The organism is Rhizobium sp. CG4, assembly GCF_023701965.1.
Classification (GTDB): domain Bacteria; phylum Pseudomonadota; class Alphaproteobacteria; order Rhizobiales; family Rhizobiaceae; genus Agrobacterium.
Genome location: NZ_JABAEG010000009.1, coordinates 173,015 through 288,357 on the forward strand (window position 1 = coordinate 173,015; position 115,343 = coordinate 288,357).

Below are 115,343 nucleotides of genomic sequence, written 5' to 3' on the forward strand. Positions count from 1 at the left end.
TTTTAGGGCGTTTGTTGCGGGATGCCTTAGATTGAGTTCAAAGCGACGGATTCTGGGTTGCCCTCACATACACCACTTTTTTATAGTGATTTGCGCACCGGACCTCTCCGACGCGTCGTTCTGTTTTTGGGAGTGTATTACCTGCGCTCCTCGGGTGGGTATTTGACGTAGTGCCCCTTCGTTATGCCAATTTATTTTCGCAGACATAAGCTGCAAAGAAATCCATGTAACCAATCAATTACGAAAGGTAGACAAATGATGACTAGGCTACTCCCGTTCCTTTTCGCATTTCTCGTTCCGTTCGCGGTGTCAGCGCAATCTCTCCCAAGTTGGGCCGGAGTTAAACTTGAAACCTGGAATTACACCAATGATTTTTTTCCTTCGCAATGGGGAGAGGCAAAGCTCGGTGGGTATAACTGGCAGGCTGCCAATGCGAGCATATCTGGCGGCACTCTTCTGTTAAGTGTTTCCGAAAAAGCATCAGCTCAGGTGCAAGCTAATCAATATTATAGCCACGCGCTCTGGGAAATTGACGTCGTCCTACCCCAGATGCGTTCCGGTCTTGTTGCTGCGCCTCTCTGGTTGATGAGCCGCGACAAGTCGGACGAAGTTGATTTCGAGTTCCTTGGCACCAAGGGGCTTACGCTTACAACGTGGACCAATGTTAATGGCGTTAAGTCAGCGGTGTGGAGCAGGGGGCCCAATCAGCCGATTATTCCCGGAAATCTCTCTGGCAAGCGCTACAAATTGGGCATTGAGTACGAGGCTGGTAAGTCGATCACCTACTATGTTGATGGCCAGAAGCTAATAACAATTACTTCAAATGATACCAAAGGATCATTTCCGTCGTTACCAATGAAGGCATTTTTCGACCTTTGGGCCGCCAATGGTGTAGATCCTGGCTGGGCCGGTGCTTGGCAACCCTTGTCAGGTGGCGAACAACTAACCATGCAAGTCCTCGGCTACAAGGTCACCGCATTGTGATAACCATACTTTCGATTTGCGTTCGTATAGGATGGAGCGTGTCGATATCGATTTTTGTGGGTTCCCTCACTGTGTAAGTAAGACAGGGATTTAAGGTGTCGCAAGGTGCAGCGGTGAGGGCTTAAAGTCGTTACCGCTGCGTCGGTGAAACATGACGACAAATTACGTGTCGCGTAAGAAAGTCGTACTATTGCCGATTTCGCGATTATGCTGTGAGTTTGGGGAAAAAATATTATTGGAAATGTGGTCGCGGTTTGTGACGTTATATTGAGGACAATGATTCATTGCTGACACATACACGAACGTCGCCGGATTTATTGCAACAAATTTTTACCTACGGGGTAACGGCTACAATGATTGGAAGTTAGTTTGAATATTGTGTCAAAAAATGCTCGTAGAGGAGAGAGTTCCGGGCTTTCTGTAGAGTTGTGGTTGTTTGCAAACGCTTTTTTTTCGATTCTCGCGTTGATGCTGATTCCACTTGTCGGAAATCTTGGAGCTGCAGGTTTCATTCTGTTCGGGCTAGCTTTTTGTATTGTACGATTTCCATCGATTGTCAGTGATGCCGCGAAATATAGCCATCTTTTGATACTTCCAGCTTACTGCATAATTTCGGCGTTATGGTCTAATTATCCTGACATTACCTTCCGCTATGCAATTCAACTCTTAATAACGTTGAGCATAGCTATAATATTTGCGACGTCGCTGAGTTCGACCAAATTAATACGCGCGATTTTCTACGCCTATCTGATAGGTTGCGTTATATGTGTCTTGATGGAATTGGCTGGTAATCGAGGGCAAGCATGGGCTGGATTTTTTGGAAGTAAAAACGGATTTGCCGCTCTTGCCTCCATTTTGTGGATACTATCTTTTGCTGTTCAAAAAATGCCGGAAATGCGGATGTGGAGGCTTGTTGCACTAGGCTACATTTTTGTTGGGCCGATCTTTATTGCTCTTGCTCAGTCCGCCGGAGCCATTCTGGCAATTATGCCTATCCTGGCGAGTATCGTTTTTTTTCGCATGCTTGTAAGGATGTCTCACACGGTAAGGATCATAGCGACCTTCGCTCTGGTGGCTTTTTTTGTAATCATGGGATCAATTCTCTCCACGTACTCAGAAGAAATAACATCGAGTGTGCTGGAGTATTTTGGAAAGAGTCCCGACTTGACGGGTCGCACAGAGCTTTGGGATTACGCCTATTATCTGATCGCCAAGAATCCGCTGTTTGGAGTAGGTTACCGAGGTTTCTGGGTGATCGGTAACGCGGACGCAGAAATGCTTTGGGCCGAATTTGATGTTCCATCTGGTGCCGGATTTAATTTTCACAACACCTATATCTCTAACGCCGTGGAGCTTGGATATGTTGGAGTGGCAATACAAGTAGCAATATTGTATTTGGCGCTCTACAGAGGTTTCAAGCTATGTGTTTCAGCACCTTCTGCAGACAATGTCCTATGGTTCACGATTGTCGCATTCAGCATCTCTCGTAGTTTCAGTGAGGTGACATTTTTTACTGAGTTTACTGTCCAATCATTCTTGCCATACATCGCGTATATAAAAATTGCGCAAAGCTCTCGCGCTTTAAGAGAAGCATCGAACGTCCCTACGGAGCGCCAAATCATCGGGCGTCAGCCGTATCGGATTAATGGGTTTCGTCGAGGGTAAAGCACGTTGCATGTGTCGTATGAGGAGGCAGCAAGGTGTTTTTTGCAATGAGGCTTCGCGTGCCGGTTATCTAGGCGTTGCCATCAGATTGGCAAAGGGTTACTTCTCGGCAAAGCACATCTGATTATATTTTGTTTGAATTGAATAATCTCTTTTTCCCGTTTTCAGGGGCAAACTATAGGGCAAATTCTAATGTTATCGAATGAATTGGTTCACGTTCGCACTCCAACTTACCGCAGGCCAGTTATGCTGCGTCGTGCATTAGAGTCGCTCATCAATCAGACGTGGTCCAATTGGATTTGTGATGTTTATGATGACGATCCGGATGCCGCAGGCCGAGAGGTTTGCGCTTCTCTCAATGATGACCGTATACGCTACAACCACAACTCACCGCAGAACTTTGCCTCTAAAAATATCGACCAGTGCTTCACGAAAAAGAATCCTCACTCAGCAGATTTTTTCTTCGTATTAGAGGACGATAATTTCGTATTCGAACGATTTATCGAGGAGAATATAGAGTTATGTCATCTCCACAACGTGAATGTCGTTCTACGTAACCAAGTGATTGAAACTGCCAGTGGAACTGAGAATGCCAGATTAAGTGACGTGGGAGTACTGAACCATCTTTTTAAGGAAGGGCTGTATCCGCCAGAAAGATTTCGGCTCTCGCTGATCACTGGTATAGGTGTGTCAAATGGTGGCTTGTTCTGGTCACGGCATACGAAAAGCACACTAGAAATTGGTGTAAAGTGCACCGCTACGGCGCAAGAATATCTCAGAACATACGCTATTAGCGAGCCTGTTTACGTAGCTATGACGCCGCTTGCTGCTTGGGCGGAGAATGCGGAGCAGACAACACGTAATGCCGAAATTGATGCTTCCTATCTCAAAAGAGAACTGGACCTCAAAAGGTGTATTCAAAGCTTGCAGCGTCTGGCGTGGCTTTCTGCGGGCAAAAATGAAAAAGAAAATTATATTACAAATGAAGCATTTCGTTCCAGCATTTCCGAAAGAGAATATGGTTTGTTAAAATCGTTCCTTATCGGATTTCATCAGTCACATGCACTCACGTTCCGTGCGAAGCTGAAAGCGATGTCGCGAGGTTTGTTGATCCGCGTTGTGGGAAAAAATTACCCGGAGTTTTACGAATTCTTGAGTAAGGTAAGGCATCCCACAATCCCGTGAAAAAGCGCAGCGCTAGCAGTGTTTGCGGAGATTAATGCCTGTGAAGATGCGGCGTGCCGTCGGTAGGCTTGTCTAAATTTCATGTCGTTTTAAAGGTTTAGTCGTCCGGTCAACTGTAGGCACTAACGACTTGGCTCTAAGATATCGCGTCAGAGAGGAGCGAGGCGGGCGTCTGTGCGTCGCCCGCCGCTATTCGCCCGTGCCCGTACATGGGGACGAGCATTTCTTCCTTGTCACGTCAGGCCGGCTGCTGCTTTAGCGTTGGGTCGTCGAGCCTTTGTCGTTGGTAACGTAAACATTGCAATTGTATTTGTGGTTTAAGGAGATACAGCCTGGGTTTCTTTTGAAATCTTGAGTGATTTTGTGTGATAATCCATGAATCGCAATGCAGTGTTGTAAGATTTTGTTTTTTTTGTTTGCCGCGGCAGAAAATTAATCATTGATATTAAGCAATACATAATTTTTTATTTGTGTTTTTTCGCACAACATCTAATAAGTCGATTTTATTTGCCGTAGATACTAACGGTCTTTTCAATCGGTATTGTTATGAAATTTCATGCGAAATCTATGGCATTTAGCCTCTTCTTAATGAGTTGCGTCATCAACATTCTGGTGATGACATCACCCATCTTTATGCTACAGGTTTACGACCGTGTGCTTGCCAGCGGAAGTGTGCCAACTTTGTTGGGGCTGTCACTTCTCGCGATCATCCTTTACCTCTTCCAATTTATTCTGGACACAACGAGATCGCGACTGCTTTTACGAGTGGGTGAGTTATTCGATAATGTGTATTCGAAAAAAGTCTACACCGCGATCGTTCGACGTCCATTGACCTCGCGGATGACCGGCGACGGTCTGCAGCCATTGCGAGACTTGGATAATGTTCGAGGCTTTTTTGCCGGCCCAGGGCCCGCTGCGATTTTCGATCTGCCGTGGATGCCATTTTATCTTGCTGTCTGTTTTCTTTTTAACTTCTGGATTGGCGTGACTGCAACGGTTGGAACATTTCTGTTGATCGCCCTGTCTATTCTGAACAGCTTTTTATCCAAAAAGCCCATTCAGGAAACAATTACAAAAAACATTACACGTAATAGTCTTGCCGATTCTGCACGTCGTAATGCTGAAATTATCAAGGCGATGGGCCTCGAATCCCGTTTTCGGGACCAGTGGATCAAATCCAACCTCGCCTACATCGAAGAAAACAGAAAAGTCGGCGACGTTGTTGGCGGAATTGGAATTTTGTCGAAGACTATCCGCATTGTCCTGCAATCTGCGATATTAGCGGTTGGCGCATGGTTGGTCGTAGATAGACAAGTGACGGCCGGCGTTATGATCGCAAGCTCAATTATGATGGGACGCGCACTCGCACCGATTGAACAGGCTGTTGCAAGCTGGAAATCCGTGCAGATGGCATTTCAGAGTTGGAGAAAGCTTACGGCTTCAACTGCAGAAATTGAACTGGAAACGGAACTGACGGCCCTTCCGCCTCCGACCTCGCAACTGAGACTAAGTGGCATCGTCATTGTACCTCCTGGTGAAAATAGACCTTCCGTATTAGGCGTTAATTTTTTTGTTAATGCTGGCAGTGCAGTTGGTGTTGTGGGAGCCTCCGGGTCAGGTAAATCAACCTTGTCGCGCGCCATCGTCGGCGCTTGGAAACCGGCAGCTGGTGAGGTCCGAATGGATGGCGCGAATATCCAGCACTGGGACCCTCGTGCTTTGGGGGAACACGTTGGATATCTCCCGCAGGGGATCGAGCTATTCAACGGAACGATTGCAGATAACATTGCTCGTTTTGAGGAAAATCCAGACGAAGCTGCAATTATTGAAGCTGCCAAGATTTCTGGTGCGCATGAAATGATATTGCAGTTTGAAAATGGCTATCAAACCAATATCGGCGAAGCTGGCAATGCACTGTCCGCAGGACAGCGTCAGCGTGTTGGTCTTGCTCGCGCTCTTTACAAAAATCCGTTTCTGGTTGTCCTGGATGAGCCAAACGCCAATCTTGACGCAGAAGGTGAAGCAGCAGTTGTCCGTGCGATTTTTGCTGTTCGCAATCGCGGTGGCATTGTGATTGTTGTTGCGCACAGGCCGAGCGCAATCAGCGCTGTGGATTATGTTCTGGTGATGGAAAACGGCAGGCAGAAGGCCTTCGGACCGCGTGATGAGGTGCTCTCAAAGGTTCTTCAGTTGCCCAACGCCGCGCGTGCTTCTCAACCGAGCCAAAGTGGGCAGCAATTCAAGATCGTTGCAAAGCAAGATTTGCATATGACCGAAGAAAACAACACTTCGGAGATCCCAAGTGAACGACATTGAAGACACACAAGCCTACAGCTCTATCAAACGGCATTTTCTGGTTGGATTCGCTGCGTCCGTTTTGCTTTTCGGCGTGGTCGGCACTTGGGCTGCCCTGACGAATATCGCAGGCGCTATTGTCGGGTCGGGGCACTTCGTTGTTAATACGTACGTAAAGAAGATACAGCACCCTAAAGGTGGCATCGTTGACGAAATCTTGGTCTCTGAGGGGCAAGTCGTCAAAGCTGGTGAGACACTTATGCGTCTGGATCCTACGCAAGTACAGGCAAGCCTGGCCATCGTGAGCAAGCGTCTTGATGAACTCAATGCGCGCCGGTTACGTCTGGAAGCCGAGCGTGATGACAGAGACGGCTTTGCACCTGACGAAGCGACGGCACCATTCGCGCTCACAAACGACGTGGACGAGGTAAATGCCGAGAAACGTATCTTTACGTTCAGAAAAGAGTCCCGCGAAAGTAAAAAAGCGCGCCTCAGGGAACGTATTATCCAATTCAATCATGAAATTGATGGACTCAAGGCACAGGAAGTCGCCTACAGCGATGGACTTTCTGTGCTTCATTCAGAAATTACCTCACTGGAGGGGTTGCGAAACAAGGGCGCCGTATCTGTTCAGAGACTTAACAGTCTGAAGACACAGGCTGCGACCTATGGCGGTGAGCGTGGTGAGAAAGTTGCCTTCCAAGCTCAGGTTGCCGGTAAAATCACCGAAGCTGAGCTTGAAATCCTCGCGATTGATCAAGATTTCAGGACTGAGGTTGGAACAGAACTTAGAGAAGTTCAGGCACAGATCGGCGAGTACGTCGAGCGAAAAATCGCTGCCGAAGACGATCTCAAGCGTATCAACATTATCTCTCCTTTGAGCGGTACTGTGCACGAACTGACCGCTCATACGGTGGGCGGTGTCATCACGCCGGCGGAAACGATTATGCAGATTGTTCCTGTTGGAGACGAGCTTGCCATTGATGTGCGCATCCAACCGAAGGACATTGATCAGGTTAGGGTTGGCCAGTTGGCATTTCTTAGGCTTACAGCCTTTAACCAACGCACTACACCGCAAATGGAAGGTGAAGTCAGCCGTGTCGCTGCCGATCTCACGTTGGATGAGAGAACTGGTATGTCGTATTATGCGGTGCGTATATTCCTTCGCAGAGATGAAACTGAGAAGCTTGGCAGCCTTGTTCTGGTGCCTGGCATGCCGGCTGAAGTTCTTATTCAGACCGGTGACAGAACAGTTCTATCCTACCTGATGAAGCCGCTCAGAGATCAGCTGGAAAGAGCCTTCAGAGAGGAATAGTCAACGTGCTGCACGGCCTGTTGTCAGGAGTTGTACTCGCATCGCGAAAATATGGTAACCTGTCGAGAATTGACACACGCCTGAACAGTCCTCGTTGGAGTGTATTTTAGGCTTCGAAATAAAGCTCTTAAAAGCGAACAAACCTAGCACCCGGTAATTGAGCGAGCGCCTTCTGTCTGCCGAAAGAAGGTTAAATACCTGTTGGCTAGTTACTCATCATTCTCCGCCTGGAGAGAGGTGAGACGACTGAGTTATTGAGATCGTCGAAGGCGGTCTGCGCGGATTTTTGGGTGTGTCACGGTAGGATCGCTAATTCGCATATTGCGATTGTGGAGCACCCCTAAGGCTTGTTGAACCAATAATAAAAATCTGCATACAGCTCTATTTTCTATCTAATACGACGTTATACAATTCGTCCCAATACGCACTCGCAGTATTTGCATCAAAAAAGTCTTTTGCGGTGTTGTGCGCGGCTTTGCGCATGTTAGCGTATTGATCTGGATTTGTGATTTGTGTCAGCTTCTTTACTGCGCCGGTTGCCAACCTTTCGACATTGCCAGCGAATAACTGCTCGAAATCTGCATTACCACGACTATTAAAGTCCGGACGCCAATCTGGTGCGCCTTGGGTCGTGGCTGGTGCCAGCGAAAATCCATTGACGCCGTCCGAGATAAACTCCGGCAGCGCACCCTGGTTTGTGCAAATAACAGGCGTTCCCTTCGCCATAGATTCTATCGCGCTGTAGCCGAATGTATCTGCGAAGGTTGTGAGCAACGAAAAATGGCTACGCTCCAGCAGCTTCATGACTTCAGGGTTAGGTAGCGTCTTATGATGTCTCACATTTGGTAGCGAGAGCAACCGAAGATATGGGGTGTAAAATTCTTCACGCGATGGGTCCGTCCAGATGGAGCCACCGCATTGCAAAGCTGAAACAATGTTAAAAACATAAGGAAGCTTTTGTTCGAAAGCCAGCTCTGCCATTCGCAGAACCGTACACCCACCTTTTCTGGAAAAGTGATTTCCGACAAACGTCAGATTGATTTCACCCTCCCAAACCGGTCCGTGGTTGTTCCACTCAGGAATATCCATATTGGGATATCGTATGTCGAGTTTCCCCCTCAGTAGCGACCGCTCTTCGTCTTTTAGATCGGCGTTATCTAACGCTTCGATGAAGTTGTTTTGAGCGTATCTGGAAATACCAACAATCTTCTTGCAACGTCTAGATAGGAGCTGACCGTACAGAAACTTTTCGTATGAACTGCTATGATTGCCGAAGAAGCGAGGGAGATGAGACTCGTAACCGATCACAAATCTTTTGGCGTTTAACGGTATGCGGTTGAATGCGTGAATTAAATCGGACGACAATGTGTCGACCGGATTGAACACCGTAAAGCCGTCAAGTCCACCTCTTATCCTGTTGAAAGGAACGAAACGTTTGCGTTTTACGTTGTTTTTCGAATGACGAGGCCCGCTGAAATCCCAAGGATAACCTACAGGAGCAAGAATATTCAATTTTGAGCGATTAACCACTGACTACTTACCTTGTGAATCGTCTTAAAATATTAGTTTTGGCTCTGGTGTATTTGAAAATTAACGCTTTTCTCTATGTCTTTTGACCCGACGGGTATATGCGCTTTAGTTGTTGATCGGCGTCAGTTTGGTTCGTTTCTCAGGTGCAGGGATAAAACCAGAGTAGTAGTAACCTGCTGGATTATTGTAAAGCAGCGCTACGGTGTTCAGGCCCGAGAAACGGGCCAGTCGCTGGTGTTGTTTCTTTTGTACGTCGTATGGTTTTTCCCATAAAGTGGCTATGTCTTGTAAATCAGGAACCGCTTCGATCAGAAGCGTCGAATTGTGCTTTAATGCGAAGTCATTTGCTGCGGTCAGGTCGACGGGGAGCGTTTGCGTGTCTTCAAAAAAAATCGTAATTTTTGCTTGGGTTTCAGGAGCGACTTTGTCGCGACGCTTAAGTAATTTGGCTGTTCGTTCACCAAATATTCTGGCAAATTTCCCGATAAGCCCCGGGTGGCGGATCGCCAGTTTCGCACCGGAAACAAAATGCCGAGCTTTGATTTCGGCAACGAAACGCTCAAATAAGAGCGCGTTATTGAGTGAGCGTATGTTCGCATCGAAGATTTTTTCGACGCTATTGCTGAATGGTCCGTGAGCAGAACGAATTTTTTCGTGGCTGACAATCATTGCTTCCACGGTTTTCACTGACAATCGATAGGAAATAGAACTGTTGTGTCGTCGGTATAGATAAAATGGTTGCGGTATGACGGTATATCGTGCGCCTTTGATAAGCAGCCGCAAAACCAATTCATAGTCTTCGCCAATTTTCAAAGTTTCATCGTATCGAACTCCCTTGAGGATCGTCTCACGAAACATTGGTTTTAAATAGCCGAACGCAGGTGCGTTTTGGTCTTGATCTCCAAGATAACTGTCCAGTGTTAGATTAAAAGGTTGAGAAAAATACCGTCCGCTTAGGAGAAAGGATACGTCGTTGCTGTCGGACGTGTTAAAGTGGAGTAGGTCATCTGCGACGATATCAGCATTAAAATGATCAGCAGCAAGCAACAGTTTTTCAAACCTGCATGGATGGAGCAAGTCGTCAGAGTCAACGATCGATACCCATTCACCGCGTACTTCGTCTAGCGCTCTATTGCGAGCCCTTGCTGGTCCTTGATTGATTTGAGATGTCAGCAACCTAATTCTATTGTCAGACTTCATCATGTTTCGGACGATTTCTACACTGCGATCAGATGATGCATCGTCCGATATGATTAACTCTATCTCTTTGATGCTTTGCTGCAGGACCGAATTAATTGCGTCCTCAATATATAGCTCGCCACAATAATTTGCCATCACTACAGATATTAGCGGTTTAATGAACTCCGTGCTCACGTGAGTTTTGTTTTTGTTTTCCAATGTAAATACCCGTATTTTTATAGGCTATAATATAATGTTTGCACTACGAGATACTGTTCTTTTGTGGTTTGTATCAGGTGTAAGCTGGTGCGGTGTTGTATTGTTTAAAGTCATTAATTTTGAATGCGGGTCGATGTTTGGTTTCCGGATTGCGCGGTGACCGTAAGATAATTGGCTTGAAAATATGCCAACTGCCGCATCGCTGTCAATTTTAGTGGGCGGCGGTTGTCTATTGTGTCTTGCTCTGCTGATCGATATTTCACCATTTTCTGGCATGGACTAGGAGCAGATGCACCCAATTATTAATTTGGTGCATGGTTTTTCTTGGCGATATGACGCCGGAATAACGCCGCTTAAGTGGCTAATGTAATTCATGAAGCCGATCTACTGGCTAAATTGCATCGGTTGTTTCGTGCGTTGGGGGCATTCTGAGAGTCCGATAGATCTGCCATCTGTTACGGCTGAAAACGACCACCCTCTTTTATGAGCGTCATGGTGCCCCTTTGCCAGACACTTTGCGCTCGCATTTATTCATTGCGATAGCATAGATGGAGCCTCGGCTAGCTTTTCTTATTATTGTCAGGGCTTTAAGCGTGATGATTGCGGCTTCTTTGGTGGTGGCAGAGAATCAACGTAGAACTGTTGAGGGTATTTCTCAGTTGTTCGTTTGAGTCTACGAACTTGTAGGCAATTTTAATAATATGTTATGTATTTTATTTTTCCGGCTACTTGTTGATTGTTTCAAGTTGCAATGGTTAAATTAATCTTAATGTTTTAAAGTCGACTTTTCTATATTGACACAGGTTGGGCAACGTATAATTAATCACCTATTAAATTTTCTAATTGGAGATTAATGAAATGGCAACAACAGTTTTGACCCCAGGGGATGATACTTTTACCGGTACTGCAGGTAGCGAAGTTATTCGTGGCGGCGCAGGCAACGACAAAATTTACGGTGGTGCAGGTTCTGACCGTATTGACGGCGGCGCTGGTAACGATCTCATCATGGGTGGTAAGGGCGTTGACTACCTGTACGGTGGCGCAGGCAACGACACTTTCGCGTTTTCGAAGAATGACTTCGATTCTGGTCTGGGGCACGGCGCTCAGGACTACATCTGGGACTTTGAGGGTGCTGGTGGCTGGAGCGCTACTGGAAACGATTTCCTTCGCTTCACAGGCTTTGGTGCAGAATCGACATTGGTGAAGAATGTTGCCCTATCGGCTGACGCGGGCGTTCACAATCCAGGTCTAAGCATCTACACGCTGACCGACAGTGCTACTGGCCTTGAATATAGCATCGCTATCAAGTCCGTAAACGGCGCTGATCTCGTCAAGGGCGATTTCGGCTTCTATTGATAGCGGCGGGGCTGCCGCGTCACTTTTTGTGCGGGGCATGTTGGTGTAGCTTTAAGTAGACATGCTCCAATAGGAGGTTGTCTGTATCATGCTTTGCCCAGGCTTTTTGCCTAGGTGATTGTCGATCCACTTAGAGAATTCCTCATTGTGAAAATGAGAGTCTCTCGAGTTTATTGCGTTTAAAACGGGGTTCAGGCCTTCTCTGACGGAGGTCTGGGCCCTTCTTGTTTGATGGTGATGAGCATTTTATGAAGTTCTAGAAAGCTGAATTCGTCGGCTCTTGTTTTTTGATAATGCGATGATTTGCGCTCAATGTCAAAATTTGAACAATATTAAATATTGGGACTTAAAAGTTGGTGTTGGTGCAGATTCGTCTGTTGCGCCACATTGGTGCGTGTATTTCAGGCCCCTGCTCAAGACATCGTGCTTCACAGTCGCTCGAATTTGCATATGATTTAGATAGATAAAATCGAACAGATTTTTTTTGAATTGTTTGTACCAGAGATTTTCATTCAGTTTTTTAAGGACATAAACCTATGCCAACATATCTCGTGACAGGTGGATCCGGTTTCATCGGAACAACACTTACGCGTAGGCTGGTTGCTGAGGGCTCAAAAGTTATTTCGCTGGATCTAAAAGAGCCCAGAGAAAGATTGCCAAACGTTGATTATCGCGTGGCTGATGTTCGGGATCTGTCTGGTTTCAAGGCAGGCATTGAGGTTGATCACATATATAATTTTGCCGCTGTGCACACGACGCCGGGACATCAGCCCTATGAGTACTACTCTGCGAATGTCGCTGGTGCCAGCGAGATCACCAAGTTTGCAGAGCAAAATGGTGTAAAAAAAATCACCTTTACCAGTTCTATTTCTGTCTATGGGCCGAGTGAAGAGATGAAGACCGAGGGCAGTGTACCTGCGCCTCAGTCTGATTACGGGCACTCGAAGTTGCTGTCTGAAAAGATCCATTTGGCCTGGCTCGATCGTGCGGCTGATAATAAGCTGGTTATCGTGCGCCCAGCAGTGGTGTTTGGTCAGGGTGAGGGTGGAAATTTCACGCGTCTTGCGCAGTTGCTAAAAAAAGGCTTCTTTATTTATCCTGGTCGAAAAAATACAATTAAAGCATGTATTTACGTTGAGGACCTCATAAACGCTATTCTCTTTGCTGAAGCGAAAGAGGACAAGTTTGTTTTGTTTAATGGCGCTTATCCCGGCAGATATACGCTGGAAGAAATTGTGTCGGTCCTTATCAAGGATCACTTCCCAACTGCGCGGGAATATATGGTGCCGCGTGGCGCTGTCTCATCTGCCGCAACGCTTATCAAGTCGCTTGGTTTGTCGAAGGTCGGCATTCACCCAGAGCGTGTGACGAAGTTGGTTCGCTCGACTGATATCTATCCTGACTGGCTGAAGCAAAACGAATTCCAATTCCCTGAGACGCTCAATGACGTGATGAGCCGCTGGAGCCGCGACACGAGGGGAAGCTTCGTTTAAAGGGTGTTCTGTTCTTCCAGCTGATGGTGTGGTCGCAGGGCTTCTGTTTGATTTGACAGCAGTAATTGTCGCTGATTTGACTTCGTAAAAGGTGGCTTTCACGCATGTGGGCCGCCTTTTTTTGTGGCTTCTTCAACTGTGTGGGTGCGCAATGCCCTGGGGTACGTTGCGGGCGCTTGGCCAAGATGGTGATGCGGCGCGCTGTTTCTTTGTCTGGTGTCAGGGCAACCAATCCTGGTGTCGTCCCTGTCGAATTGGGCGCGCGCGGGGGCTCTGCTCATAGTTGAAGGTGCTGCGGAATAAGGTGTCCTTGATCCTCGCATGCCTTCACCGAAACGTTGTTGAGTAGTGCGGCAATGAGTTGTGCTCTCTCTCTCTCTCTCTCTCTCTCTCTCCTTTCAATCACTAAGCGCGTTGCTGTCGTTGGATACGGCGACAAGTTGTCATGTCGTGAGTATAGGGAGATTCGATTTGACTACTCATGACATATGACATATGTCATGAGTTAAGAAGAGGAGGAGCTTTATGACAGATCTGTTTAGCGTTGAGGGCAAGGTGATTGTTGTAACCGGTGGTCTTGGCCAGTTGGGGACAGAGTTTGCCTCATCGCTTTTGAATGCTGGCGCGAAGGTCGCCATTTATAGCCGTCGGCCGATTGATGCTGCGGCAATCGATGAAAAATTTCCGCAACATGGCGGTCGCCTGAAGGTTTATGTTGCAAGCGTCACCGACAAGAAAGCGCTTGAGGCGGCAACGGATGCTCTGTGCGCGGAATGGGGCGTGCCGCACGCTCTGGTCAACAATGCCGGTATCGACAGCAAGCCAAACGGTGCAGCGGATCAGAACGGTCCCTTCGAAAGCTATCCCCAGAAATACTGGGATGAGATCATTGATGTGAACCTGACCGGCGTCATGTTGTGCTCGCAGGTTGTCGGCGCACGCATGGCGGAGGCTGGCCGCGGCAGCATCATCAATGTCGGCTCTATCTACGGCATGGTATCTCCTAATCAGGCGCTTTACGCTTATCGTGAAAAACGCGACGGCGTCCCTTTCATCAAGGCGGTGTCCTACGCAGCCTCGAAGTCTGGATTGCTCAATCTGACTCGGTATGTGGCAACCTATTGGGCGCCGAAAAATGTGCGCTGTAATCTCATTTCGTTTGGTGGCGTCAAGACAGGCAGTTTCGATAAGGAATTTGTCGATGCATTTCTGGAGCGCGTACCTTTGGGACGTCAGGCGGAAAAGGGCGAGTATAACGGTGTAATCCGTTTCCTCGCTTCCGATGCCTCAACTTACATGACCGGCTCAAACGTCGTGGTCGATGGTGGGTTCACTGCATGGTAAACGCAACGGCAATCTCTGCACCCGATCGCGGCAAGCTGCATATGCAGGTGGTCGCGGATATTGAAACCCGCATCCTGACCGGCGAATTGCAGGTAGGAGAGCGGCTTTCTTCAGAGGCAGAGTTCGCCCGCAACTTCGGTGTCAGCACGCGTTCTGTGCGTGAGGCGCTGCAAATCCTTGAAACAAGAGGGTTGGTACGCCGTCGCCACGGTGAGCGTGCGGAAGTAGTGCGTGACGATGTCGGGCAATTCATGGAATCGCTCGTTGCATCAGTCGGTTCGCTTTTTGCGCGCGACACGGCCTATCTCGTGCAGGCCATGGATGTTCGGCGTATGATCGAGCTTGAAGTGGTTGGACGGATTGCTGCCGGAGAAGGGCAGCTTTCGGAAGCGGTCGTAGCCTCCCTTGATGCCATGCGTAACTCTGTTCGCAACAATGACTTCTCGCAGTTCACAGAGGGTGATGCATCATTTCACCGGGCACTGGTTCAGTCGCTTGGCAATGAAATCTTATCGTCGCTTCACGGCAATCTGCACACTCTGATTGCCGGGGTCATCAAGGTGGCCAGTCGCGTACCGCGCAAAACCTTGGCCGATGGTTTGGCTGAGCACGAAAACATCTACACGCTGATCCGCAGTGGCGACGTTGAGGGCGCCCGTTCTGCAATGCGTGAACATATCGATAACAGTATGGCCTATCTCGAACAGGCCATGAGCAGATCCGGTAAACGGGAGGAAAAATCTGAATGAGTGCCTATGACTACAACAACGTGAACTGGGATGCGATAAAGCGGCTGTCTCGCTGGTACTCCGGCGATATCCATGACGTGATGGACAATCATGGTTTTTACGGCTTTCTGGATGGCATAACCCTTCACGGTGTTCTCAAGCCAGGTCAGGTGGTTTGCGGGCCGGTGTCCACGGTGCGTTACACGCCGAGTACCCGTAAGGGGCAGCCGCAGGATGTCTATCACGGCGCGATCGATGCTGTGGTGAAAGGCGGCATCATTCTGGTGGATGCTTCCTGCGCAGAGGGTTCTGGCACAGGTGAATTGATGTCTACGGGCGCAAAAACTGCTGGCGCTGCGGCAACCATCGTGCACGGCACCGTGCGTGATCTGGCCGAAGTCCGCAAGCTCGACTACCCGCTGTTTGGGCGTGGTGTCAGCCCGGTTGGTGTTTCAGGTCGCATGGAGCCGACGGAAGCGCAGGTCGAACTCGACATCAAGGGTGTGAAAGTGAGACCGGGCGATGTGATTTTTGCAGATATTTCCGGTGTGGTGGTCATTCCTCAGGAACTGGTTGCGGTCATTGCCGATGAGGCGGATCGCAATGGCGAGGGTGAAGCTCAGTGCCGAGAACGCATCCTGTCCGGTGAAAAGTTGAGGGATGTTTGGCCAGTCGGCTCAACCGGGCCGGTTTGATCAAAGTCTCAATAAAGGACTACGGGGCGCCCCGGCGCCTCGAACTTAAACGGCTGCGTGGAGGCGGCCTATTCGGGAGGAGAACCAATGTCATTTTTCAAGAAAGCCGCTCTGGCGGCATGTGCTGTCGTCGCTTTGTCCGGTCAGGCGTTTGCGGAATATCCTGAGCGCGCGATCACCATGATTATCCCATGGGCGGCTGGCGGTGGAACGGATGCCACAGGCCGTATCATCGCAACGATGTTGGAAGAGAAACTGAAGCAGCCAATCACGGTGGTCAACCGCACCGGCGGTGGCGGCATTGTTGGTCACCAGGAACTCAAAAACCTCAAATCTGATGGGTATACGATCGGTATCATCACGACCGAACTGTCCATGTACAAATCGGTTGGCTCGTCCGATATATCCTACGAAGATTTCACACCGATCGGCCTTTATAATGCTGATCCGTCTGCAATTTTTGTACGGGCAGATTCACCCTATAAAACCATTGATGACCTGATTGCTGCCATCAAGGCGGATCCATCCACCATCAAGGCAAGCGGCGCCAATTTCGGCGGCAATAACCACATCGCCTGGGTAAGTCTGGTGCAGCTTTTGGGTGCGCCGGCAGAAAAAGCCTTTTGGGTGCCAACGGATGGTGCCACCGTGTCGCTGCAATTGCTGGCGTCTAATGCCATCAATGTAGCTGTTTCCCAGTTCCCGGAAGCCAAGGCATTGGTCGATGCGGGTGAGATTCGACCGCTTGCCTATCTCGGAAACGAGCGGAACGAGAAAAACCCGGACGTGCCGCCAATCAGCGAAGCGGCCGGTATCGAGTTTGCTGTCTCCGGCTGGCGTGGCGTTGCGGCTCCAAAGGGCATTCCCGAGGACGTCCAGGCAAAGCTGGCCTCCGCATTGGAAGAGATCGTTACGAGCAATGATTTCAAAACCTTCATGGATGGTCGCAATTTTGGAGTCAACTGGAAGGGCGGGGCTGACTTCGAAACCTACCTGAAGCAGCGTGATGACGCGTTCGGTGCTGCGATCAAATCTGCCGGTATCAAAGCCAATTAATCGGGTTTACGAGCGGCCGGAAGTCGGCCGCTCATCTTCTCTTAAACGATACGTCATGGGAACGCTGACAGTGTTCAGCATCACGCGTTGCTATGCCGACTGTCCCTGCGAACACTTGCAGAAGGAGACCGCGTATGACGACGGTCAATCGACTTGATCTTGTAATATCCGTTCTGTTTGCGCTGGTTGGTGCCTATGTGCTCGTCGGCTCCATGGAGCTGAAAGCCATGCCGGGCATGGCGGTTGGACCTGGTTTATTTCCGGCCATTACCGGTGCCGGTATGCTGTTCTTTGGCCTTGTTATGCTTGCCCAGACGTGGATGGGACGTGGCACGGATGCTTCTGATGAGCTGGCCGTGGACGAACCAGCCGAAGATGACGGTGGACCGATAACTCTCATCGACCGGCTTTATAACCCGCTGTTGTTGTTAGCGATCCTTGCATTGATCCTGCTTATGCCTGTTCTCGGGTTTCTCATCACAGCCTCCATTTTCGTTTTTGCGATGGTGTTGCTGGGTGGCGGCGGATGGTTGCAGGCGATCATTTTCGCAGTGGTCATGACCGGACTGACCTATGCGCTGTTTGTTTATGGATTACGTGTGCCGGTGCCGGTCGCGATGTGGGGTTGAGCCATGAATGCATTTATTGAGGCCTATTTTCTCGTCTTCAATCTTGAGACGTTGCTTGTCATCGTCGCGTCGTCAATATTCGGCCTGTTTGTCGGCGCACTTCCCGGTCTGACGGCGACAATGGCAACCGCCTTGCTGGTGCCGCTGACATTTTACATGTCGCCGATACCGGCCATTGCGGCCATTATTTCCTCAACAGCGATGGCAATCACTGCCGGTGATTTGCCCGGTACACTGCTTCGCATTCCAGGAACGCCAGCCTCTGCCGCATACGTCGAAGATTCCTATCGCATGGCCCAAAAGGGGCAGGCGGGGCTTGCGATTGGTATTGGCGTTATCGGCTCGGTCCTAGGCGGCCTGTTCGGCTTTGTATTCCTGATGTTCACCGCGCCAGCCTTGGCAAAGTTTGCACTTGGTTTTTCCAGCTTTGAATATTTCTGGCTGGCGGTACTAGGTCTGAGCTGTGCTGCTTTGATTTCCTCCGGTGGCGTTGCGAAAGGCGCTCTTTCATTGCTTCTTGGTCTGATGATTTCGCAAGTCGGTGTTGATCCGCTAACCGGCACGCCGCGTTTTACATTTGGTGTTTCTGAATTGACGGGTGGTATCAGTTTCATTCCGGCGATGATTGGTATGTTTGCCCTGGCGGAAGTCATGCGTACCGGGCGTCGCTTCAGGCTGGACATTCCACAGGCCAATGTGCGCAACCCGTTCAAGGGCGTTATGGCCTGCCTATGGAAATATCGCAAAAATCAGGTTCGCGGTTCAATCATCGGTAGTCTTATCGGCGCTCTGCCGGGTGTCGGCGGCGATCTTGCTGCCTGGGTAACCTATTCACTGGCCAAGAAAACCTCCAAAAACCCTGAGCTGTTTGGTAAGGGCCATCCGGAGGGCCTTGTCGAGGCGGGCGCTACTAACAATGCGGCGCTCAGTGCCTCATGGATTCCAGCCATGGTGTTCGGTATTCCCGGTGATGCCGTGACAGCGATCGCCGTTGGCGTCCTGGTCATGAAGGGCATGGAGCCAGGACCGCAGTTGCTGACCACCAATCCGCAAAACTTCTACGCGGTCATGCTGGTGTTTGTGATTGCCAATATTCTGATGCTTCCGCTTGGATATGTTGCGGCTCGTTCAGCACGGTGGATATTCGAAGTGCCTCGCGCATTGCTCAATGCGGCAATTCTGTTGTTCTGCGTAGTTGGATCCTACTCCATCAACAACACGATGTTTGGCGTAACGGTCATGCTGGTGTTGGGTGTGATGGCGTTCTTCATGGAGAAGTCCGGCTTTGCCATGGCGCCTGTTATCCTGGGTATCGTTCTTGGCCCTCTGGTCGAACAGAACTTCACGACGTCAATGATCATCACCAATGGCAATGTGTTTGGGCTTTTTGAACGACCCATCGCTGCCGTTCTGGGCGTCGCTTCCATTGCGGTCTGGGGACTGTTCATCTTTGGAGCAGCGCGGAAGACGTTTAAACCAAAGGCCTTGGCCGGGCAGGTGATGTAGGGGAAATGGCTTTTAGCCATTTCCCTTGCAAAGATAAGGCGTCATGATCGACGTGACGATACGGGCAGCGGCTTCGGGCCTGGGGTGCAATCCGTCAGGAATGGCGGATTCCAGCTCATTTTTTGTCATTTTGGACCAGCCGGAATAGTAGTCGACATATTCATAACCGCGGGCAAGTGCCTCGTTGCGTTGCATGTCGATATACCATTCCAGTAATGGGCGCATCGATCCGCGCATTCCGGAAACCGGGTTCATGCGCGTCATGATCACCCGGGTCGCTGGCAGTTCTTTTTTGAGACGATCAAAAACAAGTGCGATGTTTGTGCGGCTGCGCTCGCGCGTCATCAAACGGTTGATGGCTGCGTCATTGGCATAAAACTCAATCAGCACAATATCTGGTGCAAGTCGGACAACATCATCGACATGCGAAACGGCCCAGTCTGATGTGCCGCCGCTTTGAGCAACCTTGAGCACTTCAACTTGCCGATTGAGGCATGAGGCGAGTGAGGTCTGTAACGGCACCTGCCAGCCACCCTGATTGGTCAGGGATGTTCCAAAGGAAACGATCCGCAGTGGCTTGGCGTTATCCTGGGCGTGTGTTGGCGTCATCATGGCGCAACCCCAAATCAATGCTGTGACAGCAAGCCTGGACAGCTTAACCGGGCTTTCTACTATCATGTGCCTTACGTCAAAACGAGGAAACCACATCAATTCAATTGCGCCTTTATGATTGGCCACAGCGCGCCGGTGCCAGAGATATTACAGCATCGCATTAATTACCTGCGCTGAAAATAGAAACATAAACAACCGGTAACGAATAATTTCTTATTCGCAAAATGCCTGTCATATCATTCGTCCACAGGCAAACAATTATTGTGTTTACAACTGACATGTTACCTGAATATATTGCTGCTATCAGACTGGAGGAGCATTCAATTGACAACAGCTTTCGGCCTTTCGGCGGCTCTCACGACGCCTTTTGATGAAGCAGGCAACATTGCTTTCGCAACCATGACGCAGCATGCAAAGAACTGCCTGGCTTCGGGCTGCGACAGTGTTACGCTGTTCGGCACAACGGGTGAGGGAAGTTCAATCGGCAGCCGCGAGCGCGGTGCAGTCCTTAAGGCGTTTGCAGAAGCGGGCATTTCTGGCCGTCAGTTCGTAGCAGGCGTGCTTGTTGATTCTGCTGAAGATGCAGCGGATCAGTCGGCGCAGGCTCTGGATGCCGGAGCGCGCAATGTTCTGTTGGCGCCGCCATCCTACTTCAAGAACGTGTCTGACGACGGCCTGTTTGAGTGGTTCTCCAAGGTGTTTGAACAGCTTGGCAGCAAAGCAAGGGATGTTATCGTTTACAACATTCCGTCGGTAACGATGGTGAAGCTTTCGGTCGATCTGGTTGGCCGGTTGCGCAAGGCGTTTCCGGGCGTCGTTACCGGTGTGAAGGATTCCGGTGGTGACTGGGCACATACCGAGCGTCTTTTGAAAGAACATGCAGACCTGATCATTCTGATCGGTGATGAGCGACATCTTGCCCAGGGTACGCGCCTTGGTGGCAAGGGCGCGATTTCGGGCATGGCAAATGTCATGCCGCAGGAAATTCGTGCCATGGCTGTCGATGGCAAGGAAGATCAGCGCGTCGTTGATCTCGTTGTGGAAATTTTGAAGTATCCGGTCACGCCTGCGGTGAAAGTACTGGTTGCCCGCACGACGGGTGACGCGGTATGGCACAATGTAAGACCGCCACTTGTAGCGATTCCATCCGAGGAGCGGGAGAAGATTGGGCAGGTTTTTGATGGGCTTTTTCCATCAAAAGCGGCTTGATTGACGGCAAGGTTAGAGGATTGCATGGACGAAACCGGCGAGCAGATCACTCTGAGGGAAAAGGCGTATGAAAGCTTCACGCGCCATCTGCTCGCTCGTGACGTCCGCCCGGGGCAGTTCATCTCGCAACGGCAACTTGTTGGCCTGACGGGACTGACGCTGGGAGCGATCCGCGAGCTTATTCCACGGCTTGAGGCGGAAGGTTTGATAAAAACCGTTCCGCAACGTGGACTGCAAATTGCCCATATCGATATCAACCTGATCCGTGAGGCCTTCCAGTTCAGAATTCTGCTGGAGCGCGAGGCCGTGGCGCTGTTTACGCATTCCGCCAGCGATGAAGCCGTTCAGAATTTGCTGAAGCTGCATCGGGATATTGCGGCGGAACTTCAGGAGAAGGGCGCGTCTGCCGAGTTGGAACAGCGGGCACAGGCAACGGACTGGGGCATGCATAATGCCTTTGTGGATGCGATGGGCAATTCGATCATTTCGAATGCTTACCGCGTCAATTCGATCAAGATGCGCCTCATCAATCAGGAGCGTTTCCGCATCGATGGACGTGTCGGGCCGGTCATGGGGGAACATCTGGCCGTGCTTGAGGCAATTGAAAAGCGTAATGCCGAAGAGGCGGTGCAGAACCTGACCGCGCATATTAACAATGCGAGGGATCGTTCACTGGCAATATAATCAGGGCTTAACAGGCCTTTAGGGTATGAGAAGCAAGCCGTGCGGAGGAGTTGTACGGCAATAAGAGGAGGACTGGCATGACATCGTCATTATTGAGACCAACCCGCCGTACGTTTTTGGCGGCAAGTGCTGCCTTTGGTAGCGCAGCCCTGCTTGGCGCACGCACAGCATCGGCTGCCGTTGACTGGAAGAAATTCTCTGGGACCACGCTGGAAGTCAATCTCGTCAAAAGTCCACGCAGCGAGACGTTGATCAAGCATCTCAAGGAATTCGAAGAGCTGACCGGCATCAAGGTCAACGCCGAAGCCACTCCAGAGCAGCAGCAGCGCCAGAAGACGGTTATCGAGCTCAGCACAGGCAAGCCAAGCTTTGACGTTGTGCACCTCAGCTACCACGTTCAGAAGCGCCAGTTCGAAAAGGGCGGCTGGCTGGCTGATATCAGCGGTTTCCTGAAAGATTCGTCGCTGACCGATCCATCACTTGTGGAAAGCGATTTTGCTGAGGCCGGCATGTTGTTTGCCAAGGATTCCAACGGGGTCCTGCGTTCGCTGCCATTCTCGGTGGATTACTGGATTGTCTACTGGAACAAGGAATTGTTCGAGCAGAAGGGGCTTTCCTATCCGACGACCTTTGAGGAACTGGTCGATGCTGCTGAAAAGATCACTGACCCATCGACAAACACTTATGGTTTCGTTGCGCGCGGTCTGAAAAACGCCAACACGCCGGTCTGGACGTCGCTGTTGCTGGGCTACGGTTCCGGTCCTATTGATGCTGATGGAAAACTGCAGACGACCTCCAAAGAAGCGGTCGAGGCTGCAACGCTCTATCAGCGTCTGATGACCAAAGCGGCACCTCCAGGTATATCCGGCTTCAATTGGGCGGAAGCACAGTCGGCCTTCCTGCAGGGCAAGGTCGGCATGTGGTTCGACGGCGTTGGTTTTGCACCGCCAATCGAAGATCCGCAGAAGTCCCGCGTTGTTGGCAAGGTCGGTTATGGTGTCATGCCAAAGGGACCAGCGACACAGGCTGCCGGTACCTTCGGTGACGGTCTTGGCGTGACCGAGGCCAGCACCAAAAAAGAAGCAGCTTATCTGTTCTGCCAATGGGCGATTTCGCATGAAATGGGTGCCCGCCTGCTGCAGGCCGGTGCCGGTGTACCGTTCCGCCAGTCCATTCTTGAAGATGCCAAAGTGCGTGAAGGCGTGAAAATGCCAAGTGCATGGCTTGATGCCGTTTCCGGCTCGGGCAAGGTATCCAAGCTGGCTCTGCCGGTCATCATACCGGTGACGGAATTCCGCGACATCTATGGTGTTGCGCTTACCAATATGATTGGCGGCGCTGATCCGGCCGCTGAACTGAAGAACGCAACAGCCCAGTTTGAACCCGTACTGGCACGTAGCGAGGGGTAATGACAGCCGTGAGCATCGATAACACGATGACGCAAGGCAAACAGGTAAAAAAGAGCAAGCCTTCACGGCTTGCTCCCAATTACTGGCCTTTCGTTCTTCCCGCCCTAGTGGTCGTTGCGGCCGTGATTGTTTTTCCCTGGGCCTTCACCCTGTGGATGAGCGTCAATAGCTGGACACTCGGCCAGGAACGGGTCTTTGCCGGTTTTGCCAATTATGTGCGGCTGGTCCAGGATATGCGCTTCTGGGAATCCCTGTGGCATACGACGGTCTACACAGTACTTTCTGTCGTTTTACCTCTGTTTCTCGGCACACTTGCGGCTCTTGTATTCGATGCAAAATTCCCGCTGCGTGGTTTGCTTCGTGGTGTGTTCGTCATGCCAATGATGGCGACACCGGTTGCTGTGGCGCTGGTCTGGACAATGATGTTCCACCCGCAGCTTGGTGTACTCAATTATCTTCTGTCCTTCATCGGTATTGGTGCTCAGGAATGGATCTATAACCAGTCGACGGTTATTCCTTCGCTGGTGCTGGTGGAAACATGGCAGTGGACACCGCTGGTTATGCTGATTGTGCTTGGTGGTTTGGCGGCCGTGCCGCGCGAGCCCTATGAAAGCGCTGAAATCGATGGCGCAAACGCCTGGCAGAAGTTCCGTTTCCTAACATTGCCGATGATCGCGCCCTTCCTGATTATTGCTGTTATCATCCGCTCGATCGATGCCGTGAAAAGCTTCGACATCATCTATGCAATGACACAGGGTGGTCCGGGCACGGCTTCGGAGACGATCAACATCTATCTCTATAATACGGCTTTTGCCTATTACGACATTGGTTATGGCTCTGCCATGGCCGTGGTTTTCTTCCTGGTCATTATCGCGCTTTCCTTTGTGCTTCTGATGGCACGCCAGCGTGCAAACTGGTCTAATGCGGAGGGACGCTGATGAGACGCAAAACACTCGACAGCATCGGCATGTTATTCGTGGCCGTTGTGATGGTGTCGCCTGTCATCCTGTTCTTTCTTTGGATGATATCGCTGTCACTGAAATATGAAATCGACAACGGCGCATACCCGCCCATTCTCATTCCGGAAAACATCGCATGGTCGAACTATGCCAAGGTTTTTGAAGAGAATAACTTCCTGCTGTATTTCTGGAATTCCGTGCTGGTGACAGGTGCTGCGACAATCTTGGCACTGCTCATCGGTGTGCCGGCCGGTTACGGCATCGCCCGGTTAAAGGCCGAAAAGTCGGCGGTTGTCATCATGATCGCCCGTATGACACCCGGCCTGTCGTTCCTCATTCCGCTGTTCCTGCTGTTCCAATGGCTAAACCTGCTCGGTACCCTATGGCCGCAGATCATCATTCACCTCGTGGTAACTGTGCCAATCGTGGTCTGGATCATGATTGGTTACTTCGAAACGACGCCCATGGAGTTGGAAGAGGCCGCCAGCATTGACGGCGCAAGTTCATGGCAGGTGTTCCGTCTGGTTGCCTTGCCGATTGCCAAGCCCGGTATCGTGGTGTCGTTCATTCTGGCGCTGATCTTCTCATGGAACAATTTCGTCTTCGGTATTGTCCTTGCCAGCCGTGAGACCCGTACGTTGCCGGTTGCCGTTTACAACATGCTGTCCTTTGAACAGGTCAGTTGGGGACCACTTGCAGCGGCTGCGCTGATTGTGACCCTGCCAGTTCTTCTGCTGACAATGTTTGCACAAAAGCAGATTGTCGCTGGTTTGACGGCAGGCGCAGTCAAGGGCGGTTAAGCGGGCTCAACGCCCGTTCACGAAACGATTTTCGACAGGAATAGATACATATGGCACCCGTCAGTATTCAAAACGTCCAGAAACACTATGGCGCCGTCAAGGTCATTCACGGCATCAGCGTTGACATCACGGATGGAGACTTTGTTGTCCTCGTTGGCCCATCGGGCTGCGGAAAATCCACGCTGCTGCGCATGATTGCCGGACTTGAAGAATTGAGCGACGGCGAAATCCACATCGGTTCTCGTGAGGTTTCGCATCTGCCGGCGCGCGATCGTGATATCGCCATGGTGTTCCAGAACTACGCGCTCTATCCGCACATGACTGTGGCCGAAAATATGGGCTTCGCACTGAAGCTCAAAAAAGCAAGCCCGGCGGAAATCAAGGAAAAGGTCAACCGGGCAGCGACCATTCTTGGCCTCGACGCATTGCTGGAAAGATACCCGCGCCAACTGTCTGGCGGCCAGCGCCAACGCGTCGCGATGGGACGTGCCATTGTGCGCGATCCCAAGGTGTTCCTGTTCGATGAACCGCTTTCCAACCTTGATGCGAAATTACGCGTGCAGATGCGCGGTGAAATCAAGGCGATGCATCAGCGTATTGGTACGACAACCATTTACGTGACGCATGACCAGGTTGAAGCCATGACTATGGCCGACAAGATCGTGGTTCTGCATGACGGGTACATAGAACAGGTTGGCGCGCCGCTAGAACTCTATGACCGCCCGGCCAATATCTTTGTGGCAGGCTTCATCGGTTCACCATCGATGAATTTCATCGATGGTCGTATCGAGGAAGGTATTTTCCGGACGAAAAACGGATTGACCTTGCCACTGCCAAAGGACGTGGCTGCCTCGGCTCATGGCCGCGAACTGGTTTACGGCATTCGTCCCGAACACATTAGGGCTGCTGCTGGCAACATTGAAGGCACGGTCACACTGGTTGAAGGCACTGGCTCTGAAATCTATGCCAAGCTGAATTGCAAGGGTGATGAAATTGCCTGCCTGTTCCGCGAACGTCTCAATGTTCAATTTGGCAGCACGGTCGGCATTGCCGTAGATACGGATCATATTCACCTGTTCGACAAAGAAACTGGCAAGCGTATTTGAGCAACGTGACAAAGCGTATTCTGTGTGTCGGGGCATCCGTCCTCGACACGATCTTCCGAGTTCACGACCTGCCAAAGGGCGAAGGCAAATTATTGCCTTACGACATGCTGGAGATTGCCGAGGGCATGGCAGCCAGTGCTGCTTATGCCATCGTGCGATTGGGCGGCCATGCCAGCCTCTGGGGTTCGGTTGGCAATGACGAAACCGGTGTCCGGATTTTGCGTGATCTCGGTGACGACGGTATCGACATGTCCGGCATGACGATTGCGGAGGGTGCCCGTTCAGCACTATCGACCATTCTGGTCGATGATCTTGGTGAACGACTGATCGTACCATTTTACGACCATCACTTGCATGATACGGCAAAGGCTTTTGATGATGCCGAGATCGCCGGATTTGATGCCGTGCTGGTGGATGTTCGCTGGCCGAAGCTGGCGCTTGCGGTGTTGCAGGCCGCAAGGCGCGTTGGCATTCCTGCCATTCTGGATGGAGACGTTGCTCCGGTCGAGGTCTTGGAGCGACTGGCACCGGCGGCCAGCCACATCGTGTTTTCAGAGCCTGCCGCGACAAGTCTGACTGGTCTGGATGATGTCACCGATATGTTGCTGGCCTTGCGGAAAAAGTTGCCGGATACACTTTTATGCATTACGGTCGGCTCAAAAGGCTGTTTCTGGCTGGAAAACGCCTCAGGCACAGTGCAGCATCAGGCGACCTTAACTATCAAGGCGGTTGATACCCTGGCTGCTGGCGATGCTTTCCACGGTGCCTTTGCATTGGCCATCGCCGAAGGTTTGCCACTGCGCGACACGATGCGACTTGCCTCTGTCACCGCCGCGCTGAAATGCGAAGTCTTTGGTGGCCGTCGTGGCATGCCGACCAGAGCGCAAGCGCAAGATGCGCTGGAACGTCTGTAAGGTCGCTTTCCAGTTATTTGGCTAGAATGTCAAAATGGCTTCAAAGCCATCTTTTTTTCCTGATGCGGGTGAGGATAGGGTGAGTTTAGCGTTCATCTTCTCGACGAGATTGCTAACGATAGCCAGACCAAGACCAGAACCAGAGGCCTTGGTTGGCCCACGGGTGAAGCGCGCTGTCAACCCGACGAGATCTTCTGGGCTGATCAGTTCGCATTCGTTGGCAACACGCAGGCGATTGCCGTTTTCGACAGAAATTTCCACCATGCTGTCTTGCGGGCTGTGCACCAGAGCATTTTCCAGCAGGTTGCGAATGACAATGCCGAAGGCATCCGGATTGATGTGGCGTTCAAGTTGTGCATCTTTGCCAAGGTGAAGATTGATCCGACCGTCACCAATTGACATTCTCTCGAGGTCACCAACGACGATTTTTATCACTGGGGCGAGGTCTGTCAGCGTATCGGAAATACCGATGCCGGCATCGGCGCGCGACATCTGGAGAAGCTTTTCTGCCAGACGACCAAGGTGTGACAACGACTGTTCAATCTGGTCGATGCGTGGTGAAAACTCCGTGGGCACTTCCGCTTTCAGACGCTGCGCCTGCGCAAGCGCGCCCGCAATCGGCGTGCGCAATTCATGGGCACTGTTGGAGGTAAATTCCCTTTCCGCTTCGAGAGATAACCGCAGACGTTCAAGCAACAGGTTTACTGAACGGGCAATCGGATGTAACTCGGCCGGCAGGGGACTTGCATCAACAGGCACCATGTTGCCGCTGTCTTTGCGTCCGATATCGTCCCGCAGTTCCTGGATCGGGTACAAGGTGCGACGAACCACGAAGATAACCGCAGCGATGCTGGCAGGGATCAGAATGATAAGCGGCAGGAACAATGCGACGCTTGCTTCAACAATAGCTTCGCGGCGATTGGCAAAAGCATCTGCCACCTGCAGGAAAATCGCACCGTCAGGGGATACGGCGGTATAGATGCGCTGTGTAGATGTGTCTGCAAAACCAGCAACGAGCGGCACATCAAAGGGCTCGGTGGAACTGTCATGCGAATGAACAAGAACATGTCCAAGCCGGTCACGCGCCTGATAGGTCAAATACTCCTTGCCAGCGGCTCGCTGCGTGAAGTCGAGTTGCGCGGATGAGACACCGCCTTCCTGAATATCGTTCACGACAAGCGGCAACAAGCGCTCAGCCGTTTCTTCAACGGCGCTGTCAAATATCTCTGCAAACTCGTCCTGCATCACCATGATGCCAAGGCTGGAGGCAAGCAGCCATGCCACGGCAACCACAGCGGTCACGGCGTAAACGAGCTTGCGTGTCATGCTCATTTTGGCGTTCATTGTTGCCTCAACGGATTGTGTAGCCAATGCCGCGCACAGTCTCGATGCGGCCATGCCCGATTTTCTTGCGCAGACGGCTGATGTAGACTTCAACCGTATTGCTCTCAATTTCCGCGCCGAATTCGTACAAGGTTTCGCTGAGCTGTGTCTTGGACACAAGCGCGCCGGGTCGCTCGATCAATTTGTCTAGAACGGCCCATTCGCGTGCGCTCAGTGACACGGGCTTGCCGTGAACATCAATGCTGCGCACCGCCTGATTGATCTCGATATCCGGCAGGGTAACAACTGAGACCGACCTGCCTTCGTAACGACGTGAGACTGCCAGCATACGCGCCGTCAACTCGCCGAGATTGAAAGGTTTGACGAGGTAATCATCCGCACCGGCATTCAAGCCTTCAATTCGGTCCGATACCTGATCATGGGCAGTCAGAATGATGACGGGTGTTGAATCATGGGCGGAGCGCAGGGTCTTGAGCAATGTAAGCCCTTCACCATCGGGAAGGCGCAAATCCAGGAGCACCAGCCCATAATTGACTGTCTGCGTTGCAGCGATTGAATCTGCCAGGTTCTTGAACCAATCCACAGCATGGCCTGCGGCTGCTACGTGATCACGCAACGCCTCTCCAAGCACATAATCGTCTTCAACCAGAAGGACCCGCAAGACAACCCCATAAAGCGATTTGTCATTGCGTATTCTGTAAGAGGTCAAGGCGTCAAGCCATGACCTGTCGTTCGCGGCCGGAACAAGCGCACTCGTCATAAAAACAAGTGGGTGACGACAGCATATAAAAACAGCACTGCATTGGCCGTCAGCAGGCAAAAAACTGCAAAAGAACCAAGGTCTTTAGCATGGCGGCCCGTCGTCGATATCTCCGGGGAAATACGGTCGATGATCTCTTCGACTGCCGTATTCAGTGCCTCAGCTGAGACAAGCGCCAGAAACAGGATGATGGCTGCGCACAGGATCGTCAGGCTGACGCCAAGCGCGAGATAAGCGGTCATCAAAAGCCCGAAGGCAAACACTTCATGGCGGAATGCGGTTTCCTTCCACGCCCGTTTGGCACCCGCTGCGGAATACCGTGTGGCGGCCAGCAAATGCGTGATGCCAGTCAGTTTTGTATAGTCTGGCATTACACTCATGAGACCTGGTTGCTCCGGCAACGGTTAAAGATATCCAGTTTCGGATCGTAGACCGAGGTCTGAACATTCATCATGCTCAGGATGCTGTGGAAAAAGTTGTCGTGGGAGTGAGCACCAGCTGTTGCTTCCTCTGCCATGCAGGCCCGGTCCAATCCCATGGATTTGGCAAAATCATTATCGAACCAGACGAGGAAGGGCACGTGGGTCTGTTGGTCAGGCGCCAGAAGATACGGCGTGCCGTGCAGGTAAAGCCCGTTTTCACCCAAGGACTCACCATGGTCCGATGCGTAGATCATGCCGGTTGCCAGTTTGTCAGAGTGGACTTTCAGCTTGTCGATGATCGTTGCCAGAAAATGGTCGGTGTAGAGAAGGGAGTTGTCATAGGAATTTACGATCTGCGCGTCGGTGCAATTGGCAAGTTCTGCGGTTTCGCAGTCAGGCCTGAACTTCTTGAATTCCGGCGGATAACGCAGGTAGTAAGTCGGGCCATGGCTGCCCATCTGGTGCAGAACAACAACGCTGTCCTTGGTGATGGAGTCGAGCCACTTGTCGAGCCGCTCCATGAAGATCTCGTCCTTGCATTCGCCACCGGTGCAGAAACGAGGGTCATTTGTTGCTGCAAGATCGGTGAAATCGATACGATCGGCCACAGCCTTGCTGCCGGTATTATTGTCCCACCATGTGGCGCTGATGCCTGCATGGGACAGAACATCCATCACGTTCTCATTGGCAAGACCCTTGGCGTGGGTATATTCCGCACGTGTGAATTTCGAGAACATACAAGGGATCGATGTTGCGGTTGCCGTACCGCAGCTGGATGTGTTCGGGAAGTAAACAATATCGCGCTTGGCAAGTTCGGGATTGGTGTCGCGGGCATAACCATTCAGCGAGAAGTTTGCTGCTCTGGCGGTTTCACCGGCAACGATGACGGTCACTCGAGGCTTTCTGACACCACCGGCCGATGCCATGACCTTGGCATCGAGGCCGATTGGCTCTGCGATGATTTTTGCTTCATGCCCGGCCTGCGTCAGGTAATGCACGGTGCTTGAAATCGGTGTGAGCGGATTGATGCTTTTCACAATGTCCCGGTGCTGGCGTATGGCGGTCGTGAATGTTTTCGAGTTTGCAAAACCGATGAAACCAACAATTGCCACGCAGCCCAGGACTGTCACGGTGTTGCGCATCAGTTTCTGCGGAAATGACCGGTGCCGGACGCGCACGAGGGCAAGAAAAAGTATTGGCAATCCGGCAAACATTGCCATGTAGGACCCGAAACCCCATGTCAGCAGATTGCCGGCTTCCGCAGGTGTCGTTTCAAACACGTTGCGCACCATGTCGCTGTCCACGATGACGCTGAAGCGATCAATGAACCAGGACGCTGATGCGGCAATAACGATCAGCGATGCCAGAAACGGCTTGATCAGATATTTGACCGAAAAGATCGTGATCATTGCGATGAACAATGCGCTCATCGCGACGTAAAGTGCAGTAATCGCTACCGGGTAGGGCGAAAGATAGATGTGTATCTTGCTCCAGAACGTTCTGTTGAGGAAAAACAGCAGATAAAGTGCGCCCAGCGCGCTTAATGTTCCGCTGCCAATAACAGGACGAAACATTTCGATCCTGTCGGTTTTCACTGTGAGAAACGCCAATTTGCCACCCGTATTTTCGTTTTGATCATAAACCGGGCAATACTCTCCTTCAGATTTTGAAGGTCGTGGGGATGTGCATTTGCAACCGGCTCTGATGGCTAGATGTCCGGCTTTTCTGACACGAACCTGAATGGCAGTCGTTGAGTGTGTCAGTTGCGTCGAAAATCGCGTAACTTACAGAAATCAATTCCGCTTTTGGTTGTGATGTTGTAGTTCGATATCTGGCTAACAGATCTGCTGCCTTCGGGTGTGGCTTCTTGACAAAGCCCGGATGTTTGTGAAGGTTGCAACTATGAGTGAACTGGCTGATTGGTTATCTGATGCAAGTCCGATCAGTCGGAAGAACGCCGCTGAATCGGTGTTCGAAGATATTCGTTCTGCAATAACGTCTGGACGTCTGTCGGTTGGTGCACGATTACCATCCGAAAGCAGCCTTGCGGTTCGTTACGGGGTTAGCAGGCCGATTGTGCGTGAAGCTTTGCGTTCGCTGCAAACGCTGGGACTAACGCAAACACGTACGGGCAGCGGCACCTTCATTCTCACATCTACACCCAGCACCGAACTGAGTTACGGCAGTTATTCCGCACGAGATCTGATTGAGGCACGCCCCTTTATCGAGGTTCCTGCTGCTGGATGGGCGGCACTGCGCCGGTCTGATGAACAGGCTACGGCTTTGCTGCATCTGTGCGATGCTATGGATCGGCAAACAGATCCCCATAAATGGGTGCTGCTGGACTCTGAATTTCATACGTTGATTGCGGAATCGTCAGGGAATGCGGTTTTTGCTAAGATTGTGACCGATGCGCGGGGCGCTATTTCCCAGCAGTCAGAATTGCTGAACATGATGGCCCATCGCCGGGAAGCGTCCAACATTGAACACCGCCGGATTGCTCAAACAATCCAGGCGGGCAATGAGCAGGACGCAATCAAGGCGATGGAGGCGCATCTTGGTCAGGTCAAGCAGGTTGTGACCAGCATTATGGCTGCGGATCGCTCCCGGCAGTCATAAGATCCTGCAAGTTGGCAAGCCGCTCCGGCTTGAGTGCTTCCAGCAACTGTTCAGCGGTCAGGTAACCGCGGTCGAGTACGATTTCAGGGACGTTGCGTCCTGTGCTGAGCGCCTCGCGCGCAATTTGTGTTGCCGCATAATAGCCGATCAGCGGGTTGAGTGCTGTCGCAAGTCCGATGGACTCTTCCAGACGTAAGGCCATGATCGCTGGATTGGCGACGATGCCCTCAACGCACCGTTCTGCCAGTGTCAGGCAGGCGGCACTCAGGTGACTGATGCTGTCGGAGAGCGACCGCACAATGACAGGCTCAAATGCGTTCAGCTGCAATTGTCCGCCTTCCGCCGCCATCGTAATTGTGATGTCGTTGCCGATGACCGTAAACGCCACCTGATTGACGACTTCCGGAATGACCGGATTGACCTTGCCCGGCATGATGCTTGATCCTGCCTGAACAGCGGGCAGGGTGATTTCTCCGATGCCGGCGCGCGGACCGGAAGACAATAGTCTGAGATCGTTGCAGGTCTTGGACAGTTTGACGGCGATCCGCTTGAGAACGCCGGACAGGTGGACAAAAGCGCCAGGATCCTGCGTCGCCTCGATCAGATCGGCGGCGGTAACGAGCGGGCGTCCGGTCAGTTGGGAAAGATGTTCGCAGGCGCGGGCAGCATAACCAGCGGGCGCATTGAGGCCAGTGCCGATAGCCGTGGCGCCAAGATTGATTTCATGCAGGAGTGCGGCCGATTCAATCAATCTAGCTCTGTCTTCACCAAGCATCACTGCAAAAGTACGGAATTCCTGTCCGAGTGTCATCGGGACGGCATCCTGCAACTGCGTGCGGCCGACCTTCAAAATGCTATGGAATTCAACGGATTTTTTCTCAAATGCCTTCTGCAGCACGCCCATAGAATGAGAAAGGGCATCAATTGCTTCGATTAGGCCGACATTGATTGCCGTTGGATAGGCGTCATTGGTCGACTGACTGAGATTGACGTGATCATTCGGGTGAAGGCGCCCGTAGTCACCCTTTTCATGATTCAGCAGTTCAAGGGCGCGGTTGGCAATCACCTCATTGGCATTCATATTGGTTGAAGTGCCGGCGCCGCCCTGTATTGCATCAACGACAAACTGGTCGTGCAACGCGCCATCACGAATTTCACGGCAGGCTTTGACAATCGCTTCCAGTCGTTCCTGATCCAGCAGACCAAGCTCGTGATTGGCCAGTGCCGCGGCCTCCTTTACGTAGGCAAGGCCACGAATGAGGTAAGGGTAATGACCGATCGATGTTCCGGTTATCTGGAAATTTTCAACGGCGCGTGCCGTGTGTACACCCCAATAAACATCTGTCGGAATTTCTTTTGGACCGAGCAAATCGTGCTCCGTACGCGTCGTGACCACACTGTCCTCCTATGGATCGTGACATAATCTGTATAGCTGTAAGACAGATTATGATTTGTGTATTCCGGTCCGTTGCAAAGGTCAACTGAACAGAATCCGGCTTGACGGCGGGGCCATGCTGCGAATATGAGAAAATTATCTGTCATACAGCATTACAGCATGCCAATTGAAATACGGTCCAGCGCAGCCTCCCACGGACGGCAAGGCGACACCGCATTCGCACTCGAAAGTGTAAATCACGATCCATTGCATACAGGGCTCAGAGGGAGGAGCTATGTCAGTCGAAAATCTTCAGAAAACATCCGATGACCGAGCGGTCTTTGCCGAGGAAGACCTCGGATACCATAAGGCGCTGAAACCGCGTCAAATCCAGATGATCGCAATCGGTGGCGCCATCGGCACCGGGCTCTTCCTTGGCGCCGGTGGGCGGCTGGCTATGGCCGGACCGGCGCTGGTATTCGTCTACGCGCTTTGCGGTTTCTTCGCATTTCTAGTGCTGCGCGCACTGGGTGAGCTTATCATGTACCGGCCAAGCTCCGGTTCCTTCGTGTCTTACGCACGCGAGTTCTACGGCGAAAAAATGGCCTTTGCCGTTGGCTGGATGTATTGGCTGAACTGGGCCATGACATCGGTGGCGGACGTTACGGCCGTTGCGCTCTACATGAACTTTTTCAAGCAATATGTTCCGTGGCTTGCCGGCATCGACCAGTGGGTCTTCGCGCTAAGTGCCTTGATCATCGTTCTTGCCATGAATCTTCTTTCAGTAAAGGTGTTTGGTGAGCTGGAATTCTGGTTCAGCCTTATCAAGGTCCTAGCGCTGGCGACATTTCTGGTGGTTGGCGTCTACTTCGTCATCTTTGGGACGCCGATTGAAGGCCACACTGTCGGTTTCAGTTTGATAACGCAGAATGGCGGCTTCTTCCCCAACGGAATATTGCCGGCCTTTGTGATTATTCAAGGTGTTGTCTTTGCCTATGCATCGATCGAACTCATTGGCACGACTGCTGGTGAAACTGAAGATCCACGCAAGGTCATGCCACGCGCAATCCGCACTGTGGTTATCCGCCTTCTGGTGTTTTATGTCGGTTCAGTTTTGTTGCTTTCGCTGCTGTTACCGTACAGCGCCTATAAGGCGGGTGAGAGCCCATTCGTGACATTCTTCGGTGCTATTGGCATTGAAGGCGCTGATGTCATCATGAACCTCGTGGTTCTGACGGCGGTGCTGTCTTCGCTGAATGCAGGCCTTTATTCCACCGGTCGTATTTTGCACTCCATGGCAATTTCCGGTTCCGCACCGGCTGCACTTGCCAAGATGAACAAGGCAGGCGTGCCCTATGGCGGCATTGCCGTGACGGCTGTCGTGACTGTGATCGGCGTCATTCTGAATGCGATTGTTCCGGCAGCTGCATTTGAAATCGCGCTCAATCTTTCGGCTCTCGGCATTATCTGCGCATGGGGTGTTATCATTCTTTGCCAGCTGAAGCTGTGGCAGCTTTCTCGTTGTGGCCAGTTGGCGCGCCCTGACTTCCGCATGTTTGGCGCGCCATACACAGGCATTCTCACGCTTATCTTCCTGTTCAGCGTGCTTGTCCTCATGGCCTTTGACTACCCGGCCGGCACATGGACAATTGCTTCCATCTTGATAATCGCTCCGGCGCTTGTCATAGGGTGGTATCTGCTTCGTGACCGAATCCAGCAAATCGCTAGCGAGCACAATCAATCTGACGTTCCAAGCAAGCGGGGCCTGCTGTGAAGTCGCAAAACATTCTTCCGCTGGTGGCGGTAATCGCCACTGGTGGTACGATTGCAAGCAAAAAAAGTGAGGACGGATCGAGCAAGCCGTCCCTCACGGGCGAAAACCTGTTGTCTGTTCTGCCGGATATGCAGGCAAGGCTAAAGCCGGTCGAGCTGATGGCGAAGGATTCGTCCAGCCTGACGCTCGCCGACATGCAAGACATCAGTGATGAAGTCGGCAGGCAGCTGCGTGACCCTGACATCGCTGGTGTTGTCATTCTCCATGGTACGGACGCCATGGAGGAGACTGCTCTTCTGGTGCATCTTCAGCACAAACTGAACAAGCCAGTTATCTTAACCGGTGCGCAGTTTACCGCAGACCATCCTGAGACCGATGGTCCGGCCAATCTGGCAGCGGCGATTGCTCTGGCTGTTGACCCTGCCAATGCAAAGCATGGTGTTCTCCTGGGTTTTGGCGGCAGTGTGTTGTCAGCATGGGGGTTATACAAATACTCGGCTGACGAAGCTGATGCCTTCCGACTTGCGCGGCCTGATATCTGTCCATCGCTGGACACCTTTGAAAAACCCGTCAGCAATATCCGTGTTGATATCGCTGCGATTTACCCGGGCTGTCATGCTACCCATCTTGATGCCAGTCTCATTGCTGGTGTTGACGGCATCGTGCTGGCCGCGCTGGGCTCCGGTAACGCCAACCCGGAAGTGGTACAGGCCGTCAAACGTTGCAGCGACACAGGCATTCCGGTTGTTGTTTCCAGCCGTGTTCCGACTGGTCTGCTGGTGCCAGGGTATGGCGGCGGAGGTGGCGGTTATGACATGGGGGCAGCGGGGGCCGTGCATTCCAAAACACTACGGCCCGGTCAAGCAAGAGTTCTGCTTGCCGTTCTGGTTGCCAATGGTGTGACCACAGAGGTGATCGCCAATTATTTCGGCGATCTGTAAAGCCCTGCAATAGCGTCCCGCACTGCCAGAAAATGCGGCCTTTGGCCGCTTTTTCTTTTTCATCAATTGAATAGCGCGATCCGCTAAACCATTTTCGTCAGGCAGCCTCCGCTGCATCAATACGTGCCATGCCGCCAACCACATCGGCAAAGTCACGCCGCACGGCAGTGGCACCGCCCCGCCATTGATCGAGTGCTTCTGGCTCAAAAACCTGTCCGCCCAAGGATGAGGCTACCTTCATTGACGCTGTTTCATCTTCAACGATCAGCTGGTTGAAGTAGTCGGCGCCAGCAGCGGTCTCCTCCGACAAAACGGTCTTTTCCTCATCCGACAGTCCGCTCCAAAATATGTTGGAGAAATACACGACACCGGATGCGCGTATATGTCCGGTCTGTGTCATGCAGGGCACGACCTCGTAAAGTTTGAAACCGGCATAGGCAGATTTCGTCAGATCCATAGCGTCAGCCACGCCAGATGCCAGTGCATTGTAGGTTTCGGTGATAGGGATGCCGACCGGCACCGCGCCAAAAGAGCTCCAGAGTTTTGTATGCAGCGGGCTTTGAATAACCCTGATTTTCTGGCCTGCTATATCCTGCGGTGTGCGGGCCGGCTCTTTTGTCAGAAGATGGCGTGCGCCATAGTCGATAAACCCGCCAACGACAAATTGCTGCAGCAGCAGTTCATCCTTCAGGCTTTGGCCGATATCGCTGTTGACGACACGTCTGAGATGTTCCGCATCGCGCAACAGGAAGGGCAGGTCGAGAAGCTGCAACTGCGGTACCCAGCCCGACAGGGCTGAGACTGTGGAGAGGCTGGCCTGCACGGAACCGAGCCGCATGCTTTCAGCGACTTCCTTTTCGCCGCCCAATGCGCCATTTGCAACAATGTTGAAACGGAAGCGGCCCGGCAGGCGCGTTTCCACGTGTTTTGCGATCTGGTGCCAGATCTTGGTTTCCGGTTTGTCCTCTCCCAGCAGTGATGCAACGGTTATTGTCTGGGTACGGGCGAAGGCCGGCCTCATCAGGACGGGTAGAGGCAGCGTGGCTGTTGCGATGCCGAGGCTTTTCAAAAACATGCGGCGAGAAAATCTATGCACGGAAACTATCCTTTCAGCGGAAAACAAGCGCGTAGGCGCAAAGAATGGTGAGGGAGAGCAGAAGCGCAGTCAGATAGGGGAGAACGGCGCGAAACAGAGAGGACGCAGGCACGTTCGTTACGCCGCTTACGACAAAAATCAACATGCCGATGGGTGGCGTCAGTCCGTGGATCATCAGGTTCACAACCAGAATGACGCCGAAATGAATGGGATCAATGCCAGCCGCGACCGCCGCAGGCAGGAGGATGGGACCAAACAGCAGAATGGCTGCGCCAATGTCCAGCACCAGACCGGCTGCAAGCAGCACGAGATTGGCCAGGAGCAGCACGGCAAAGGCACTGCCGCCAAGCATGACTACAAAGTCCATGACGTGGCCGGCCACGCCATCGGTTGCGAGCAGGAATGCAAATGGTGCGGCTGTCCCGATCAGTAGCCCAATGGCCGCCGCCTCGGTGGCGGCTTGGCGAAACACACCATAGAGCGTTTTAGCGCCTGTTCTGGCAAAATATGCGAGTGCAAATGTATAGGCCGCAGCGAGAGCGGAGGCTTCCGTTGTGGTGACAATGCCAAAGCGAATGCCAGCGACCACAATAACACCGAGGCCAAAGGCCGGAATGGCTGCAAATGCTGCCTGCCAACGTTCTTTTGCCGGGGCAGGGAGGCGCTTGTTTTTTTCGCGTACGGTCAAATGAATGGCGATTGCCAGACAGCATGCCATGACGCCGCCCGCAAAAAAGCCTCCGACCAGCAATGAACCTATCGAGAGGTTTGTTGCGGCGGCAAGGATGAGAAACGCAATGGATGGCGGGATGACGTTATCCAGCACGGAGGTTGCGGCGATAATGGCGCCTGCCTGTGCAGGTGGATATCCGTGCCGCACCAGCTCCGGCTGGAAGGTCGATGCTCCAAACGCCGCGTTGGCGACCGAAGAACCTGACGCGCCCGAGAAAAGCACGCTGGTCAACAATACGGTTTGTGCCAGACCGGCTTGTTTGTGACCCACCAGTGTCTGGGCAACATGCACCAGCCTTTGTGCAGCCCCAGATGCGCCAAGCAAGCCGCCGGTCAGCAAGAAAAATGGAATGGCCAACAGCAGAAATTTTGACATGCCGGTGACGGTTGTCGAAACAATAGCCTGTTCCGGCAGGGAGCTGCCAAATGAAATGGCCAGATAGGCGGCAACCAGAAATGCATGGGCAAGCGGTGCCGCCAGCAATAAACCTGCCCCTGCGATCAGTGCCAGATAGAGACTGGCCGGAAATGATGTTTCGATAAGAACCAGCGGAACAGCGGTATAGAACATAGTTGCTAAAATTAGTGCAGCAAGGCCTGTCCGCCATTGCCCGGCTGCCAGCCAGCGAAGCAACATCATGATCAACAACAATGCGCCGCCGATGCCTATAAAACCGAAACGAATCCATTCCGGTAGACCAAGTGTGGGTGAGTAGCCGCCAAGCATCGTGCTTATGTTGACAGCGCCAAAGGTCAGGACAAACGCTGCCATGACACTGATGCTGTCAGCCGCTATGCGTGTCAGTGCACGCCCTCTTTCGGGCAACACGCGGACCAGTACATCAAAACGCATTGCCAATGCCCCGGTGACACTGAGCGGGGCAGCAAGCGCAATGAGGGCGATATGCAGCCAGATGCCAAAATCTTCGACGCCGACAATACCGGTATGGAAAAAATAGCGCATGCCGGCAGTGGCAAGAACAGTGACCAGCATGATGGCAAGGACGACAACAGCAAGTGCGCCGAGCATTGCTTCGATGGCGTCGCTGAGACGCTGTGCAACATGCCTGATGTTATCGTCTCGCCAGACCATATTTACCACCAGCCGTGGAAATGGTGTACGGGTCCACGACCGTGCCCAATTGAAAGGCCGACACCCGCTTGCAGTGCCTTGTGCAGATAGTCCTTCGACTGCTCCACCGCATCGGTCAGTGAATATCCTTTGGCGAGATGCGCGGTGATTGCGGCGGCCAGCGTGCATCCGGTGCCGTGATCATTGTTGGTGTCGATGCGCGGTGCGGACAAGACTTGGATTTCGTTTCCATCGAACAGAAGATCGGTGCTGTCAGGGCCGTCACCGTGTCCACCCTTGATCAGCACGGCGCGTGCCCCTGCTTTCAGGATGACGTCTGCCTGGCGCGCCATCTCACTCTGGTTTGCAGCGATGGGCAGATCCGTCAACAGCGCTGCTTCTGGCAGATTGGGCGTGACGACGGCTGCAAGCGGGACAAGTTCTTGCTTCAGTGTCTCGATCGCTTCCTGTTGTAAAAGCCGGTCGCCGGAGGTTGCAACCATCACCGGATCGAGAACCACGCTGCGTTTGTAGTGGCGCAGTCGCTCTGCAATGGCCAAAATTGTCTCCGACCGGGACACCATGCCGATCTTGACTGCATCGACATCGAGGTCGGAAAAAATGGCATCCATCTGCGCGACGATTAAGGGTACGGAAATGTCTTCAACAGCCGTCACGCCCCTGGTGTTCTGCGCGGTGATTGCGGTCAGTACACTGGCGGCATAAGTACCAAGCGCTGAAAATGTCTTGATATCAGCCTGAATGCCGGCCCCGCCGCCGCTATCGGAACCTGCAATGGTCAAAGCAATGGCGGTCATGGGCGTTTCTCCGAGAGTGCCGCATCCACCGCGTCACGGAAGCTGCGTGTCGCCTCAGCAATGTCATTGGCTCTGAAAATCGCGGAGATAACCGCGATGCCATCGGCACCGGCCGCGACGACCTCTGGTGTTCTTGCCAAATCGATGCCAGCAATGGCGCCGACCGGTAGTTCGGGTCGCTGCTGACGCAGTGCTGTCCGCAACGCACTGAAACCATCAATGCCGACTGGAAGGTCAGGATTGATTTTCGATACTGTTTCGAACACGCCGCCAATGCAGACATAGTCGACAGGCGCCGCTGCGGCGCGTGCCGCGTCCTTGGCATTTTTGACGGTAAGTCCGATAATCGCCTTGCTACTCAAAAGGCTCCGTGCTGTCTCCGCATCCATGTCGTCCGCACCCAGATGCACCCCATCTGCACCAGCCGCCAGCGCGACATCAACGCGGTCGTTGATGACAAGCGGGACGCCGCTTGTTTTGAGCGCGGCTATAATTTCCTTGGCCCTTTCGATCATCGAACGGGTGGATGCCGTCTTGTCGCGGTATTGAATCAGTGTTGCGCCGTTTTCGGCCGCGATACGGGCGAGTTCCGGCAGCGGGGCGATATCGATCAGGGAGCCATCGACCAACGCGTTCAGGCGATAATCAACCTTCGTCATGTTCTATCCTTGCATGGGAAATGATGTCCTGACGGCCAATGGCCGACAGCATGTCGAGAAATGCCGGCTCGAATGTGCCGGGACCGTTGGCGTAGACCGCGGCCTGCTCTGCAGAAATTCCCGTCACACACAGGGCCGCACTGGCCGCCAGCAGCGCGTCTGGCTCTACCGCTAGGAACGCGGCGATTATGCCGCCGGAAAGGCAGCCTGTTCCGGTCACTTTCGCCATCCATGGATGACCGTTGGAAATACGGACCGATCGATTTGCGAGAGACAAATGGTCTTGCGGACCGGTTTGAATTCGCAAGCTGTTGCCTGTGTCGTCAAACAGCGCCATTTCAGCCGCATTGCCACGGATGATGGTCGGCGAATGTTGCAGAAGGTCCCTTGCAAACGCCAGTCGCGACGGAGAGTAGTCGCAGTGGACGGGGTCAACGATCCAAGGTTTGCCATGCGCATTGGCCACCTGCACAGCAAGCAGGATAACCTTGCGACGCTCCGCATCCAGCGTGCCGAGATTAATGGTCAACGCATCGGCTTTGAGAACAAAACTTTCGATTTCCTCCATCGACGATGTCATCGAAGGAATGGCATCGACCGCCGTAATGCCATCGGCAGTGAATTTCTGCACGACGGTGTTCATCAGGCAATGGACGCGAGGGCGGCTTTGCCGCACCCGCTCGAGCACATCGGCTGCCTTTTCAGCTGATATTGTATGGGCCGTGCTCATTGCAATTCCACCGCAAGGTCTTCAACGGCAGGCGCCTGTTTCACCAGTTCCATGTCCTGCATGAACTGGCCGAAACGTTCGTAACGAGCGCGATCCAGTGCCGAGGGGCGTTTGGCAAAACGCGGCAGGGTGTCGATGAATGCCTGGTGGTTCAGGTCGTCATTGAGGCTGGGGTAGGCTTTGATGAACAGTTCCCAAGCTTCCTGCGGGTGGTTTGTGAGGAAGATCGAGGCTTGTTCGACGGCATCAAGGAAACGCGGCAAGCGACTGTCCGAGACCAGATCCTTATTGGTGATGAAGATCAGTTCGTCATAAGCGGGAACACCATGCTCCTCAGGGAAAAAGGAATAACCTTCGTGACCTGCGAGCTTCATCTGGGTCAGTTCAAAATTGCGGAAGCCGCCAAGTGTCGCATCGACCTTGCCGCTGATCAGCGAAGGTGACAGCGAGAAGTTGACGTTGATAAGCTCAACATCGTCACGGCTGACACCTTCCTTCTCAAGCATGCGCTTCAGCATGGCATCTTCGAAACCGGATACAGAAAAACCGATCTTTTTGCCCTTAAGGTCCTTCAGGCTTTTGATCGGCCCATCAGCCAGAACCGTCACGGTGTTAAGCGGTGTCTCGACAAGTGTTCCAAACCGCAGGATCGGCAAACCGGCAGCGTTGTCGAGATAGAGGTTTGGTTGATAATGCACGCCAATGTCGGCCTGTTTGACGGCGACCAGACGCGGAACGGAAGATGGATCGGCTGGTGGTACCAGCTCGACTTCCAATCCTTCAGCTTTGAAGATGCCGCGTTCAGCGGCGATGACCATCGGCGCGTGATCGGGATTGACGAACCACTCCAGCATCACCGTCAGCTTGTCGGCGGCATGTGTCACGGATGCGGGAAGGATCGTCGCAAGTGCGATGGAAAGAGAAAGGGCAAGTTTCTTCATCAGGCGTGTTTCCTTGAGGAATTAAGAAATGGCAGGGAATGTTCAGTCTCGACCGCCCATGGGGTGAGCCCAGTGGTGAGGCGGTCGATTAAAAGGCGAGAAAGCACGGTCAGAACCGCAAGAATGGCCATGGCTGCAAAAACTGTATCGGTTTGCATACGGGCATTGGCCTGCACCATGACAAAACCAAGCCCTGAGGACGCGCCGACCCATTCGCCGATGACGGCACCAAGGGGTGCGAGCGGCGCTGCGACCCGCAGGCCCGAAATCAGTCCCGGCAGGGCAAGGGGCACCCGTAACCGCAGCAGGATTTGCCAGTGTGTTGCCTGCGTGAGCGCTGCGGCATCCAGGATCGCTCTTTCCGTGCGTTGTAGGCCGTCATTGAAGGCAGAGGCGACAGGAAAGAAGATGATCAGCGTCGTCATCGCTACCTTCGAGGCCATGCCGAAACCGAGCCACAGCACGAGGATGGGAGCAAGGACAAACACGGGAAATGCCTGCAGGATCAGCAGGGTTGGCCAGACCAGCTTTCCAAGTCTCGGAAATGCGGCTGTTGCGAAAGCTGTCCCAACGCCAAACCCTGTGCCCAATACAAGGCCAACCACCATTTCAGTCAGGGTGATCAGGCTGTTTTCGAGCAAGTAGATAGGCTGCCGTGACAACGCCGAAACGACGTCATAGGGCGAGGGCAGAATGTAATGCGCAGGGGCAAACAGCCACGTGCCAACCTGCCAGCCAACGACCAGCAACAGCACGCCGCAAACGGCGGATGAGACACGCATTTCGGTTTATACGAAACGATAAACCAAATGAGGGGGATGGCCGCGAACGGCACCTATAGCAATCTTGAATGTCATCTACGATCTCCAGACTTGTGACAATCACGGAGATCCAGGCAAGCGGAGAAGAGAAAAGGGGGCTTTATGCCGCTGTTTCCGTTCCTACGCCGGTACGACCCGGATCAGGTTCAAGGGTCCGGCTCACCGCCATCTCAGCATCGTAGGATGCCCCCCTCGGAATAGGTGCAAATTGTCGCGTTTTTGCCCTGCTGTCAATGAGATTGCTACTTGTACATGAAAACTGTCGAACATACTGTTTTTAAGGCGTTTTTTTATAACGCTTGGACTGGTTGTAACCGAAAGTTATACAAGTTTTTAATAAATTTCTTTCTATAATGATGTTGAACGACACCTTCCGGGGCTGCATGACGCTTGTTGTTTGAGCTTTTAGTCGAAGCATAGTTTTCCCACAAAAATCGATGTCGGAATGCCGCAGCCTGCGGCACAGTATTCCGCTTGTCCTTTCGTTCTAGGAAGTCCAACATGTTGAAAAACCTCAGCATCAAGTGGAAGATACTTTCCACCTTGTTCATGCTCGGCTTGGTTTCGTTTGGTGGTTTTACATTCATTACCGCCAAGTTCAGTGATGCAAACACCAGCTACCTTGGCTTTATCGACAAGGAAGCAACCTCCGCCATGATGAGCGCCCGTGCCGCTTCCGGTATCTGGACATCGGTTGTCTGGGCAGAGCGTATGCTGCAAATGGATGCTCAGCATCCTGGCCTGCCGGAGATGCGCGAACGCTTCGCCTCCAACTTCAAGCTTGCCAAGGATCGACTGGCCGCCGTGCCGGCGTCGGTTCCGAGCCGCAAGGACGACATCGAGAAGTTGCTGGCTTCGACCAACGAACTGCAAACCATGTATGAAAAAATGCTGCAGCTGCATTTCGGCGGCAATGGCGCAGAACTACCAGCCATGCAGTCAAAGCTGGAAACACTGTTGAAACAGGTTTCGGATCAGGCCGGTGCCAACAACACCGCACTGTCGCAGCTTTTGGACAATGGCAGCAAGTCGCTTTCCGCATCGATCGGCTCGACGATTACACAGAGCTTCATCTTTATGTGTGTTGGCTTGGTGGCGGCCGTTTGTTTTGCGATTTACGTCGCTCACGCCGGTATCACTGCACCGATGGTTCGTTTGCGCGAACGCATGCAGACACTGGCCAGTGGCGATGTGAAGTCTGAAATTGACGGCCTCGACCGCAAGGACGAAATTGGCAACATGGCGGCCGCAGTGGCCGTGTTCCGCGACAACGCCATTGAACGTGGTCGCCTGTCCCGTCAAGCTGATGAAGATCGCGTCAGCACCGAGAATGAGCGCGCTGAACGCGAGCAGCAGAAGGTCCTGGAAGCCGCAGAAATTCAGAAAGCCGTCGATACGCTGGGTGCCGCGCTTGGCAAACTGGCTGATGGCGATCTGGCTGCGCGTATTGCACATCCATTTAACGGCCAACTGGACACACTGCGTCAGAACTTCAACCATTCGGCAGAAAAGCTTGATCTGGCGATGCAGAGCGTTGGTACAAATGCCCGCGCCATCGATGCTGGTGCTAATGAAATCCGCTCCTCGGCTGACGACCTTTCCCGCCGCACAGAGCAGCAGGCTGCTTCTGTTGAAGAGACAGCCGCCGCTCTGGAAGAAATCACCACGACGGTCAAAGATTCCGCCAAGCGCGCAGAAGAGGCACGCCACCTGGTTTCCCGTACCCGTCAGGAAGCAGAAAAGTCTGGTGAAGTGGTGCGTGAAGCCGTCACCGCAATGGAGCAGATCGAAAAATCCTCCAGCGAAATCGGTAACATCATCGGTGTTATCGATGACATTGCCTTCCAAACCAACCTGCTTGCTCTGAACGCGGGTGTCGAAGCGGCCCGCGCTGGTGAAGCTGGTAAGGGTTTTGCTGTCGTGGCGCAGGAAGTTCGTGAACTTGCCCAGCGTTCTGCAAATGCCGCAAAGGAAATCAAGTCGCTGATCACTGCCTCGACATCGCATGTCGAAACCGGGGTTCACCTTGTCGACCAGACAGGCAAGGCGCTGGACGCTATCGTTGCTCAGGTTCAGGAAATCAACCAGCATGTTCACGCGATTGCTGAGGCAACCCGCGAACAGTCGGTTGGTCTTCAGGAAATCAACACCGCCGTCAACACCATGGATCAGGGCACGCAACAGAACGCTGCCATGGTCGAAGAAACAACGGCGGCAAGCCATGGTCTTGCAACGGAAGCCACGTCCCTTAACTCGCTGCTCGGCCAGTTCAGACTGACAGGCACCGGCGGTATGGCTGGTTTCGCAAGGCCTGCTGCTCCTCGCGCCGCCGCTTCGGCTTCGCGACCTGCTGCACCGGCACCGGTGGCAGCATCGACAAAGTCCAGGCCGATTGCGTCTCCAGCACGTGCACTGGGCAATAGGTTGGCGAGCGCCTTCGGTGGCGGTTCATCTGCCGCTGCGACTACAGCCAAGGAAGCGGACTGGACAGAATTCTGAGCCTCCAAGATTTTTGAGAATGAAAAATGCCGCCGCCTCAATCTCTGGGGCGGCGGTTTTCTTTTGTTCGGTCTGTCGCAATAGCCTTGACCTTGTCTGCGCCTTGGCCATAAGTGGCATCCGACGGTTCTCCAAAGGGTTGTACCTGGAGGGGATTAATAGGGAACATGGTGCGTTTCTATCGAAGAAACAATGCCATGGCTGCCCCCGCAACTGTAAGCGGATTGCCGCTCATCCTTGTGGTGTAGCTCTTACACCATGCCACTGTGCCGCTGAGTGCACGGGAAGGCAGATGAACGGCGTGAATTCGTGAGCCAGGAGACCTGCCGTTATTTGTTAATCCAACGCACCGGGCGGGGTTGTCCGGAAAGGAATAGTCATGTTATTACATAACATATGCATTTGTTGCCTCCGTTCATTGCATTGTTGGGTTAACCGCGCGTCGTTTTTCTAAACGCTGCACAAACCGGGCAATTTAGGCCCGTAATCTCAACTGCATTTCAAATATTTCCAATCGGGAGGCTTCCATGCGTGCCATCATAAAAACTCTCAGTGCTGTAACCGTTTTAGTTGCCGGGTTCTCTGCTAGTGCCCATGCGGCGACCCAATATCCGTTGACGGTTACCAATTGCGGTCAGTCGATTACGTTCGAAAAGGCGCCAGCAAAGATCGTTTCGATCGGACAGGGCATGACCGAAATCCTGTTTTCCCTTGGCTTGGCAGACAAGATTGCCGGTACCGCCGTTTGGGTTGGGCCGGTTTTGAAAGAATATGAAGGCGTCAATGCGCAAATTCCGCGCCTTGCAGACAATGACCCCAGCTTTGAATCGGTTGTCGGCAAAGAGCCTGATCTGGTTGCTGCGGAGTTCGAATGGCACGTCGGCACGCAGGGTTCTGTGGGCAAACGCGAACAATTCGGTTCACTTGGCATCAATACCTATGTTTCTCCTGCAGACTGCGTGGCCAAGATCAATGCCGATGGTGGCGATGGCGTACGCAAAGAACTTTTCACGATGGATCTGATCTATCAGCAGATCAGCGAACTCTCCGATATTTTCGATATCAAAGAACGGGGCGAAAAACTGGTAGCCGATCTGAGGGCACGTGAGGCCGCAGCCGTCGCGTCGATCGGAAACGCATCGTCGGCCAATCTTCCTGTTGTTTTCTGGTTCTCCAGCAAGGAAGTGAAGGGCGACGCCTATATTGCCGGTAAAAACAGTGCTCCGGCCTATATTCTGAAAACGCTTGGTGCCAAAAATGTCGTAAGCACGGAAGAAGAGTGGCCGCTGGTCGGTTGGGAAACCATTGCCGAATCCAACCCTGCTGTCGTCGTTATCGCTACCATGGATCGTCGCCGTTATGCCGCCGATGATCCTGCGGTCAAGATCGACTTCCTGGAGAACGATCCGGTCACCAGCCACATGGATGCCGTTAAGAACAAACATTTCGTCATGATGGATGCACAGTCCATGAACCCGACCATTCGTACGATTGATGGCATTGAAATCCTGGCAAAGGGTATCCAGGCGCTCGGGATTTCCAAGTGACAGAAATGCCTGCACGTCGTTCAGCATGGTGGCTGCCTTTGGCAGTCACCGTCTTTTTTCTGACGCTTCTCGGCTTCATGATAAGTCTTGCCGTGTCGATCGGCGAAATTTCCATTCCGCTCGATACGACGGTCAAGGCGATCATGAAACGCGCCTTTGGAATGCCGTTTGAAATCAGCCGCATCCATGAAGGCGTAATCTGGGACTATCGTCTGAGCCGCGCCTTGGTTGCGGCAAGTGCAGGGGCTGCGCTGGCGCTCTGTGGCGTGATCCTGCAAGCATTGCTACGCAACCCTCTTGCTGAACCTTTCGTGCTGGGCATTTCCGCAGGTGCCTCGACCGGTGCCGTTTGTATTATGGTTCTGGGAATCGGTTACGGTGTTTTGACACTGTCTACGGGCGCATTTCTGGGCGCCGTCGTTGCGTTTCTTCTCGTGTCACTGCTTGCGGCCGGCGCTGGTGGCAGCAGCGACCGTATAATTCTTGCCGGCGTGGCCGGTTCGCAGCTCTTTAATGCGCTGACATCCTATATCGTCACCACATCTGCAAATGCAGAACAGGCACGTGGTGTGATGTTCTGGTTGCTCGGTAGCCTGTCCGGTGTGCGCTGGCCGGACGTTTATCTCGCTGCACCCGTTGCATTGTTGGGTTTTGTGTTTTGTGCGGCCCATGCCCGGGCATTGGATGCTTTCATGTTCGGTACAGATACCGCCGCCGGACTTGGTATTCCCGTTCGTCGTGTACGCATAACTCTGCTTGGCGTGACGGCATTGATGACGGCAACCGTCGTCAGCATCGTTGGCTGTATCGGATTTGTCGGGTTGGTCATTCCCCATGCCGCACGGTTCATTGCTGGCTCCGGACATCAGCGTCTTTTGCCTGTGTCTGCGATGATCGGTGCCATATTCATGGTGGCAGCCGATATCGTGTCACGTATCATCATCCCACAGCAAATCCTGCCAATCGGCGTGGTAACTGCATTGTTTGGCGCGCCCGCTTTTGCCTTTATTCTCTACCGTGCACGGAGGGCCGCATGAGTATTTCGCTGGAAAAAGTGCACTGGGCTTCAGGCGGCAGTCTTATTGTCAATGGCGTAACTCTCGACGCTGCACCCGGCACGACGCTTGGCCTGCTTGGGCCAAATGGTTCGGGAAAATCCAGTTTGCTGCGGCTCATCTGCCGTATCCGCAAAGTCCAGAGCGGCGTAATTACACTTGGCGGCGAGGACATAGCGACCCTTTCTCAGGCCCAGATTGCCAAAAGTACGGCCTTTGTTGAACAACAGGCAACGACGGAAATCCAGGTCAGTGTGCTCGATGTCGTCAAGCTTGGACGAACACCGCATCGCAGCCCGATTTCAATCTGGAAGTCGGAAGATGAGGCCGCCGTACAGGATGCGCTGACACATGTCGGCATGCTGGATAAAGCGTCTAGGTTTTGGCACACGCTGTCTGGTGGTGAAAAACAGCGGGTTCATATTGCCCGGGCATTGGCGCAAACGCCGTCACAGCTTCTGTTGGATGAACCAACCAACCACCTCGACATTCAGCACCAGCTGGACATTCTGGCGCTGGTGTCCCGGTTGCCGGTAACGTGTATCGTCGCCTTGCATGATCTCAATCTTGCAGCGATGTTCTGCGATAATCTCGCGGTCATGCATGCAGGGGAGATCGTGGCTTTCGGCCCGCCAGAAGAGGTTCTGACGGAAACGCTCATTCGTGACGTTTTTGGAGTTAGTGCGCGTATCGAGCGATCATCTTACCATGGCCGTTGCCATATCCAGTACAAGACGGCTTGACCATGAGCATCGACAACTTCCACCTCAAGGACGATATCAGGGATTACTGGTCGAAACGGTCGGAAACATTCGATCTGGTATTCGGCCATCGTATTCCACCCGGACCAGAATTTGACGCCTGGCAGCAGCCAGTGCGCGACGCTTTAGGTGAACATTCATTATCCGTGCTGGAACTGGCCTGTGGCACGGGCGAGGTGACACGGCTTATTCACGACATTGGTCATGACGTGACGGCCCTCGATTTCTCCGAGGCTATGTTGTCAGTTGCGCGGCGCAAACACGCGGGAAAACCGCGTCTGCGTTTTGTGCTTGCAGATGCCGAAAACACGATGGAGCCTGACGACATCTATGATGCCATCGTATGCCGTCATCTGGTCTGGACGTTGACGCAGCCTGAACAGGCGTTTCAGGAATGGCACCGTGTATTGAAGTCCGGTGGCCGTTTGCTGGTTTTTGACGGGGACTGGGCACAATTGACGCCGGTTGGCCGCATCGCGTCAAAGCTGATTGCGCTGCTTGGCCGGTTTTCCCTGCCCGATCCACATTACGACAGTGCCCAAAGCGCCAAACACAAACACATTATGGAGCAGCTGCCGTTCGGGGACGGGCTTCGTCCTGAACGCATCATTCCACTACTGAAAGGTGCCGGGTTTTCAGATATTCGCCTGCACTCGCATGACCCGATTGCGGTGGCGCAGCGTAAGCAGGCGAATTTGCGTGATCGTTTGAGAACACGGCTTTATCGCCGGTTTATTCTGACCGCGACAAAACCGTGATGTTTAACCGAAGCGGCCGGCGCGGAATGGATCGATGGAAATTGATGGTTCCCGTCCGGCAACGAGATCGCTGACCAGTTTGCCCGTTGCCGCCGACTGCGTCAGGCCAAGATGCCCGTGCCCGAAGGCATAGATGATGGCGGTGCTTACCTTGGAGGCGCCGATAACCGGCAGGCAATCTGGCATGGATGGGCGGAAACCCATCCACTGTTTGCCGCCTTCGGTTTTCAGACCGGGCAGAAACTTGGCAGCTTTTCCCAAAAGTGCTTCGGAGCGTCGGTAATTCGGCGGCAGTGACAGACCGCCCAGTTCGACGGCACCACCCACTCGAATACCGGTGGAGAGCGGCGTCACGACAAACGCGTGGTCATTGAAATAGAGCTGGCGGGTCAAGTTGAAAGACTGGTCGGGCAGGGTTGTGTTGTAACCACGTTCTGTCTCAAGCGGCAGGTTCTCGCCAAGGCTTGCACCAAGGTTCTTTGACCATGCGCCACCAGCGACGACCACCTTTGCCGCGTCCAGTGTTTTGCCGCCCGTCAAGGTCACGCGCGCCTCGTCGCCACGGGGCTCAAGACGTAGCGCTTCGCCCTCAATCAGCTTGCCGCCTCGTGCGATGACCAGTTCCGCAATCGCCTTGGTGAATTCGTATGGCTCGGAGACCTGCAGGCCGCCAGGTGTAAACATCGCGTGCTGGAATTGTGGTGCCAGACCCGGCTGCAATTCGTCGATCTCATCGCGCCCAACACGGTTGAAGACAAAACCGGCTTTTTCCTTTTCCGCCCAATCGGCAGCAGCGGCATTGAAGCTTGCTTCACTGTCGTAAAGATCAAGCGTTCCGGTGTTGGTAAAGAAACCGGAGAGTTCGGGCATCGCGCGGATCACGTCCATCTCCGCGGCAGACAGTTTCATCATCGCGATCTGGGTTTTTAGTCCGTGCCGGAAGGCGGATTCGGAGCTCGCGCGCCAGAAACGCCACAGCCAGGGAGCAACCTTCAGGGCATAGGATGGTGGAACGCTTAACGGGCCCAGCGGATCGAAAAGCCAACGCGGCGCCTTTTTCATAAGGCCCGGCGCAGGAATGGGAATGATCTCAGGGAATGCTAGAATGCCGGCATTTCCGGAGCTTGCGCCCCGTGCAATTTCTCCACGTTCCAAAAGGGTTACAGAACGACCTTGTGATTGCAGATAAAGTGCCGACATCACTCCGATAATGCCTGTGCCAATCACAAGCACATCGTGTTTTTCCTGATCGCTCATAAGACGCTCCCGCCGATTTTGTCACCCTTCCCAACCACGGAGGAAGTGCTTTTGGCAAGCACTAACATGATGTAATACATACTGTCGACATAAAATGTCTTCTATGATTGGATGACGCAAAGCCTTGAGTGTCAGGCGAAGAGATCGTCTTCTTCGCCCTTTTTACTGTTGCGTGCACGACGCGATGAGCTTTTCAAATCAACAATAGGTTTTGGATAAGTTTTACCCAGTACTACACCGGCTTTTTCCAGTACGGTGTCTGGTGCTTCAAACGGTTTGTGTATCCATTTGTTCGGCATGTCGGCCAGTTCAGGAACCCATTCACGGACGTAATCGCCCGCAGCATCGAACCGTTCGCCCTGGACAACGGGATTGAATACGCGAAAGTAAGGGGCAGCATCCATGCCACAACCGGCAACCCACTGCCAGCTGCCGGGATTACTAGCAATGTCGCCATCCACCAGCGTATCCCAGAACCACTCTTCACCATGTCGCCAATCGATGAGCAGGTTTTTGGTGAGCAGGGAGGCAACCAGCATACGGACGCGATTGTGCATCCATCCGGTTGCCCATAATTGCCGCATGCCCGCGTCGACGATTGGGAAGCCCGTCTGTCCTTTTGTCCAGGCGCTGAGCGCTTTTTTGTTCTCCTGCCATTCGATATGGGCGATGGCATCGCGCATATCGTAACGCGCAATATCCTTGCGGTGGTAGAGCTGGTGGTAATGGAAGTCTCTCCAGATCAGCTCAGAGAGAAATTTTTCGACGCCCGACGAGACGGAAGGATGTTGCTCGCCATAATGAAGAGCACTGTGCCAAAGCTGTCGGACGCTGACTTCGCCAAATCGCAAATAGGGTGAGAGCTTGGACGTTCCCAGCTTGCCGGGAACGTCGCGGCTTTCGGCATATGACTTCACGATGTCATCAAGAAAGTCGTGGAACTGCTCGTAACCGGCCTCTTCGCCAATCTGCCACGAGCCTTCCATCTTTTCAGCCCAATGCGGTGGGGATGGACGCTCATAGTTTTTAGGCTTGGTAGATGATGACTGCGCTTTGGTGTCGCGCAAACGCAGGGGCGTGGGCACACCCTTCTGACGCAGTGAACGGGCAAACGGTGTGAAGACCTGATAGGGGCCGCCACTGCCTGTTTCGAGTTGCCAGGGTTCAAGGAGAAGATTGCCATGAAATGAGGTTACCGTGAAACCCGACTGGCGAAGATCAGTCTTTATCTGCGCATCGCATTCCCGCTCAGCTGGTGCGTACCGACGGTTCCAGAAAACCACCTCCGGCTTTATCTCTTTTGCCAGCTTTGGCAGGATGTCCGCGGATTTTCCTGTTTCAACAATGAGGGTTACGCCTAGTTTCTCAAGCCGTTTGCAAAAGTTGGCAAGACTTTGTTCTAGCCACCATTGTACCGCGGCGCCTGGTTTGCGCAGGTTATGGTCCGTTTCGTGTATATAAACGGCTGTAACCGAACCGCCTCTTGCAAGCGCTGCATCAAGTGCAGGGTTGTCGCCAATTCTCAAGTCGTTGCGAAGCCAAACGACTGCTTGTGAAACCATCTTCCGGCTCCTGTTTTATAAAGGTGGAGAGGAAGCATACTGCTATGCTTGTTATTCTAATCGAAAATGAAACTGGCCGACATCAATGCGGCCGGAACGGAAACCTGCGGCGCAATAATGCAGGTAATAACGCCACATGCGCTTGAAGCGGCTATCAAAGCCAAGGGGTTCAATATTGTGCCACTGCGCGGAAAATGCGCGGTCCCACCACAGGAGCGTTTTCTCATAATCCAAGCCGAACAGATATTGGTCACTCAGCTTGAGACCGTGGTGGCTGGCAACGCTGACCAATGCTTCGTTTGACGGCAACATGCCGCCTGGGAAGATGTAGGTCTGGATGAAGTCTGCGGTGTTGCGGTAGGTTTCAAAACGATCGCGGGAAATGGTGATAACCTGAAGCATGGCTTCACCACCTGTCTTGAGTAGATGTTTGACCTTGTCGAAATAGATCGGCCAGTTTTCCTCGCCAACTGCCTCGAACATTTCGATCGAAACGATCTTGTCAAAGAAACCCTCGCAGTCCCGGTAGTCCTGAATGCGGATCTCCACACGGTCCAGCAGTCCTGCACGGCGCATGCGTTCCTGCGCATACAGTGCCTGCTCATTGGAAAGCGTAAGGCACAGGATGCGGCAACCGGTGGTGAGGGCAGCATATTCTGCAAAGCCGCCCCATCCACATCCGATCTCCAGTACGGTGTCGTCTTTCTGAATATCCAGCTTTTCGACAATGCGGGCATATTTGGCGGTTTGTGCCTCATCCAGTGATTGCTCGGGGCACTGAAAAATGGCTGAGGAATAGGTCATGGTACCATCCAGCCACTGATCGTAAAATTTGTTGCCGAGGTCGTAATGGAAGGCAATATTGCGACGGCTTCCACCCTTGGTATTGGCATTTTTCCGGTGCCGGTAATTGGCCATGACCTTGCGCATGAAAGGAATGGCAATCAGTCCGGAGAGCACTTTTTCGTTGGCCAAACCCAGATCGAGAACGGCGCCGATATCCGGGCTGTCCCAGGTGCCATCCATATAACCGCGCGCCAGTCCAAGATTGCCTTCCGTCATGATCTGCCAAACGAAGCGGCCTGATAATATCGAGATTGTGGCCGCTGGCCCCGGTTGCTCTCCGGCTACATGATGCATGCTGCCGTTGGGGAACCTGATCGTCAGACTGCCGATCACGATACGGTTGGCCCAGCCCTTCACCAATCTTGCCCAAAAGGGCAAGTTGTTCAGGCGGCTTTCAAAAGACTTTTCTTCAGCGTGAGTCATGAGCCTGATTTCCTGCAGATGAAGGTCTGACGACAGTGCTTGCAACCCGGTTGGTTGCGGCACTATGGCGATAGATCGGAGCGCCTTTGCGCCAGAGGAGCAGGGCTTCCCAGTAGATTGCGGCGGTGATTTTCAGTGTCATCAAAGGATGGCGCACAAAGGCGGATAGCAGTGTACGGTTGTTCAACTCTTGCCTGTTAGCGGCAAAGGATGCGACCAGCAGCATGCCATCCGGGTCTTCTTCATCGATCCGCACCAAAACTTTTTCACCGGGCGGTTCGATGTGAAAATTATAGTGGCAGTTCATCGGCACAAAGGGTGAGACGTAAAAATCCTTGGCACAGGATTGGCGAATGCTCTCCTGCTGCGACGCCCCAACCGCGATTGTGTAGGTATGACGTTCACCGAATGTGTTGCACACTTCGTAAAGAACGGCGCGCAAGCCATTTTTCCCATGGCAGAAATAGAGAGTGAGCGGGTTGAAAACATAACCCAGGATACGTGGATAGCACAGCACACGGATTTGCATGCCAGGCTCCAAAAGACCGGCTTCATCCAGCCGGATTTCTACCCAATTCCGCAAGCCGTCTGGCTGACCATCGCCATGGTCCTTGTCATGGAAACTGATCAACGCACGGCGATTGTAACCAAACAGCCGCAGTTTTTTGTCTAGTGATGGAAGTTCATCCAAATCCAGTAAAAGCGAGAAGACGCTGTATTGCAGGCGATGCCGCTTGGGGCGGTACCGCATGTGCATGACCTTTCCTGCAAAAAGCGCCGAATGCGACATTACTCTGCTGCCTCCAATTTGGGAGGTAAATGAATGCGACCGGATTCGTCCGCCACGGTCCATGGGCGTTTTTGCCCGGTTATTGCCTCTGCAACCGCCAGACCGGATTGCAACCCGTCTTCATGAAAACCATAACCACAATAGGCCCCACAGAACCATATGCGGTTTTTACCCTGAATGCGCCAGAGATTGCGTTGAGCCTCCAGTGCAGGGGCGTCGAAAAGCGGATGCATATAAGGAATGAGCCGCAAGATATTTTCCGGCGCAATTTCGCGAACCGGATTAAGCGTGACGAACAACGGGTCGGACATTGGAATATTCTGCAGACGGTTCATCCAGTAGGTCACGCAGAGTGACTGGGCGCCATCTTGTTTCGTCTCACCAATGTAATTCCAGCTTGCCCATGTGCGTTTGCGTTTTGGCATCAGTGACGGATCTGTGTGGAGAACAGCTTCGTTGTCGGTGTAACGGAACGACGCGAGCATATTTTGTTCTTCGTCCGATGCATCGGACAGCAGAGCCAGCGCTTGATCGGCATGGGTTGCCAACACGACATCCGAAAACGTCTCGCGATTACCGCGCTCGTCGGTGATGTGGACCCCGTCTTTGTTTCGCTCAATCGAGACGATCCGGGTCGACGTACGTATGTCGGGTAACGTCTCGATCAGGAGCTTTACGTATTGTCGGCTGCCACCTGTTACCGTGCGCCAAAGCGGTCGATCTTTTAGGGTCAGCAGGCCATGGCTTACGAAAAATCGAATGAAAGCCTTGAATGGGTAAGCGCGCATTTCCTGTGCGCTGGCCGACCAAATTGCAGCACCCATTGGCAACAAATGGTTGTCGATAAAGCCCTGACCATAACCATTCATGTCGAGATAATCGCCGATCGTCAAATCGTCCATCTCATGTGACGACAAGGCCAAAGGCGCTTCGCGGTAAAAACGCATAAGGTCTCGTAACATGGCCCAGAAGCGGGGTTTTACGATATTTCCGCGTTGGCCCATCAGTCCATTGAGACCAGAACCGGAATACTCCAGTTTGCCACCGTTCAACGATACGGCGAAAGACATGTTGGATGGCTGAGTTTCAACGCCAACAGTCTTAAACAGTTCAACAAGGTTCGGATAGTTGCGTTCATTGTAAACGATAAAGCCGGTGTCGACATCAATATCGCCATTGCTGCCGGAAACAGTCACGGTGTTTGAGTGGCCGCCGAGCCTATCGTCGCTTTCGTAAAGCGTTACCGAGGCGCTTTTTGAGATCAACCATGCCGCAGAAAGACCGGATATGCCGGAGCCAATCACAGCAACGCGTTTCGTCTCGTTCGTGGATCGTTTTTCGGTCGCCACTGCTTACCTCATTTTTGTAATGCATGTTTTACGCAAGGAAATGCAGGTTGGATCGCTACAGATCAAAAAAAACTGAGTCAGGTGATCTATTGTTCAAGTCGTGACGTAAAAGCGGTATGAACACACATATTTCCATAGGCGCCGCGACGTGGCAAAAGGAAGCTGGAATTACATTCCGGCGGTCTGCTCCATTACGTCGAAAGAGCCGAGGAAATAGTGCAATGGATGATGGCGCCGCAGATAGCGGGCAGCATGAATTTGAAAAACTGATGTTCGCGATTAGCGCGGAAAAGGACATTCATGCCTATGAGATAATTTTCCGACATTTCGCGCCACGCGTTCGTTCATACATGTCAAAACTCGCTGCAGATAGCCAATTGGCAGAAGAGCTGATGCAGGAGACAATGATCGCGGTGTGGAACAAAGCGGACAGGTATGACCGCTCCAAGGGGTCGCTTTCAACATGGATTTTCACGATTGCCCGTAATTTGCGTATCGATGCGGTCCGTAAAGAGAAACGGCCGGAGTTTGATCCTGATGACCCAGTGTTCGTGCCCGATGCAGAGCCATCCGCCGACAATGTGCTGGTCGCACAACAGACCGCTGAACATTTGAAGGCAGCACTTGCCGGATTGCCGCGAGAACAGGCGAAATTGCTTGAAATGTCGTTCTTTGAAGATGCAACGCATAGCGTGATTGCCCAGAAGCTCAATATACCGCTTGGAACGGTGAAGTCGCGTATGCGGCTTGCCTTTGCCAAGTTGCGCCTCGTCCTTGGACAAGGAGACGACGCATGATTGAGATCAGACATCATCTTAGCGACGATCTCCTGTCGTCTTATGCGGCCGGAACGCTTGGCGAAGGATGGAGCATCGCAGTTGCCTCCCATCTGGCTTTGTGCCCCGCCTGCCGCTCGAGGTTGAGAGGTTTCGAGCAACTTGGCGGACACATGATCGACAGACTGCCGATTGATAATAATGTCGACTCTGCCTGGGATAGCATCAAGTCACGGATCACCTGTGAGGGTGATGAGCCAGCATTACCCGTAAAGCGCACAGCTGTTACGCATGATGCCACTGTTCTTCCTGAACCTCTACGCTCCTATGTTGGCGGTGATCTCTCGGATGTGAAGTGGAAGTCATTGGGGCGTGGCGCCTACCATTTGCCGATTAAAACTGGCGATAATGAAACCAGTGTGCGTCTTCTGCGTATACCTGCCGGAAAGCCGGTGCCGGAGCATGGTCATGGAGGGCGGGAACTTACCCTCGTTCTGAGTGGCAGCTTTACCGATGAAACAGACAGCTATGGCCGTGGCGACATAGAAGATGCGGACTCAGAACTGGTGCACAAGCCTGTTGCTTCGACGCAAGCTGATTGTATCTGCCTTGCGGTGACGGATGCACCTTTGAAATTCAGAAGCTGGGTTGTCCGTCTGGTACAGCCGCTTCTTGGCATTTAACCTGCGAAAAAAGGGAGAGATGATATGGTGAAATACCTGGCGGCCTACGTCGCAACGGCTGTGGTATTCTTCGGCCTGGATTTCATCTGGCTTTCGACCATGACCCGCACCTTTTACCGCAGCCGCATCGGTTCACTGTTGCTGGAGCAGCCGAACTTAACGGCTGCCGGTATATTCTATCTTTTCTACGTGGCCGGTATTGTCTATTTCGGCGTTTGGCCTGCGCTTACTTCCGGCAATTGGACAACCGCGCTTATCAGTGGCGCACTGTTGGGAATGCTCGCCTATGGCACATACGACATGACCAATCTTTCAACCCTAAAGGGCTGGTCGGTGTCGATGACTGTGGTTGACATCATCTGGGGTACATTCCTGACAGGAATTGCATCCCTGTCAGGATACCTCGTCACGACAGCGCTTGTTGGAAAGCTCAGCGGGCCGTAACGTTGGCGCGATCGAGACGCAGAGCACCAGTCTCGGTCACTGTAATGTCCAACTCGTCATAACTGTCGATGGCAAGATGATCCGTCTCAATTGGATGTGAGTGTGTTGCGCTGATCACCACGACGTTTGCGCCCATGCGTTCGCCTGCACTGATACCAGCCGGTGCATCCTCAAATACCACACATTGTGTTGGATCGACGCCAAGCAGCTTGGCGGCTTTCAGGTAACCTTCCGGGTCTGGCTTGCCGTTTTCGACATCTTCACCGCAGATCATGATCTCAGGTGGAACTATGCCGGCTGCGGCGAGGCGAAGGACGGCAAGCGGACGAGGGGCTGATGTGACAATAGCCCAACGGCCCTCAGGAATTTTCGACAGGAAGCTTGCGATGCCCGGAATTTTGATGATGCCGTCAACATCATCCAATTCGCGTTGCAGCAGAATGGCGGCCTGCTCTACAACGTCGAGACCAGGCACGGCCTCGCGGCGAACCACCTCGATGGCGCGGAGGCCATGAATACGCTGCAGAAATGCAGTCGGCTCAATGCCGTTATCAACGGCCCATTCACGCCACACGCGTTCAACGACGGCAATCGAGTTCAACAGGGTTCCATCCATGTCGAACAGAAAAGCGGCGTGAGCCTCGCTCAGGGAGGAGGGAAGGGACCGCATTTCATTCTTCATGGCATGTTTCCATTCGTTAGTGGTGGGAGGTTCCGCTTATCACATTCACGCAGAGTCGCGCAGCATGATTTCGGCGTTGAGCAAAATACGTTCGTCCGACGGAATCTCGTTTTTTGCGTCGGTTGCTTCGCCAAGTTTTGACAGCAACAGTTCGGTCGCCAGTCGGCCAATCTCATTATAGTTCTGTGCAACCGTGGTGATTGGGGGACAGGCATAACGTGACAGTGGGTGATCGTCATGGCCGGCGATACGAATATCGCAATCCACACCACGCCCAACCTTCAGGCCGGATTGCCATGCCGCAGCAATGGCACCAAATGCCACGCGGTCGTTGGCGCACAAAACCGTCTTTGTCGGGAAACGCCCATGCTCCTTGAGGGTGCGCATGGTTTCGTCATAACCGAATTTTTCGAAGTCCCAGTCCCGACCTTCTGATGTTATAACGAGTTTCGGCTCGATCCGTAACTGTTCCATGGCATCGATATAGGCCAGCCGACGGCTGGTGGCATTGTTGTTGACACCTGGCATGCCGAGATAGCAGGGCGGTTCACCCGAGCGGCACAGATAGTCGACAATCAACTGGAAACTTTGGCGGTTATTGGTTCCGACGAACGACGAGGTCTCATCCAGTGGTGAATCCACGTAAATCAGTGGAATGCTGGCGCCAAGCTGCGCAAGCGTCTGGTGATGTGACTTAACGCCAAGCGGTGCAATGATGGCACCGGCGACATTCATGGACTTCAGTGTTTCAATGGCCCGCTGTTCAATCTCAGGATTGCCATCCGATGACAGGATGAAGGCCAGAAAACCGGCTTCATTGGCCAGCAGCTCCACACGGCGCGTGAGGGCCATGTAGAAAGGGTCGGTTGAATTGGGAATGATGATCCCCAATATGTTGCTGCGGCGTCTATTGAGATTGACCGCAAACATATTCGGCCGAAAACCGGATTCCTTGATGGCAGCCTCGATCAGATCGCGGGTCTTGCTGCGAACAGACGAGGGGTCATTGAAGTATTTGGAAACCGTCGGCCGAGACAGGCCGACGAATTCGGAAAAATCCTCCATCGTTTTGATCGGCGCTTTATCCACGGTATGAATTCCCCATTCGTCAATCCGGCATAAATCGATTGAATTTTTACATCTACCTCCCCGCAAGGGGACGATCAATCTGCCGGATTGATTTTACACGATAAGCTTTGTGCCGCTCCTTAAGAGCGGCATGCCTTGAAATAAATATCCAGAACGGCGTCAACTGCAGCAATGGAAAGGTCATGTGCGTAAGGGCGCACCTTGCCGTCGCGAACCCGTTCATAACTTCCCTGAAGGTACTGGCTGATAAGCGTCTCCGGAATTTCCACTCCATCAAGCAGAGCAAACAACGCATTGATTGCAGGAGTAATTTCAGGATTTGGCCAGTAATAACGAATGCGGTCGCTGTAGCTGAAGTGGCGCTGCAGACGCTGTTCGTCTGCTGTGCCGTGGTAGTATTTTTCCCAGTTTTTCGGATCTGCTGTCAGCACACGCTCGATAACCTCAATGAGGCTTTCCTTGCGCTTGCCAGGAAACAGAAATGCGGCGATGCGGTCTAGGCCGTAGAATGCTTCCCGCAGGGCGAAGGTAAGGCCGGGCCCCACCTTCAAAATGGCAAACCCGTCATTGACCAGCGAAGACAGTGCCTCCTGTGTCTGGTAGTCGGTGGAATGCGCTTCGAAGACAAAACCTGGCATGTCTGCAAGTGTCGCACTCAGGTCGCGGGCTGCCTCCGAAATATACGGAATGACATTGTGGTTGCCGAACTCGACACCCGGCTGCACGACCGCGCCAATGGCGCGTGAAAATGCCTCTTCCACGCCTGCATCGATAAATGCCTGACGATGAATGTTGACAGTTTCGAGTGCTGCCTGCGGTGAGGTGACCTCAAGCGTCTCCAATTCTTCCATGGCTCCGCCTGGAATTGGCACCTCTGTGCCGATTATGTAGACCGGTTTGATGCCGTTATCACCACTGATGGCAGCTTCAGCAACGGCCGCTAGGTTTGCGGCGCGTTCGGCAGTAATTGCATCTGGAAGGGCAACAGGTTCACCGGCGCAGCCCATGCTGGTGTCCAGATGAAGTTTGGTGAAGCCCGCCTTGGCAAAGGCTGCAATCATCACCCGTGCCTTTTCCATGGCCTCGGATGCAGCCAGGTTTTTCCATGGGTTAGGACCAAGGTGATCGCCACCTAGGATCAGTTTTTCCAATGGAAATCCAGTGTTTGCAGCAATCTTTTCGACAAAGGTGCGAAAATCTGCCGGTGTCATGCCCGTGTAACCACCATCCTGGTTGACCTGATTACAGGTCGCTTCAATCAGGAGGTAATTGCCATCTTTCAGTGCGTGCAGCATCGAAGCTTCGATAACCAGCGGGTGGGCCGAGCAGATGGATGGAATGCCGCGAGGACCGGTACGATCTTTCCACTTGGCGATATCGAGAAGTGGGTTCTGGCTCATTATGCTTGTTTCCTTGCCGTATTCGCTATGAAGTCTTCTAGCTCAGCCTGCGTGGAGGCGCCTTCCATTGGTCCTGCTTTGGTAACCGCACGGGCACCGGAGGCATTGGCCAGCGTAAGCGCTGCCGATGGTTCTTTCCCAGCCAGCCAGAAGGTGACGAATGTCGCACCAAAGCTGTCACCAGCACCAGTGGGGTCGACCTCTTCCACTTCAAATCCGGGCTGCGAAATGGTCTGCTGTGCGTCGAAATAGGTCGCGCCTTTTTCACCGCGTTTCAAGACAATGGCCTTGATGCCGCCGGCCAGAAGTTCCGCTACTGCTTCCTGTTCGGTTTTGGCATTGGCGAACAGGAACAACTCTTCGCCGCTTGGCAGGAAGAGGTCAGTCTTTGACAGAACCGTTGTCAGTGCCTCACGCATGCCTGGACTGCCCAGAATTTCAGGGCGGAGGTTTGGATCGAACGATACAGTTCCGCCCTTTGCCTTGATGCTCTTGATGGCTGCCAGAATGGTTTCAACCACGCTTGGAGCGTATAGGGCTGTGCCCATGACGTGCAGATGGGTGCATTCGTCCAGCAGAGCCCGCGTTTTGTCGTTGAGGCTGAGCTGGCCACATGCGCTGTGGCGAATGTTGAACACGAATGCCCGGCTTCCGTCTTCACGGTAGCGCACAAAGGCGCTGCCTGTCGTGCCCTGCGGATCGACTTCGATACCCGAGATATCAACGCCGTCTGCCTCGAGGCGGTTGAGGTTTACATAACCAAAATCGTCTTCCCCGACGCGCGAAATAATGGCGCATTGCTGGCCCAGCTTGCCCACCTGATCAATGAAGATGGCAGGAGCACCGGAAGGGAAGGGGCCGATCAGCGGCACAGGCGCACGGAAGCCGTCTCCGCGATCTGTCGCGATGATTTCGACAAGGATTTCACCGATGGTCAGTATCTTGCTCATGGTATCGTCTTTTATGCGGGATTAGCGTTTTGCCTGCTTGGCGCGAACGTCGAGCCAGACAGCAATGAGGATGACCAGACCCTTGGCGATGAGCTGGTAGAAGTAAGGCACGGACAGCATGTTCATGCCGTTGTTCATCACACCGATGATCAAAGCACCAATCAGCGTGCCGACCATGGTTCCGACGCCGCCAGCAAGGCTGGTGCCGCCGAGAACCGCTGCAGCAATCGCATCGAGTTCAGCGCCTGTACCGGAGTTGGTCTGGGCTGATGACAGGCGGGACGACAGAAGAATGCCGGAGATCGCGGCCATGATGCCGGAGATCATGAAGATGGTGATCTTCATGCGATCAACTTTAATGCCGGAATAAAGCGCTGCTTCCTTGTTGCCGCCGATCAGATAAGCGCGGCGACCGAACGTCGTCTTGCTGAGCAGGATGTGGTTGAACAGGAAGAGTGCCACTACGATCCAGATAATGATCGGCAGACCGAGGAAACTGTCGGCGCCAATCGCCGTCCAGCTTTCATCCATGATCATTGCCGGCGCGCCATTGGTCGGCAGGCTGACGAGACCGCGATAGATTCCCATTGTCGCAACGGTTACAATGAAGGATGGCAGCAGCAGCTTGGCCGTCAGCGTGCCGTTGATCATGCCCATCATGGCGCCTGCACACAGTGTCAGCAGAACGGCCGGGAAAAAACCGAAGCCGAAGGCAAAACACTGCGCGCCGACCATGCCGGCCACGGCAATGATAGAGCCAACAGACAGGTCGATTTCACCGAGCAGAATGACCCAGGTCATGCCAAAGGCCGCGATGGCGATAACTGCCACCTGCTGCAGGATGTTCATGAAGTTGGCAACCGACATGAACCGCTGATTATAAGAGGAAAAGACAACGCACAAAATGATGAGCGCGAGAAGAATGCCGCCATACTGCTTCATGATCTTCATAAAAGCGGCTGATACAGAATTGGTCTGGGTCATGATTGGTGCCCCGTCGCGAAGGTCATGATGGTTTCAGGATTAAGATCTGCGCCGCTGGCAGTTGCGATCATGCGGCCTTCGTTCATCACGACGACGCGATCGCTCATGCCCAGCACTTCCGGCAATTCCGATGAGATCAGCAGGATAGCTGTGCCCTCGGCCGCAAGCTGGCGAATGATCTTGTAGATTTCGAATTTGGCGCCGACATCGACGCCACGTGTTGGTTCGTCAAGGATCAGAACCTTAGGTTTGGTAAGCAACCACTTCGCGAGAACGATCTTCTGCTGGTTGCCACCGGAAAGAGAGCCCGCCGTTGTTTCCAGCGATGCGGTCTTGATGGAAAGGCGCGCCACTTCCGCATTGGCGGAACGGCGCTCTTCCTTCCGCCGCAGAAATCCGAACTTGCCCGCAAAGCTTTGCAGCGCGGCCATGCTGATGTTGGATTCCACACTCTGGCTGAGAACCAGGCCTTCTTCCTTGCGGTTTTCGGTCACGAAACCGATGCCATGTTCAATGGCCGAGACCGCCGAGTTGATCTTGACGGTTTCACCGTTCAGACGAACCGTGCCCGTCGACAGTTTCATGCCGAAAAGCGCGTTCATGACCTCTGAGCGTCCAGAACCAACCAGGCCAAAGAAACCGAGAATTTCACCGGGACGCACGTCGAAGCTGATGTTTTCGAATTCGTCCTCGCGTCCCAGGCCCTCTACCGACAACATCGGCGCAACCGATGCTTCCGGAGCAGGGGTTTCGCGCTGCGGATAAATCTCGTCCATCGTGCGGCCGACCATAAGTGCGATGAGCTCTTCAATGGTGGCCTCTTCACGCTGACGCGTTGTGATGTAACAGCCGTCACGGACAACGGTGATATCGTCGCTCAGCCGCATGATTTCTTCCATGCGGTGCGAAATATAGATGACGGCGACGCCCTGCGCCTTAAGTCGCTCGACGATGCCAAATAGAATTTCGGCTTCGCTGTCGCTCAAGGAGGAGGTGGGTTCGTCCAGCACCACCACACGGGCATCGATGCTAAGACCTTTGGCAATTTCGACCAACTGCCGCTGGGCAATCGAAAGGTCGCCGACCTTGTCCGATACGTCGATCGGCAAGCCAAGTTCCTTCACGATGGCGCGCGCTTTCGTCTCAAGTGCACGGTCATTGATGAAACCGGCAAAAGACGGCTCGCGCGTTGCCAGAATATTTTCAGCGACTGTCAGGTTGTTGCACAGGCTCAGTTCCTGAAACACGATGGTCAGGCCCAAACGTGCCGCATCCTGCGGGTTGGCTGGCTGGTAAGGCTGGTTGTCCAGACGAATGTCGCCGGAGCTTGGCTGGTAAACACCGGCCAAAATCTTCATCAGCGTTGATTTTCCTGCACCGTTTTCGCCCAGCAGTGTATGCACACGGCCACGCCTGACGTTGAGCCGCATATCCTTCAGCGCCGCAACGGTGCCGAATGTTTTGGTGACATTGCTGATCTGGAGAACAGTGTCCGTGCCGGCGTCTGCCATGCGGCGTCTCCTCAAACCTGTTGCGTCTTCTTTTTGTAATTTTATTCAACGGTCCCGCGCAAGGGAGATTGGGGGGGAGCGCGGGACCGTCGAATGGCGTGGCCAATTGCCCTGAAGACAAGGGCCAGCCAGCCTTGGGAGGCTTACTTCTTGGTGTAAACACCAGGTACGATTGGCTGGTCCGCAGGAACTTCCTCGCCAGCAATAACCTTGGCGGCTGTGTCAACAGCGGCCTTGCCCATCTGGTCAGGGAACTGCTGGATAACGCCAACCATCACCGGGTTGGAGTCAACTGCCTTGCGGGCCTCTTCCATACCGTCAAAGCCGATGACCTTGACCTGGCTTTCGAGGTTGGCAGCCTTTACAGCAACGGCAGCAGCAAGAGCCGCGTCATCACCGAAACCGAATATGCCGTTGATATCAGGGTTTGCCTGCAGCATGTTCTGTGCAGCAGCCAGGGCTTCAGCGCGCGTGATGCCGGTCTGGATCGAGACGATCTTCATATCAGGATGTTCAGCAATCGCCTTCTTGAAACCTTCAACGCGGTTCACAACCGACTGAACGGTCGGGTAGTCGATGATTGCGACGTTGCCCTTATTGCCAAGTTCCTTCGCCATCAGTTCGCCAGCCTTCACTCCACCGGTGTAGTTGTCGGTACCGATGTGCGAGGTAACTTTTGCGTCTTTGGCAGGAACGTCAACGGTGATGACCTTGATGCCAGCCTTTTCAGCCTTGTTTATAGCGGCGAGTACGCCCTGGCTATCAACCGGCGAAATAACGATGACATCTACGCCCTTGACGATGAAGTCTTCAACGTCTGCAAGCTGCTTGCTGAGGTCCTGGTTGGCAATGGACACTTCCAGCGGAATATTCTTTGCCTTGGCCTCATCCTTCATCGCGTTTGCGAGATCGATGTAGAAGGGGTGCTGCTGCGTGAGAAGCGAAGCACCGATACCTTCCGCATGTGCGGAAACTGCTGCAACGGACAGCATGCCAAGTGCGAAAACAGACTTCAAAATACGATTGCGGATCATTCTTTCCTCCCGAAACGTTTTCGGCACGGGCCTGTTTTTGATTAGCGGCCGAAGTGGCAGACCCTCCCCGGTATCGACCGCAGCGGCATCAAGATCATATAATTTTACGCGCGTCAAATTTAAATTATGTGCGCGATAAATATTTATGTGGGTGCGTGTGAAGGCTCTCGACGGAAATTATGTTAATCCTATGTTTGCACATCAAATTGAACCTTGCGTTTTCCGCAAGTGTGAGCGGGTAAGATGACGGCTCCACATTAGATTCCTGAAGATAGTCGTGCGGAAATTTTGGGCACACGATATAGAATTGTGTGAAAATCGAACGGATCGACGCTTTATCGCGCCATCGTTTACATATCTAACGTTCGCGATAGACGTGATGGTCGTATAGCTCAACACTTTCGATGTTGGGCGCGTGCTCAGGTTGGCACGGTGCTCGAATGAAATCTCAAAAGCACTCGCCCTGCTCAATCGTGAAAAACCGCTTCCCGACACTGTTCCGATGACTAGAAGCTACATCGGATTTCGTGGTTGAACGTGATCAACCCGCGATGCAGGAGCGTGATGCTTTCTGATGCTGAAATAGATGCTCGATACCAATATCGGTATAAATACCATCAAGGACAAGCCAAACCAGGTTCAAGAAGCCTACGACCTCCATCACGGACCGCTGTGCATCAGCTCAGTCAGCTTGATGGACCTGATTTACGCGGCGGAAAAATCCGCGAATCGACGGGGCAATCTGATGGTCGTTGAAAGTTTTGCAGCACGGCTAGTGGTTTTGCCTTACGATGAGATCGCGGCCAGCCATACTGGTCAATTGCGTGCCGAGCTTGCTTGCGATGGAACGCCTATTAGGCTGTATGACCAACTGATCGCGGGGGGCATGCACGTTCTCGCGGATTGATCATGATGACAAATAACCAGCGCGAATTCGATCGCGTTCCTGGTTTGCGGATCGTGGAATGGGCTGGGTGAAGCCTTGCTAATGCTCGATGTGCGGTATTATCGCACGCTGACGACATTAAAGAAGTCCAGAAAGATTGGCGTGTTGCAAGTTCGGGTCCATCTCGGGCGATCGCTTGACAGGACTGACTGGCCGGGCAGTCCTTTAAATTCATGTGATCAACACCAATGGAGGCGCTAGCGCGCACTAAGAGCCGAAAATTTGTAGCTTAGTCCACGAGGGAAGGCTCATATTCCATCAGCCTTGAATTCGCCGAATTTTAAGTCAGTGTATAAGGAATACATTCCTTTTCCGGAGATTGGCCATGGCGCTTGGCGCATCGCATCGCTTGCAGGAAAGCCTGGAGGCGGTCGAAACGGTGACACGCTTCGCCCTTGCTGTTCTTGCACTCGCTTCCGGCGTATACACCTATCTGGGTGTTCGCACCCTTCTGGACGGTTCGCCGACGGCAGTATTTTTTGCCGCCATCATCTATTCCGCCTCAGTATCCGTCGGCATCTATGCCTTCTGGTCCTACATGGCGCGATTCTTTCCACACATCACCGGCCGTTCGAGCCGCACTGCCATGCTTGCGGTGATGGCTTTGGGCTGCGTCATGATTTTGGCTATGTCGAGTTGGTTGAACGCCGCTGCTCTCGCAGGATCGGCGGCGCTTGAACAACACCTGGCGGAAACACTCGAGGATTACACGGAAGATTTGGACCAGGCGCATCAGAATGCGCTGGCAGCACAGAGCCTTTTGCCAGACATTCAACGCGCTAAGGAGCGCTTCACCCAGCTTGCAGCATCCGAACGACAGTCGGGCGCACTGACCGGCACCACCGGGTCTGGCAGCGTCGTGTCACTTCTTTCACAGATGTCGTCGCAACTAAGCGAACTGGAAAACGGGATCAATGCCTCGCGGGAGCAGGTTTCAACCCTGTTTATCGAAGGCCAGAAACGCCTCGAGACAATGCGTGGTCTGGTCTCTGCACCCGGCATCGTAGAACCACGCGCCGACAAGTTCTCATCAGAAGTCGTGGCGCTGACCGGAGTCATTGCCTCGCTGGGGCAAACCTCGATTGCGCCATCTATCCGCCGTGCTGCCGACGACCTTTCGCTGGGTTTCATCGCTCCGATCCCAGACGGCGGCGAACAGGATCTGATCAGCCGCCAAGACCGCGTGATGGAGACGATCCGAACTTCAGTTGCGGCGCAATCCAAAGTGCTGTCGGAAGCCGCCGACGAGATTCTTTCGCGGGCTCCCGTGGCCGAACGGCGTTTCGTGCCGCTCTCATCGGCGGAAGCCGTTCTGCGTTATGCTTCGGATTTCATTCCCGCATGGGCAGGGGCCATTTCCATCGACCTGTTGCCAGGTGTCATGGTGTTCATTCTGGCCGTGGTGAATGGTGCAATTCGCAGACAAGTTGAGACGATGCCGCTTGCCGAACGGATCACCGTGGCTGAAATGATGCAGACACTGGCAATGCAGAAGGCCATCTCCGCCGAATCAATGTCGGCCAGGGAAGTGAAGTCGACAGAAGAAGTTATTGCAGAAACTGAAGGTAGCGCGGACGACACGGAGGTCAATAACATCACTAGTCTCGGCCTCAACAAGACGCCGCGCAAAGGTCCGGCGACATGAAACCATCATCCGCGCTTAAGGCCGTTATCAGCATGGACGATGGTTTATTGATGCGCGGCGCCTTCTACGTGCTGCTCGCGGCGGCGGCCGCCTTTCTGGTGATCGACCTCCGGGAGATCAGCACAGCCGAAGCGGCGCGACCGGCGCTTGATGTAATGCCGAACCTGCCGACCTTTCTCCCCGCCACGACTGCGCCGGGAGCGCCTGGCTCGCCACCGGTACAACCCTCGAGCCCGGAAGAGGTCTTGCGCAAGCCGATGACGTTTAATCTAGTCTCCGGTGGGGTGCTCCGTGCCGAGGGCACCATCGACCCCGGCGCTGCTGATCGGTTTGCCAGTGAGGTGGAGGCTCGTGGCGAATATATCAAATTGGTCTCTTTGAACTCACCGGGAGGTTCGGTGGATGACGCTATTGCGATGTCCAAGCTGATCCGGGAGAGGAATATCGCCACGAAGGTTGCGGAAAAGGCGCTCTGCGCTTCCTCCTGTCCAATCATATTTGCCGGTGGCGTGGCAAGATCGGCCGAAAAGGATGCCGTAGTGGGCGTGCATCAGGTGTTCAATGGCAGCATCGAGCGCCCGTCGCCGGAGCAAGCGATGTCTAGCGCTCAGGCAACCACTGCGCGTGTCGCGCGACATCTCGACGAAATGGATATCGGCGCCGGTTTGTGGATCCATGCGCTGGAAACCCCGCCAAACCAGCTATATTATCTTACTCCCGCGGAGATGTCGAAATATCGCCTGACGACCGACGGAACCCATGTGGCTGTACCGAGCGCTGGCTGATGCTTTATCGAACATGTGTAAACCCGGTTTTCGATATGCGAATTCGGGGCAGTTTCCATCGAAGAGGCAAAAACGCTCCGCCAGCTCATCAGATGAGTCCGTCAGAGGGTCTACCTTAGCCAGCTCGTGTCGATTGGAGGAGGGCGCTGAATACTGGCTGTCGATGCTTGGCTTCGATTCAGACATGTTTCCGATGGTAATTTCGCGTCGAAACGGTTCGTTGACGCAAATTAAGAACTTTCGTCAGAACTGTGTTTTCTCCTCTCGATAAGGCACGACATACGGCTAGCCGCAAACAAACTCCCGTCGCCGTTGGGGCGTTCGGAGACTTCGGCCACGGCCTGTATGCTCAGCGGCATTGCCGTGCCTCATAAAGTGCGTGTTAGGAAGCTGACGCCGACACCGGAAGGCGGAAGGGAACACCCAACCGGTTAAATGCATTCATGGTGGCTATGGTTATTGTTAAGTCGACTAGGTCTTTCGGCTCGAATGCCGCAGATACTGCCGCATAGGCCTCATCTGAAACATGAGTTTCGCTGACGCGTGTCACTTCCTCGGCCCAAGCCAAAGCTGCTCGTTGCTGATCGGTGAAAATATGTGGAACCTCGTCCCAAACAGGTATGAGCGTAATCTTGTCGACCGACATAGTCTTACGTAGATCGCGAGCGTGCATATCAATGCAATGGGCGCAACCATTGATTTGGGATACTCGGAGGAAAACGAGGTGAATAAGCTCTTCGGGTAAACTCGTATTCTTCATAATGTAATTGTGAACGCCGAGCAAAGCCTTTGCGCCGTCTGGCGCGACTTCGTACCAGTTTAAACGAGCCATCGAAATGGTCCTTTCGTTTTTTGAATCTAACAGATCTCTCGTCACCGATACGCTTACGTGGTCGTGAAATATCTTGAAGATATCCGATGGTTTACTATGGCGAGCGGCTCACTTGATGTAGCGCCAATAGATGCGGATCTAGTTCGGCGCGTTTCTACATTCTTACCTGCCGCCATACCTGCGCGGTCGGCCAAGTCGACTTACCACGATGATAACGCCGCTGATTCCGTGTCAGACATAACAGACTTATAAACAGCCACGCGCCGCATCACAGACATACTCAAGTATGCGTAGAAGAAACTGAGCAAGCTGCGATAACGAGTTGCATTGTTAACACCCTAAGCACGATTGATTGGGTGATAGAGGGTGATTTTACCGCTGTCGTCGAAGGAGAACACACATGTCTAAAATCACAAGAGCTGTCGTCTTAGGTGGTAGCGGCATGATCGGATCACTCGTAGTCCAGCGCTTGAAATCCTTTGGTGTTGAGGTCGCAGCGGCGTCACGTCGTTCAGGAGTGGATACAGTAACAGGGGAAGGATTGGACGCCGTCTTGTCTGGAGCAGACATTGTAATTGACACATCAGATGTTCATTCTTTCGACGAAATCACCCTACGAGAGTTTTTCCTGGTTTCAGGTGAGAATGTTGCCAAAGCTGAACGTAAAGCGGGTGTTCGGCACCATGTCACACTGTCTATTGTCGGCGTTGAAAACCTTCTTGGAAATCCATACTACAAGGCAAAGTTTGCGCAGGAGAACTTAGCCCGGTCGTCTGGCGTTCCTTTCACAATCGTTCAGTCGACGCAGTTCTTTGAATTTTTGCCAACAATCGCAGGTGGTTTCACGAAAGGCGCGTTGGTCCGTCCACCGGATGCGATGCTTCAGCCAATCGCGGCGGACAATGTTGGCGGCATCATTGCCGAACTTGCATTAGGACAACCAAGTAACAGAACAGTACAGATAGCTGGTCCCGAACGTGCTGGTATTAGTTTGTGGCTTGAACGGGCATTTGCTGTCACGAATGACACACGTAACGTTGTTGTAGATGCGAACGCTACTTGGTTCGGAGCACCATTGCAGAAACTGTCGCTTGTTCCAGTGCGTTCTGATCGCACCGGTGCATCGTCATTTGATGAGTGGTCGAAAACCCGTGACGCACAGCGGATACTCGGCCTCGACCGTTACAAAAACGCTGCAGCGGATTTGGAAGCGCAAATCGTAAGCTAAAGCGACGAGATTACTGTTTCTAGAGCTGTCTCGCCAGTAGTCACAATTATTCGGTACGTGATACGGAATCTGCCGCTGTGCGGTCGTTCTCGGTAGTTTTTTGTGGTGGCGACCCAAATACCCGTTTAAATGCCGCTCCGAAGGCAGCCTCAAATCTCCTTTGGCAAGCTCTATTTCATCAAGAGATGGCCCTGTACCTAGCAGCAAGCATTACCTGCCTCACTGTAAACTTACGGATATCTCGACCGTCAGGAAAGTCGATTTTACTGTCCTGTTGTGGCCATTGAGACCACGGTGAAGCACTCAGCGCACTTGGGAGCACATTATGTCGAACGTAGGTACGGCGGCTCAGCCAGAGACCAACATTGGTTTGCATAACAAAGATCGTGTAAGCCGAATGCTGGATGAACTTGTTCCTTCACGTTACGCGGTGAACGTCGGAGACATTGAAGTCATTGTGATCAGTGACGGAGTGCTGACGCCACCGGCAGAATCGATGGCCACCAATGCAAATCCCGAAAGCCGCGATACGTGGCTTGACGAGAGGTTTCTTTCAAACGATGCGTTTGACTGGGCGCTGAATGCTGTTGTGGTACGATGCGGGTCCCAAACGATACTCATCGACAGTGGATTGGGAGAGCAATATCCCGACTTTCCGCGTGCAGGCCTGTTCGTCAATCGCTTGAAGGCAGCTGGAGTTGATCTGGCATCTGTGACCGATATCGTATTAACGCACCTGCATTTTGATCATGTTGGTGGGCTTCTGGTGGACGGGGTGAAGGAATGTCTTCGCTCCGATCTTCGAGTACACGTTTCGGCGGCCGAGGTGGAATTCTGGAAATCGCCAGATTTCTCACGCACCGCAATGCCGCCAGAACTTGCAGGTTTGGCTCGCCGTGCTTCCCTCGAATTCCTTGACATGTATCGTAGCAGCATCCAGAGCTTTGAGACGAATTCGGACGTTGCTCCAGGCGTAACGATCACTCGTACCGGCGGGCATACTCCCGGACATAGCGTCGTGCGTGTTACCTCTGGTGAGGCGCGTCTGATGTTCGCCGGAGATGCCATTTTCCCCGTGTCATTTGATCACCCTGAATGGCACAATGGTTTTGAGCATGATCCCGATGAGGCGACCAAGGTGAGGATTCGCCTTATGCGAGAATTAGCCGAGAGTGGTTCATGGCTTGTCTCTACACATTTGCCGTTCCCTTCTGTCGGACGCGTCGCAGTTGCGGGCGACGTATTCCGTTATGTTCCTGTGTGGTGGGATTACTGAACTTTCGTGTCGGAGGATCTCGTCTCCTTCGACATAGTCTCCGAGGCTAACATCGAGACGATGTTGGCACATGGAATTTATAATCCTTCAATGTAGCTTCCGCAGATCAGAGAGTTAGCAATGGCGAATATCGGAAATCGAGGCGTTGAGGTGGCAAACCATGGAGTGGCGTGGGAAAAGGCATTTGGATATGCCCAAGCGGTCAAGGTGAAGGATACTATCTACATATCCGGCCAATTAAGCCATGATGCAGCTGGCAACCTTGTCGCGCCTGCTGATGTCGACGAATTTGGGAGGCCAGTTTCTTATGATGCGATGGAGCCGCAAATCAGGCAAACCTACGAAAACGCGCGGCTTCTTTTGGAGCGTTTTGGTGCCTCGTTTGAGGATGTTGTTGAGGAAACGCTCTACGTACTTGACGTGGACGCCGCTTTCCCAGCCGCGGCAAGTGTTCGTAAGGAAATATATTGCTCTGAAGTCCCGCAGCTTGCCAGCAATTTGATCGGCGTTAGTCGGCTAGCGTTTCCGCAGCAACTAGTGGAAGTAACATTCCGTGCAGTCGTTGATCGCTAAGCCTTGGATTGCTTGATATCTACCTGAAGCCTAAAACTAGGCAGCCAGAGATATATTCGAGCGAACGAGAGCTTTCAAACACCTTTCCAGCTTGACGAGCTTACTGGAGGGGAGCAAATTTCCTGTCAACTCATATTGGCCAGTTTTTAGTATCACCGAGATTATGGGGTGGTTGCGGGCAGATACGTCTTGGAATCCAAAGCCGGTTACGTCTAGCATTGCAGTGATTACTCCGACGATAGCGGGAATTTCTGTCGAGAGGTCAGGTAATTTGGTGCTTGGGATGTCTTGGCTGAGGACTTCAATTGCACGAGCTAACTGAGGCCCGTTCCTGCTAAACAGTCTGAAATCGTCGATAGTAGAGTGGTGCTATCGAATGGCTTCCTAAGAATCCTCATGTCGCTTTCCGGAGGCAAGTTCTCGATCAATTCGTATCGTCCGGTGATCAGTATGACGGGTAACTGAGGGTGCTCGCGGCTGAGTATTTCTCGCAGTTCAAATCCGTTGACTTCCGGCATTCCGATATCAGTGATCACGCAGTTTATACTATCTAGGTTGTTGCTGGCGAGCAGACCGTTGGCGCTTTGGAACGATAAAACGTCATAACCTACTGATTCTAAAAGCTGTTGCAACCCATTCAGGACACGGGGATCATCATCGACAACACCGATGAGGTGGGCTTGCTCGCGCATGCTGTTCTCTTGTACTACCATGACGTGTCCTTCAAGGCACATTAGCACATTAAAGAAATATGGAATTCAGCAACCCTTAGGAAGCGGCTTCGACCGCAACTAAAAACGATGTTAGTTGTTAGTTTGGCCTAACCTGTACTGTTTCGTGGTCGCACTTGGCAATAGGCAGTGAAAAACCGAAAACCGTTCCATTTGGTAGATTAGGTTTATGCCAAAGCTCGCCGTCATGAGCTTCGATGATAGATTCACAAATTGCCAATCCCATTCCCATGCCGCGTTCCTTAGTGCTGAAAAACGCTTGTGTAACTCTCTCGCCGACAGGTAGGCCGACACCTTCGTCTATTACCTCTATAACGATTTTATTATCATGAAGGTTGCTTCGAACCATGATTGGTGTGGCTTTCAAACTTGTCGCATCAACAGCTTCAAGAGCATTTCGAATAAGGTTGACAAGTACCTGTTGGATTTGCACCCGGTCCATTGCGACAGGAGGAAGCTCCGTATTCAAATCTGCTTTTATGCCGATCCGACTTCCTACCGCACTCAACCCAACTATTCTGGTTACCTCTTCGATGAGGAAGTTTGGGCTTTCCACCACCCGCTCTCTTGGGGTCCGGCGAAAAAGTGCGCGAATACTGCTGACGATTTCAGCAGCATCCTTGGCATTGTCCGCCATCGCGTCAGCCGAAGACAATGCTCTTTCGTGGTTTGGGGGAACGCGTGAAAGCCATCGGCGGCAAGCGTCGGCATTAGAGAGCACGGCTGTAAGAGGTTGATTGATCTCATGTGCAATTGAGGCTGCAAGTTCGGACAGGCTGGCGGCTCTCGATGCTTCACCTAGTTTTTCCTCCATGTACCGCAACGTGTCGTGAGATCGTACTTCGTCGTCGACATCGATCAGGAAGCCGTATTGGCGCAATCCCGTTTCATCAGTCAACCCTGCGTAACGTCCTTCCACCCATCGATATACCCCATCGGCTCTTAAAAGACGAAAGCGCATCATGACAACGCTGTCATGTCCTGGGCTTTTTTCGTAAAGCGTGGCGAGGGTAGGGAGGTCATCTAGGTGAACGAGTGCTGCCATTGCTTGTGTCGCCTCGATCCCGCGAAAATCGTGGCCCGTATCTGGAGCGATCCCGGTAAATTCGAGCAGGTGCCTATTGAAGTATGTGATGCCCTTCTCGTTACCCACGGTCCAGATCATCATCGGTATAGCATCGACAAGAAGCCTTAGTTCTTGCTCGCGATAGCGGATGTCGTCCTCTTCTCGTTTTAGGTCATCAATGTCGATTGCAACACCGTACCATTGGACAGGATTTCCGTCAGCATCACGTAACAGTTCGCCTCGTTGCTCTGTCCAGCGGTATGTACCGTCATTACGACGCATACGATACCTTCCGGAGAGGGGCTCACCGGTTGCTAAGCTGTGATTTATAAGGTCTTCTGCAAGACCAGCATCGTCGGGGTGGATGAGGCCAGGATTCGCTCTGCTAACCCGACGATCCTCAAACGGTATGTCATCCAACTGACACCCAAAGAAATCCTGTAGCCGCTTGCTGAAATGTGTAACGTGACCGTTCTGGTCGCAGCACCAGATGTTAACAGGCAAAGCGTCAATTAAAACCTGCAGTTCTCGCTCGCGCTTTCGAAGCGCGAGTTCTGCAACTTTCTGGTCTTCGATGTCGATTTGGGTGCCGTACCACGCGATAATGTTGCCGTTTTGATCCCGTGAGGGATGTACTGCTAGGCGGTGCCACAAATAGATACCGTCGTGCCGCCTTAAGCGATACTCATAGGTTGCAGGCATTCCGGTCTTTAGCGTGGTTCCCCAATGATCCAACGTACCTTGTAGGTCGTCTGGGTGGATTATTTCCGACAGCATCTCCGCGTAAGCGTCATGAAACCGATCCGGATGATGTCCGCTCATTTTTATGAAACTTTCCTCAAGTCCGTAGTATCGCAGCGCAGGAGGGCTAACGTAGATGAACTTGCCTTCAGGATCGTTGGACCAACCGTGTCCTGGCATTCCTTCAACTATGGCACGGGCATGCTTATCGATTTTGCGTTCGCGCCTGTTCGACCAAACTCTCCAAAAGTAACCGCAGGTAAATCCGATTGTGAGCGCTGAAAAAGCAGTCAGCACGATAGGCGTAGGCATTCGCACGTCCCAAGAGCGATGGAGATCGCTGACGATATCGCGAGCTAGTGAGTTAGTCACGTTTATAATCGTTTGTTTTGCCGAACACCCATGCATCTTAGGTCGACTGAACACTTTATGTGCTTCGCTTTTGGCGCATGCCGTCGATACTCAAGAAACAAGCGCCGAATGCTGCCACTTGAAGCAACCCGCCCGCCATCGCTACATTTTTCCAGACATGCAAAAATTGATTTTGATCTGAGAAGTCGCTGTGAAAGACAATTGCTGTGAAGAGCCTGAACAGCGAAAGTTCTAAGCCGATAATGCGAGTCTGATAACCGACTGCGAGGGCCAAACCGCGAAGTCTGAGCGAATGGAAGGCTTCGATCAGCGACCTAGAACGTGTCGCGAGAATAGTTACAATGGCCGAAGTCTCCGCGTCTATCACCCACGAACTCAGCCAACCTTTGGCTGCTATGTCTGCAAATGCCGATGCATGTTGCAGGTGGCTTTCTGCCAACCCTCCTACAATCGAGAGAGCAAGGCTGAGTGCCGAAAACGTCCACCGCGATGCGCAAATGTCGTCCGAAATAGTAAAAGGGATGCGCTCGATGTTTCAACCCGGCGAGCAAGAACGGGCTCACGCTAACGTAAATGCAATTATTCGCGATATTTGCCAGCTGCTCACCGGTGAGGAGTTGTCGCGAAGTGCGATCATCGTCCAAAATCTCGATAAAAGCGAACCCCATGCGGTAGCGGATCCGGTCCAAATTCGGCAGGTATTGATGAATTTGTTTCGCAATGCCTTTGAGGCAGGGATCGAGAGTGATGTCGAGGGACAGGTAATTCGGGCGACCTCCGAATGTACCTAGGACACAATCAGTATTGCAGTAGAAGACGAAGCGGGCGGAATTGACGATTTGTCACGGCTGTTCGACACGTTTTACACAACGAAACAACAGGGTACTGAGCAGCGGTCTTGCCATCTGCCGCACCATTGTCGAGAAGCATGGGGGAAGCGTATCAGTAGACAAGACAGAGCGTGGCGCGAAGGTTTCGTTCACATTGCCGAGACAATCGAGGTGAAGAGACCCATCTTGATACAGGTTCTTATTCTTGATGCTGTCTGCGCCAGGTTATGGTGTGATCTATGAAGGCACGTAACGCTGCAGATGGAAGTTTTCGACTGGGATAAAAAAGAGCGATACCAGGATACGGCGGCGTCCACTCGGGCAACAGCTGAAGAAGATCACCGCGATCTATATCGTCGCGAACTGACCGGAGAGCGACGTAGGCGATTCCAGCGTGTTGGCGTGCAGCCAGAACGCTGAGTTCGGTACTGCCAGCGATCAAGCGGCCTTTGACATCAACCGAGATCGACTCTCCGTTCTTCTCCAGTTCCCAGGTCACTAGTGACCCGCTAGGAAGACGGGCTCTGACACATTCATGCTGCAAAAGATCGCCGGGGGACATTGGAGTTGTCTTACCCCGCAGATAATTGGGTGAGGCGACAAGGACGAACGATTCAGTCTGACCCAAGGATATACTGATCATATCTTTAGGCACGATCTCCTGAAGACGAAGTCCGGCATCAAAGCCGTCGGCTACGATATCAACCAGTCTTCCATCGGTAACGAGATCGACCTTTATATCGGGATAAGTACGGAGGAAATCGACAACGAGCGGCAGAACCCGCTCCGCGCCTCCCTCCGAGGTGTTCAGCCGGATCGTTCCTGAAGGAGTAACTCTCAAATGGTCGACAGCCTCCAAGGCCGCATCAATTTCGTTGAGGGCAGGGCGCACCCGTTCGAGTAATGCCTGACCTGCTTCGGTCACTGAGACACTCCGGGTTGTACGGTTGAACAGCCGAATGCCGAGGCGTTTTTCCACGTTTGCGACCTGATGGCTTAGCGAAGAAACAGACACTTCTAGCTCTTTAGCGGTACCTCGGAAGCTCCCAGTCCTGGCAAGTACAGAGAGCGCTCTCAAATCGGCAAGGGACATTCCTGACATTGTTCGAATTCTCTCAATGGCTCATGCGACATTGTCCTGCTTATAGCATCAAAAGGATTTCGCTAAAATGGTCGACGTAATAACGAAATGGAGATTAAAATGACCAAGACAGTTCTTATCACTGGTTGCTCCTCGGGTTTTGGTGCTGCCGCTGCATGTTTGTTTGCTGACAATGGGTGGAATGTTGTCGCGACAATGAGAACGCCAGTCGCAGCATGTGGAGACTATCCTAACGTGCTTGTGACGAAACTCGATGTTCAGAATCGTGACAGCATAACGTCCGCCGTGTCCGAGGGCATAAAGAGGTTCGGTCAGATTGACGTTGTCGTGAACAATGCTGGTTATGGATTGTTTGGCGTATTTGAAGGTACGTCGAGAGAGAAAGTTCAGGAACAGTTTGACGTAAACGTCTTCGGCATGATGGACGTTATTAGGGAGACGCTCCCACACTTCCGCGCGAACCGATCCGGCCTCTACATTAACGTAAGTTCTGGGGCAGGGGTTTTCGGTTTGCCGATGATCTCTTTGTACAACGCATCAAAATTTGCTTTGGAAGGGTTTTCAGAATCTCTTTCTTACGAACTGGCATCGTTGGGTATAGGTGTGAAAATCGTTGAACCAGGTGGTGTTCTTGAGACGAAGTTCGGTCAGCGTAGTGGGCAGGAATTCTCGTCAACAACTACGCCGCCCGACTATGAACTCTTTATCACCGGTGCGGCTGCTGTGTTTGACGAACTTCGCCAAGCTCGCGGTTTGGCCACGAGCGAAGACGTTGCAAAGGTAATTTTCGAAGCTGCAACTGACGGCACCAACCAGCTCAGATATGTGGCAACCGAGGATATCAAGCCACTGATCGACAAGCGACGCGAAAGCTCGGAGGCCGAGTACATGGCGTTCATGCGTGAACGTATGACGCCAAAACCCGCATGATTTGCTTGAGTCGGGTGCGCCCAACTGTTCACTCATTTGGAATTGTGGATGAACACCTTTGGTACAACACCTTATGATTGTCTCCCTGCGGCATTCGGGGAATGCTTTTTTCGAATGGCCGCAGGCCACTTCCCTGCTGATTGCGAGATACGGTTGGGAAGCGCTCGCCACCGAGGCGAACGCCACAGATAGACTGACCACACTTCAGTCGACGTGTGAGCAGGGTAAACAGACCATAGCGCGTAACGGTCAGTCATTAAGCGCTCTCCGTCAACCCGTGTCGAAACGGCTCACTACTTTTTCGCGATATACAACGCACGGCGTCCCTATGTAGGTGTCTTTTGGCGAGGGTCGGCAATTTGTTCCGCATTGACGGGTCGATTGCGATACCAGTCAAGCCCTGCGGTCTGCCGCCTCACATGGGATAAGGTGCGGCGATGATGATGCGCTATGCCGTACAGGATGAGACACAAAGCGGGCAGTTGGTCGATGTCTTCACCAAATTGAGCGTGGCATCCTCCACATTCAACGTCGTCCATGCGTTTGGATCAATGGTTTCTGCAAGATTCCGACGCTTCTCCAAGTTCATAGCCGCAGGAACAGTAGCCATCTCTGGGCTGTAGAGGCGCGCATTGCGGCTGTCCGGGAGTAAACCAGCGTATATCTGGCGTTTCACCAACGCCTTCGCCGTATTGTAGCTAGCGAGAAACTCGAACCGAACCAGCATTCACAATTCAGATTGATGAAGCGTCGGGCAGGGTTGTTCGCAAGCGCAGCTCGAAAGGCGATGATATGAAACGACGAGCTTTCGTAATTGGCTTTGCAGCAATTTCCAGCCTGAAGACATCAGCGTTATCAGGTGAAGTGTTTGGAAAAACTCAAAACAACGAGGTCGAAATGTTCGACGTAATTAAGCAAATTGATGCCGGTGTACTTAACGTCGGATATTATGAAGGGGGGGCGCAAGCATCACCAACTGTCGTTCTCTTGCATGGATTTCCGTATGACATGCAAAGCTATCGTGAGGTAGCACCAGAATTGGTAAGGCAGGGATATAGAGTTATTGTCCCGCACCTCAGAGGGCACGGAACCACGTCTTTTCTTGATACCTCAACACCACGATCAGGCCAACAAGCGGCTATTGGTGCGGACCTTATTCATTTGCTTGATGCCCTTTCAATAGATCGGGCAATTTTCGCTGGGTACGACTGGGGTGGTCGCGCTGCATGTGTCGCTGCCGCCCTGTGGCCGGAACGTTGTAGCGGGCTGGTTTCTGTCAATGGCTACCTGATTCAGAACATATCGAAGGCAATTGAACCACTTTCCGCGAAGGTAGAGCGTGGATATTGGTATCAGTTCTATTTTCAGACCGAGCGTGGGCGAAGGGGTCTTGAACGAAACAGGGCTGAAATCGCGAACATCATGTGGCGGGAGAACTCTCCTACATGGCGGTTCACAAACGAGACATTCGAACGCAGCGCTACATCTTTCAATAATGCCGACTACGTCGACGTTGTGATCCATTCTTACCGCCACCGTCTCGGCGGTGCGGCCGGATACGAGTTGTACGAAGACATTGAGGTTCGCCTCGCGAAGCAGCCACCAATAACAGTCCCGACGGTGACCCTTGATGGAGGTGCTGACGGGGTAGTTGCTGCAACTGATGGAACTGCATCAGCTGCGAAGTTTTTGGCAAAGCGAGTACATCACGTAGTTCCTGGTGTTGGACACAGTCTTCCTCAAGAAGCGCCAGAAGACTTTGTCGATGCCGTATTGGAAGTGGCTGCTCTCTGACACGTAGGAACCGCAAACCATCGTATATCTCTTCATCTAGTGCGAGCATCAATAGCTTAAGCCCATGCCGCTGTTGGCTATGATAGGAGAAAGAGATCATGTTCAAGGCAATTATCGCCGCTGGGATTGTCGTCAGCGCATTAGTGACGCCGACGTTAGCCGCACAGAAAGCGCACAATGCGAAGGTGTCTGTTGTTTTCGATCAGAAGCTTCCAAACGTACCTGGAAAGAGCCTGCGCGGAGTGCTCGTTGAATACGGTCCAGGTGGTTACAATCCGTCGCACACGCACGCGCGGAGCGCTTTTATCTACGCTACGGTGATTGAAGGCGAGGTTAAGAGCAAAATCAACGGTGGCGAGGAGAAGGTTTTCAAAACTGGTGAAAACTGGATCGAACTACCCGGGGATCATCATCAAGTCAGTGCCAACGCCAGCACCACTAAACCTGCTAAAATCTTGGCAGTCTTTGTCGTCGATACCGGCGACACCGAATTAACTACGCCTGATCCTTGACCAAACGGTATCCGATCAAGGCGCGCCAGATGCTGGCGCGCCAAATAGCAGGAAGACGACTAGTACAAGTTTGCCTTATCAAGACCGTACAGTTTGTCTGCCGACCCAGGGATAGTTTTGAAAGCAATGCCTGCACGGTTCCATGCGTTGATGAGCATAATAACGAACGTCAGGTCTGAGATTTCCGCTTCTGAAAACAAGGTTTTCATTAAAGCAAACTGTTCGTCGGATACACCGTCAGCTGGCAACCTTGTAAGGACTTCAGTCCACCCCAACACTGCTCTCTCGCGCTCGTCAAATAATTTGGATTCCTTCCAGGCCGCAACGTGATGCAGCCTGAGTTCACTTTCACCTGAAATTCTCGCTTCCTTTATGTGCATGTCGAGGCAGAAAGCGCAGCCATTGATTTGAGACGCGCGTATTTCCGCGAGATGCGTCAACCGTTTGTCCAGCGAACCACGCTTCGCTGCAAAAGTCGCTTCGCCAAGCTTTTTAATAGTTTCAGGCGAATGTTGACCGTAGTTCAGTCGCTCCGAGATCATGTCGTAACCCTTTCCACTCGATGTTTAATCGCATCAAATAACGGCTACGAAATATGTGGGAGGGCGCAAAGATATCTTCAGGTATACGCTTTGGTCTGAAAATGCATTGTGAAAAAAATATTCGAAGGCCAAGAGATATAGCGACGATCCGTGTATCTAGTTCGGTGTCGTCGAAGTCTGAAATACCTCTGTATACTTGTTCGTATTCTCCAATCCATCAATCTTACGGGAACTGGATGTTCCCGCATCGCGCGATCTTACAGATGGAGAAACTGCAATGTGCAAAACCTGCGAAGTAACAAGCAGACGGTCATTCTTGACCAAAATCGTTGGTGCCGCTGCCGTGGGAATCGTAGCCACCGGTGTTGGGCAAAATGCTAATTCAGCCGACCTGAGTGCTTACAACGATCCGACCGATCCCTCTCTTCCGAAGCCTGGTATGAAACTGGACGTCTCGCGAGCCGCATTGGTGGTGATCGATCCGCAGGTTGACTTCATGAGTCCACGAAGTCCGGCATGGCCCGTCGTGGGCGAAAGCGTGACCGAGCATAACGTGGTTCCGAACCTCGTGAAACTTTTCAAAGCCACAAAAGCGGCTAGCATGCCGGTGGTGATTTCGCCTCACTATTACTATCCACATGATCATCGCTGGGAAGTGCAGGGACCACTCGAAATCCTGCAACACAAACTTGGAATGTTCGACAGAAACGGGCCTTTGACCCTTGATGGTTTCAAAGGTTCCGGTGCGGAGTGGATGCCGGAATTCGTCGAGTACATCGAAGACGGCGAAACGGTGGTTTGCTCGCCGCATAAACTCTACGGTCCCCAAGCGAATGATCTCGTTCTCCAACTTGGAAAACGCGGAGTGAACCAAGTCATTCTAGCCGGGATGGCGGCGAACCTCTGTGTTGAGTCTCACCTTCGCCACCTCTTGGAGCAAGGTTTCGAGGTTGCTGTTGTACGTGACGCCATCGCAGCAGCGAAGTTCCCAGAAGGCGACGGCTATCTCGCTGCGTTGATAAACTTCCGGTTCATAGCGAATGGTCTCTGGACGACGGATGAAGCTCTCTCGTCGATGCAGGCCGGATAACTCTCGTTCGTGCTCAGATAACTGCGTCTTGAACGGTGAACTAACTGTTCACAATTCACCCCTCGATTCAGGAGCTAGGCGCAGTTGACGCAAGCTTAAATGTGGAAAAATCTGGCCATGATTACTCAAGTGGCGATGCCAAATAGGGAGAATATGATGAAAGTAGTTATCATTGGAGGCAGCGGCCTCATTGGTTCCAAAGTATCGGGCATTCTGGAGGCGGCAGGTCACCAAGTGGTCGCCGCATCGAGACGCAACGGCATTGACGCCGTGACAGGAGAGGGCCTTGCTGCGGCAATCAAGGATGCAGAGCTCGTAGTCGACGTCACAAACTCCCCGTCTTTCGAAGAAGAGGCTGTGTTGGAATTCTTCACGAAGTCATCCACCAACGCGACCAGTTTCGCTAAACATGCGGGGGTTAAGCACTACGTGCTTTTGTCAATCGTAGGGATCGAGCGGCTGCCTGAGAACGCCTACTTCCGTGCAAAGATCGCTCAAGAAGAGATCATCAAAAACGCTGGAGTTCCCTACACAATCGTTCGAGCGACGCAGTTCCTCGAATTCTTGGATGCGATTGCATACACCTCCACTTCGGATGATGTTGTGACGGTTTCAACGGCATATATCCAGCCGATTGCCAGCGCCGATGTTGCGGGATTTGTCGCTGATGCTGCTGTAAATGTTCCTTTAAATGGAATTGTTGAAGTCGCAGGACCTGAAGCGTTCCCTACCGACAAACTTATCGGAACATACCTTTCCTCCAAGGGGGATAAGCGCACCGTAGTCGGAGACCCAGAAGCTGAATATTTTGGGGCGAAATTAGAGGCTACCTCGTTGGTCCCTGTGAAATCCCATAAAGTTGGCGAAACAACATTTGAGGCTTGGATCAAAACGGCCGCTTGAAATTCGTCAGCTTTACGAACGCGCTGCCGAAACGATGGCAGCGCGTTCGCGCCTCCGCAGTTTGCTTGCCGTTCCAAGTCTCTGACATGCCTCGGGCGGCGCAGACCACCGCAAAAACGTTGCGACGGTGACTATGCGGCAATCGAAGCATCTCGTTCGTCTCGCTCACTATCTGTCACTCCTGATGGAGGTTTTTTTCAGAAAGAGCGATGGCGGGATTAATAGGAACGTAAACCTTTAACATAGGCGCTTTTGCTGTCGACAAGAGAAACGCTAGTAGTGATGCAAGGATAACCATAAGAAAAATGATGGAGCTAACTATGGATTTGTGAGGATTATCCTCGCATGCGTCGATTTTTGTTTTTCGATGTCTCATGTGCGTATCCCAAAACTCTTACAGCATAGGTAAAGTAATTGGGAATGCTTATCTTAAGCGAGATATACATAGGTTTGAGGTTGCTCTCGCGATGCTGAAAAGTCCTAGGCCAGAGCAAGCAATGCTCGTAGGTGCTGCTTATTTCTAATCAGATCAGCGACCGTATATTTATCGAATACGCTAACGAACGCTCTCGTTGCCTCGGCCAATAGGGGTGGAAGACCGCATGCTGGAGCAATCATGCACGTTGAGCATTCCAGAAGTTCATCAAGTCCTTCAGTATGCCTCAAAACTTCTCCCAAGTTGATGTCGCCTGGTGGACGAGCAAGGCGTATGCCGCCGTTTCTACCGCGTACAGCCTCAATAAAACCATTGGCAGCGAGGTCCTGCACGATCTTCATCAAGTGGTTCTGCGAGATGTCGAAGGTTTTGGAAACGTCACGAATTGAGCCCAATCCCGTGTCTCGTGAACCAAGGTATATCAATACGCGAATAGCGTAGTCGGTGTAGCGTGTAAGTCTCATGCATGCACCTGCGTCAAAATGACTAAGATCAAAAACATGCATTCAAATAGCATGTTTTCAAAAGATGGAATAGATGTATGTCAATTGCATGTTTAAAGGTGCCGCATGGACAAAGATCTGACGGAAGCCAAGATCAAAGAAGTTTTGACCGTTTTTTACGCGAAAGTCCGAATTGACCCGGCCCTTTCAGTTCCATTCTCTGTCGTGCGGGACTGGGATGAGCACATGGTCCGACTGACAGATTTCTGGTCGTCACTGATGCTCACAAGCGGCCGGTACAAAGGCAATCCGCTCTCAATGCACGTTATCCACTCCCACCTTTTTCGACCTGACATGTTTGATCGTTGGTTGGAAATTTGGGCAGAAACGACAGACGACCTTCTCGCGCCACAAGTTGCACAGGAAATGCAAGCAAAGGCCGTTCGTATAGCAGCAAGGTTCTCGTTCGGACTGTTTGGCACATCAACGACGAGGAACGAGGACGAGGCTGCTTCTGTCGCCAGGCCGGTTCCCTACAAGACCACTGCGTCGTTTGATGAGGTATCGCTACCAGCTGCATTGCTTCGAGACCATTCGCTTAAAGCGGGGTCATGGGGCCTCATTCGCGTCGAAGAAGGAAGCATCCAATACCACGAGGGGGGCATCTCGAGAGTTATCGAGCCCGACTCCCCTGCAATCATCCCACCCATATCATCGCACCGCCTCGCTTTAACAGGCCCGGTCAAACTCAAGATCGAGTTTTACGACCGACGCCCAGTCCAAAACGCATAATCAGAAAGGAAACAAAATGTCCCACCAACTTTCGCCTCAGACTATCGAACTGGTGAAAGCCAGTGTTCCAGCCTTGGCTGCACATGGCAGTGAAATTACCAAACGTATGTATGCCAAGCTGTTTGAAGACGAGCACATAAAGAGTTTGTTCAATCATTCGAACCAAGGCGAGGGTGGCTCGCAGGTGCATGCACTTGCTGCTGCGATCCTTGGATACGCGCAAAACATTGAAAATCTAGCTGTGCTGACACCGGTTGTTGAACGGATTGCCCACAAGCACATCGGTTATCACATCCTTCCAGAACATTACCCCTATGTCGCCCGCGCACTTCTCGATGCGATCAGTGATGTTCTTGGTGAGGCCGCAACGCCTGGAATTTTGAATGCCTGGGGTGAAGCATATTGGTTCCTTGCCGATATCCTCAAGGCCCGTGAAGTCAAATTGCGCGACAGCATTGAAAGTCAGAGCGGTGGTTGGAATGGCTGGCGTACATTCACGATAGCTGAGAAGCTGGCTGAAAGTGAGATTGTGACGTCATTCATTCTTCGCCCGACTGACGGTGGCAAGGTGATAAGGCATCGCCCCGGACAGTACCTGACATTCAAACTTGTTGTGAATGGCAACAATGTGAAACGCAACTATTCGATCTCCTGTGGACCAAACGACGACTACTACCGGATTTCTGTGAAGCGCGAAGCAAACGGGGATGGTGGTTCAAGGTATCTCCACGATGAAGCACACGTTGGCACCGTTCTGGAGGTGACACCTCCAGCTGGCGATTTCTTCTTGCCAGACGAGCCATCCCGTCCCGTTGTGCTGCTTTCGGGTGGTGTCGGCCTCACTCCGATGGTCAGCATGCTTGAGGCAATCGCCAAGGATTATCCGGAACTTCGCGCACACTTTGTTCACGGTGCTCTCAACAGTTCCACCCACGCAATGGACCGGCATGTTCGGTCACTTGCCACCGAACATGGCCGTGTTGCAGTAACAACCTTCTATAGCGAGCCTTCAGTAAAGGACGCCGTCGGTCTGTCTCACGACCACGATGGCTTCATCACGATTGACTGGTTACGGCAAAACACACCGATGCTCGCCTCGGATTTCTACCTCTGTGGACCGAAGCCATTCCTTAAGTCCCTCGTCAATGGGCTGTATAAGGCCGGTGTCTCAGTGGATCGTATCCACTACGAGATTTTCGGCCCTGCCGATGAACTCATTGCAGCATAAAACTCCTAGCCGAGCACCGCTCGGCCTTCCCCTCTCAAACGAAGTGACAATCATGAGCACGCTTCGAAATTCCCGCGAAACAATTCTTCTAGCCCTGTCGATCACATGTTTCCTACCCGTAACAGCATTTGCACATGTGAAGTGGTTTGCGCCATATATCGTCGGCGCTCGGCCTGAGCCTATTTATGATACGATGAAAGACACGTGGTTCTGGGTTGGTATCGGGCTTGTCCTAACTTTCTTCATCGCAACGAGGTTGGTCGAAAAGAGCAAATTCGGCGAGATCGCAATCACTGGCCTGAACACAGCAACCGCACCGCTCTGGAACAGGCAGGACGAGTACATCAGAGCAATTATCGCAGCGTTTTTCGTTGCCATATTCGCCGTCGGTGGCGTTTATCTTACGCCCGACCTCAAGACACCAGCGGAATGGGTGTCCTGGATGCAGCTCTTGATCGCATGCTGCATATTCTCACGACGTACGATGCCGATTGCCGGGGTCGGGATTATCGCGTTGTGGATCCTTGCCCTGCGCGATTACGACCTGTTTCATCTGTTCGATTATCTTGCGCTCGGACTTGGTGTGGCAATTTATCTAATCCTTGAACCATCGAAGAATGAGAACCTGCATGCCCGTCGATTTGAGGCGCTACGCTGGGGGCTGGCCATTGCGTTGATGTGGTCGAGCCTTGAGAAGTTCGCTTTCCCAAGCTGGTTTTACCCACTCGTCGTGGAAAAGCCATTCCTGACATTTGGGATGCCTCGCGACGTGTTCATTCCCATGGCTGGAGTCACCGAATTCACCCTGGGCTTCGGGCTGCTTTGGACACCGCTGATCCGTAGGCTGTCTGCGGTTGCACTTCTCGTAATCTTTACGGCGGCGGTCTGGCCGTTCGGACGCATCGATCTTATCGGGCACGGTCTTATAATGGCGATACTGTTCGCTGTTGCTGCAGACCAACGCAGTGGCGTCGATCTTTTCACCGTGTTCAAACGCAAGCTCGCGAATATTCCAGTCGGGCTAGCCGTCGCGCTTGTCGTGTTCTGCACAGGTTATTGGGGACTTCATACAGCGTTCTACGGAGTTGATGGCTATATCGCGGTAGACGATAGATCCAAGACGACCCACTCCTTCGACCCTGATCATCCGCACGGGCCGGAGGAAGATGGTCAGACTGGAACACCGCCGCAATAATGAAAGTCTCAGAGCGAGGGGCTGTCAAACCAACCCTCGCTCTGCCATCAGTAAACCATCGTATAGTGACGCATCAGCGTTCACGTCTGTAAGTGTTCCCGATCATGGGAATCGCCCTTTTCGATCAGCTAGTTGTCCAAGTAGGTTCGTTACTAGCGCTGACGATACCTCTGCGGTTTGTTATACGACGGATGACCCGCACGAAACTCGTATTAGATATCCTGGTTTTTCTCACGCTTTCGCTGTTGTTATTTTCTCGTGGGATTGAGCCTTTTGCGACCGGGCCCGGTGGCGATATTCCAGCTGGTATAGCGACCGGGGCTGCGAAGGCGGCTTGGTGGATTAGCCTCTCGCTTTTTCTCGTAAACATAATCCGCCATTTCGTAGTTTTTGAGCATCGACCACGAGAGGGACGCCTCGTTCGCGATCTCCTCTGTGGGCTGGTATACATTGGTACCGCACTGTCGCTCATCGCTTATGTATTCAATGTGCCAGTGGGCACATTGATTGCGACATCGGGGATATTCGCCGTTGTACTAGGTTTGGCGATGCAGAGCACCTTAAACGATGTGTTTTCGGGCATTGCGCTCAACCTAGGTCAGGCCTATGTCGTCGGCGATTGGATTGTTTTGGACGACAGCCTACAGGGGCGGGTCATTGAGACCAACTGGCGCTCTACGCATTTACTCAGTCCGACAAACGACGTTATCATTCTACCAAACTCGACACTGGCAAAGTCTCGTCTGACAAACATCAGTAGTCCGGACGAAAGCCACGGTATCACTGTAACTGCGCGTTTCTCGCCGACAGAGAGGCCCGACATTGTAGTCGAGGCCATGAAGACTGTACTGCTCGGATGCACGAAAATCATGCGTGTACCTACACCGTCCGTGTCGGTAGTTGGTTTGGACGGTGATGCGATCACCCTGGAGTTGGGATGTCGGATCAAGAATGTTGCAAATGTCACCGAAGCTAAGAACGAGATTTACGATCTCATCTACAGACACTCCCGATCACAAACACTCTCTATGGTCGCCTCGTTAGCGAAAAATATGCTTTCGGGACCTACCCAAACTCCAGTCATGGACAGCGCGATGAAGTGCCTGCTGACAATTCCGCTATTCCATTCCCTGACGGAAAATGAAAGATACTCGCTCTCCCAACTTATGGTTCCAGTCGGGTTTGCCAAAAATCATATGGTGGTTGGGCAGGGGAGCGCACTGACATCCCTGATATTAATTGAACGGGGAGTCATCCTCATTGAGAACCACGATGGCGATCACAGAACGGAAGTAGCGCGTCTTTCGCCTGGTGACTTCTTTGGTGAGCGAGGTGTGTTGATGGGAATGGTCGAGGCGGGCGATATATATGCTCTCACGCAGGTCTCGGGTTACGAAGTCCCAAAAGATAGACTCGCGGTCTTTTTAAAAGATCGTCCAGAAATAGCCGAAGAGCTGGCGGCCGTCCTTGCGTTTCGTCTAGAGAAGGAACGACACCTGTTTGAGAACGAGAGTGGATTGTCGCTAGCTTATCCTCCGTCGCTCTCCACCAAGATCAAAAGCTTGTTCGGCCTGCTGTGAACGCTGGCGTATACGCATGTATATCTGAGAACGTCCCCTTTTTTGGCACAGTCTCATCGCGTCCTTCCAAGGATGCGCACGCTCGATAATTGCCTTTCATTGACGTTCGCACAGTTCCTTCCGGCAAAGCCAAGGAGAGAATGATGACCGAAAGAGAGAATACCACCACATCAGGACTATTGCGACGGGACGTGCTGGCACTCGGAATCGGAGCCAGTGTCGCGACAGCATTTTCACCAATTGTACTCACTGCTTCAGCGCAGACTTCAACGGATCAAGGGAGACGATATATGGGTACCGTAAAGACCAAAGACGGAGTCGAAATTTTCTACAAGGATTGGGGCACTGGTCAGCCAATCGTTTTCCACCACGGATGGCCACTCAGCAGCGATGATTGGGATGCCCAAATGCTGTTTTTTGTGAACAAGGGTTATCGGGTCGTTGCTCATGATCGCCGTGGTCACGGACGCTCCAGTCAGGTCTCTGACGGGCACGATATGGATCACTACGCTGCGGATGCAGCAGCAGTCGTCGACCATCTCGACCTGAAAAATGCGGTCCACGTTGGTCACTCCACTGGTGGCGGTGAAGCAACTCGATACGTTGCCAAGCATGGTAAGGATCGAACAGCAAAGCTCGTCCTGATTGGTGCAGTGCCACCAATCATGCTTAAGACGGAAAGCAATCCGGGCGGCATACCTTTGGATGTATTCGATACGGCTTTTCGGGCTCCGCTGGCCGCCAATCGTGCCCAATTCTACCGTGATATTCCTGAGGGGCCATTTTACGGCTTCAACCGTCCTGGAGCGAAGGTCTCGCAAGGAGTTATCGACAATTGGTGGCGACAGGGCATGATGGGTGGCGCGAAAGCTCACTACGACGGGATCAAGGCATTCTCGGAAACCGATTTTACCGCAGACCTCAAGTCGATCAATGTTCCAACTCTTGTCATGCACGGTGCGGACGACCAGGTTGTGCCAATTGACGATTCAGCGAAGCTTTCGGTCAAACTGCTAAAGAACGGCATACTCAAGGTGTACGACGGTTTTCCGCACGGCATGTGCACTACACACGCCGACGTGATCAACGAGGATTTGCTGGCATTCGTCAAATCCACCGGCTGAGAAAATTATCCTTCAAAGGTAATTGATCAAGCCTCGGCACGCCGGTGATCCCTGCGGTCTGAAGTTAGCTATAATAAGGAGAGGCGGCGTGTAGTCGCCTTTTCGCGACATATTAGAAAATTTCCTAACGGAAGCTCATGTGGCACTATGGATCACTCAGAGAAGTACGTGTTTAAGCTTGGGAGCGCGAGGAAAAAACTAGCGCCCGGATGATTATTCTGCGCCCATAACTTACCGTCGTGAATGTGTGCTATCGTTCGACATATGGTCAGGCCCATCCCCATTCCATCTGGTTTTGTGGTAACAAAGGAACCGAAAATGTTTTCGGTGTCGGGGAGACCCGGACCCGTATCTCTCACCTCAATAATCACATCATCGTTCAGCTTTTTGGTCGATATGGTGATTGATCTCTGATCACTCGTGACCCCAACTAATGCCTCTATGGCATTTCTAATCAGATTGGAGAGAACCTGCTGAATCTGAACGCCATCGACGTAGACGAAGGGAAGACTAGGTTCGAGAGCTGTAGTTAAGCGAATGTTTCTTAAAGAAAGTTCCATGCCGAAATATGCATGGATCAGCATAACAACATTGTTGATGTCTTCCTTGTGTCTGGGCCCCACCCGTTGCTGAAATAACATTCGTACGCGTTCCACCACGTCCGATGCGGCCGAGAGGTCTTGGAGCAGGGCATCCACACTACGCTTTGCTCTTTCGATATCGGGCGGCTCTTTCGCGAGCCAGTTCGCCCCAGCACCTCCATTCGCCATTGCTGAAGCTAATGGCTGGCTTACTTCATGTGCAATCGAACCAGACAACTCGGCCATACCAGCAACTTGTGCAGCTTTTGCTAGCTTCTGATCGACGACTTTTAAAGCTTCTTGAGCACGCACTTCGCCTTCGATCTCGCTTTGTAGTCCATACCATTGGACGACCTTGCCCGTCTCATCCTTGAGTGCTTCCATCCGGGCCTCCATCCACAACCAGGCCCCATCCGCCCTTCGTTGCCGGAATCTGGATATCCACGGGGTGCCGGTTCGCAAGGATTCCATCATCGTCAGACTGATCATGTCACGATCTTCTGGGTGATGTGTCACGGCAAGGAGGTCGGTGAGTGAATCATCGCATCTAGAACGTAGTTCGTGTACGTTCATACCGATCCACTCTTCCAACCGTTTGTTGAAATACGTCGGCTGGCCCAAGTTGTTGGCCGTCCATACAAGCCCAGGTATGGCATCTATCAGCTCCCTGAGGCGATTTTCTCTGTTGCGGGCAGATTCGAGTGCGACCATGGAGTCATGTATGTCGACAGACGTGCCTAACCAGTAGATCAGAGTTCCTTTTTCATCCCTTTGCGGTCGCGCGAATGATCGAAGCCAGCGAAACTGTCCCGTGCCGTTTTTATTTAAATGCGTCACTTCGAAATCGTGCTCATTGGCGACTGCATTTCTCCACGCTTCTGCAAGCACTTTATAGTCTTCTTCAAGTACATTTGTTTTGAACGAATATTCACCGTCATCCTCGCGTCTGCTGGTGTATCCTTCTTGACCCATGTAGTGTTGCATGGCGATGCTAAAACACATGAAGTCGCCATCGGGCCACGCAGACCACCCCATTCCAGGGGTCGAATCTACGACTTTCTGAACTTGCGCCCTTAAGGCCTCTCTGTCCTCGCTGGTGGTATTCACTGGTACCCTTGTGCTCTAAAATCGGCGGACGACGAGACAAGAGTACAACACCGTGTTGCTCAAAAGGAAATAGGCGAGACAAAATGTGTCAACCGGAGCCGGTTAGGTTTCAAGGCACGTTTGAGGTCTTTCCCTGTCCTTGGGGAACACAAGTTGACGCCTATGGGATGCAATTAATCTTGCTGGTCGACCTTTCTTGGGTTCACCGAGGAGAGTGCGGGGCATAGAGAGAGTAACGTTTGGTTTTACTGGACGATTTTTGCTCTGCCGGAACGACAGATTAACTACGGATTACTTTAAGAGCGTCCGTCCATTTTTCGAGTTCGTTCAACATCAGAATAAGGCCCTCCGACATTTGTTCATTTGGTAGGAAGTTGTCATCGTCGGAAATATACTTTGAGACGAACGGAACTGGGACGACGTGATAAATTCCATGGGCGTTTACGTTGCTCAAAAGAGATCGGAGCATTTGAGATGAGCGCAAGCCACCGGAAACGCCGCCGTAGCTGACCACGCCTGCCACCTTGTAATTCCATTCTCGGAATAGGACTTGAATGGCATTAACCAGCGAGGCTGGAGGGAAGTAGTCGTATTCAGGTGTCACGAATATGTACGCGTCTGCGGTAGAAACGGCCTGCGACCATTTCTTGGTGTGGTCATGTTGGTATTGCTGCATAGCTGGGTGAGCAGCCTCGTCGAGAAGAGGGAGTTTGAAATCTGCGAGATCGATCAGTTCAACTTGGAATTTGCCGTGTGATACTGCTGCATTTTTCACCCATTCTGCCACGGTAGGCCCGACTCTTCCTGGACGGGTTGAACCGATGATAATTTTGAGTACAGAAGCCATTTCTTATTTCTCCGATGTCAGGTCTCTCGGTCCTATGCCGGATCATACGATGCTCGCTCTCTTCGATACGCTGGGCCAGACATACCTTGTATATCATGACAGTTTGGAGGTGTTATCGACCGAGACCATTATGGCCGTTCCCGCTGCTCAGACGTGAGCAATCTGAACTAAGGCACGCCGTCGACCACTCAGTCGGTAGAGGCTAGGTCGGGAACCTCTACTGGGCGTACAGGTATTGAGAATGCGATGGCTGCACCGCCATCCTTTAACGTCTCTGCCCTTAGTTGGCTTTGATGCGCTTCGATGATCGAACGGCATATTGCCATTCCCATTCCCATTCCATCTTTCTTGGTGGTGAAGAAGGGAGCAAAAATCTTCTCTGGATCAGCAATGCCCGGACCAGTGTCGCGTACTTCAACCTCGATCCGGTCCGCGCCTTTTAGTGTCGTCGAAATCGTGATGATTTTGCCGCCTGTGATGGATTGCATAGCATCCGATGCGTTGAGAATAAGATTGATTAATACCTGTTCCAGTTGGACCTGATCACCACTCGTTGTAGGTTTTTAACGAACAGGGTATGTATTTTGACCGGGAGTACATCTTGGGATTGGTATGCCAGCGGTTTCAAAACGAGTCAGCGGAGGAGATCCGGGAAATTGGTGAACAGTTAAGAAGTTTTGCCGAGGAAGACTAGAAGTCCCGTGAAAACGCGCCCCGATGCGCGGCCTTTGTGGACGGAAGATAGGCTTCCGTCCTTCCCATCGTGCTTAATGAATTTTCTTCCTACCCCACCGATGTCGCCGCAGAAAATTTGCGTCCTTAAGTCTTTCGACAAAGATCAGGCAGTAGCAGTGCCGTATAGACCGATTTCGTCTGGGGCTAGAGAAGAAGGCGAGGAGGCGTTATTTTCTTTCTCCGTCTTCCTCCGAACTTCCTCGTCTTCAACGCCCTCTCGTTCCTTCAGAGCTTGCGTGACTTTGTCATCGAGATCGGGGTTCCGCGCACTGGAAACGACGTCGAGCAATGAGACGCCGAGCTTGTCAAGGCCAAGTTCCTTCTCGATTGCATTAATTCGTTCGTCCGCTCCGGTGGCATGCATATATATGACTCGCTTCCTCATGGCGGAGGCAAACGCAGTATCGCTCTCAAAGTCAGCCTTTTCGAAGCCCAACTCTTTGCCAGCACGCTCGATAAGGTCAAGCTTGAGCTTGTTTACGTTGAGATTATTGACGCTGAACATCGCTTGAGAAATCTTGGATTGGGCTTGTCCCGGCTGGGCGGACATGCCGATCTTGTCGTTTACGCCGTTGGCGACCGACACTAGGCTGTTAGAGTCCGGCTTCTCATCACTGATTATGCTTGTTGAGTTTGTTTGCTGCAATATGAGAAGTGCTGCAGAATTCACGCTTGATATAACCGACATTATTGGTCCTCGGCCCGCCTACCATCCATCATCAAGGTATCGCGGCTGCGCTAACGCTTCATGCAATAGCATAACGTTCTTCATTCTATCTCTATCTGGAAAGGGTTAAGAGAGCTATAATATTGGCATGGTTTCACTTGCTATGGTTGAGAATTGCAGGGTTGGTTTCCGTTATGGCGCATTGGTGTCTTGGCTGCGCGGAGCTGCCTTTAAAAGGATGTTTGGAGCCGCGCCGCGCCGTTACTCAACCAATGAGCGGGTAGGGCCTCCGAAGCCACCTTCCATCCCAAGAGTTTCTGATGATCTCTTCTGAAGGCCAAAATCATCGTCAAACCATGTTGTCCTGGACGGATCGATATTTCCTGCCGATGTAGATCGCCATTCAAAGAACCGTGCGCCAGTGTTGTGATCGTGGACCAAGATATCTTGGTCTCGTGCTTTTGAGAAATCAGCACGTATTGGATCAGCGAAGGCAGCAAACATCATACGTTGTTCCCAGAACGTATCACCTTCAAAGAATGCGACCTCAGTTAGCGCTACTGTTGCATCCCAATGTGTCGTCCTCATAGGGTTTCGTTCATGTTTAAGCGAGACTTCGGAGTAGGCGACTATTTCAGGTAACGCGAAGAAACGCTCGATCTCCTCCTTCGTCTGGCCATCAGTATCGACTTCCCAGCAATCGGACAGAATAGGGCGGTGGCGGAGAATCTCAAGCGATGGATTCCCTGAAAACTCAGAACTCTGATAACTTAAACCATTACGAAATAGTGTGATCTGAATACGTGCGGCGGAGGTTTCATCGCGGCGCTTCTCGTCAATTATAAAACGAAGTTTCCGGACGTAGAAATGATAATTCGTCAGCGCCATAAGGGGCTCCTTGTCATCGTGGATAGGGCATGCGTCACTTTCTGATGGTGACTAGGCTGAAGTGACGGCCGCATTCAGTGCTGTCGACGTCTATGGGCGCAAACACAACTACTGTGGGTCACGTGGATGACCGAGTTCCATTAAACGAGATCGCGCAGCACTCTTAAAAGGCCCGGAATGCATATCGATCTACGCGGTCAGCCTTGTTGACGAGCGATACCAGCGGATCATCAATCAGCTCCGCCAACGTTAGCTCGACGAAAGGAATTTTACGGTTTGAGCGGCAGATCAGGTCTGTTTGGCCATCTTGATCGTTCATCGCCCAATTGCCTCGTTGGTTCCAAGGCTTCCTACGATATATGTAAGACTGTGGGCCACCGAGCAAAAGCATACTGAAGTTCACTGATTGGGGCCTGTCGCATGTGCTACATTAAGACCGCTGCTGCCTTCCTCCTCTGACAGGCTGCAATTTCCCTCAGCTCGATGCGCTCCCTGGTCGAGTGCGAGCGGATTGAGCTGCGATCTGGGCTGCTTTCGCTCAAACGACACCGACTCCTTTTATGTGAATGATGGGGGACGAGTGTTTTTTCAAAATAATTTCAAAAATTTCAATAAATAGAATGCCGCAGTTGGCCTTCTTGAAGGTTTCTGATGCGGACAAGCAGACGCATGTCCTGATTGCCAGTGAAAGCACTCATAATCCAATCGTTTAAGAGGATTTATGGAATGATACATTGCTCTGCGAAAGATGACCTGGCGAATTATAATCAGGTGTTGAACGATACTATTGATGCCGCTTCCAAGTCGCTCTCGCCCGAAATCTTGAGCAGAATTTCGGTCCCGCAGCCGATAAATCTAAGTGACCTATATTGGCAGGCACCAGTCAGAGTCATGGTGATGGGACAAGAAACTCTTGGAGTTGATCGGCGGATCTCTGCAATCGACACCACGACTGCGAATTGGTTCGACGATTACTAAAAGTTGGAGAAGCGCGAGTTCCAGAAGTGTGACTTTGGGTTTTGCACGAATTGGAAACGAAATCCATTCTGGTTGACTTTTCAAGAGGTTGCTGATGCCTTCGAAATAACAGATCGACGTTCGCTTGCCTGGTCAAATCTCTCGAAAGTACAGTTAATTGAGCGAATCGGTGGCAGTGCAAGCATAATGAAACTGAAATCCCCTGACCGGATGCAGATCATCAGATGGCAGAACGAATTGTCTCGGGCAGAGATCGAGTACGCGAAACCAGATGTACTGATCATGTTTACTGGTCGGTTGTTGGGCAGCGAAGTGGCTGTATGGTGGTAAAAGCCAAGCAGATATTGTCGGAGACGACTAGAGACGCTACCTTGGACGACGAGGGAATTTAATGCCCCAGGTCTCATCGGAGTGATCGCTGCTCAGACTTATCATCCAGCGGTGCGACCATACTTGCGCGCGAAAGCCAATCAGGAGAGGGCTGTGATTTTGCAGTGGGCGCGCCATAAGCGACATGCGGGCTAAACAATCTGAATATGATCCAGAGATCCGTTAAGTCGAGGTAGCTTACCGTGAGAATTTGATCCCAGGTATGCAGTTAATCCAGACGCTGCCGAAAAAGTCTGAGAGTTGAGCGTGGGTCTCACTCGGGGCGACATCCCTTAACGGTGGGACCAGACATGTCATATTAGTCAAGTGTCGCATAACTTGTAGCATTCCTGTGGGGTTCTGCAGGGTCCACTTTGAACCGTGTTTGTGACTGTAATGGAGCGTTAGTTCTGACCTTCAATCTGTCGGCACCGTCGGTTCTCCATTCTTCAGGTAAATACACCCGGGTTTGGAGGGGTACCTTCGTTGCTGAGATGAATCCAACCGTTGAAGCCATTGCCATTATCATCGCAATGAGAATGAAATATACCGAAATTGGAATAAGAGGTTCCGAAGGTGTTAGGGAAGATTTTTTGCGCATGACGCTAGACCCCCGATTTTTCGTGAGATTTTGATGTCGAGTTGAATGTTGATGTGTCGTCAGGTGACGTTTCAGAACTTCGCACCAGTCCCAGTTCCAAAACTTGCGGGTCTGTGGCTACTGTTCTCACGCTTTGCATAAAGGGTATTCAGCAATCTGATCGAAGGCCTCAGTGGGTCTAATTTGGACGCGGGGTTCGTCGCGCGTTAAGGCGTGGACGGCGAGAGATGCCTCGATCACGCGGGAATTAATGCCGATAATTCGACATCTCCGAAACTATACAAACGTTTGTATGATGCCGGTCCCCGATGCCTCGGACAATCGCTGTGCGGTTTGGCATCTGTAAACCGAGGTATAGGTCGACCACCACTATACGAAGACTATCATCCTTTATCTGGCGGTAGGCGTGTTGCCGAACCGACGTGTCAAGCAGAGGATGAGGCGAGCTATGACGGCCCTTTCGTATTTTGAGTATGCAGCAGATCTCCACGCAAGAATTGGCAGACTACGTGGTTCTGCTGAGGTCGCGGCTTCGATCGAAATCGCAATTTGCCGGAATGGCTACTTTCACAAAAGTGAGGAAACGACTGGTCTAAACCGGAGTTGGCGCTGTTCCGCTGGTCCGCTGAATTCCCCCACAGAGATAAAGGAGCAAGACGGCATTGAGACGAAAGGAGAAATTGAAGCTTTCTTTGCGCTCCCGGTCATATACGCATACTCGGATTTCGCGCTATCGAAAGAACGGTCGCCGTTGGCCAAGTCACACTGGGATGGCACAGTCGCTTTAATCGAGGTCCGGTATACAACCGCAGTGACGACGTGGCACCAGCGTATGCTCTTTATAGGATTTGCCGATTCTATCCATGCCGACTTTACGGTTGGCCTGGAAAGCGATCTTTTTGCGACCGGGCAAATGCAAGGTAAACAGTTGTTCGAATGGCGCACAGCTGGAGACGCCGGAACGAGCGCAGACGCCTTAGAAGTCGAGTGTAAAACTGCCGACCTCTCATCGCGGCCTTCATCATTATCACTTCGCCAGCGAATTTTCCGCTTTACGGGTTCGCGGTTGTCCAGACCCACGACACACGTCTCGTCCGAAATCTAAAATCTTATTACGTGATTACCCAATGTAGACCCTCGTATATCTACGAGAAATTTCCACCATCGGTAAACTTGCTGATCAGATCCGCCGCTCTACGCCCAAATGGTTGAGAGCGCGTAGCAAGGGAATGAACCGGCTGCGAGGTTAATTCGGATAAGCGAGGACCCGCGATGCAAAAGAAAGCGGACTTATCAATTGTCGCGGCAGTTTTACTCATCTTCTCAGGTGGTGAAACTCAAGCTGAGACACCGGCCACACCAATTATGGTTGAAACAATTTCCGTCAAATCGACAGCTGCAGAGCAGGCCACGTTCCTTACTGGAGAGATACGTGCGCGAGTACAGAGCGAGTTATCATTTAGGGTCGGTGGCCGGATTGTCGAACGCCTAGTTGAGGTCGGCAATACAGTAAAGGCGGGAGAGCTATTAGCAAAATTAGACGCTGACGAGCAGAAGGCAGAGATTGGGGTTGCGGAGGCAAACCTTGCGTCCGCGCAAGCACGTCAGCGGTTGGCAGAACTTGCGTTGGTGCGCCAACAGAACTTGTTGAAGACACGTGTGACCACAATAGCCGCCTTCGATCAGGCTAGCGAAGATATTGCCACCTCGAAAGAAGAGGTCGTTGCTGCGATTGCTCAACTCGACACTGCGCGCCGCGAGTTTTCATTCACTGACTTACGCGCCGACGCAGATGGAGTCATTACTGCGCGAATGGTGGAGGTGGGGCAAGTCGCCAAGGCTACGCAACCAATCTTTACGCTTGCGAAAGACGGACCTCGTGATGGCATTTTCGACGTTCAAGAGGCGCTTTACCTCCGTACTTTGCCACAAAGAGAGCTTTCTTTCAGTCTCATCTCTGCCCCCCAAAGAGAGTTTTATGGGGAAGTTCGAGAGATTTCTCCAACCATTGATGCTCTCACAGGAACGATCCGTCTCAAGGTCAATATTGGTAGTGACGCTTCATTTCCACTCGGAGCACCCATTGTAGCAAAATTCATGGCCGAGAGGCGCTCCGTAATCGAGGTGCCTTGGTCGGCCTTGTCGGTCACGGGTCGCAGTCCCGCAGTTTGGGTCATAGATCCAACAAACATGACAGCATCACTCCGTGAGATTGAGGTCGGAAGGCATTCAACGAACTTGATCGAGGTTGCCGACGGTCTCACGATAGGGGAACTAGTTGTCGTACAGGGTGGTAAATTTCTGTCTCCTGGCCGAGCTGTAACAATAAAACAGCAGAAGCATCAGGTGATGCCATGAGAGGTCTTGCGATATTAACGGCGATACTGCTGTTTCTAAGTGGTTGCTCTGAAGACAAACCGAAGTCGCCCACTTCTAGACCCATCATCTCGACGGTGATTAAGGGTGACGATATCTCTTTCAGTGGTTATCCCGGTGTCGTCCACGCCCGTACAACCTCCGAACACGGTTTCCGGATATTAGGAAGTATAAACGGTCGCTTAGTGGACGTTGGAGATCAAATAAGCGTAGGCCAAGTTCTCGCAACGCTTGAGTCGTCGTCTCAAACGTTGGCAGTGAGCGCGGCACAAGCCGAGTTGCGGAATTCGCAAGCGAGGCGCTTCAACGCCCAGACATCAAAAGAGCGACAGAACACATTGGCTGAGGCGGGTTTGGGCACGACCGCTGCGTTAGAGCAAGCTGATCAAGCCCTCGTATCTGCCGAGGCAAATGTCACAAAAGCCAGTGCTATTCTTGACAAAGCCAAAGAGCAACTAGGCTACACCATTCTACGTGCTCAGTTCGATGGGATCGTAACAGCAACCGCCGCCGAAGTTGGGCAAACAGTTGAAGCGGGACAAACAATTGTAACAGTTGCGCAGCCAAGAGAGCGAGAAGTTGTTATCGACGTCAGCGATGAAGTATATAGTCGATTGCAGTTGGGAACACCCTTCGATCTTCGACTTCAACTCAATGAGGAAGTCACAGCGAAAGGAATTGTACGCGAACTTGCTCCTTCGGCGGATACACTGACAAGAACCAGACGCGTACGTATATCACTTCTTACTCCTCCAGACGCATTCCGCATTGGAGCAGTAGTTTCCGCGCTGATAGCTCAGGATGATTTGGTCAGAGTTTCAATACCGCGACGCTCGATTTTTCACGACGGCGGAACTTTCGTGTGGGTGGTCGACGAGAAAAATGAAACCGTTAATCGCCGCCCGGTTCAAATTGATCCCTCAAGGACTAGCCCCGAGATCGTGTGGATATCGCAAGGCGTATCTGTGGGGGAGCGGATTGCGCTAGCCGGGCTGAGTAAGCTGTCCGAAGGCCAGAAAGTCAAATTATCAAGCGGGAGTGCGCCATGAAATCGTTTAATCTTTCTGACTGGGCACTCGATCATAAGTCACTCGTTTGGTACTTCATGATTGTTTTTCTCGTGGCAGGAACATTCTCCTATATCAAACTTGGGAGAGAAGAGGATCCATCATTCACGATCAAAACGATGATTATTCAAGCAGAGTGGCCTGGAGCGTCCGCTCAAGAAATGGCCCTACAGGTTACAGATAGGATCGAAAAAAAACTTGAGGAGTTACCCTCCCTCGATTTTACCAGGAGCATGACCGTCGCGGGTCGGACAACAATCTTCCTTGAGCTACTCCAATCCACCAAATCCGCCGACGTCGAGCCGACGTGGATACTTGTCAGAAACATGATCGGCGATATTCAGACTACCTTACCTTCTGGGGTAAGAGGCCCTTTTTTCAATGACAGGTTTGGTGATGTTTTCGGAAATATTTACGCGTTCACGTCCGATGGCGTAACTCAGCGTGAAATGCGTGACCTCGTCGAAAGTGCCAGATCACAAATCCTTACTTTGCCGAACGTAGGCAAGGTTGAGATCATGGGCGCACAGGCTGAGGTCGTTTACCTTGAATTCTCGACACGAAAGATCGCAGCCCTTGGCGTAGATAGACAGTCGGTTATCGAAGCCCTTCAAGCGCAGAATGCAGTCACGCATTCCGGTGTAATCGAGTCTGGGGCCGAGCGGGTGGCTCTTAGGGTCAGTGGATCATTTGAATCTGAGAAAAGTCTTGGTGAAATCAATCTTCGCATCGGGGATCGTTTCTTTCCGCTGAGTGAGATAGCGGAAGTTCGTCGTGGTTACGCCGATCCACCGTCAACAGTCTTTCGATACAATGGGGAACCTGCGCTAGGCCTTGCAATCGGAATGAAAACCGGAGCAAATCTTTTAGAGTTCGGTAAAGCCTTGGAACAGAAAATCGATGTAATAGAGAGCAATCTGCCAATCGGAGCGGATGTGCATCTCGTATCCGACCAGCCTGCGGTCGTGGCAGATGCTGTCTCTGGATTTATTAGAGCACTGTTCGAAGCGGTCGCAATTGTTCTGTTTATCAGTTTCATCAGTCTCGGGATACGCGCAGGCTTAATCGTGGCAATTTCTATCCCGCTCGTCCTGGCTATCACTTTTATGTTTATGGAATACACCGGGATCTCAATGCAGCGCATTTCACTTGGAGCTTTGATAATTGCTCTGGGTTTGCTGGTTGACGATGCCATGATTGCGGTCGAAATGATGGTCGCTCGTCTCGAAGCTGGAGATACTGTTAGGAAAGCCGCGACGCACGTCTACACCACAACAGCATTTCCCATGCTCACTGGGACACTCGTGACCGTCGCTGGTTTCATTCCGATTGGCCTCAACAGCAGCGCTGCCGGTGAATTTACGTTCACTTTGTTCGTTGTTATAGCGGTCTCTCTTACGGTCTCGTGGGTGGTTGCGGTGCTGTTCACCCCATTGCTGGGAGTGACTTTGCTGCCAAAGAGAATGTCTAAGCACAAGGACCAGAAGGGAATTGTCGCGAAAGCGTTTTCACATCTACTTGCTCTGGCTGTTGGATGGAGATGGGTGACAATCGGTCTCACCGCTGGAGCCTTCGGACTGTCAATTTTTGGGATGGGGTTCGTACAACAACAGTTCTTTCCAAACTCGGACCGCCTTGAGTTGATCGTTGACTGGAATCTTCCGCACAATACTTCCTTCGCCGAAATCAATCGACAAATGGAGAAATTCGAAAAGGACTCGCTCGCTGGCAATGAAGATGTTGCCCACTGGTCAAGCCATGTTGGTACAGGAGCGCCGCGTTTTATTCTCGCTTTCGATGTGCAGACACCTGATGTCTCATTTGGGCAGACTGTAATCGTGATGAAAAGCCTCGAGGCGCGTGACCGTCTTCGGCCGGAATTGCAATCCTATCTCAAGGAAACCTTCCCCGGAACTGATGCCTATGTGAAACTTCTGGACATAGGGCCTCCGATTGGTAAGCCCGTCCAGTATCGCATCAGCGGTCCGGACGTAGATGGTGTAAGAACGCTGGGACAGGAGTTACTCGGCGTTGTGAGTGCACATCCGCTGCTTTTCAACGCAGTCCTAGACTGGAATGAACCGGAGCGCGTCGTTAAGATAAACGTTCTGCAGGATAAGGCGCGGCAACTAGGCGTTACGTCAAAAGAGATAGCGACAACGCTCGATTCGGTGGTGGAAGGTGCTCCTATTACTGAAATAAGAGACGATATTTATCTAATCGATGTGATTGGCCGAGCAAACGCTGAAGAACGCGGTTCAATCGAAACACTCAGCAACGTACTAATCCCGGGTACACATGGCAAACCCGTTCCTCTTTCCGCCGTTGCTACACTGGGCTACGAGCTAGAACCGCCAAAAATCTGGAGACGCGACAGAGCCCCAACGATTACTGTCAAAGCCGCGATTCTAGGTTCTGCACAGCCTGATACAGTAGTGCAACAACTTGCGCCAAACATCGAAGAATTTTCTGGTGACCTACCTGTCGGCTATTCGGTAACGGTCGGCGGTACCGTAGAAGAAAGTGCAAAGTCACAAGGGCCAATCGCGGCAGTGGTTCCTCTCATGCTGTTCGTGATGGCGACCATACTAATGATACAGCTACAGAGTTTCAGCAGGCTATTCCTCGTGTTTGCTGTCGCACCGCTTGCATTGATTGGTGTGGTGGCAGCGCTTGTCCTGAGCCAGGCCCCGCTCGGCTTTGTTGCCATTCTCGGCGTGCTCGCGCTAGCAGGCATTCTAATCCGCAATTCGGTCATCCTAGTGGTACAGATCGAAGATATGAGGGCACAGGGCATCCCAGCGTGGCAGGCTGTGATTGAGGCTACTGAACACCGCATGCGCCCGATCATGTTGACCGCCGCGGCCGCGACACTGGCACTTATCCCAATCTCACGGGAGGTTTTCTGGGGGCCGATGGCTTATGCAATGATGGGCGGCATCGTGGTCGGTACAGCACTAACATTGATTTTTTTGCCCGCACTCTATGTAACTTGGTTCGGGATCAAACCTGAAACGTCCGATCAGGTCGTTGGTTATCCCAGCGTGAAGCGAGAAGGAGACGTTGAGCAGGCTGCCTGAACGTCACAACATCGAGAATTTGTTAAGTTTGAAAAAACCGCCCATCCGTTTGGGCGGTTTTGCCGTTAGACATTTTCAGATAACAAGCTTGAACATCTGCAGAGCAACATCGTCGATGTTACTTGCCGCTGGAACATCACTCTCGAGACCGGCAGGCGTTTGTCCGCCCTGTTTCTAGGAATTCATACCCAGCATACTAGTTGCGATTTTCCAAAGCCGGAGAGCGTTGTCTTCGTCTAGCGCATAAGGAGCGACCCCTACGTAAGGCCCGTTCCCTCTCTCTAGAGCAGTGGGCGCTTCTTGGCAGTCGTCGAAGTATTTCCCTGACACACTCGAAACGAGCGGCGACGCTGCTAGCAATACTGTTGTTGACGCACCTTGTTCTGCCGTTTTCCTCAGATACTCGGGCGTGCGAAGACCGCCTGTGTGTTTTTGGAGATTTGTTGCAACTGCTCCAGTGTTCAATGCGTTCGATGTTATTCCGTCTTGTGCCCATTTGTTTGTGATCCCGACTGACATCAAAATGCACGCTGTTTTCGATTGACCGTATGCGAGCAGCGGATCGTACGGGATGAATCGAAAGTCTGGATCGTCCCACAGAACAGGAGAAAACAAGCTTCCGACTGACGCGACAGAAACAACACGTGCGCCATTCGCTTTCGCGAGATAACGGCGGAGCCCGAGCGTAAGAGCAAAGTGACCTAAATAGTTAGTAGCGAATTGCATTTCGCGACCTTGAGGTGTCCGCTGCAGTTCAGGCATAGCCATTACGCCAGCGTTGTTCACGAGCACGTCTAACTTTTCATCCCAGTTAGATACGAATGATCGCACAGACGACAAGTCGGCCAGGTCAAGTTTTGAAACGCGTATAGTACCAGGAGGGCCTTCTGAAGAAATCTCCTCGGCAATCACTTTTGCATCATCCGGTCGGCGAGTGGCGACAGTCACAGCTGCCCCTGCCTGGACGAAAGCCTTTGTTGTGGCCAGTCCTATTCCACTAGCTCCCCCCGTAACGATGATTGTTTTCCCTGACAGATCGATGTTTTCCAACACTTGCTTGGCAGTAGATGTGAAGCAGAAATGATTAAGTTTAGTCATGCCTTTGATCCTATGACAAATCGGCTTGCCTCTAAAGATTCGCGCGTGGCATTCATGAACTAGATGGGCAAAGATTTCGCAGAGGGTGGCTTTGATTGTGGAATACGTCTCGCTGAATTGGGTTCAGAAGATATAGTAGCCGTACCGATAGGCCCAGATCAGCAGCATATCGTCGTCGGAGCTCCGCAATACCTCAACGAGGCCCCAGTCTTGATGAGTCCATCCAATATTCTGCATCATCGGTGCGCCCAACTTCGCATGCCTAGTGGAGGAGTCTAACGGTGGGAGTTTCAACGAAGAGATGAAGTCTTTTCCATCGCTCCTGAAGGAAACATAATCGTTGGTGATTCAAGACTCCTTCTAGCGGCTGCGATAGAGGGCTATGGCTTGGCATTGATCAGCAAGTGGATAGCTAAGGAACACCTGAACAACGGGTCTTTGATGCAGGTTCTCTCTCAATGGACGCCTCCTCGCCCAGTTTTATGTCTTTACTATTCCCGCCACCGGCACATCAGTGCTGGTATGCGTGCGTTTCTGGCGCACCTGCGATCAGTTGATCGAGACTTTAAGTAATTAAATTCTGAAACCACACATTGCCAACATGATAGTGGTCGAAAGACATGCACCACCAAGTTGCCCGACCCACCACACACGATTAGCCAACGACTCCGATGTGCCATGAGCAAGCATCACTACTCGAAGGCCTGAAAACGAGTGGCCGATCAAAAGGAGGATAGCAAGGGCGTAGTGAGGAATGAGCCGCGCGCTCCACCAGTCATGGATGAGTCCATTCGGAGCTCCTGTTGCGAAATCCCAATCAGTTGGAATACCGAAGTACATACGAGCGAGGACGAAAACGGCATTCATGTGCCCAAGGATAAAGATTGATAAGAAAAATCCTGAGGCGACTTGAAACGTCTTGTAGAAATCCAGTTTGTGAGAACTCCATCGCCAAGCTAAAATAAGGCCTGAGACTACTTGGAAGAGCATCGCAGCTACGAGAATAGTTTCACCAATGGGAGACCTGTAAACAGTGCGCCCCATATTCATCACTGTCGTATGAGCTTCTTGACCAAGTAGGGCGAACAGATGGTTCGCGAGATGAAATGCTATGTAGATGAGAACTACGGCGGCCGAGACACCATGCGCCACTCGTAGCCATGGAATCGGACGAGCAGGCGCTACGTTGTTGGAATGACCGTCAGGTGTGGCCCAAAGCCAAAGCAGACCAAGACACCACAATACAACCCAAATTACTTGGTCTGGGATTGGGCTAGAGGCTAAGATTTGGAGAACGCCGACCAGACAATACATCGTCGGACCGACCACCACCGCGTAGGCAAGACGTCTCGCTCGGGTTTCAAAAGCTAAGGATGGGGAGCCCCCGACACCGCGTACTGCAAATGCAAAGCCAATCAGCGGTACAGAAAACATCAGCACTAACATAAAACCCGCGATCAGGCCTGCACCGAGGCTTAACGAACTACCTGGTTCACCGACCGAAATATGAAATATGTCGACGAATCCAGGATAGACCAGGGTGCAGATGACCGGAATCGACGCTCGAAGCATAGAGCGATTACGAAAGCTAGGTGCTTCCACACTGTCTGATACTTTATCAAAGTAACTCAATCTCGTCTCCTTTTTTCACTTCGCGGAGTGCGCTTATGAACTAAGGGAGAATGCCACATGTCTCAGGACTGGTTACCGTATACGTTGGTTTGCCTCAGGTGAGGCTGACCTAGGTAGGAGGACCACGACACGTGGTGCACAAATCAACGTATTCCTAAAGAGAGTGACCAGCCCCCTTTAGGCTTGTGATGTAAGCCGCAAGAGGCGGTCTGAAACGGCCAAAGGAGGAATCCATGTTCAAGAAAATCGTGATCGCCGCTGCGCTGATGGTAGCTGTCGCGGGGTCAGCAAGCGCCCACCGCGAAGGTAAAAACGCGAAAATTACTCCTGTTTTTGACCACGTTATCCCAAACCTTCCTGGGAAAGGTATGCGAGGTTTGCTGGGTGAGTGTGGTCCTGGTGGTTATTCCCCGTCACACACCCACGCGAAGAGCTCTTTCATCTACGCAACTGTCGTGGAAGGCGAAATACGCAGCCAGACAAACGGAGGAGAGGAGAGAGTTTTTAAAGTGGGTGAAAATTTCATCGAGAATGCAGGTGACCATCACGGGTCCAGTGCCAACGGAAGTGATACTAAGCCAGCTAAGCTCATCGCGGTGTTTGTGGTCGACACAGAGACTGAGTTGGCCATTCGAAACAAGTGAACTCCTGAGGCGCGTCATGAATTTGCGCGCCTCATTTTTGCGAAAATGTCATTCGTTACGCATTTTACCTCTGATTTGACGACGAGTGAGAGTAGGATGTACGTCCCCGCTCAGGATGCTGATGTGTTGTATGCGACGGCTACCCCCAAACCGCAGAGCGCTAGAACGATACTTGGCGTGACAGCCTGTTTCCGAAGCCCGTTTATGAGAAGCGTCGATAGTGCAGCGATCATGACGATTGATGCTAGTATCGCGCCGAGGATTCGTGTGTTTGGAAGGATGAGCAAAATTGCGGCGATAAACTCCAACGCTGCTGTCACATAGTGAAATCCGTCAGGATACCCCCAGCGACGGTAGGTCTCGCGTAGATTTCCACGAGCTTGAAAATTGTTGAGCGCGCCGAATAGAAAGAATGCGGCTAGTGCCCAGAACAATAGAATGGCCACGATATCCATAGTAAAACCTCAGTTGATTTTGAGTGATTGTGGATGCTGATCAGGCCATGACTGGATAGTCGGTGTAGCCTTTTTCATTCCCGCCAAAAAACGTTTCCTTCTGCACTTCGTTAAATTGCGCATTTAGTTGCACCCGATGTGCGAAGTCCGGATTAGCGAGTATTGCCGAGCCATAGGATTCCATGTCAGCCAAACCGGCAGCGACGTCTGCGCCAATTAGCTCGCGTGGCCGACCAGGGCGGTTAAGAATAAGGGTCTGATGCCAGATTTTCCGCAGATCCTTCAAAAGTTCTTCATTTCCCCAGTGCATGACATCTAGAAACGCGAGACCCAATTTATCCAATTCGCCGACGAGATAGCGGTAAAGTTCGGGGCCTTCATTACCTTCATCCAAGTCACCGAGTAGCCCTCCTGGTGACACACGAAATCCTGTTCTTTCCCGACCGATTTCGTCGGCAACCGCAGCCGCGACTTCGAGAGCAAAACGTGCTCGGTTTTCAATTCTACCTCCGTATGCGTCAGTGCGTGTGTTTGCATTTGGTGCAAAGAACTGTTGCAGGAGGTAACCGTTTGCACCGTGCACTTCGACCCCGTCTGCGCCCGCTTCAATCGCGCAACGAGCAGCATGGCGAAACTCAGCGATCGTATTCTTTATATCTTGGAGCGTCATTTCGCGTGGTGGTGGAACATCTTTCAAACCGCTCGGGGTATGTAACTGGAGCTTCGGTGCGATTGCTGAGGGTGCTATAGAATGTAGATTTCCTGCAACATTTTCTGGGTGTGACATGCGGCCAACGTGCATGATCTGAATGAACAGACGCCCACCGGCTGCATGTACAGCAGACGTCACCTTGCTCCATCCCAGGACGTGGGCCGCAGTGTAGATTCCAGGAGTGTTGACATTACCTTGGCCAATATCTGACGGCTGGGTTGCTTCGGTGATTATCAAGCCCAAGCTTGCACGCTGTGCATAGTATTTAGCATTCAACGCTGTCGGAGTGCCGTCATCGTTGGCACGGCTGCGTGTCATTGGTGCCATGACGATCCGATTTTTTAGGTTGTAATTACCAGTTTGCACTGGAGTAAAGAGAGTAGACATTGGAGTTCCTCTAATGTGACGAGTTGAAGTTTTTATTTTGAGGTCAAATATTTTGACGTCGAAATAAAATAATCACGGACTTGATCCGTCGTCAATACCTTTGACGTCAAAATATTTGACCTCAAAATAAATTTATGTTTTTGTGCCTTACCAACATCAATCGCGGATTTGTTCGGAAATGGATCAGGTAGACAAAATCATCAACCAATGGCGTGCGGCTCGCCCGGATCTTGACGTCAGTACCATGGGGCCAATCGGTCGCTTGTCTCGATTGACTAAGCATATGCACGTAGCAGCCGAGGATACGTTCGCTGGTTATGGTCTAAACATGGCAGGTTTCGACGTCCTCTCGGCGCTTCGAAGGTCTGGTTCGCCCTATGCGTTAGCAGCTGGCGATCTTCTAACATCAATGATGATCACCGCTGGAACGATGACCAATCGGATTGACCAACTTGAGAAATCAGGATTTGTGAGGAGAAGAGCTGACCCAACTGACGCACGTAAGGCGATAGTATGTCTTACGCCACAGGGTTTAAGGGTCATTGAGCAGGTAATAAACGATCACGTCGCGACACAGCGACAGCTTCTTACGGCCTTAACGGGTGATGAGGTAGCAGCGCTGGATGGCCTCCTTAGAAAACTCACGCAATCGCTTGGTGTTTAGAGCGGTTATGGCGGACAATAGAATTTGATAAACATTGGCTAGACAAGGTCACTCCATCACTTGGCTTGCAAAGCTCTTGAACACATAATCATTTTCGTCGGCCAGTTATATGAGAGCGGGACAAGTCCACGAGAGTAACGCATCCGCACGTAGCATGCACCAATTCCACCTTCGAATTCGACCCACGTCTCCTGTCAAACTTGACATATGAAATGCCCTGCCATTTTGTATTCTTTAGTTAGTTCGTGGAGGTAGATAGGGTGATTGCATCGACGATCTCGGTCGAAGAGATCAAAAAATTAGTAGATGTGATGCCTGGGTTCGGATGGGCCGCTTGGCCAAATGGAGAATTCATTTGTCAAAGCGTATCCATGGAAAGCTACACTGGCTTCCCAAGTTCGAAATACGTCGCCCGCGATCCCGATAGTGGAGAGTTCGCTTGGAGCGAGTTGCTGCACAAAGACGATTATGTCCGTTTGGCGCAAACGTGGCTTGCTGCGGTGGAAAGCCGTGGAACATTCGATGTTGCGCATCGCGTTAGGACCGCAACCGGCGCATTCAGGTGGCTTCGAACGACGGCGCGAGCACAGACAGATGCAAAGGGAGAAATACTATTCTGGCTGGGTACAGCGCTCGATATCGATGATGCGGTGACCGAGATTGAGTCATCTCGCGAACGTGAATTAGCTCTACAAAGCTTCATCGACGCTGTTCCGACACCCATATGGGCAGCGGATCATTTGGGCCGACCTATTTACTTTAATCAGGCATTGCGAGAACAGGTTGGCATCCAGATCGGACACGACGACTCTGAAAAGATGTCTGTAGACGAGATACTATCTCTAGTTATTCATCCTGACGACCTTCAGTCGGTTGCAGAGGCGCTAAAATCGACCTTCGCCGGAGGACAACGCTTTAAAAAGAAATATCGACAGGTGCGAGCTGGAGGAGGGTTCCGTTGGACGAAAGGCGAAGTCAATGCTTTGCCAGATAATGACGGAATTATTAGACGCTGGTTAGGAGTAGCTCAAGATATTGACGACGAGGTGCGCGCCCAAGCTGCGATTTTAGAGCGCGAAGCGAGATTGGCGTTGATAATTGAAACGATGCCGGGGCTATTGTGGGTTTCATCTCCCGATGGTCAGCCTACTTATTTTAGTCGTCAGTTAGAGGAGTGGTCCGGCATATCCGTAGATCAAATCCAGCATGGCGATGTAGACACGCTTCACTCGATCATAGAGGCGACGATACATCCCGCCGATAAGGCAGATGTAGAAACGACCATACGGCAGAGTTTTGCATCCGGTGAGCCATGGTTTAGGAGGTTTCGGCAGCGTCGGTTCGACGGTACGTGGCGTTGGCTGGAAGCTCGCATGGAGCCACTAAGGGACGATGCGGGTAAAATAATCCAGTGGTACGGACTTCAGGTTGATATCGAGAATGAATTTCGAGCGCAGGAATCCCTACGCCTTTCTCAAGATAAATTAGCGCGTGCCTCACGATATGCTGGTATGGCTGAGCTATCTGCGTCCATCGCCCATGAACTCAGCCAGCCACTAGCAGCTGTAATGATGAGTGCAGACGCCTGCAGGCGTTGGTTGGAAATGTCACCTCCAAATATTGAGCGAGCCATACACAGCGCCGACTGTGTTGTCAGAGATGCAAACATGTCCTCAGAAGTAGTGCGGCGAATAAGGGCGCTTTTTCAACATAAGTCTGAGGAGCGCACTTCGACTGACATCAATATGCTAGTCGACGGTGTAAAAGAGCTGATGCTAGAGGAATTGACATTAGCAAGAACCCGACTTGAATTGGAGCTAAGTCCTTCTCTTCCATTGATATCGGTAGATAGCATCCAAATTCAACAGGTTCTTGTAAACCTAATACACAACTCGGTTGAGGCAATGTCTGATTTAGATAGTTCTGAGCGGGTAATAACTGTGAAGACGACCGCTTCAGATGCGGGTATCGGAGTTGAGGTAATAGATACCGGTGGTGGCATTGAAGACATTGACCGAATTTTTATGCCCTTCTTCACAACGAAGGAGAATGGAATGGGTATGGGACTATCGATTTGCGAGTCGATAATCAGCTCCCATGGAGGCAAAATATGGGCTGAGAACACAGGTAGCGGTGCTCGCATTCGTTTCTCACTCAACGACCCGATGCTTTCGGATGCCGCTATGCCGCTCCGAGAAGCTGACGAAGTTCAAATTTCCGTCTGACCAAATCCTTGACGGAATTTTTTTCGAATACCGCAGCGAATGCCACTGAAGCCTCTGCCAGAAGAGGTGTGCCACCGCAGGCTGGTCTGATAGGGCAGCCTTTGCACTCATTGAGCTCCTTAAGCCGCTTGCCCAGCCCGATATAAAGCTCAACAGCTCGAAGTTTGGCTGCGTAGGAATACATGAACTACCTCCTGGTGGTCCAAGTTTTCGTCCGCATTCCTGTCCTGTGCTACCGGGTTAGTTCTCAGGGGCAATGAACATCCTCGATATTCCAAGCGGGCCTTTTTCTATGGATTTAATCGGCCTAATACCAAGATCTCCCAAGGCGTCATCCCTAACTGGTGGAGACAGAGTATGGCGCGTGGAGCAAAGGCCCATTATGACAGTATCAAGGCGTTTTCTGAGGCTGACTTCACCGAAGACTTTGCGCAAGTTTTTGGCACCTATCCGCCAGTATAGGTGGATTAACTCCACAGGCCCGATAGCAAGTCCAATTCGACCGACATAAAATACAATACACTAGAGTAATGCTACGTCGAAAGGCCGTTGGCGCGACCCGCCACTATCGTCATCCTATACTATGGAACAGGTTGCCATCGTGGACCTCGCTTTTCATGCCGACCAGATGTTCGACAAAGGGCACCGAGAGCAGCAACTTCAGCTGATCAAGGAAAATGGGGGGCAGGTAGCGCGGTTGAAACTCCTTGGACAAATGGCGAGTTCCTTCCTTTTGGGTAAGGGATTAGTCGATATTCGCCGTGACGCGTCCAGATCTAGTTTTCGGATAACTCTTCCCAGCTTATTAATGCATTTAAAAGAGTCCACGCCATCTCATCATTCATTAGCCTGCAACGTCGTTGACGAGAATATTTTCGGGTCGACGAATTGCCAACAAGGATAGGGATTGCCCCGTGCCAACGAAAATCGAACAAGATGACAGTCCACAAAAGGTTTACATTATCGACGATGAGTCAAATCTTCGTACTTCGTTGCTCAATTTTTTCGACTCCGTTCAGATAGACGCGGTTGGCTTTGGAAGCGCAGAAGAGTTCCTAGTGACCGCGGAACAGGGCAGCGCAGGCTGTATCCTTCTGGATATCCAAATGCCGGACATGACCGGACTCGAACTCCAAAAAGAGCTCACTCGACGAAATAATCCGATGCCGATCATCTTCATCACTGGGAACGCAAATGTTTCAATCAGCGTATCCGCGATGAAGGCGGGAGCATTCGACTTTTTGTTAAAGCCTTTTAACTCTCAAGCTGTAGTGGCATCGATAAATCGCGCAATGGAGTTTGATAGAATTGCTAGGGTCAAGAAGGCGGAGGAGAATAAGATAAGGCAGCGATTTTGCCGACTGACACCGCGCGAGATGGAGGTCTGGGAATTTGTTTCCCAAGGTCTGATGAACAAACAGATTGCGTTTGAAATGAGCATTAGCGAGATCATGGTGAAGTTACATCGTGGCCGCATGATGAAAAAGATGAATGCAAAGTCGGTAGTCGATGTGGTTCGGATGTTTGACCGCCTAGCAACCAGGGGCGGCAAAGTAACCAGCCTACATTCTTAGCCTAAGGAACTGGGGGAGCCTGGATATTCATTTCCAGCCGTCTCCATTCGCTCGGTGGAAGGCCTTCAAAACTACGAAAGAGGCGGCAAAAGTGAGCGTGATCGCACAAGCCACATTGCAGAGCGATTTCCGACAGCGGGTAACTTGTGTTCGTCATAAGGCGTTTCGCTTTTGCTATCCTTTCCGCAATGACGAAGCGGTAGGGCGATACCCCGAATGTGATGATGAAGGCCCGTGCGAAATGCCCGACGCTAAGTCTCGTCTGCGACGCAAGCTCGCTGACCTTTAGATGTTTGCCGACATTTTCAGTAATGTATGACCGCACACGTCGGCACTGCCACTCAGTAAGTCCACTTCTGACATGGCTAAATCTATCTACCTGACTTCGCTTTCTAGATGACAGATTTCCTTCACGAACATTAACGGCCAAATATTCCAAGCTCATGATTTTCACCTGACTTTGCTGTGTGCTTTACCGGCACTGATAGGTGCATAGAAAATGCTACCTCGCAGATGACTTTGGAATGTATTCAAACGTCTTGATAGACTATCCCTTGGTATAGGTTTTTCGGGTGAGACCTCAATCAACAGCAATTCTAGGGTCCGCAATTCTCTGCGTAATTTCGACCACCGTCGCCACCATGACGTAAAATGCACCCAGGAGCAAAGCGATGCCGAGTATCGCTGGAACGTCTGAATAGGCGAGCGCTTGTACCATATAGAAGCCCAGTCCTGGCCATCCAAAAATGCGTTCCACGATGAGCATATTTCCAAACAAAAGTCTGACCTGTAGTCCGCCCATCGTAAGAGCCCCATTGGCTGCATTTCGCAGGCCGTGTCGTAGGATAACGACGACCATAGATAGCCCTTTGCCCCTTGCAGTCCTTATGTAGCCTTGCCGCAATACGTCAAGAAGTGAGCTGGATAGAACCTGGCCTACGGCTACGGTGATCGGAATAGCAAGTGCAATGGCTGGTAATATGAGGTGACGAAGTGCATCGACGTATCGAGGCAAATCACCGGATAAGAGAGTATCGATTAGATAAAAGCCAGTAGGGCCGGTGTAACCCCTTACGCTCAGCCGCCCCGACCCTGGCAGCCAGTCCAGTTTAAACCAAATAAAATATACGAGCAGTAAACTCGTGAGGACCACTGGTGCCGCCCCAAGGCCAACGAATGTTACGCGAAGTAGACGCACTGAAGGATATGTCGCCTGTAGTACGGCCAATCCAATGGCAGAAAGTACACCAATTGACATTGCGACAAACGCTAACTCCAGTGTCGCAGGCAAATACTTTAAGATATCGGCCAACACAGGCTGACGTGTTCGAACGGACGTTCCAAAATCGCCGTGCGCTACTCCTACGAGAAATTTGATGTACCGCGAACCAATCGGTTCTTCGAGCCCAAGTTTCATCCGGAGCGCTTCAATCGTGGCCGTTGGTGCAGCCGGACCGGCGATCAAGCGAGCGGGATCAGCGGGTATTACGCTCTGCAGAACGAAGACGATGAACGTCATGGCAAGAAGTGCAATAAGCCCATTGAAGAGTTTTCGGACTAAATATGCCAACTCCCTATCGTCCCTTGAGCATGTGGCGAATACCATCGCCCAATAGGTTGGCGGAGAGACATATAAAGAAAATTGCGACCGCCGGTAGGATCGGCAACCACCAGAATGTGGCCAAACTATCGAGTGATCTGGAAACGAGCGCTCCTAGTTCGGGCGCGGGATTCGGCTCGCCGAGGCCTAGAAATGACATGAGGGATAGCGTCATTACTACATTGGATACATCCACGCCTGCTGCAACGATCAAGGACGGAATGACCCCTGGCACGCTATACCTAAATAAGAGCCGCGCTTTGGTCGCGCCAGCCACTCTAGCTCCTGCGTAATGAGGTGAAGCATGTATGCGCCTAAGTTCATCTCGAGCGATCCACGTGTACCAAGGCCACCAGCACATCGTTATGGCCAACACCGTGTGCTCGATTCCGGGTCCCAAAACTGCCGCAAAAGCGATAGCAAAAAGCATTGACGGCACTATGAAGAAGATGTCGGTGACCCTTTGGAGGATGATATCGATCCATCCGCCAAAGAACCCTGAAACAAGCCCAATCGTTGATCCAAGCACGAAGCTCACTGCCACGATTATTAAACTTGGAATCCAAGTGTATCTGACGCCAAGAACAACACGCGAGAAGAGATCTCTACCAATCTCGTCAGTACCGAACAAGTGCACAGTTGACGGAGGAAGCAGAGCTTGAGCGACACGCAGTTGCGGGTCGAATGGTGTAAACAAATCCGGTAGCAGCGCAACCACTGTGACAAGCAGCAACCCAAAGAGGCCGACGGCACCAAAACCGTCAATTCGTTTCCGTGCCGGTAGTTTCCTGGTGGGATCAGTATTTTTAGCAGGTCTATTTCTCGCTGCTCTTAACATTGCGCAGTAACTTGAAGAGGTGAGATGGAGTATTCGGGATACGGCTCTGCCATGTCGATCAAAGAGTGCAACTTGCCGCCTCGTAGCGCGTACACTCTATCCGCGGCCATCCTAGCTGCGGCAAGGTCATGGGTCGCTATAATAAT

At 52.1% G+C, this 115,343-nt stretch carries 103 protein-coding genes, 3 pseudogenes and 2 riboswitches (1 of these 108 cut by a window edge); of the genes and pseudogenes, 59 read left to right on the forward strand and 47 right to left on the reverse strand.

The features are described from left to right. The first annotated feature begins 255 nt into the window (after positions 1–255). From HGO37_RS22140 to HGO37_RS22160, 5 genes are all read left to right on the forward strand, one after another. Positions 256–984, forward strand: a complete 729-nt coding sequence (locus HGO37_RS22140; RefSeq protein WP_250985249.1) for a family 16 glycosylhydrolase — start codon at positions 256–258, stop codon at positions 982–984. 378 nt (positions 985–1,362) lie between these two features. After that, positions 1,363–2,649 carry an O-antigen ligase family protein gene (locus tag HGO37_RS22145; RefSeq protein ID WP_250985353.1) on the forward strand — a complete coding sequence of 429 codons (1,287 nt, stop codon included), beginning with the start codon at positions 1,363–1,365 and terminating at the stop codon, positions 2,647–2,649. Positions 2,650–2,841: 192 nt separating this feature from the next. Next, positions 2,842–3,834 carry a glycosyltransferase family 2 protein gene (locus HGO37_RS22150; RefSeq protein ID WP_259146864.1) on the forward strand — a complete coding sequence of 331 codons (993 nt, stop codon included), beginning with the start codon at positions 2,842–2,844 and terminating at the stop codon, positions 3,832–3,834. Between the two features lie 546 nt (positions 3,835–4,380). Then, positions 4,381–6,150: a type I secretion system permease/ATPase gene (locus HGO37_RS22155; protein ID WP_250985251.1), complete on the forward strand. Its 1,770-nt coding sequence runs from the start codon at positions 4,381–4,383 to the stop codon at positions 6,148–6,150. Continuing rightward, complete coding sequence (locus HGO37_RS22160) at positions 6,137–7,444, forward strand: HlyD family type I secretion periplasmic adaptor subunit (RefSeq protein ID WP_250985252.1); 1,308 nt, start codon at positions 6,137–6,139, stop codon at positions 7,442–7,444. The genes HGO37_RS22155 and HGO37_RS22160 overlap by 14 nt, the downstream gene beginning before the upstream one ends. Positions 7,445–7,825: 381 nt before the next feature. Here the strand turns inward: HGO37_RS22160 and HGO37_RS22165 are convergent, their stop codons facing one another. Both HGO37_RS22165 and HGO37_RS22170 read right to left on the reverse strand, forming a co-directional pair. Next, entirely contained in the window at positions 7,826–8,974 is a 1,149-nt protein-coding gene (locus HGO37_RS22165) for a glycosyltransferase family 4 protein (protein WP_250985253.1), read from the reverse strand. A 105-nt stretch (positions 8,975–9,079) separates the two neighbouring features. Then, positions 9,080–10,372, reverse strand: coding sequence for a glycosyltransferase family 2 protein (locus tag HGO37_RS22170; RefSeq protein WP_250985254.1), 1,293 nt, complete (start codon positions 10,370–10,372; stop codon positions 9,080–9,082). Between the two features lie 858 nt (positions 10,373–11,230). Here HGO37_RS22170 and HGO37_RS26405 point away from each other — a divergent pair. The 8 genes from HGO37_RS26405 (at position 11,231) to HGO37_RS22210 (ending at position 19,179) form a co-directional block, all read left to right on the forward strand. Next, positions 11,231–11,728, forward strand: a complete 498-nt coding sequence (locus tag HGO37_RS26405) for a calcium-binding protein (RefSeq protein WP_275642311.1) — start codon at positions 11,231–11,233, stop codon at positions 11,726–11,728. 536 nt (positions 11,729–12,264) lie between these two features. Then, positions 12,265–13,221: an NAD-dependent epimerase/dehydratase family protein gene (locus HGO37_RS22180; RefSeq protein WP_250985255.1), complete on the forward strand. Its 957-nt coding sequence runs from the start codon at positions 12,265–12,267 to the stop codon at positions 13,219–13,221. A 525-nt stretch (positions 13,222–13,746) separates the two neighbouring features. Next, positions 13,747–14,565 (forward strand): SDR family oxidoreductase, encoded by an 819-nt coding sequence (locus HGO37_RS22185; protein WP_250985256.1) that lies wholly within the window; start codon positions 13,747–13,749, stop codon positions 14,563–14,565. Next, a complete protein-coding gene (locus HGO37_RS22190; protein WP_250985257.1) occupies positions 14,559–15,314 on the forward strand; it encodes a FadR/GntR family transcriptional regulator in 756 nt (251 codons plus the stop codon). The genes HGO37_RS22185 and HGO37_RS22190 overlap by 7 nt, the downstream gene beginning before the upstream one ends. Then, on the forward strand, positions 15,311–15,988 hold the full coding sequence (locus HGO37_RS22195) for an RraA family protein (RefSeq protein ID WP_192489191.1): 678 nt from the start codon (positions 15,311–15,313) through the stop codon (positions 15,986–15,988). The genes HGO37_RS22190 and HGO37_RS22195 overlap by 4 nt, the downstream gene beginning before the upstream one ends. Positions 15,989–16,075: 87 nt before the next feature. Further along, positions 16,076–17,044, forward strand: a complete 969-nt coding sequence (locus HGO37_RS22200) for a tripartite tricarboxylate transporter substrate binding protein (protein ID WP_250985258.1) — start codon at positions 16,076–16,078, stop codon at positions 17,042–17,044. A gap of 134 nt (positions 17,045–17,178) precedes the next feature. Continuing rightward, on the forward strand, positions 17,179–17,673 hold the full coding sequence (locus tag HGO37_RS22205; protein WP_250985259.1) for a tripartite tricarboxylate transporter TctB family protein: 495 nt from the start codon (positions 17,179–17,181) through the stop codon (positions 17,671–17,673). A gap of 3 nt (positions 17,674–17,676) precedes the next feature. Then, the gene (locus HGO37_RS22210; protein WP_250985260.1) at positions 17,677–19,179 is read left to right on the forward strand and encodes a tripartite tricarboxylate transporter permease; all 1,503 of its coding nucleotides are present in this window, start codon (positions 17,677–17,679) and stop codon (positions 19,177–19,179) included. Between the two features lie 12 nt (positions 19,180–19,191). Here HGO37_RS22210 and HGO37_RS22215 read toward each other — a convergent pair whose 3' ends face one another. Further along, positions 19,192–19,791 carry an SGNH/GDSL hydrolase family protein gene (locus HGO37_RS22215; protein ID WP_250985261.1) on the reverse strand — a complete coding sequence of 200 codons (600 nt, stop codon included), beginning with the start codon at positions 19,789–19,791 and terminating at the stop codon, positions 19,192–19,194. Between the two features lie 324 nt (positions 19,792–20,115). Between HGO37_RS22215 and HGO37_RS22220 the strand changes: the two genes are divergently transcribed. From HGO37_RS22220 to HGO37_RS22250, 7 genes are all read left to right on the forward strand, one after another. Then, positions 20,116–21,000 (forward strand): dihydrodipicolinate synthase family protein, encoded by an 885-nt coding sequence (locus tag HGO37_RS22220; RefSeq protein ID WP_250985262.1) that lies wholly within the window; start codon positions 20,116–20,118, stop codon positions 20,998–21,000. A 24-nt stretch (positions 21,001–21,024) separates the two neighbouring features. Further along, on the forward strand, positions 21,025–21,684 hold the full coding sequence (locus tag HGO37_RS22225) for a GntR family transcriptional regulator (RefSeq protein WP_250985263.1): 660 nt from the start codon (positions 21,025–21,027) through the stop codon (positions 21,682–21,684). 77 nt (positions 21,685–21,761) lie between these two features. Then, positions 21,762–23,093: an ABC transporter substrate-binding protein gene (locus tag HGO37_RS22230; RefSeq protein WP_250985264.1), complete on the forward strand. Its 1,332-nt coding sequence runs from the start codon at positions 21,762–21,764 to the stop codon at positions 23,091–23,093. Further along, a complete protein-coding gene (locus HGO37_RS22235; protein ID WP_250985265.1) occupies positions 23,093–24,031 on the forward strand; it encodes a carbohydrate ABC transporter permease in 939 nt (312 codons plus the stop codon). Before HGO37_RS22230 ends, HGO37_RS22235 begins: the two co-directional genes overlap by 1 nt. Continuing rightward, entirely contained in the window at positions 24,031–24,852 is an 822-nt protein-coding gene (locus HGO37_RS22240) for a carbohydrate ABC transporter permease (RefSeq protein WP_192489183.1), read from the forward strand. The genes HGO37_RS22235 and HGO37_RS22240 overlap by 1 nt, the downstream gene beginning before the upstream one ends. Before the next feature lie 50 nt (positions 24,853–24,902). Beyond that, positions 24,903–25,958 (forward strand): ABC transporter ATP-binding protein, encoded by a 1,056-nt coding sequence (locus HGO37_RS22245; protein WP_250985266.1) that lies wholly within the window; start codon positions 24,903–24,905, stop codon positions 25,956–25,958. Then, complete coding sequence (locus HGO37_RS22250) at positions 25,955–26,872, forward strand: sugar kinase (RefSeq protein WP_250985267.1); 918 nt, start codon at positions 25,955–25,957, stop codon at positions 26,870–26,872. The genes HGO37_RS22245 and HGO37_RS22250 overlap by 4 nt, the downstream gene beginning before the upstream one ends. Positions 26,873–26,893: 21 nt before the next feature. Here the strand turns inward: HGO37_RS22250 and HGO37_RS22255 are convergent, their stop codons facing one another. The 4 genes from HGO37_RS22255 to HGO37_RS22270 form a co-directional block, all read right to left on the reverse strand. Next, the gene (locus HGO37_RS22255; RefSeq protein WP_250985268.1) at positions 26,894–28,204 is read right to left on the reverse strand and encodes a sensor histidine kinase; all 1,311 of its coding nucleotides are present in this window, start codon (positions 28,202–28,204) and stop codon (positions 26,894–26,896) included. A 19-nt stretch (positions 28,205–28,223) separates the two neighbouring features. Beyond that, positions 28,224–28,877 (reverse strand): response regulator, encoded by a 654-nt coding sequence (locus HGO37_RS22260; RefSeq protein ID WP_192489437.1) that lies wholly within the window; start codon positions 28,875–28,877, stop codon positions 28,224–28,226. Between the two features lie 95 nt (positions 28,878–28,972). Beyond that, positions 28,973–29,356, reverse strand: coding sequence for a diacylglycerol kinase (locus HGO37_RS22265; protein ID WP_250985269.1), 384 nt, complete (start codon positions 29,354–29,356; stop codon positions 28,973–28,975). Further along, positions 29,353–30,972 carry a phosphoethanolamine transferase gene (locus tag HGO37_RS22270; protein ID WP_250985270.1) on the reverse strand — a complete coding sequence of 540 codons (1,620 nt, stop codon included), beginning with the start codon at positions 30,970–30,972 and terminating at the stop codon, positions 29,353–29,355. Before HGO37_RS22270 ends, HGO37_RS22265 begins: the two co-directional genes overlap by 4 nt. A 328-nt stretch (positions 30,973–31,300) precedes the next feature. On the opposite strand from HGO37_RS22270, the gene HGO37_RS22275 reads away from it, so the two are divergent. Further along, positions 31,301–32,017, forward strand: a complete 717-nt coding sequence (locus HGO37_RS22275) for a FadR/GntR family transcriptional regulator (protein WP_250985271.1) — start codon at positions 31,301–31,303, stop codon at positions 32,015–32,017. On the opposite strand, the gene HGO37_RS22280 is transcribed toward HGO37_RS22275, so the two are convergent. Then, entirely contained in the window at positions 31,986–33,413 is a 1,428-nt protein-coding gene (locus HGO37_RS22280; RefSeq protein WP_250985272.1) for an aspartate ammonia-lyase, read from the reverse strand. The genes HGO37_RS22275 and HGO37_RS22280 overlap by 32 nt on opposite strands. A 274-nt stretch (positions 33,414–33,687) precedes the next feature. On the opposite strand from HGO37_RS22280, the gene HGO37_RS22285 reads away from it, so the two are divergent. Both HGO37_RS22285 and HGO37_RS22290 read left to right on the forward strand, forming a co-directional pair. Next, positions 33,688–35,166 carry an amino acid permease gene (locus HGO37_RS22285; RefSeq protein WP_250985273.1) on the forward strand — a complete coding sequence of 493 codons (1,479 nt, stop codon included), beginning with the start codon at positions 33,688–33,690 and terminating at the stop codon, positions 35,164–35,166. Then, entirely contained in the window at positions 35,163–36,107 is a 945-nt protein-coding gene (locus tag HGO37_RS22290) for an asparaginase (protein WP_250985274.1), read from the forward strand. Before HGO37_RS22285 ends, HGO37_RS22290 begins: the two co-directional genes overlap by 4 nt. 97 nt (positions 36,108–36,204) lie before the next feature. Here HGO37_RS22290 and HGO37_RS22295 read toward each other — a convergent pair whose 3' ends face one another. From HGO37_RS22295 to HGO37_RS22325, 7 genes are read right to left on the reverse strand one after another with little or no spacing between them, the layout of a single operon-like run. Further along, positions 36,205–37,203 (reverse strand): TRAP transporter substrate-binding protein, encoded by a 999-nt coding sequence (locus HGO37_RS22295; RefSeq protein WP_250985275.1) that lies wholly within the window; start codon positions 37,201–37,203, stop codon positions 36,205–36,207. Positions 37,204–37,216: 13 nt separating this feature from the next. Then, complete coding sequence (locus HGO37_RS22300) at positions 37,217–39,028, reverse strand: TRAP transporter large permease (RefSeq protein ID WP_250985276.1); 1,812 nt, start codon at positions 39,026–39,028, stop codon at positions 37,217–37,219. A 2-nt stretch (positions 39,029–39,030) separates the two neighbouring features. Then, positions 39,031–39,825 (reverse strand): bifunctional hydroxymethylpyrimidine kinase/phosphomethylpyrimidine kinase, encoded by a 795-nt coding sequence (thiD, locus tag HGO37_RS22305; RefSeq protein ID WP_250985277.1) that lies wholly within the window; start codon positions 39,823–39,825, stop codon positions 39,031–39,033. Next, positions 39,822–40,484, reverse strand: coding sequence for a thiamine phosphate synthase (gene thiE, locus HGO37_RS22310; RefSeq protein WP_250985278.1), 663 nt, complete (start codon positions 40,482–40,484; stop codon positions 39,822–39,824). Before thiE ends, thiD begins: the two co-directional genes overlap by 4 nt. Continuing rightward, positions 40,471–41,214, reverse strand: coding sequence for a hydroxyethylthiazole kinase (locus HGO37_RS22315; RefSeq protein WP_250985279.1), 744 nt, complete (start codon positions 41,212–41,214; stop codon positions 40,471–40,473). Before HGO37_RS22315 ends, thiE begins: the two co-directional genes overlap by 14 nt. Beyond that, the gene (locus tag HGO37_RS22320) at positions 41,211–42,155 is read right to left on the reverse strand and encodes an ABC transporter substrate-binding protein (RefSeq protein ID WP_250985280.1); all 945 of its coding nucleotides are present in this window, start codon (positions 42,153–42,155) and stop codon (positions 41,211–41,213) included. The genes HGO37_RS22315 and HGO37_RS22320 overlap by 4 nt, the downstream gene beginning before the upstream one ends. Next, on the reverse strand, positions 42,155–42,937 hold the full coding sequence (locus HGO37_RS22325; RefSeq protein WP_250985281.1) for an ABC transporter permease: 783 nt from the start codon (positions 42,935–42,937) through the stop codon (positions 42,155–42,157). Before HGO37_RS22325 ends, HGO37_RS22320 begins: the two co-directional genes overlap by 1 nt. Positions 42,938–43,076: 139 nt before the next feature. Beyond that, positions 43,077–43,179: riboswitch (TPP riboswitch) on the reverse strand. Positions 43,180–43,477: 298 nt separating this feature from the next. Here HGO37_RS22325 and HGO37_RS22330 point away from each other — a divergent pair. From HGO37_RS22330 to HGO37_RS22350, 5 genes are all read left to right on the forward strand, one after another. Next, complete coding sequence (locus tag HGO37_RS22330) at positions 43,478–45,475, forward strand: methyl-accepting chemotaxis protein (RefSeq protein WP_250985282.1); 1,998 nt, start codon at positions 43,478–43,480, stop codon at positions 45,473–45,475. A 107-nt stretch (positions 45,476–45,582) separates the two neighbouring features. Then, positions 45,583–45,820: riboswitch (cobalamin riboswitch) on the forward strand. A gap of 182 nt (positions 45,821–46,002) precedes the next feature. Next, entirely contained in the window at positions 46,003–47,022 is a 1,020-nt protein-coding gene (locus HGO37_RS22335) for an ABC transporter substrate-binding protein (protein ID WP_250985283.1), read from the forward strand. A 5-nt stretch (positions 47,023–47,027) separates the two neighbouring features. Then, positions 47,028–48,059 (forward strand): FecCD family ABC transporter permease, encoded by a 1,032-nt coding sequence (locus HGO37_RS22340; RefSeq protein WP_250985354.1) that lies wholly within the window; start codon positions 47,028–47,030, stop codon positions 48,057–48,059. Beyond that, complete coding sequence (locus tag HGO37_RS22345) at positions 48,056–48,820, forward strand: ABC transporter ATP-binding protein (protein WP_250985284.1); 765 nt, start codon at positions 48,056–48,058, stop codon at positions 48,818–48,820. The genes HGO37_RS22340 and HGO37_RS22345 overlap by 4 nt, the downstream gene beginning before the upstream one ends. Positions 48,821–48,822: 2 nt before the next feature. Beyond that, positions 48,823–49,596, forward strand: a complete 774-nt coding sequence (locus tag HGO37_RS22350) for a class I SAM-dependent methyltransferase (protein ID WP_250985285.1) — start codon at positions 48,823–48,825, stop codon at positions 49,594–49,596. A gap of 3 nt (positions 49,597–49,599) precedes the next feature. On the opposite strand, the gene HGO37_RS22355 is transcribed toward HGO37_RS22350, so the two are convergent. The 5 genes from HGO37_RS22355 to HGO37_RS22375 form a co-directional block, all read right to left on the reverse strand. Beyond that, the gene (locus tag HGO37_RS22355) at positions 49,600–50,853 is read right to left on the reverse strand and encodes an NAD(P)/FAD-dependent oxidoreductase (RefSeq protein ID WP_250985286.1); all 1,254 of its coding nucleotides are present in this window, start codon (positions 50,851–50,853) and stop codon (positions 49,600–49,602) included. Between the two features lie 131 nt (positions 50,854–50,984). Continuing rightward, positions 50,985–52,415 carry a cryptochrome/photolyase family protein gene (locus HGO37_RS22360; RefSeq protein ID WP_250985287.1) on the reverse strand — a complete coding sequence of 477 codons (1,431 nt, stop codon included), beginning with the start codon at positions 52,413–52,415 and terminating at the stop codon, positions 50,985–50,987. Positions 52,416–52,466: 51 nt separating this feature from the next. After that, positions 52,467–53,684, reverse strand: a complete 1,218-nt coding sequence (locus HGO37_RS22365; protein WP_250985288.1) for an SAM-dependent methyltransferase — start codon at positions 53,682–53,684, stop codon at positions 52,467–52,469. After that, entirely contained in the window at positions 53,671–54,474 is an 804-nt protein-coding gene (locus HGO37_RS22370) for a DUF1365 domain-containing protein (RefSeq protein WP_259146918.1), read from the reverse strand. Before HGO37_RS22370 ends, HGO37_RS22365 begins: the two co-directional genes overlap by 14 nt. Next, positions 54,474–55,823 (reverse strand): NAD(P)/FAD-dependent oxidoreductase, encoded by a 1,350-nt coding sequence (locus tag HGO37_RS22375; RefSeq protein ID WP_250985290.1) that lies wholly within the window; start codon positions 55,821–55,823, stop codon positions 54,474–54,476. The genes HGO37_RS22370 and HGO37_RS22375 overlap by 1 nt, the downstream gene beginning before the upstream one ends. Positions 55,824–56,044: 221 nt before the next feature. Here HGO37_RS22375 and HGO37_RS22380 point away from each other — a divergent pair, with 221 nt between their 5' ends. Genes HGO37_RS22380 through HGO37_RS22390 form a run of 3 tightly spaced genes read left to right on the forward strand, consistent with a single transcriptional unit; the run spans position 56,045 to position 57,726 of the window. After that, the gene (locus HGO37_RS22380) at positions 56,045–56,620 is read left to right on the forward strand and encodes a sigma-70 family RNA polymerase sigma factor (protein ID WP_250985291.1); all 576 of its coding nucleotides are present in this window, start codon (positions 56,045–56,047) and stop codon (positions 56,618–56,620) included. Then, positions 56,620–57,282, forward strand: coding sequence for a ChrR family anti-sigma-E factor (locus HGO37_RS22385; protein WP_250985355.1), 663 nt, complete (start codon positions 56,620–56,622; stop codon positions 57,280–57,282). Before HGO37_RS22380 ends, HGO37_RS22385 begins: the two co-directional genes overlap by 1 nt. Positions 57,283–57,306: 24 nt before the next feature. Continuing rightward, positions 57,307–57,726: a DUF2177 family protein gene (locus HGO37_RS22390; RefSeq protein ID WP_250985292.1), complete on the forward strand. Its 420-nt coding sequence runs from the start codon at positions 57,307–57,309 to the stop codon at positions 57,724–57,726. Here the strand turns inward: HGO37_RS22390 and HGO37_RS22395 are convergent. The 7 genes from HGO37_RS22395 to HGO37_RS22425 all read right to left on the reverse strand — a co-directional run bounded on the left by HGO37_RS22395 (position 57,713) and on the right by HGO37_RS22425 (position 65,376). After that, positions 57,713–58,408 carry an HAD family hydrolase gene (locus tag HGO37_RS22395; RefSeq protein WP_250985293.1) on the reverse strand — a complete coding sequence of 232 codons (696 nt, stop codon included), beginning with the start codon at positions 58,406–58,408 and terminating at the stop codon, positions 57,713–57,715. The two genes, HGO37_RS22390 and HGO37_RS22395, sit on opposite strands and share 14 nt — an antisense overlap. Before the next feature lie 45 nt (positions 58,409–58,453). Beyond that, the gene (locus HGO37_RS22400) at positions 58,454–59,473 is read right to left on the reverse strand and encodes a LacI family DNA-binding transcriptional regulator (protein WP_192489432.1); all 1,020 of its coding nucleotides are present in this window, start codon (positions 59,471–59,473) and stop codon (positions 58,454–58,456) included. A gap of 143 nt (positions 59,474–59,616) precedes the next feature. After that, positions 59,617–60,897 carry a D-tagatose-bisphosphate aldolase, class II, non-catalytic subunit gene (locus HGO37_RS22405; RefSeq protein ID WP_250985294.1) on the reverse strand — a complete coding sequence of 427 codons (1,281 nt, stop codon included), beginning with the start codon at positions 60,895–60,897 and terminating at the stop codon, positions 59,617–59,619. Then, entirely contained in the window at positions 60,897–61,847 is a 951-nt protein-coding gene (locus tag HGO37_RS22410) for a tagatose kinase (protein ID WP_250985295.1), read from the reverse strand. The genes HGO37_RS22405 and HGO37_RS22410 overlap by 1 nt, the downstream gene beginning before the upstream one ends. 21 nt (positions 61,848–61,868) lie before the next feature. After that, complete coding sequence (locus HGO37_RS22415; protein ID WP_192489155.1) at positions 61,869–62,831, reverse strand: ABC transporter permease; 963 nt, start codon at positions 62,829–62,831, stop codon at positions 61,869–61,871. Beyond that, on the reverse strand, positions 62,828–64,342 hold the full coding sequence (locus HGO37_RS22420; RefSeq protein WP_250985296.1) for a sugar ABC transporter ATP-binding protein: 1,515 nt from the start codon (positions 64,340–64,342) through the stop codon (positions 62,828–62,830). Before HGO37_RS22420 ends, HGO37_RS22415 begins: the two co-directional genes overlap by 4 nt. A 143-nt stretch (positions 64,343–64,485) precedes the next feature. Beyond that, on the reverse strand, positions 64,486–65,376 hold the full coding sequence (locus tag HGO37_RS22425; RefSeq protein ID WP_250985297.1) for a substrate-binding domain-containing protein: 891 nt from the start codon (positions 65,374–65,376) through the stop codon (positions 64,486–64,488). Positions 65,377–65,962: 586 nt separating this feature from the next. Here HGO37_RS22425 and HGO37_RS22430 point away from each other — a divergent pair. From HGO37_RS22430 to HGO37_RS22440, 3 genes are all read left to right on the forward strand, one after another. Then, positions 65,963–66,283 carry a PIN domain-containing protein gene (locus HGO37_RS22430; protein WP_405049414.1) on the forward strand — a complete coding sequence of 107 codons (321 nt, stop codon included), beginning with the start codon at positions 65,963–65,965 and terminating at the stop codon, positions 66,281–66,283. A 364-nt stretch (positions 66,284–66,647) separates the two neighbouring features. Continuing rightward, positions 66,648–67,967: a hypothetical protein gene (locus HGO37_RS22435; protein ID WP_250985298.1), complete on the forward strand. Its 1,320-nt coding sequence runs from the start codon at positions 66,648–66,650 to the stop codon at positions 67,965–67,967. Further along, complete coding sequence (locus tag HGO37_RS22440) at positions 67,964–68,752, forward strand: COG3904 family protein (protein WP_250985299.1); 789 nt, start codon at positions 67,964–67,966, stop codon at positions 68,750–68,752. Before HGO37_RS22435 ends, HGO37_RS22440 begins: the two co-directional genes overlap by 4 nt. A 382-nt stretch (positions 68,753–69,134) precedes the next feature. Here the strand turns inward: HGO37_RS22440 and HGO37_RS22445 are convergent, their stop codons facing one another. After that, positions 69,135–69,584, reverse strand: coding sequence for a carboxymuconolactone decarboxylase family protein (locus tag HGO37_RS22445; RefSeq protein WP_250985300.1), 450 nt, complete (start codon positions 69,582–69,584; stop codon positions 69,135–69,137). Positions 69,585–69,984: 400 nt separating this feature from the next. Here HGO37_RS22445 and HGO37_RS22450 point away from each other — a divergent pair, with 400 nt between their 5' ends. From HGO37_RS22450 to HGO37_RS22460, 3 genes are all read left to right on the forward strand, one after another. Further along, the gene (locus tag HGO37_RS22450; protein WP_250985301.1) at positions 69,985–70,812 is read left to right on the forward strand and encodes an SDR family oxidoreductase; all 828 of its coding nucleotides are present in this window, start codon (positions 69,985–69,987) and stop codon (positions 70,810–70,812) included. Positions 70,813–71,137: 325 nt separating this feature from the next. Beyond that, positions 71,138–72,088: an MBL fold metallo-hydrolase gene (locus HGO37_RS22455; protein WP_405049415.1), complete on the forward strand. Its 951-nt coding sequence runs from the start codon at positions 71,138–71,140 to the stop codon at positions 72,086–72,088. Between the two features lie 120 nt (positions 72,089–72,208). Continuing rightward, positions 72,209–72,661, forward strand: coding sequence for a Rid family hydrolase (locus tag HGO37_RS22460; protein WP_250985302.1), 453 nt, complete (start codon positions 72,209–72,211; stop codon positions 72,659–72,661). 314 nt (positions 72,662–72,975) lie between these two features. On the opposite strand, the gene HGO37_RS22465 is transcribed toward HGO37_RS22460, so the two are convergent. After that, entirely contained in the window at positions 72,976–73,374 is a 399-nt protein-coding gene (locus HGO37_RS22465; RefSeq protein WP_250985303.1) for a response regulator transcription factor, read from the reverse strand. A gap of 97 nt (positions 73,375–73,471) precedes the next feature. Next, positions 73,472–75,511 carry a PAS domain-containing sensor histidine kinase gene (locus HGO37_RS22470; protein ID WP_250985304.1) on the reverse strand — a complete coding sequence of 680 codons (2,040 nt, stop codon included), beginning with the start codon at positions 75,509–75,511 and terminating at the stop codon, positions 73,472–73,474. 401 nt (positions 75,512–75,912) lie between these two features. Here HGO37_RS22470 and HGO37_RS22475 point away from each other — a divergent pair, with 401 nt between their 5' ends. Both HGO37_RS22475 and HGO37_RS26560 read left to right on the forward strand, forming a co-directional pair. Beyond that, positions 75,913–76,362 carry a sensor histidine kinase gene (locus tag HGO37_RS22475; RefSeq protein ID WP_250985305.1) on the forward strand — a complete coding sequence of 150 codons (450 nt, stop codon included), beginning with the start codon at positions 75,913–75,915 and terminating at the stop codon, positions 76,360–76,362. 40 nt (positions 76,363–76,402) lie between these two features. Beyond that, entirely contained in the window at positions 76,403–76,576 is a 174-nt protein-coding gene (locus HGO37_RS26560; RefSeq protein WP_352230595.1) for an ATP-binding protein, read from the forward strand. 24 nt (positions 76,577–76,600) lie between these two features. Here the strand turns inward: HGO37_RS26560 and HGO37_RS22480 are convergent, their stop codons facing one another. After that, positions 76,601–77,503, reverse strand: a complete 903-nt coding sequence (locus HGO37_RS22480) for a LysR family transcriptional regulator (protein ID WP_310503202.1) — start codon at positions 77,501–77,503, stop codon at positions 76,601–76,603. Positions 77,504–77,602: 99 nt separating this feature from the next. On the opposite strand from HGO37_RS22480, the gene HGO37_RS22485 reads away from it, so the two are divergent. The 3 genes from HGO37_RS22485 (at position 77,603) to HGO37_RS22495 (ending at position 80,739) form a co-directional block, all read left to right on the forward strand. After that, positions 77,603–78,433: an SDR family oxidoreductase gene (locus HGO37_RS22485; protein ID WP_250985307.1), complete on the forward strand. Its 831-nt coding sequence runs from the start codon at positions 77,603–77,605 to the stop codon at positions 78,431–78,433. A gap of 897 nt (positions 78,434–79,330) precedes the next feature. Beyond that, a complete protein-coding gene (locus HGO37_RS22490) occupies positions 79,331–80,227 on the forward strand; it encodes an alpha/beta fold hydrolase (protein WP_250985357.1) in 897 nt (298 codons plus the stop codon). Positions 80,228–80,325: 98 nt separating this feature from the next. Further along, positions 80,326–80,739 carry a cupin domain-containing protein gene (locus HGO37_RS22495; protein ID WP_250985308.1) on the forward strand — a complete coding sequence of 138 codons (414 nt, stop codon included), beginning with the start codon at positions 80,326–80,328 and terminating at the stop codon, positions 80,737–80,739. Between the two features lie 59 nt (positions 80,740–80,798). On the opposite strand, the gene HGO37_RS22500 is transcribed toward HGO37_RS22495, so the two are convergent. Then, positions 80,799–81,278, reverse strand: coding sequence for a carboxymuconolactone decarboxylase family protein (locus HGO37_RS22500; protein WP_250985358.1), 480 nt, complete (start codon positions 81,276–81,278; stop codon positions 80,799–80,801). Between the two features lie 319 nt (positions 81,279–81,597). On the opposite strand from HGO37_RS22500, the gene HGO37_RS22505 reads away from it, so the two are divergent. Both HGO37_RS22505 and HGO37_RS22510 read left to right on the forward strand, forming a co-directional pair. Further along, positions 81,598–82,371: a cysteine hydrolase family protein gene (locus tag HGO37_RS22505; protein WP_310503203.1), complete on the forward strand. Its 774-nt coding sequence runs from the start codon at positions 81,598–81,600 to the stop codon at positions 82,369–82,371. 156 nt (positions 82,372–82,527) lie between these two features. Next, positions 82,528–83,274 carry an SDR family oxidoreductase gene (locus HGO37_RS22510; protein WP_250985360.1) on the forward strand — a complete coding sequence of 249 codons (747 nt, stop codon included), beginning with the start codon at positions 82,528–82,530 and terminating at the stop codon, positions 83,272–83,274. A 480-nt stretch (positions 83,275–83,754) separates the two neighbouring features. On the opposite strand, the gene HGO37_RS22515 is transcribed toward HGO37_RS22510, so the two are convergent. Further along, positions 83,755–84,174: an Rrf2 family transcriptional regulator gene (locus tag HGO37_RS22515; protein ID WP_250985309.1), complete on the reverse strand. Its 420-nt coding sequence runs from the start codon at positions 84,172–84,174 to the stop codon at positions 83,755–83,757. A gap of 105 nt (positions 84,175–84,279) precedes the next feature. Here HGO37_RS22515 and HGO37_RS22520 point away from each other — a divergent pair, with 105 nt between their 5' ends. From HGO37_RS22520 to HGO37_RS22540, 5 genes are all read left to right on the forward strand, one after another. After that, positions 84,280–84,945 (forward strand): TehB-like domain-containing protein, encoded by a 666-nt coding sequence (locus HGO37_RS22520; RefSeq protein ID WP_250985310.1) that lies wholly within the window; start codon positions 84,280–84,282, stop codon positions 84,943–84,945. Positions 84,946–84,961: 16 nt separating this feature from the next. Next, positions 84,962–86,173 (forward strand): NO-inducible flavohemoprotein, encoded by a 1,212-nt coding sequence (gene hmpA, locus HGO37_RS22525; RefSeq protein ID WP_250985311.1) that lies wholly within the window; start codon positions 84,962–84,964, stop codon positions 86,171–86,173. A gap of 52 nt (positions 86,174–86,225) precedes the next feature. Then, on the forward strand, positions 86,226–87,368 hold the full coding sequence (locus HGO37_RS22530) for a hypothetical protein (RefSeq protein WP_250985312.1): 1,143 nt from the start codon (positions 86,226–86,228) through the stop codon (positions 87,366–87,368). 191 nt (positions 87,369–87,559) lie between these two features. Continuing rightward, complete coding sequence (locus HGO37_RS22535) at positions 87,560–88,948, forward strand: mechanosensitive ion channel family protein (protein WP_250985313.1); 1,389 nt, start codon at positions 87,560–87,562, stop codon at positions 88,946–88,948. A 290-nt stretch (positions 88,949–89,238) separates the two neighbouring features. Beyond that, on the forward strand, positions 89,239–90,072 hold the full coding sequence (locus tag HGO37_RS22540) for an alpha/beta fold hydrolase (protein WP_250985314.1): 834 nt from the start codon (positions 89,239–89,241) through the stop codon (positions 90,070–90,072). Positions 90,073–90,224: 152 nt separating this feature from the next. Here the strand turns inward: HGO37_RS22540 and HGO37_RS22545 are convergent, their stop codons facing one another. The 6 genes and pseudogenes from HGO37_RS22545 to HGO37_RS22570 all read right to left on the reverse strand — a co-directional run bounded on the left by HGO37_RS22545 (position 90,225) and on the right by HGO37_RS22570 (position 95,216). Continuing rightward, a complete protein-coding gene (locus HGO37_RS22545) occupies positions 90,225–91,760 on the reverse strand; it encodes a PAS domain-containing sensor histidine kinase (RefSeq protein ID WP_250985315.1) in 1,536 nt (511 codons plus the stop codon). Between the two features lie 280 nt (positions 91,761–92,040). Continuing rightward, positions 92,041–92,607 (reverse strand): NADPH-dependent FMN reductase, encoded by a 567-nt coding sequence (locus HGO37_RS22550; RefSeq protein ID WP_250985316.1) that lies wholly within the window; start codon positions 92,605–92,607, stop codon positions 92,041–92,043. Positions 92,608–92,795: 188 nt separating this feature from the next. After that, positions 92,796–93,143 (reverse strand): annotated as a pseudogene (locus tag HGO37_RS22555) (sensor histidine kinase); the annotation flags it as partial. 302 nt (positions 93,144–93,445) lie between these two features. After that, positions 93,446–94,030: a hypothetical protein gene (locus tag HGO37_RS22560; RefSeq protein WP_250985318.1), complete on the reverse strand. Its 585-nt coding sequence runs from the start codon at positions 94,028–94,030 to the stop codon at positions 93,446–93,448. Positions 94,031–94,270: 240 nt separating this feature from the next. Then, positions 94,271–94,897 carry a hypothetical protein gene (locus HGO37_RS22565; protein ID WP_250985319.1) on the reverse strand — a complete coding sequence of 209 codons (627 nt, stop codon included), beginning with the start codon at positions 94,895–94,897 and terminating at the stop codon, positions 94,271–94,273. Positions 94,898–95,060: 163 nt separating this feature from the next. Next, positions 95,061–95,216 carry a hypothetical protein gene (locus tag HGO37_RS22570; RefSeq protein ID WP_250985320.1) on the reverse strand — a complete coding sequence of 52 codons (156 nt, stop codon included), beginning with the start codon at positions 95,214–95,216 and terminating at the stop codon, positions 95,061–95,063. Between the two features lie 2,077 nt (positions 95,217–97,293). On the opposite strand from HGO37_RS22570, the gene HGO37_RS22575 reads away from it, so the two are divergent. From HGO37_RS22575 to HGO37_RS22590, 4 genes are all read left to right on the forward strand, one after another. Beyond that, positions 97,294–97,950, forward strand: a complete 657-nt coding sequence (locus HGO37_RS22575) for a hypothetical protein (protein WP_250985321.1) — start codon at positions 97,294–97,296, stop codon at positions 97,948–97,950. 167 nt (positions 97,951–98,117) lie between these two features. Continuing rightward, on the forward strand, positions 98,118–99,203 hold the full coding sequence (locus HGO37_RS22580; RefSeq protein ID WP_250985322.1) for an efflux RND transporter periplasmic adaptor subunit: 1,086 nt from the start codon (positions 98,118–98,120) through the stop codon (positions 99,201–99,203). Then, positions 99,200–100,270, forward strand: a complete 1,071-nt coding sequence (locus tag HGO37_RS22585) for an efflux RND transporter periplasmic adaptor subunit (protein WP_250985323.1) — start codon at positions 99,200–99,202, stop codon at positions 100,268–100,270. Before HGO37_RS22580 ends, HGO37_RS22585 begins: the two co-directional genes overlap by 4 nt. Next, positions 100,267–103,368 (forward strand): efflux RND transporter permease subunit, encoded by a 3,102-nt coding sequence (locus HGO37_RS22590; protein WP_250985324.1) that lies wholly within the window; start codon positions 100,267–100,269, stop codon positions 103,366–103,368. The genes HGO37_RS22585 and HGO37_RS22590 overlap by 4 nt, the downstream gene beginning before the upstream one ends. A gap of 174 nt (positions 103,369–103,542) precedes the next feature. Here HGO37_RS22590 and HGO37_RS22595 read toward each other — a convergent pair whose 3' ends face one another. After that, entirely contained in the window at positions 103,543–104,466 is a 924-nt protein-coding gene (locus HGO37_RS22595; protein WP_250985325.1) for an SDR family NAD(P)-dependent oxidoreductase, read from the reverse strand. A 291-nt stretch (positions 104,467–104,757) separates the two neighbouring features. Here HGO37_RS22595 and HGO37_RS26565 point away from each other — a divergent pair. Continuing rightward, positions 104,758–105,039: pseudogene (locus HGO37_RS26565) on the forward strand (LysR substrate-binding domain-containing protein); the annotation flags it as partial. Here HGO37_RS26565 and HGO37_RS22600 read toward each other — a convergent pair. Continuing rightward, positions 105,040–106,098 carry a hypothetical protein gene (locus tag HGO37_RS22600; RefSeq protein ID WP_250985326.1) on the reverse strand — a complete coding sequence of 353 codons (1,059 nt, stop codon included), beginning with the start codon at positions 106,096–106,098 and terminating at the stop codon, positions 105,040–105,042. It lies immediately after the preceding pseudogene. A 233-nt stretch (positions 106,099–106,331) separates the two neighbouring features. Here HGO37_RS22600 and HGO37_RS22605 point away from each other — a divergent pair, with 233 nt between their 5' ends. Further along, positions 106,332–106,742 carry a cupin domain-containing protein gene (locus tag HGO37_RS22605; protein WP_250985327.1) on the forward strand — a complete coding sequence of 137 codons (411 nt, stop codon included), beginning with the start codon at positions 106,332–106,334 and terminating at the stop codon, positions 106,740–106,742. Between the two features lie 110 nt (positions 106,743–106,852). Here HGO37_RS22605 and HGO37_RS22610 read toward each other — a convergent pair whose 3' ends face one another. Both HGO37_RS22610 and HGO37_RS22615 read right to left on the reverse strand, forming a co-directional pair. Beyond that, positions 106,853–107,197 (reverse strand): DoxX family protein, encoded by a 345-nt coding sequence (locus HGO37_RS22610; protein WP_250985328.1) that lies wholly within the window; start codon positions 107,195–107,197, stop codon positions 106,853–106,855. 40 nt (positions 107,198–107,237) lie between these two features. After that, complete coding sequence (locus HGO37_RS22615) at positions 107,238–108,296, reverse strand: alkene reductase (RefSeq protein WP_250985329.1); 1,059 nt, start codon at positions 108,294–108,296, stop codon at positions 107,238–107,240. A 166-nt stretch (positions 108,297–108,462) separates the two neighbouring features. On the opposite strand from HGO37_RS22615, the gene HGO37_RS22620 reads away from it, so the two are divergent. The 4 genes and pseudogenes from HGO37_RS22620 to HGO37_RS22635 all read left to right on the forward strand — a co-directional run bounded on the left by HGO37_RS22620 (position 108,463) and on the right by HGO37_RS22635 (position 112,759). Continuing rightward, positions 108,463–108,960, forward strand: coding sequence for a MarR family winged helix-turn-helix transcriptional regulator (locus tag HGO37_RS22620; protein ID WP_250985361.1), 498 nt, complete (start codon positions 108,463–108,465; stop codon positions 108,958–108,960). A gap of 260 nt (positions 108,961–109,220) precedes the next feature. After that, a complete protein-coding gene (locus tag HGO37_RS22625) occupies positions 109,221–111,185 on the forward strand; it encodes a PAS domain-containing sensor histidine kinase (RefSeq protein WP_250985330.1) in 1,965 nt (654 codons plus the stop codon). Between the two features lie 253 nt (positions 111,186–111,438). Continuing rightward, a pseudogene (locus tag HGO37_RS22630) lies at positions 111,439–111,623 on the forward strand (alpha/beta fold hydrolase); the annotation flags it as partial. Between the two features lie 476 nt (positions 111,624–112,099). Beyond that, positions 112,100–112,759 carry a response regulator transcription factor gene (locus tag HGO37_RS22635; RefSeq protein WP_250985331.1) on the forward strand — a complete coding sequence of 220 codons (660 nt, stop codon included), beginning with the start codon at positions 112,100–112,102 and terminating at the stop codon, positions 112,757–112,759. Position 112,760: 1 nt separating this feature from the next. On the opposite strand, the gene HGO37_RS26570 is transcribed toward HGO37_RS22635, so the two are convergent. The 4 genes from HGO37_RS26570 to HGO37_RS22645 form a co-directional block, all read right to left on the reverse strand. After that, entirely contained in the window at positions 112,761–113,204 is a 444-nt protein-coding gene (locus HGO37_RS26570) for a helix-turn-helix domain-containing protein (RefSeq protein WP_352230596.1), read from the reverse strand. A 135-nt stretch (positions 113,205–113,339) separates the two neighbouring features. Next, positions 113,340–114,329 carry an ABC transporter permease gene (locus HGO37_RS22640; RefSeq protein WP_250985332.1) on the reverse strand — a complete coding sequence of 330 codons (990 nt, stop codon included), beginning with the start codon at positions 114,327–114,329 and terminating at the stop codon, positions 113,340–113,342. A 4-nt stretch (positions 114,330–114,333) separates the two neighbouring features. Further along, positions 114,334–115,197 (reverse strand): ABC transporter permease, encoded by an 864-nt coding sequence (locus HGO37_RS26575; RefSeq protein ID WP_352230597.1) that lies wholly within the window; start codon positions 115,195–115,197, stop codon positions 114,334–114,336. Next, positions 115,191–115,343 carry the 3' portion of an ABC transporter ATP-binding protein gene (locus HGO37_RS22645; protein ID WP_250985333.1) on the reverse strand. 1,473 nt of this gene lie beyond the right edge of the window, so 153 of the gene's 1,626 nt are visible here — the last part of the coding sequence; its start codon lies off the right edge, out of view; it ends in the stop codon at positions 115,191–115,193. The genes HGO37_RS26575 and HGO37_RS22645 overlap by 7 nt, the downstream gene beginning before the upstream one ends.

Bases quoted from the DNA above. Each gene is read 5' to 3' on its own strand.
- HGO37_RS22550 (WP_250985316.1), bottom strand. From the start codon at position 92,607: ATGGCTTCTGTACTCAAAATTATCATCGGTTCAACCCGTCCAGGAAGA.
- HGO37_RS22590 (WP_250985324.1), top strand. From the start codon at position 100,267: ATGAAATCGTTTAATCTTTCTGACTGGGCACTCGATCATAAGTCACTC.
- HGO37_RS22215 (WP_250985261.1), bottom strand. From the start codon at position 19,791: ATGATGACGCCAACACACGCCCAGGATAACGCCAAGCCACTGCGGATC.
- HGO37_RS22605 (WP_250985327.1), top strand. From the start codon at position 106,332: ATGTTCAAGAAAATCGTGATCGCCGCTGCGCTGATGGTAGCTGTCGCG.
- HGO37_RS22355 (WP_250985286.1), bottom strand. From the start codon at position 50,853: ATGAGCGATCAGGAAAAACACGATGTGCTTGTGATTGGCACAGGCATT.
- HGO37_RS22530 (WP_250985312.1), top strand. From the start codon at position 86,226: ATGAGCACGCTTCGAAATTCCCGCGAAACAATTCTTCTAGCCCTGTCG.
- HGO37_RS22300 (WP_250985276.1), bottom strand. From the start codon at position 39,028: ATGGTCTGGCGAGACGATAACATCAGGCATGTTGCACAGCGTCTCAGC.
- HGO37_RS22360 (WP_250985287.1), bottom strand. From the start codon at position 52,415: ATGGTTTCACAAGCAGTCGTTTGGCTTCGCAACGACTTGAGAATTGGC.
- HGO37_RS22445 (WP_250985300.1), bottom strand. From the start codon at position 69,584: ATGGCTCGTTTAAACTGGTACGAAGTCGCGCCAGACGGCGCAAAGGCT.
- HGO37_RS22275 (WP_250985271.1), top strand. From the start codon at position 31,301: ATGAGTGAACTGGCTGATTGGTTATCTGATGCAAGTCCGATCAGTCGG.
- HGO37_RS22230 (WP_250985264.1), top strand. From the start codon at position 21,762: ATGACATCGTCATTATTGAGACCAACCCGCCGTACGTTTTTGGCGGCA.
- HGO37_RS22395 (WP_250985293.1), bottom strand. From the start codon at position 58,408: ATGAAGAATGAAATGCGGTCCCTTCCCTCCTCCCTGAGCGAGGCTCAC.
- HGO37_RS22335 (WP_250985283.1), top strand. From the start codon at position 46,003: ATGCGTGCCATCATAAAAACTCTCAGTGCTGTAACCGTTTTAGTTGCC.
- hmpA (WP_250985311.1), top strand. From the start codon at position 84,962: ATGTCCCACCAACTTTCGCCTCAGACTATCGAACTGGTGAAAGCCAGT.
- HGO37_RS22245 (WP_250985266.1), top strand. From the start codon at position 24,903: ATGGCACCCGTCAGTATTCAAAACGTCCAGAAACACTATGGCGCCGTC.
- HGO37_RS22255 (WP_250985268.1), bottom strand. From the start codon at position 28,204: ATGAGCATGACACGCAAGCTCGTTTACGCCGTGACCGCTGTGGTTGCC.
- HGO37_RS26570 (WP_352230596.1), bottom strand. From the start codon at position 113,204: ATGAGCTTGGAATATTTGGCCGTTAATGTTCGTGAAGGAAATCTGTCA.
- HGO37_RS22480 (WP_310503202.1), bottom strand. From the start codon at position 77,503: ATGTCAGGAATGTCCCTTGCCGATTTGAGAGCGCTCTCTGTACTTGCC.
- HGO37_RS22410 (WP_250985295.1), bottom strand. From the start codon at position 61,847: ATGAGCAAGATACTGACCATCGGTGAAATCCTTGTCGAAATCATCGCG.
- HGO37_RS22205 (WP_250985259.1), top strand. From the start codon at position 17,179: ATGACGACGGTCAATCGACTTGATCTTGTAATATCCGTTCTGTTTGCG.
- HGO37_RS22460 (WP_250985302.1), top strand. From the start codon at position 72,209: ATGGCGAATATCGGAAATCGAGGCGTTGAGGTGGCAAACCATGGAGTG.
- HGO37_RS22470 (WP_250985304.1), bottom strand. From the start codon at position 75,511: ATGCCTACGCCTATCGTGCTGACTGCTTTTTCAGCGCTCACAATCGGA.
- HGO37_RS22495 (WP_250985308.1), top strand. From the start codon at position 80,326: ATGTTCAAGGCAATTATCGCCGCTGGGATTGTCGTCAGCGCATTAGTG.
- HGO37_RS22365 (WP_250985288.1), bottom strand. From the start codon at position 53,684: ATGACTCACGCTGAAGAAAAGTCTTTTGAAAGCCGCCTGAACAACTTG.
- HGO37_RS22315 (WP_250985279.1), bottom strand. From the start codon at position 41,214: ATGAGCACGGCCCATACAATATCAGCTGAAAAGGCAGCCGATGTGCTC.
- HGO37_RS22325 (WP_250985281.1), bottom strand. From the start codon at position 42,937: ATGCGTGTCTCATCCGCCGTTTGCGGCGTGCTGTTGCTGGTCGTTGGC.
- HGO37_RS22400 (WP_192489432.1), bottom strand. From the start codon at position 59,473: ATGGAGGATTTTTCCGAATTCGTCGGCCTGTCTCGGCCGACGGTTTCC.
- HGO37_RS22520 (WP_250985310.1), top strand. From the start codon at position 84,280: ATGGACAAAGATCTGACGGAAGCCAAGATCAAAGAAGTTTTGACCGTT.
- HGO37_RS22390 (WP_250985292.1), top strand. From the start codon at position 57,307: ATGGTGAAATACCTGGCGGCCTACGTCGCAACGGCTGTGGTATTCTTC.
- HGO37_RS22595 (WP_250985325.1), bottom strand. From the start codon at position 104,466: ATGACTAAACTTAATCATTTCTGCTTCACATCTACTGCCAAGCAAGTG.
- thiE (WP_250985278.1), bottom strand. From the start codon at position 40,484: ATGACGAAGGTTGATTATCGCCTGAACGCGTTGGTCGATGGCTCCCTG.
- HGO37_RS22190 (WP_250985257.1), top strand. From the start codon at position 14,559: ATGGTAAACGCAACGGCAATCTCTGCACCCGATCGCGGCAAGCTGCAT.
- HGO37_RS22420 (WP_250985296.1), bottom strand. From the start codon at position 64,342: ATGGCAGACGCCGGCACGGACACTGTTCTCCAGATCAGCAATGTCACC.
- HGO37_RS22615 (WP_250985329.1), bottom strand. From the start codon at position 108,296: ATGTCTACTCTCTTTACTCCAGTGCAAACTGGTAATTACAACCTAAAA.
- HGO37_RS22340 (WP_250985354.1), top strand. From the start codon at position 47,028: ATGCCTGCACGTCGTTCAGCATGGTGGCTGCCTTTGGCAGTCACCGTC.
- HGO37_RS22450 (WP_250985301.1), top strand. From the start codon at position 69,985: ATGTCTAAAATCACAAGAGCTGTCGTCTTAGGTGGTAGCGGCATGATC.
- HGO37_RS22225 (WP_250985263.1), top strand. From the start codon at position 21,025: ATGGACGAAACCGGCGAGCAGATCACTCTGAGGGAAAAGGCGTATGAA.
- HGO37_RS22150 (WP_259146864.1), top strand. From the start codon at position 2,842: ATGTTATCGAATGAATTGGTTCACGTTCGCACTCCAACTTACCGCAGG.
- HGO37_RS22235 (WP_250985265.1), top strand. From the start codon at position 23,093: ATGACAGCCGTGAGCATCGATAACACGATGACGCAAGGCAAACAGGTA.
- HGO37_RS22610 (WP_250985328.1), bottom strand. From the start codon at position 107,197: ATGGATATCGTGGCCATTCTATTGTTCTGGGCACTAGCCGCATTCTTT.
- HGO37_RS22270 (WP_250985270.1), bottom strand. From the start codon at position 30,972: ATGTTTCGTCCTGTTATTGGCAGCGGAACATTAAGCGCGCTGGGCGCA.
- HGO37_RS22185 (WP_250985256.1), top strand. From the start codon at position 13,747: ATGACAGATCTGTTTAGCGTTGAGGGCAAGGTGATTGTTGTAACCGGT.
- HGO37_RS22540 (WP_250985314.1), top strand. From the start codon at position 89,239: ATGGGTACCGTAAAGACCAAAGACGGAGTCGAAATTTTCTACAAGGAT.
- HGO37_RS22485 (WP_250985307.1), top strand. From the start codon at position 77,603: ATGACCAAGACAGTTCTTATCACTGGTTGCTCCTCGGGTTTTGGTGCT.
- HGO37_RS22285 (WP_250985273.1), top strand. From the start codon at position 33,688: ATGTCAGTCGAAAATCTTCAGAAAACATCCGATGACCGAGCGGTCTTT.
- HGO37_RS26405 (WP_275642311.1), top strand. From the start codon at position 11,231: ATGGCAACAACAGTTTTGACCCCAGGGGATGATACTTTTACCGGTACT.
- HGO37_RS22350 (WP_250985285.1), top strand. From the start codon at position 48,823: ATGAGCATCGACAACTTCCACCTCAAGGACGATATCAGGGATTACTGG.
- HGO37_RS22435 (WP_250985298.1), top strand. From the start codon at position 66,648: ATGGCGCTTGGCGCATCGCATCGCTTGCAGGAAAGCCTGGAGGCGGTC.
- HGO37_RS22140 (WP_250985249.1), top strand. From the start codon at position 256: ATGATGACTAGGCTACTCCCGTTCCTTTTCGCATTTCTCGTTCCGTTC.
- HGO37_RS22265 (WP_250985269.1), bottom strand. From the start codon at position 29,356: ATGAGTGTAATGCCAGACTATACAAAACTGACTGGCATCACGCATTTG.
- HGO37_RS26575 (WP_352230597.1), bottom strand. From the start codon at position 115,197: ATGTTAAGAGCAGCGAGAAATAGACCTGCTAAAAATACTGATCCCACC.
- HGO37_RS22585 (WP_250985323.1), top strand. From the start codon at position 99,200: ATGAGAGGTCTTGCGATATTAACGGCGATACTGCTGTTTCTAAGTGGT.
- HGO37_RS22570 (WP_250985320.1), bottom strand. From the start codon at position 95,216: ATGAACGATCAAGATGGCCAAACAGACCTGATCTGCCGCTCAAACCGT.
- thiD (WP_250985277.1), bottom strand. From the start codon at position 39,825: ATGACCGCCATTGCTTTGACCATTGCAGGTTCCGATAGCGGCGGCGGG.
- HGO37_RS22475 (WP_250985305.1), top strand. From the start codon at position 75,913: ATGGCCGAAGTCTCCGCGTCTATCACCCACGAACTCAGCCAACCTTTG.
- HGO37_RS22430 (WP_405049414.1), top strand. From the start codon at position 65,963: ATGCTCGATACCAATATCGGTATAAATACCATCAAGGACAAGCCAAAC.
- HGO37_RS22370 (WP_259146918.1), bottom strand. From the start codon at position 54,474: ATGTCGCATTCGGCGCTTTTTGCAGGAAAGGTCATGCACATGCGGTAC.
- HGO37_RS22425 (WP_250985297.1), bottom strand. From the start codon at position 65,376: ATGATCCGCAATCGTATTTTGAAGTCTGTTTTCGCACTTGGCATGCTG.
- HGO37_RS22560 (WP_250985318.1), bottom strand. From the start codon at position 94,030: ATGTCGGTTATATCAAGCGTGAATTCTGCAGCACTTCTCATATTGCAG.
- HGO37_RS22210 (WP_250985260.1), top strand. From the start codon at position 17,677: ATGAATGCATTTATTGAGGCCTATTTTCTCGTCTTCAATCTTGAGACG.
- HGO37_RS22155 (WP_250985251.1), top strand. From the start codon at position 4,381: ATGAAATTTCATGCGAAATCTATGGCATTTAGCCTCTTCTTAATGAGT.
- HGO37_RS22535 (WP_250985313.1), top strand. From the start codon at position 87,560: ATGACCCGCACGAAACTCGTATTAGATATCCTGGTTTTTCTCACGCTT.
- HGO37_RS22320 (WP_250985280.1), bottom strand. From the start codon at position 42,155: ATGAAGAAACTTGCCCTTTCTCTTTCCATCGCACTTGCGACGATCCTT.
- HGO37_RS22510 (WP_250985360.1), top strand. From the start codon at position 82,528: ATGAAAGTAGTTATCATTGGAGGCAGCGGCCTCATTGGTTCCAAAGTA.
- HGO37_RS22465 (WP_250985303.1), bottom strand. From the start codon at position 73,374: ATGGTAGTACAAGAGAACAGCATGCGCGAGCAAGCCCACCTCATCGGT.
- HGO37_RS22380 (WP_250985291.1), top strand. From the start codon at position 56,045: ATGGATGATGGCGCCGCAGATAGCGGGCAGCATGAATTTGAAAAACTG.
- HGO37_RS22440 (WP_250985299.1), top strand. From the start codon at position 67,964: ATGAAACCATCATCCGCGCTTAAGGCCGTTATCAGCATGGACGATGGT.
- HGO37_RS22455 (WP_405049415.1), top strand. From the start codon at position 71,138: ATGTCGAACGTAGGTACGGCGGCTCAGCCAGAGACCAACATTGGTTTG.
- HGO37_RS22490 (WP_250985357.1), top strand. From the start codon at position 79,331: ATGTTCGACGTAATTAAGCAAATTGATGCCGGTGTACTTAACGTCGGA.
- HGO37_RS22405 (WP_250985294.1), bottom strand. From the start codon at position 60,897: ATGAGCCAGAACCCACTTCTCGATATCGCCAAGTGGAAAGATCGTACC.
- HGO37_RS22180 (WP_250985255.1), top strand. From the start codon at position 12,265: ATGCCAACATATCTCGTGACAGGTGGATCCGGTTTCATCGGAACAACA.
- HGO37_RS22565 (WP_250985319.1), bottom strand. From the start codon at position 94,897: ATGGCGCTGACGAATTATCATTTCTACGTCCGGAAACTTCGTTTTATA.
- HGO37_RS22240 (WP_192489183.1), top strand. From the start codon at position 24,031: ATGAGACGCAAAACACTCGACAGCATCGGCATGTTATTCGTGGCCGTT.
- HGO37_RS22345 (WP_250985284.1), top strand. From the start codon at position 48,056: ATGAGTATTTCGCTGGAAAAAGTGCACTGGGCTTCAGGCGGCAGTCTT.
- HGO37_RS22200 (WP_250985258.1), top strand. From the start codon at position 16,076: ATGTCATTTTTCAAGAAAGCCGCTCTGGCGGCATGTGCTGTCGTCGCT.
- HGO37_RS22330 (WP_250985282.1), top strand. From the start codon at position 43,478: ATGTTGAAAAACCTCAGCATCAAGTGGAAGATACTTTCCACCTTGTTC.
- HGO37_RS22415 (WP_192489155.1), bottom strand. From the start codon at position 62,831: ATGACCCAGACCAATTCTGTATCAGCCGCTTTTATGAAGATCATGAAG.
- HGO37_RS22515 (WP_250985309.1), bottom strand. From the start codon at position 84,174: ATGAGACTTACACGCTACACCGACTACGCTATTCGCGTATTGATATAC.
- HGO37_RS22580 (WP_250985322.1), top strand. From the start codon at position 98,118: ATGCAAAAGAAAGCGGACTTATCAATTGTCGCGGCAGTTTTACTCATC.
- HGO37_RS22195 (WP_192489191.1), top strand. From the start codon at position 15,311: ATGAGTGCCTATGACTACAACAACGTGAACTGGGATGCGATAAAGCGG.
- HGO37_RS22575 (WP_250985321.1), top strand. From the start codon at position 97,294: ATGACGGCCCTTTCGTATTTTGAGTATGCAGCAGATCTCCACGCAAGA.